The sequence below is a fragment of the Halosegnis rubeus genome, from assembly GCF_009184545.1.
GTDB classification, from domain to species: Archaea; Halobacteriota; Halobacteria; order Halobacteriales; family Haloarculaceae; genus Halosegnis; species Halosegnis rubeus.
In genome coordinates this window covers 296,109-384,399 of record NZ_QJOW01000003.1, presented here as the reverse complement: position 1 = coordinate 384,399, position 88,291 = coordinate 296,109, and the positions used below count along the sequence as shown (strand labels likewise).

The 88,291-nt window shown below is 66.6% G+C and carries 83 protein-coding genes, 2 tRNA genes and 2 pseudogenes (1 of these 87 running past the window's edge); 36 read left to right on the top strand and 51 right to left on the bottom strand.

What is annotated here, in order from left to right; genetic code table 11:
* Window positions 1-112: pseudogene (locus DMP03_RS14930) on the top strand (RNA-guided endonuclease InsQ/TnpB family protein); the annotation flags it as partial.
* Window positions 113-240: 128 nt separating this feature from the next.
* Window positions 241-1,647, top strand: coding sequence for an ATP-binding protein (locus DMP03_RS09585; protein WP_152120454.1), 1,407 nt, complete (start codon window positions 241-243; stop codon window positions 1,645-1,647).
* Window positions 1,648-1,995: 348 nt separating this feature from the next.
* Here DMP03_RS09585 and fer read toward each other — a convergent pair whose 3' ends face one another.
* Together fer and DMP03_RS09575 are read right to left on the bottom strand one after the other, a co-directional pair.
* Entirely contained in the window at window positions 1,996-2,385 is a 390-nt protein-coding gene (fer, locus tag DMP03_RS09580) for a ferredoxin Fer (RefSeq protein WP_152120453.1), read from the bottom strand.
* Between the two features lie 52 nt (window positions 2,386-2,437).
* A complete protein-coding gene (locus DMP03_RS09575; RefSeq protein ID WP_152120452.1) occupies window positions 2,438-3,568 on the bottom strand; it encodes an inorganic phosphate transporter in 1,131 nt (376 codons plus the stop codon).
* A gap of 85 nt (window positions 3,569-3,653) precedes the next feature.
* Here DMP03_RS09575 and hisA point away from each other — a divergent pair, with 85 nt between their 5' ends.
* Complete coding sequence (gene hisA, locus DMP03_RS09570; protein ID WP_152120451.1) at window positions 3,654-4,370, top strand: 1-(5-phosphoribosyl)-5-[(5-phosphoribosylamino)methylideneamino]imidazole-4-carboxamide isomerase; 717 nt, start codon at window positions 3,654-3,656, stop codon at window positions 4,368-4,370.
* 224 nt (window positions 4,371-4,594) lie between these two features.
* Window positions 4,595-5,182 (top strand): imidazoleglycerol-phosphate dehydratase HisB, encoded by a 588-nt coding sequence (gene hisB, locus DMP03_RS09565; protein ID WP_152120450.1) that lies wholly within the window; start codon window positions 4,595-4,597, stop codon window positions 5,180-5,182.
* Here the strand turns inward: hisB and DMP03_RS09560 are convergent.
* A complete protein-coding gene (locus tag DMP03_RS09560; protein WP_152120449.1) occupies window positions 5,179-5,742 on the bottom strand; it encodes a hypothetical protein in 564 nt (187 codons plus the stop codon). The two genes, hisB and DMP03_RS09560, sit on opposite strands and share 4 nt — an antisense overlap.
* Before the next feature lie 766 nt (window positions 5,743-6,508).
* Here DMP03_RS09560 and DMP03_RS09555 point away from each other — a divergent pair.
* Window positions 6,509-7,012, top strand: coding sequence for an amino acid-binding protein (locus DMP03_RS09555; protein ID WP_152120448.1), 504 nt, complete (start codon window positions 6,509-6,511; stop codon window positions 7,010-7,012).
* A complete protein-coding gene (locus tag DMP03_RS09550) occupies window positions 7,009-7,626 on the top strand; it encodes an IMPACT family protein (protein ID WP_152120447.1) in 618 nt (205 codons plus the stop codon). Before DMP03_RS09555 ends, DMP03_RS09550 begins: the two co-directional genes overlap by 4 nt.
* A 187-nt stretch (window positions 7,627-7,813) precedes the next feature.
* Here DMP03_RS09550 and DMP03_RS09545 read toward each other — a convergent pair whose 3' ends face one another.
* Window positions 7,814-8,224 carry a ribbon-helix-helix protein, CopG family gene (locus tag DMP03_RS09545; RefSeq protein ID WP_152120446.1) on the bottom strand — a complete coding sequence of 137 codons (411 nt, stop codon included), beginning with the start codon at window positions 8,222-8,224 and terminating at the stop codon, window positions 7,814-7,816.
* A 93-nt stretch (window positions 8,225-8,317) separates the two neighbouring features.
* On the opposite strand from DMP03_RS09545, the gene hisI reads away from it, so the two are divergent.
* Window positions 8,318-8,692, top strand: coding sequence for a phosphoribosyl-AMP cyclohydrolase (gene hisI, locus DMP03_RS09540; RefSeq protein ID WP_152120445.1), 375 nt, complete (start codon window positions 8,318-8,320; stop codon window positions 8,690-8,692).
* Window positions 8,689-9,819 (top strand): DUF7118 family protein, encoded by a 1,131-nt coding sequence (locus DMP03_RS09535; protein WP_152120444.1) that lies wholly within the window; start codon window positions 8,689-8,691, stop codon window positions 9,817-9,819. Before hisI ends, DMP03_RS09535 begins: the two co-directional genes overlap by 4 nt.
* 48 nt (window positions 9,820-9,867) lie before the next feature.
* Here the strand turns inward: DMP03_RS09535 and glmM are convergent, their stop codons facing one another.
* Window positions 9,868-11,226: a phosphoglucosamine mutase gene (gene glmM, locus DMP03_RS09530; protein ID WP_152120443.1), complete on the bottom strand. Its 1,359-nt coding sequence runs from the start codon at window positions 11,224-11,226 to the stop codon at window positions 9,868-9,870.
* 81 nt (window positions 11,227-11,307) lie between these two features.
* Between glmM and DMP03_RS09525 the strand changes: the two genes are divergently transcribed.
* Window positions 11,308-12,084 (top strand): HVO_0234 family beta-propeller protein, encoded by a 777-nt coding sequence (locus DMP03_RS09525; protein ID WP_152120442.1) that lies wholly within the window; start codon window positions 11,308-11,310, stop codon window positions 12,082-12,084.
* A gap of 123 nt (window positions 12,085-12,207) precedes the next feature.
* Entirely contained in the window at window positions 12,208-13,053 is an 846-nt protein-coding gene (prs, locus tag DMP03_RS09520) for a ribose-phosphate diphosphokinase (protein WP_152120441.1), read from the top strand.
* Here prs and DMP03_RS14780 read toward each other — a convergent pair.
* The 3 genes from DMP03_RS14780 to DMP03_RS09505 form a co-directional block, all read right to left on the bottom strand.
* A complete protein-coding gene (locus tag DMP03_RS14780; protein WP_152120440.1) occupies window positions 13,044-14,459 on the bottom strand; it encodes a PGF-CTERM sorting domain-containing protein in 1,416 nt (471 codons plus the stop codon). The two genes, prs and DMP03_RS14780, sit on opposite strands and share 10 nt — an antisense overlap.
* 73 nt (window positions 14,460-14,532) lie before the next feature.
* Window positions 14,533-17,709: an isoleucine--tRNA ligase gene (ileS, locus tag DMP03_RS09510; RefSeq protein WP_152120439.1), complete on the bottom strand. Its 3,177-nt coding sequence runs from the start codon at window positions 17,707-17,709 to the stop codon at window positions 14,533-14,535.
* Between the two features lie 54 nt (window positions 17,710-17,763).
* Window positions 17,764-17,991 (bottom strand): hypothetical protein, encoded by a 228-nt coding sequence (locus tag DMP03_RS09505; RefSeq protein WP_152120438.1) that lies wholly within the window; start codon window positions 17,989-17,991, stop codon window positions 17,764-17,766.
* A 104-nt stretch (window positions 17,992-18,095) separates the two neighbouring features.
* Here DMP03_RS09505 and DMP03_RS09500 point away from each other — a divergent pair, with 104 nt between their 5' ends.
* The gene (locus tag DMP03_RS09500) at window positions 18,096-18,311 is read left to right on the top strand and encodes a hypothetical protein (RefSeq protein WP_152120437.1); all 216 of its coding nucleotides are present in this window, start codon (window positions 18,096-18,098) and stop codon (window positions 18,309-18,311) included.
* Between the two features lie 72 nt (window positions 18,312-18,383).
* Window positions 18,384-18,986 (top strand): uracil-DNA glycosylase, encoded by a 603-nt coding sequence (locus DMP03_RS09495; RefSeq protein ID WP_394349311.1) that lies wholly within the window; start codon window positions 18,384-18,386, stop codon window positions 18,984-18,986.
* Between the two features lie 49 nt (window positions 18,987-19,035).
* Here the strand turns inward: DMP03_RS09495 and DMP03_RS09490 are convergent, their stop codons facing one another.
* Together DMP03_RS09490 and DMP03_RS09485 are read right to left on the bottom strand one after the other, a co-directional pair.
* Complete coding sequence (locus tag DMP03_RS09490) at window positions 19,036-19,803, bottom strand: CPBP family intramembrane glutamic endopeptidase (RefSeq protein WP_152120436.1); 768 nt, start codon at window positions 19,801-19,803, stop codon at window positions 19,036-19,038.
* Window positions 19,804-19,848: 45 nt separating this feature from the next.
* Window positions 19,849-21,096 carry an MFS transporter gene (locus DMP03_RS09485; RefSeq protein WP_152120435.1) on the bottom strand — a complete coding sequence of 416 codons (1,248 nt, stop codon included), beginning with the start codon at window positions 21,094-21,096 and terminating at the stop codon, window positions 19,849-19,851.
* A gap of 83 nt (window positions 21,097-21,179) precedes the next feature.
* Here DMP03_RS09485 and DMP03_RS09480 point away from each other — a divergent pair, with 83 nt between their 5' ends.
* Both DMP03_RS09480 and DMP03_RS09475 read left to right on the top strand, forming a co-directional pair.
* On the top strand, window positions 21,180-21,605 hold the full coding sequence (locus DMP03_RS09480) for an HIT family protein (RefSeq protein ID WP_152120434.1): 426 nt from the start codon (window positions 21,180-21,182) through the stop codon (window positions 21,603-21,605).
* A 73-nt stretch (window positions 21,606-21,678) separates the two neighbouring features.
* A complete protein-coding gene (locus DMP03_RS09475; protein WP_152120433.1) occupies window positions 21,679-22,380 on the top strand; it encodes a ParA family protein in 702 nt (233 codons plus the stop codon).
* Here DMP03_RS09475 and DMP03_RS09470 read toward each other — a convergent pair whose 3' ends face one another.
* Window positions 22,381-22,875 carry a DUF7858 family protein gene (locus tag DMP03_RS09470; protein ID WP_152120432.1) on the bottom strand — a complete coding sequence of 165 codons (495 nt, stop codon included), beginning with the start codon at window positions 22,873-22,875 and terminating at the stop codon, window positions 22,381-22,383.
* Window positions 22,876-23,007: 132 nt separating this feature from the next.
* Here DMP03_RS09470 and DMP03_RS09465 point away from each other — a divergent pair, with 132 nt between their 5' ends.
* From DMP03_RS09465 to DMP03_RS09455, 3 genes are all read left to right on the top strand, one after another.
* On the top strand, window positions 23,008-23,457 hold the full coding sequence (locus tag DMP03_RS09465; protein WP_152120431.1) for a protein-tyrosine phosphatase family protein: 450 nt from the start codon (window positions 23,008-23,010) through the stop codon (window positions 23,455-23,457).
* 205 nt (window positions 23,458-23,662) lie between these two features.
* Window positions 23,663-25,045 carry a PAS domain-containing sensor histidine kinase gene (locus DMP03_RS09460; protein ID WP_152120430.1) on the top strand — a complete coding sequence of 461 codons (1,383 nt, stop codon included), beginning with the start codon at window positions 23,663-23,665 and terminating at the stop codon, window positions 25,043-25,045.
* A 162-nt stretch (window positions 25,046-25,207) separates the two neighbouring features.
* Window positions 25,208-26,074, top strand: coding sequence for a transcription initiation factor IIB (locus DMP03_RS09455; protein ID WP_152120429.1), 867 nt, complete (start codon window positions 25,208-25,210; stop codon window positions 26,072-26,074).
* A 19-nt stretch (window positions 26,075-26,093) separates the two neighbouring features.
* On the opposite strand, the gene DMP03_RS09450 is transcribed toward DMP03_RS09455, so the two are convergent.
* The 5 genes from DMP03_RS09450 to DMP03_RS09430 are packed head-to-tail and all read right to left on the bottom strand — an operon-like array spanning window position 26,094 to window position 29,256.
* Window positions 26,094-27,029, bottom strand: a complete 936-nt coding sequence (locus tag DMP03_RS09450; protein ID WP_152120428.1) for an alpha/beta hydrolase — start codon at window positions 27,027-27,029, stop codon at window positions 26,094-26,096.
* A gap of 23 nt (window positions 27,030-27,052) precedes the next feature.
* On the bottom strand, window positions 27,053-27,709 hold the full coding sequence (locus DMP03_RS09445; RefSeq protein WP_152120427.1) for a MinD/ParA family ATP-binding protein: 657 nt from the start codon (window positions 27,707-27,709) through the stop codon (window positions 27,053-27,055).
* On the bottom strand, window positions 27,706-28,077 hold the full coding sequence (locus DMP03_RS09440; protein WP_152120426.1) for a hypothetical protein: 372 nt from the start codon (window positions 28,075-28,077) through the stop codon (window positions 27,706-27,708). Before DMP03_RS09440 ends, DMP03_RS09445 begins: the two co-directional genes overlap by 4 nt.
* A gap of 22 nt (window positions 28,078-28,099) precedes the next feature.
* The gene (locus DMP03_RS09435; protein WP_152120425.1) at window positions 28,100-28,915 is read right to left on the bottom strand and encodes a DUF7856 family protein; all 816 of its coding nucleotides are present in this window, start codon (window positions 28,913-28,915) and stop codon (window positions 28,100-28,102) included.
* Window positions 28,912-29,256, bottom strand: a complete 345-nt coding sequence (locus DMP03_RS09430; protein ID WP_152120424.1) for a DUF7855 family protein — start codon at window positions 29,254-29,256, stop codon at window positions 28,912-28,914. The genes DMP03_RS09435 and DMP03_RS09430 overlap by 4 nt, the downstream gene beginning before the upstream one ends.
* A 152-nt stretch (window positions 29,257-29,408) precedes the next feature.
* Here DMP03_RS09430 and DMP03_RS09425 point away from each other — a divergent pair.
* From DMP03_RS09425 to DMP03_RS09415, 3 genes and pseudogenes are all read left to right on the top strand, one after another.
* Window positions 29,409-29,894, top strand: a pseudogene (locus DMP03_RS09425) (extracellular solute-binding protein); the annotation flags it as partial.
* Window positions 29,894-30,901 carry an ABC transporter ATP-binding protein gene (locus tag DMP03_RS09420; RefSeq protein WP_152120423.1) on the top strand — a complete coding sequence of 336 codons (1,008 nt, stop codon included), beginning with the start codon at window positions 29,894-29,896 and terminating at the stop codon, window positions 30,899-30,901. The pseudogene DMP03_RS09425 and the gene DMP03_RS09420, both read left to right, overlap by 1 nt.
* Entirely contained in the window at window positions 30,898-31,818 is a 921-nt protein-coding gene (locus tag DMP03_RS09415) for a metallophosphoesterase family protein (protein WP_152120422.1), read from the top strand. Before DMP03_RS09420 ends, DMP03_RS09415 begins: the two co-directional genes overlap by 4 nt.
* 1 nt (window position 31,819) lies before the next feature.
* Here DMP03_RS09415 and DMP03_RS09410 read toward each other — a convergent pair whose 3' ends face one another.
* A complete protein-coding gene (locus DMP03_RS09410) occupies window positions 31,820-32,089 on the bottom strand; it encodes a DUF7854 family protein (RefSeq protein ID WP_152120421.1) in 270 nt (89 codons plus the stop codon).
* Entirely contained in the window at window positions 32,089-35,751 is a 3,663-nt protein-coding gene (locus DMP03_RS09405; protein ID WP_152120420.1) for an LAGLIDADG family homing endonuclease, read from the bottom strand. Before DMP03_RS09405 ends, DMP03_RS09410 begins: the two co-directional genes overlap by 1 nt.
* Before the next feature lie 202 nt (window positions 35,752-35,953).
* Here DMP03_RS09405 and DMP03_RS09400 point away from each other — a divergent pair, with 202 nt between their 5' ends.
* Window positions 35,954-36,715 carry a hypothetical protein gene (locus DMP03_RS09400; RefSeq protein WP_152120419.1) on the top strand — a complete coding sequence of 254 codons (762 nt, stop codon included), beginning with the start codon at window positions 35,954-35,956 and terminating at the stop codon, window positions 36,713-36,715.
* Window positions 36,716-36,964: 249 nt separating this feature from the next.
* On the opposite strand, the gene DMP03_RS09395 is transcribed toward DMP03_RS09400, so the two are convergent.
* Window positions 36,965-37,037 (bottom strand) — tRNA-Pro (locus DMP03_RS09395).
* Between the two features lie 49 nt (window positions 37,038-37,086).
* On the bottom strand, window positions 37,087-38,913 hold the full coding sequence (locus DMP03_RS09390) for an SLC13 family permease (protein WP_152120471.1): 1,827 nt from the start codon (window positions 38,911-38,913) through the stop codon (window positions 37,087-37,089).
* A 116-nt stretch (window positions 38,914-39,029) separates the two neighbouring features.
* Between DMP03_RS09390 and DMP03_RS09385 the strand changes: the two genes are divergently transcribed.
* Window positions 39,030-39,977: an AAA family ATPase gene (locus tag DMP03_RS09385; RefSeq protein ID WP_152120418.1), complete on the top strand. Its 948-nt coding sequence runs from the start codon at window positions 39,030-39,032 to the stop codon at window positions 39,975-39,977.
* Here the strand turns inward: DMP03_RS09385 and DMP03_RS09380 are convergent, their stop codons facing one another.
* The 6 genes from DMP03_RS09380 to DMP03_RS09355 form a co-directional block, all read right to left on the bottom strand.
* Window positions 39,978-41,639, bottom strand: a complete 1,662-nt coding sequence (locus DMP03_RS09380) for a hypothetical protein (RefSeq protein WP_152120417.1) — start codon at window positions 41,637-41,639, stop codon at window positions 39,978-39,980.
* A complete protein-coding gene (locus tag DMP03_RS09375) occupies window positions 41,636-42,904 on the bottom strand; it encodes a DUF58 domain-containing protein (protein WP_152120416.1) in 1,269 nt (422 codons plus the stop codon). Before DMP03_RS09375 ends, DMP03_RS09380 begins: the two co-directional genes overlap by 4 nt.
* Entirely contained in the window at window positions 42,901-43,497 is a 597-nt protein-coding gene (locus DMP03_RS09370) for a DUF7269 family protein (protein WP_152120415.1), read from the bottom strand. The genes DMP03_RS09375 and DMP03_RS09370 overlap by 4 nt, the downstream gene beginning before the upstream one ends.
* Window positions 43,497-46,319, bottom strand: a complete 2,823-nt coding sequence (locus tag DMP03_RS09365; RefSeq protein ID WP_152120414.1) for a transglutaminase domain-containing protein — start codon at window positions 46,317-46,319, stop codon at window positions 43,497-43,499. Before DMP03_RS09365 ends, DMP03_RS09370 begins: the two co-directional genes overlap by 1 nt.
* A gap of 87 nt (window positions 46,320-46,406) precedes the next feature.
* Entirely contained in the window at window positions 46,407-48,446 is a 2,040-nt protein-coding gene (locus tag DMP03_RS09360) for a DEAD/DEAH box helicase (protein WP_152120413.1), read from the bottom strand.
* 39 nt (window positions 48,447-48,485) lie between these two features.
* Window positions 48,486-48,887 carry a cupin domain-containing protein gene (locus tag DMP03_RS09355; RefSeq protein WP_152120412.1) on the bottom strand — a complete coding sequence of 134 codons (402 nt, stop codon included), beginning with the start codon at window positions 48,885-48,887 and terminating at the stop codon, window positions 48,486-48,488.
* An 81-nt stretch (window positions 48,888-48,968) separates the two neighbouring features.
* Here DMP03_RS09355 and DMP03_RS09350 point away from each other — a divergent pair, with 81 nt between their 5' ends.
* The gene (locus DMP03_RS09350; RefSeq protein WP_152120411.1) at window positions 48,969-50,165 is read left to right on the top strand and encodes a CBS domain-containing protein; all 1,197 of its coding nucleotides are present in this window, start codon (window positions 48,969-48,971) and stop codon (window positions 50,163-50,165) included.
* Here DMP03_RS09350 and DMP03_RS09345 read toward each other — a convergent pair.
* From DMP03_RS09345 to DMP03_RS09335, 3 genes are all read right to left on the bottom strand, one after another.
* Window positions 50,162-50,779 (bottom strand): HNH endonuclease, encoded by a 618-nt coding sequence (locus DMP03_RS09345; RefSeq protein ID WP_225870793.1) that lies wholly within the window; start codon window positions 50,777-50,779, stop codon window positions 50,162-50,164. The genes DMP03_RS09350 and DMP03_RS09345 overlap by 4 nt on opposite strands.
* Before the next feature lie 289 nt (window positions 50,780-51,068).
* Window positions 51,069-51,139: transfer RNA gene (locus DMP03_RS09340), tRNA-His, on the bottom strand.
* Window positions 51,140-51,189: 50 nt separating this feature from the next.
* Window positions 51,190-54,288 carry an FAD-binding and (Fe-S)-binding domain-containing protein gene (locus DMP03_RS09335; protein WP_152120409.1) on the bottom strand — a complete coding sequence of 1,033 codons (3,099 nt, stop codon included), beginning with the start codon at window positions 54,286-54,288 and terminating at the stop codon, window positions 51,190-51,192.
* Window positions 54,289-54,387: 99 nt separating this feature from the next.
* Here DMP03_RS09335 and DMP03_RS09330 point away from each other — a divergent pair, with 99 nt between their 5' ends.
* Both DMP03_RS09330 and DMP03_RS09325 read left to right on the top strand, forming a co-directional pair.
* Window positions 54,388-54,843 (top strand): DUF5814 domain-containing protein, encoded by a 456-nt coding sequence (locus DMP03_RS09330; protein ID WP_152120408.1) that lies wholly within the window; start codon window positions 54,388-54,390, stop codon window positions 54,841-54,843.
* Window positions 54,844-56,175, top strand: coding sequence for an aryl-sulfate sulfotransferase (locus tag DMP03_RS09325; protein ID WP_152120407.1), 1,332 nt, complete (start codon window positions 54,844-54,846; stop codon window positions 56,173-56,175). It begins immediately after the preceding gene.
* Here DMP03_RS09325 and DMP03_RS09320 read toward each other — a convergent pair.
* The gene (locus DMP03_RS09320) at window positions 56,167-57,138 is read right to left on the bottom strand and encodes a transcriptional regulator (RefSeq protein ID WP_152120406.1); all 972 of its coding nucleotides are present in this window, start codon (window positions 57,136-57,138) and stop codon (window positions 56,167-56,169) included. The two genes, DMP03_RS09325 and DMP03_RS09320, sit on opposite strands and share 9 nt — an antisense overlap.
* Window positions 57,139-57,225: 87 nt before the next feature.
* On the opposite strand from DMP03_RS09320, the gene DMP03_RS09315 reads away from it, so the two are divergent.
* On the top strand, window positions 57,226-58,491 hold the full coding sequence (locus DMP03_RS09315; RefSeq protein ID WP_152120405.1) for a tRNA(Ile)(2)-agmatinylcytidine synthase: 1,266 nt from the start codon (window positions 57,226-57,228) through the stop codon (window positions 58,489-58,491).
* A gap of 152 nt (window positions 58,492-58,643) precedes the next feature.
* On the opposite strand, the gene DMP03_RS09310 is transcribed toward DMP03_RS09315, so the two are convergent.
* From DMP03_RS09310 to DMP03_RS09290, 5 genes are all read right to left on the bottom strand, one after another.
* Entirely contained in the window at window positions 58,644-59,708 is a 1,065-nt protein-coding gene (locus tag DMP03_RS09310) for a pyridoxal-phosphate dependent enzyme (protein ID WP_152120404.1), read from the bottom strand.
* 54 nt (window positions 59,709-59,762) lie between these two features.
* Complete coding sequence (locus tag DMP03_RS09305) at window positions 59,763-60,719, bottom strand: succinylglutamate desuccinylase/aspartoacylase family protein (RefSeq protein ID WP_152120403.1); 957 nt, start codon at window positions 60,717-60,719, stop codon at window positions 59,763-59,765.
* An 88-nt stretch (window positions 60,720-60,807) separates the two neighbouring features.
* Window positions 60,808-62,268, bottom strand: a complete 1,461-nt coding sequence (locus tag DMP03_RS09300; protein ID WP_152120402.1) for an NCS2 family permease — start codon at window positions 62,266-62,268, stop codon at window positions 60,808-60,810.
* A gap of 150 nt (window positions 62,269-62,418) precedes the next feature.
* Window positions 62,419-63,129, bottom strand: a complete 711-nt coding sequence (locus DMP03_RS09295; protein WP_152120401.1) for a phosphoribosyltransferase family protein — start codon at window positions 63,127-63,129, stop codon at window positions 62,419-62,421.
* Between the two features lie 72 nt (window positions 63,130-63,201).
* Window positions 63,202-63,453, bottom strand: coding sequence for a hypothetical protein (locus DMP03_RS09290; protein WP_152120400.1), 252 nt, complete (start codon window positions 63,451-63,453; stop codon window positions 63,202-63,204).
* Window positions 63,454-63,529: 76 nt separating this feature from the next.
* Here DMP03_RS09290 and DMP03_RS09285 point away from each other — a divergent pair, with 76 nt between their 5' ends.
* The 4 genes from DMP03_RS09285 to DMP03_RS14325 all read left to right on the top strand — a co-directional run bounded on the left by DMP03_RS09285 (window position 63,530) and on the right by DMP03_RS14325 (window position 67,079).
* A complete protein-coding gene (locus DMP03_RS09285) occupies window positions 63,530-65,260 on the top strand; it encodes an excinuclease ABC subunit C (protein WP_152120399.1) in 1,731 nt (576 codons plus the stop codon).
* A gap of 607 nt (window positions 65,261-65,867) precedes the next feature.
* Window positions 65,868-66,596, top strand: coding sequence for a tetratricopeptide repeat protein (locus DMP03_RS09280; RefSeq protein ID WP_152120398.1), 729 nt, complete (start codon window positions 65,868-65,870; stop codon window positions 66,594-66,596).
* 2 nt (window positions 66,597-66,598) lie between these two features.
* A complete protein-coding gene (locus DMP03_RS09275; protein WP_152120470.1) occupies window positions 66,599-66,889 on the top strand; it encodes a DUF424 domain-containing protein in 291 nt (96 codons plus the stop codon).
* A 22-nt stretch (window positions 66,890-66,911) separates the two neighbouring features.
* On the top strand, window positions 66,912-67,079 hold the full coding sequence (locus DMP03_RS14325; protein WP_172967117.1) for a hypothetical protein: 168 nt from the start codon (window positions 66,912-66,914) through the stop codon (window positions 67,077-67,079).
* Here the strand turns inward: DMP03_RS14325 and DMP03_RS09270 are convergent.
* Window positions 67,063-68,433 (bottom strand): MFS transporter, encoded by a 1,371-nt coding sequence (locus DMP03_RS09270; RefSeq protein WP_152120397.1) that lies wholly within the window; start codon window positions 68,431-68,433, stop codon window positions 67,063-67,065. The genes DMP03_RS14325 and DMP03_RS09270 overlap by 17 nt on opposite strands.
* 70 nt (window positions 68,434-68,503) lie before the next feature.
* Between DMP03_RS09270 and DMP03_RS09265 the strand changes: the two genes are divergently transcribed.
* Entirely contained in the window at window positions 68,504-68,965 is a 462-nt protein-coding gene (locus DMP03_RS09265; RefSeq protein ID WP_152120396.1) for a phosphate-starvation-inducible PsiE family protein, read from the top strand.
* Window positions 68,966-68,991: 26 nt separating this feature from the next.
* Here the strand turns inward: DMP03_RS09265 and mutL are convergent, their stop codons facing one another.
* A complete protein-coding gene (gene mutL, locus DMP03_RS09260; protein ID WP_152120395.1) occupies window positions 68,992-70,932 on the bottom strand; it encodes a DNA mismatch repair endonuclease MutL in 1,941 nt (646 codons plus the stop codon).
* 101 nt (window positions 70,933-71,033) lie between these two features.
* Between mutL and DMP03_RS09255 the strand changes: the two genes are divergently transcribed.
* Window positions 71,034-72,050, top strand: a complete 1,017-nt coding sequence (locus tag DMP03_RS09255; RefSeq protein WP_172967116.1) for a hypothetical protein — start codon at window positions 71,034-71,036, stop codon at window positions 72,048-72,050.
* On the opposite strand, the gene DMP03_RS09250 is transcribed toward DMP03_RS09255, so the two are convergent.
* From DMP03_RS09250 to DMP03_RS09230, 5 genes are read right to left on the bottom strand one after another with little or no spacing between them, the layout of a single operon-like run.
* Entirely contained in the window at window positions 72,040-72,324 is a 285-nt protein-coding gene (locus tag DMP03_RS09250) for a hypothetical protein (protein ID WP_152120393.1), read from the bottom strand. The two genes, DMP03_RS09255 and DMP03_RS09250, sit on opposite strands and share 11 nt — an antisense overlap.
* A complete protein-coding gene (gene pstB / locus DMP03_RS09245; protein WP_152120392.1) occupies window positions 72,321-73,190 on the bottom strand; it encodes a phosphate ABC transporter ATP-binding protein PstB in 870 nt (289 codons plus the stop codon). The genes DMP03_RS09250 and pstB overlap by 4 nt, the downstream gene beginning before the upstream one ends.
* A gap of 19 nt (window positions 73,191-73,209) precedes the next feature.
* Window positions 73,210-74,847, bottom strand: coding sequence for a phosphate ABC transporter permease PstA (gene pstA / locus DMP03_RS09240; protein WP_152120391.1), 1,638 nt, complete (start codon window positions 74,845-74,847; stop codon window positions 73,210-73,212).
* A gap of 1 nt (window position 74,848) precedes the next feature.
* On the bottom strand, window positions 74,849-75,808 hold the full coding sequence (gene pstC / locus DMP03_RS09235; RefSeq protein WP_152120390.1) for a phosphate ABC transporter permease subunit PstC: 960 nt from the start codon (window positions 75,806-75,808) through the stop codon (window positions 74,849-74,851).
* Window positions 75,809-75,859: 51 nt separating this feature from the next.
* Window positions 75,860-76,912: a PstS family phosphate ABC transporter substrate-binding protein gene (locus DMP03_RS09230; protein ID WP_152120389.1), complete on the bottom strand. Its 1,053-nt coding sequence runs from the start codon at window positions 76,910-76,912 to the stop codon at window positions 75,860-75,862.
* Between the two features lie 311 nt (window positions 76,913-77,223).
* Between DMP03_RS09230 and DMP03_RS09225 the strand changes: the two genes are divergently transcribed.
* The gene (locus DMP03_RS09225; protein ID WP_152120388.1) at window positions 77,224-77,667 is read left to right on the top strand and encodes a peroxiredoxin; all 444 of its coding nucleotides are present in this window, start codon (window positions 77,224-77,226) and stop codon (window positions 77,665-77,667) included.
* A gap of 1 nt (window position 77,668) precedes the next feature.
* Here DMP03_RS09225 and DMP03_RS09220 read toward each other — a convergent pair whose 3' ends face one another.
* From DMP03_RS09220 to DMP03_RS09205, 4 genes are read right to left on the bottom strand one after another with little or no spacing between them, the layout of a single operon-like run.
* A complete protein-coding gene (locus DMP03_RS09220; RefSeq protein WP_152120387.1) occupies window positions 77,669-78,421 on the bottom strand; it encodes an SDR family NAD(P)-dependent oxidoreductase in 753 nt (250 codons plus the stop codon).
* A 56-nt stretch (window positions 78,422-78,477) separates the two neighbouring features.
* Window positions 78,478-81,117, bottom strand: coding sequence for a DNA mismatch repair protein MutS (gene mutS, locus DMP03_RS09215; RefSeq protein ID WP_152120386.1), 2,640 nt, complete (start codon window positions 81,115-81,117; stop codon window positions 78,478-78,480).
* A gap of 48 nt (window positions 81,118-81,165) precedes the next feature.
* Window positions 81,166-81,930 carry an SDR family NAD(P)-dependent oxidoreductase gene (locus tag DMP03_RS09210; protein WP_152120385.1) on the bottom strand — a complete coding sequence of 255 codons (765 nt, stop codon included), beginning with the start codon at window positions 81,928-81,930 and terminating at the stop codon, window positions 81,166-81,168.
* Window positions 81,931-81,978: 48 nt separating this feature from the next.
* Window positions 81,979-82,392, bottom strand: a complete 414-nt coding sequence (locus DMP03_RS09205) for a hypothetical protein (protein WP_152120384.1) — start codon at window positions 82,390-82,392, stop codon at window positions 81,979-81,981.
* A gap of 78 nt (window positions 82,393-82,470) precedes the next feature.
* Here DMP03_RS09205 and DMP03_RS09200 point away from each other — a divergent pair, with 78 nt between their 5' ends.
* On the top strand, window positions 82,471-82,923 hold the full coding sequence (locus tag DMP03_RS09200; protein ID WP_152120383.1) for a peroxiredoxin: 453 nt from the start codon (window positions 82,471-82,473) through the stop codon (window positions 82,921-82,923).
* Between the two features lie 37 nt (window positions 82,924-82,960).
* Window positions 82,961-83,719, top strand: coding sequence for an SDR family oxidoreductase (locus DMP03_RS09195; RefSeq protein ID WP_152120382.1), 759 nt, complete (start codon window positions 82,961-82,963; stop codon window positions 83,717-83,719).
* Here the strand turns inward: DMP03_RS09195 and DMP03_RS09190 are convergent.
* Together DMP03_RS09190 and DMP03_RS09185 are read right to left on the bottom strand one after the other, a co-directional pair.
* Window positions 83,716-84,117, bottom strand: a complete 402-nt coding sequence (locus DMP03_RS09190) for a hypothetical protein (protein ID WP_152120381.1) — start codon at window positions 84,115-84,117, stop codon at window positions 83,716-83,718. The genes DMP03_RS09195 and DMP03_RS09190 overlap by 4 nt on opposite strands.
* Before the next feature lie 286 nt (window positions 84,118-84,403).
* A complete protein-coding gene (locus DMP03_RS09185; RefSeq protein ID WP_152120380.1) occupies window positions 84,404-85,795 on the bottom strand; it encodes a signal recognition particle protein Srp54 in 1,392 nt (463 codons plus the stop codon).
* Between the two features lie 123 nt (window positions 85,796-85,918).
* On the opposite strand from DMP03_RS09185, the gene DMP03_RS09180 reads away from it, so the two are divergent.
* Entirely contained in the window at window positions 85,919-86,374 is a 456-nt protein-coding gene (locus DMP03_RS09180) for a ferritin-like domain-containing protein (protein WP_394351036.1), read from the top strand.
* Window positions 86,375-86,414: 40 nt separating this feature from the next.
* Here the strand turns inward: DMP03_RS09180 and DMP03_RS09175 are convergent, their stop codons facing one another.
* The 3 genes from DMP03_RS09175 to pfdA all read right to left on the bottom strand — a co-directional run.
* A complete protein-coding gene (locus DMP03_RS09175; protein WP_152120378.1) occupies window positions 86,415-86,831 on the bottom strand; it encodes a hypothetical protein in 417 nt (138 codons plus the stop codon).
* A 105-nt stretch (window positions 86,832-86,936) separates the two neighbouring features.
* On the bottom strand, window positions 86,937-88,010 hold the full coding sequence (gene ftsY, locus DMP03_RS09170; RefSeq protein ID WP_152120377.1) for a signal recognition particle-docking protein FtsY: 1,074 nt from the start codon (window positions 88,008-88,010) through the stop codon (window positions 86,937-86,939).
* 3 nt (window positions 88,011-88,013) lie between these two features.
* Window positions 88,014-88,291, bottom strand: the 3' portion of a protein-coding gene (gene pfdA, locus DMP03_RS09165) for a prefoldin subunit alpha (protein WP_152120376.1). The gene runs 202 nt beyond the window's last position; only the last 278 of its 480 coding nucleotides appear in the window; its start codon lies off the right edge, out of view; it ends in the stop codon at window positions 88,014-88,016.

Below are 88,291 nucleotides of genomic sequence, written 5' to 3'. Positions count from 1 at the left end.
ATCCACGCCTGTGGAGACTGCGCTCCCTACGGACACCACTTCGGTGTCTGCAAAGCGCGTCATCGAAACAGGAAGCCCCACCCTCAACGAAGCCACAACAGTGGCTGAGTAGGGTGGGGTAGTTCACTACCGTACTTGCGTATTCGAGATGCTGTTGCCTCAACTACCGTAGTTTGAACTACGATAGTTCAGACTACGCTAACTGTACGTTTTATGTGCTGGCGAGTCGAAGGTGGAGGCATGCCCACATTCGTAAACCGGGAACAGGAACTCGACAGACTCCACGAGTTATACGAGAGTGGGTCCGCGGCGTTGGGCGTCGTCTACGGACGTCGCCGGATGGGGAAGACGGCCCTCGTCGTCAAATCCATCGAAGACCGTGACGACGCGGTGTACCATCAGGCTGCACACGGGACGACGGAGCAACAGCTCGATTCCTTCATCGGTGATGCCGCAACGGTGTTCCCGGGGGTAAACCGGATTCGAAAAGACTGGGAGAACGTTCTCACGTTCCTCGCTGAACAGAATGCGACCGTAATCATCGACGAGTTCCCGTATCTCGTAGACGAAAACGAAGCGCTCCCCTCCCTCATTCAGCGAATCTGGGATCACGAAGTCGCTGATACGTCCGCGACCTTCGTGTTGACCGGCTCGGCAATCGGGATGATACACAAAATCGCACTCGACGGGAGTTCACCGCTGTACGGTCGGATATCGAAACGCCCGAACGGGAAACTCGAAATCGGCCCGCTACCGTTTGCTGCCGCCATGGAGTTCTTCCCGAACTACGCGCCAGCCGAACAGGTTATCGCATACGGCGTGTTCGGGGGGACACCGGAGTACCTCCGGGCTGTGGACGACACGCAGTCACTCCAAGGAAACATCACGGGGACCCTGCTGCTCCGTGATGGCAGCCTCCACGAGGAGCCCGAGGACGTCCTGTACCGAGAGCTGGACGAAGTGGACCGCTATTTTGCCGTTCTGAAAGCGATGGCAGAGGGGAACCACAAGCGAAACGAGATCATCCAGGCAGCGAGCATCAACGCCAACAGCGCGAGTTACTACCTCTCTCGCCTACGGGAACTCCAGATAATCGAGCAGGAGCACCCAGTAACGGTTGACCCGTCCCGGAGTCGAAACAGTCGGTATCGAATCCGAGACCAACTGTTCGCGTTCTGGTTCCGGTTCGTCCACGGCCGTTCGTCTCGGTACGAAGTGTTCGGAGAGGACGCGTACGACGAACTGGTCGAACCGCATCTTCCGGACTTCGTGAGTTCGTCGTTCGAACGACTCTGCCAGCGAGCAGTTCTCTACGAGTACGGGGGCGTGTACACGTTCACGGAATCCCCGAGTCGGTGGTGGGACACCGACGGACGCGAGATAGATATCGTGGCCCCGACCAACGGCGACACGCTACTGGTCGGGGAAGCGAAGTTCCAGCAACAACCGATAGGGTACGACGTTCTCGCCCAGCTCGAACGGGAGGCACCCGAAATCGAGTGGTCGCCGACCGACGGCGACGTGAACTACGAGTACGCACTGTTCAGCCGAAGCGGGTTCGCATCCTCAGTGGAGGAAGCGGCTGGGGAGCGTGACGATCTCAGACTGTTCACAGTTGACGACGTCGTTGAGACCCTGTCCGGTTAGCTGGTCCCGAGAGTCGCTTCCGTTCGTGTGCAGCGACAGTGGGGGCGAACGAGAACACGAACGCAGCGTCGTCTGAGGGAGGTGGCTGAACGAAAATCATCGGAACGGGTCCGAGAGAAGGCGGGAGGTCAGCACACCGACTGACAGTATGAGGTACGTGTTATCAACACGACTATTCTGTCCCGCAAGCGATCAGAACGAAAGCGGAAAGCGCGGATTCTGAACGCAGTCGGTGCTACAAGCAAAAACGGTTCGGAGAGAGCGATTTCAGGCCGGAAACGGCTGGTCTGAACTGTCGCTACCCCTCGAAGGGGCCGCGGCTGTTTAACGAGCGTTATACGCCGTTATCTAGATGACGCGGTTCTGGAGGTAATCGAGGTGCTTCGCGTTGTAGACGATTTTGACCTCGTCGGTCGCGGGCGAGCCGATGCAGGTGAGTCGGACGTTCTTCTCTTCGACCTCCTCGTCCGAGAGGATCTGCTGCATGTCCATATCGATGTCGCCCTCGACGGCGATCGACGCGCAGTTCGCACACGCACCGGCGCGACACGAGAAGGGCCAGTCGTAGCCCTGTGCCTCGGCCGCCTCGAGGATATACTCGCCCTCGTTCACCTCAAGCTCGCCGTAGTCTTCCCCGTCGAGACCGGCGTCAGCCGCTTCCTCGAAGAGGTTGTCGTCGTTCATCGACCAGCCGTGGTCGTCGAGCACTTCGTAGTTGAGGTATTCTACAGTTGGCATCAACAGTTATATTGTACCCGGCTATTGTTAAAGCTCGCCTTTTCGCTGACCCTCAGCCCAACACGACCGGGAAGACGACCGCGAACACGACGAAGGACGCGACCGCGGCGAGCGTCGGTGTCGCCAGCCAGAGGGTGATGACCCGCCCCGTCGCCGCCGGGTCGAACAGGTCGTTCGCCGACAGCTCTTCGGTTTCCTCTTCTCCGATTGGTCGGATTTCCTCGTCGTCGGTGTTGAGCGAGTCGACGCCGGGCTGGACCGTCTCGGTGGTGTTACCGCCCATGGCCGTCGTCGCCACGTCGACGAGCCGGCTCGTCCGGGTGGCACGCCCCCACCCAAGCCCGATGATACACATCGTCGCAGAGACGGCAAGCGACGCTGGAATCCCCAGCTCGGAGAGGAAGGTGATGAGCGTCGCCGACACCGTCTCGACGATGAGTGCGGCGAGCAGCGGCAGGTCGGTCAACCCCGTCCCGACCGTATCGAGGGTTCGCCGGGCGATGGTGAACGCGCCGACCGCGATTGCACCCCCGGCGAGAAAGACACCCTGACTCGCCGTCAGTTGGCCGGTGCCGCCGGCGACGAGTGGAGCGACCGCGTTCGCGACGTTCGAGGCCCCCGCGGAGTAAGCCATGTAACAGCCGATAGCGACGACGAGAAACCGGGTGATCATCCGCTTCAGCCCGGTCGCTTCCTCCAGTGCGAACCACGAGTCCAGATACGGGTAGAAGTAGCGGCCAATCATCGTACACACCCAGAAGCCGATCAGCGGAGCGACGAGCCACCACACCATGATCTGGCCCATCACGGCCCACTGGAGCGCCCGCTCTGCCAGTCCCATCCCGGCGATTGCGCCGACGGCGGTCATCGAGGTCGAGGCGGGGACGCCGAACAGATTCGAGATGAGCAGCGCCAAGCCGACAAACAGCAGGATAGCGACACTCGCGATCAGCGTGAAGTAGCTCGCCGGGACGATTTCACCGCCCATCGTCTGGATGACGTTGCGACCGGAAAACCAGCCGCCGGCGAAGGCGAAGACCGTCATGAGCGCGGCCGCACCGCCCTTTCCGATGATGTCGCTGCCGACCGCTGGTCCGAACGCGACGCCCGTCGACGATCCACCGATGTTGAAACCGACGAACGCCGCGACGACCAAGCCGAGAATAAGCAGTGGCGATAGCATACATATCGTATCGCGAACTCGGGGTTTAATCTCCGGGGTTCGAGCGAACCGGCGGATTTACCCCCCGAGCGAGCGACCGCCGGATATGTACGATTCCTTCTCCGTCGTCCCCGCCGTTGACATGCAGGACGGCGAGGTGGTCCAGCTGGTCGGTGGCGAACGCGACACCGGCACCCGGTACGGCGACCCGGTCGAGGCGGCCGAGCGCTGGGTCGGCGCCGGCGCGGAGAGTCTCCACCTGGTCGATCTCGACGGAGCATTCGAGGGTGAGCGCGTCAACGCCGACGCGGTCGAGGCCATCGTCAAGGCAGTCGACGTACCGGTGCAGGTCGGCGGCGGGATTCGCACCGCCTTGGACGCCGGCGACTTGCTCTCACTGGGCGTCGACCGCGTCATTCTCGGCACCGCTGCCGTCGAGGACCCCGACATCGTCACGCGCATCTCCGAGATGTACGCGGACAGCGTCATCGTGAGCCTCGACGCGAAGGACGGCGAGGTCGTCGTCGACGGCTGGACCGAGGAGACGGGACTCGACCCCGCGGAGGCGGCCGGTCGCTACGAAGGGTTAGGCGCGGCGGGGATACTCTTCACCGACGTAGACGTGGAGGGGCAACTGACTGGCGTGCGCCGCGAGCCAATCGAGGCAGTCACCGAGGCGGTCGACATCCCGGTCATCGCATCCGGCGGCGTGGCGACGCTCGACGACATCCGGACGCTCCGCGAGGTGGGCGCGGCGGCGGTCGTCGTCGGGACGGCGCTTTACGAGGGAAAGTTCACGCTCGAAGACGCGATGTCGGTCTGACGCCCGCGAAGCAGGCCGTAGACGAGCCCGCTGGCCGCAGCAGCCGTCACGGGGACGACGCCAGTAGTCGGGGAGTCGTGCGCGCCGCCAGCCGCGTCACCCGAGGAACGACTGCCTGTAACATACCACCACACCGTGTCTCAATCCACTTAGCCAGCAGGGCGGTGAGAGTCGCCGACGCTGTCCACCACAACCGTCATACCGACGCCCGCGGAACGTCGCGTATGAGCGAGCGAACGGCGGCGGTCACCCGCACCACCGGCGAGACGGATATCGAGGTGACGGTCGCTATCGACGGCGACGGCGACGCCACCATCGACACCGGCATCGGCTTCTTCGACCACATGCTCCGAGCCCTCGCCACCCACGGCCTGTTCGACCTGACCGTCCGGTGTGACGGCGATTTGGATATCGACGACCACCACACCGTCGAGGACGTGGCAATCACGCTCGGCGAGGCGTTCGGCGACGCCGTCGGTGACAAGCGCGGCATCGTCCGCTACGCCGACCGCCGCGTTCCCCTCGATGAGGCCGTCGGCTCCGTTGTGCTCGACATCTCTGGTCGCCCCTACTTCGAGTGGGACGGCGAGTTCTCACAGGAACAGATCGGTGCGTTCACGAGCGACATGGCCCGCCACTTCTGGGAGTCGTTCGCCATGCACGCGAACGTCACCCTCCACGCCGGCATCGAGGGGCGAAACGCCCACCACGAGACCGAGGCGCTGTTCAAGTCCGTCGCACGCGCGCTGGACGACGCCACCCGCTACGACGAGCGCCGGACGGACACGCCGTCGACGAAGGGGACCCTCTAGGGTCGCCGGAGTTCGTCGTCTGCGACCCGGAGTCGCCCGCGTGCGTCTGCTTCCTCCAGAATCTCCTCGACCTGTGACTCGGCGAGGTCGTAGGCTCCGGCGGCCATCTCGACGGCGTCGGCGCGCGGAATCGGGAGTTCCCGCCCGTCTAAGAACCGGACCACCTTCCGGTAGCCCGACGGCACGGCCGTTCGTGTCGATTCGGCGGTCGCGTCCGACGCTCCCGACTCAGATTCTTCCCAGCTGGTCTCGGCGTCGACTGCCTCCGTTTCTGTCTCCTCGCCTTCCTCGGCGTCCGGGACCGTCGGCTCCGGGTCGCCGTCGAGTGCGGTGTCGGACGGTTCGGCGGTGCGTGTCGTCACGTCCTCGCGGCCGGGTTCCACGTCGGCGGCGGTCTTCGCGTCGAGCAGCGGGTCGAGGATGGAGGCGAGGGCGTCCCGACAGTGAGAACACAGGACCATGCGTTTCCCGTCACCGTCGGGGTCGTACTTTGCCGGGAGTACGTCGAACGTCCCGGTGGGCGGTTCACCACAGAAGTCACAGCCGGCTACCTCGCGCATGGTCGTCGTGGGTTTGGCCCTCGTATTAATTCGTTGCTGCGTGGGGTGTCGGACTGTTGTCGATATTCTGGATGTTGTAGCTACGCTTGCTTCTACAGCACCACTGGCAGATTCAGCTTCAGCACCGCGACCACGCTCGTTGCTTGGCATCGGGGAAACCGCACCGCGGCCGCACCGCGCGCTCGCGTGTCGCTGCGCTCCCGCTCGCTGGCCCGCAGCCTCCGGCCGCTCTCCCAACCCTTCCCCGGACCGCACACGCGCCACGGGCGCGGTGCGGTAGGCCATCGCCTCCGTTGCCTGTGCGGTGGCGTGAGCCGGCGCGCCTCGTGCGCGCCCGTCGTCGCGAGGTCGTCGCGAGGGCACCGAGCGACGGTTTGTCAGAGCTTGCTCTGACAGTGGACGAGTGAGTGAAACGAACGAGTCGGCTGGGGAGGCGTGTGGGCGGTGTTGTCGGGTGGGGCTGGAAGGGGCGGGCGTGTCGCGTTCACCCGGTCGGTTCCGTGACCACTATCGGGAACGAGCGAAGCGAGTGACCGATATGTCACGGAGACAGCGGGAGAGCGACGCTCTCCCAGGCAGCCGGCGGTACAACCGCCGGCAAGACCGCGACACGCCCGGGGCTTTCGAATTGGTCCCGACAGACCAATCACCAGACGACACGCCCGGAGCTTTCCGAGGGTAAACACCAGAGCGTCCAGAGAAGTCAAAAAGCCACCCACAGCCAGACGAGCGGAACAGCCAAACCCCGAGGCCACAACGCCCAGGTATGTTCGACGAAATCATGGCGAAGTTCGCCGACTCGCCCGGCCAGCGGGCGGTCGTGCGACTGCTGCTCGAACGCGGCTTCTCCGTCAACGCCGACGGGCGCGTGGTCTCGGGGGGCATCGAAATCCCCAACACCGGGCTGGCGCGAGAGGTGGGCGTCGACCGCCGGGTGGTCGACGCGACGACCGACGCCATCCTCGACGACCCGGAACTCGAACGCGTCTTCCGCAACATCTCCGCGATTCCGTCGCTGATGGACCTCGCGCCGGTGCTCGGGTTGACGGTGTTGACCATCCACCCGAACACCGCCGAGGTGCCGGGCATCGTCGCGGCCGTCACCACCGCCATCGCCGACCACGACATCTCCATCCGACAGACCATCTCCGAGGACCCCGAGTTCACCGACGAACCGAAGCTCTACGTCGTCACCGACGAACCGCTCCCCGGCGAACTGGTGACCGACCTCCAGACGCTGGAGTTCGTCCGGAAGCTCGAACTCGAATGAGCGGGGACGGCGAGCGGGACAGCTACCGCACCGTCGCGGGCGCGGCACGGACCTCCTTCGAGGTCCGCGGCTCGGAGTTCATCGGTCACGTCCGGCCGGTCGACTCGGCCGAAAGCGCGGAGGCGTTCATCGCGGAGGTCCGGAGTGAGTACGACGACGCGACCCACAACGTCCCCGCCTATCGGGTCCGAGACGACCCGTTTCGCGAGTACAGCAGCGACGACGGCGAACCCTCCGGCAGCGCGGGCAAGCCGGCGCTGAACGTCTTACAGGGACAGGAGCTAGAGAACGTCGCCGTCGTCGTGACGCGCTACTACGGCGGGACGAACCTCGGGGTCGGCGGCCTGGTGAGCGCCTACGGACAGGCAGTCAAAGACGCAGTCGAGGCGGCGGGCACCACGGAGCGCGAGCCGCACGAACAGTTCGCCGCGACGGTCGCGTACGACGACTCCGGGACCGTCCAAGGCATCCTCGACTCGGCGGGCGTCGAGTACGAGGCCGACTACGGCGAGGACGTGCAGTTCGTGGTGTCGGTGCCGGTGGCCGACAACCTCGCCCTCCGTGACCGACTCCGAAGCGCGACGAGTGGCCGCGTCACTATCGAGGAGCGCTGACGACAAATCGCCAGACAGCGACGTGTCTGACGCACGGCAGACGAATCTTCCGGTGGAGGTCGGATGCGATCGCAGTCGGCGACATCTGCATTCGAAGGAGGGGGGTTCGCGCCGCTGGCGGGCGTGGACGACGCCGGACCTATCGGTACTTGGGTGGAGCATATCAACCCATCGAAGGTCGGAGAATTCAGCCGAGCCGGAACGACGGTTCGTCTTCCTGTTCGCCGTCTAGATCCTCCAGCTGGATGACCTCCTCGTCGGAGTCATCTTCCAGCTGCTGGGAGAGCTTCGTCACGTACCGCTTGTACTCGTCAAGCTGTTCGCGCAAGTGTTCGGCTTCGAGTTCCAGCCGCTCGTGTTCGCGGATGAAGCTCTTCGGCACCTCGACCTTCGGCGGGAACGACTCCTCGTCGGCGTCGGCGTCGCCGATTTCGTGTTCGGGAACGACCTCTACCTGTCCGTCGTGGGCAACGAGCGTCTCGACGTAGTCGCGAAACACCGCCGACAGCGAGATGTCGCGCTGTTCGGCGATCTCACGCAGGGTCTCGAACGCGTCCTCGTTGACCCGGAAGGAGATGGTCTTGTTCTTGTTGCCCATCGTTGTCGGTACTCCCTGTTCCACGCGTATAAACGTTCGTCAGACGTTGCCACGGGTGAAAAGACCTATTCGGCGCGCTGACCCACTCGCGGTATGAGCGAATCCGTGACGGTCGATTTCGGCGAGGATGGGCTCGTCCCCGCCGTCGCCCAATCCGCCGAGGACGGCACCGTCCTCATGCTCGCGTACGTGAACGAGGAAGCGCTTCAACGCACCCGCGAGACGGGCGACGCCCACTACTACTCCCGCTCGCGAGAGGAACTCTGGCACAAGGGCGGGAGTTCGGGCCACACCCAATCGATAGAAGAGATTCGCGTCGACTGTGACGCCGACACCCTGTTGTACGTGGTCGAACAGGAGGGTGGAGCCTGTCACACCGGCTTCGAGTCCTGTTTCCACCGTACACTCGACGGAGCGGAGGTCGGCGAGCGTGTCTTCGACCCCGACGAGGTGTACGACGACGGATGAGCGACGCCCCCGACCCCGAACGCGCGCGCGCCGCGCTCCGCCGGGCCGCAGACGAGTACGAGCGCGTGCGCGAGGCAGTCGAGGAAGCGGGCGGAGAGTCGGCCGTCCGGCAGACGACCGGCGCGTACCGGCGCTTTCGTCGGTTGCTCGCGGACAACGAGGAGTCAGCGACCGGCTCCGGCTTCCAGGAGTACATCCAGTTTCAGGAGGCCGTCGCCTCGGCGACCGAGGAGCTAGACGAGTCGATGCCGGCCTACGAGGCGTTCGAGGCGGCCGACGACGCCGTCCACGTGAACCGCCTCTCGGCGAGCGACTTCGAGAACGCCCGCGAGGCGCTCGACCCCGCCCGCGAGTACGCCGACCTGCTCGTGGAGTGGGAGGCGGCCGGGGAACTGCTGCGCGAGACGCGCCGCGAGGCCGGCGACCGGCTCGACGCGCTCGACGACGAAATCGAGACGGCCGAGCGACTGCTCGAACTCGGCGAGGCAGACCTCGGTGCGCCCGTCGAGCAGTTGCGCGACCCCATCGAACGATACAACGAGGGCGTCCTCGCCGACTTCGAACGACTCAAGCGCGAGGCGTCGGCTCGTGACCTGTTCGGCGTCATCGAGAGCGCCGACAGCTACCCGCTCGTGGAGTTTCGCGACCCGCCGACCCGGATGCGCGAGTACGTCGAATCCGACCCGGTTGGCGAGGAGCCGGTGAAGACTCTCTTGGAGTACGCCGACTACTCCGCCGAGAAGTTGGGCCACTACGTCGACAATCCGGGCGATTTGAACCGGTTCGTGGCGACGAACCAGACGTATCTCGCGAATCTGGACGCCTCGCCGCTGACCGTGGCGTACCCGCCGCCAGAGGCCGGCGAACTGGAGTACGAGTGCAAGGAGTACATCGCCGTCTGCAACCGGTTTGCCGACGAGGAGACGCTGGCCGCGTTGCGCGAGGTACGGTCGCTTCCGAGCGAGACCGAGTACGAACGGCTCCGCGAGGCGGCTGAATCCCTCGAAACGCTGACCGACGAGGAACGCGACCGCCTGCAAGCCGGCGAGGTCGAACCGCAGTTGGAGGCGTGTCGGACAGAGCGCGCGGCGCTCGAAGAGACACTCGACGCGACACCCGAGCCGTGAATCCGTCGGCGCGTCACGAACCTTCCTCGCCGGGAGCCGCCGTGTCGACTACTCGAGCGCGGCGCGCAGACGCTCGTGGACGCCACCGACCAGCGACTCTGCGCGGTCGCGGTCGCGCGCCTCGGCGTAGATTCTGACGACCGGCTCCGTTCCGGAAGGGCGCGCGAGCACCCACGCGTCGCCGTAGTCGAGCCGGTAGCCGTCGGTCGTGGTCGGCTCCGCGTCGGCCGCCTCGGCGTAGCTCTCGACGGCCGCGAGCAGGGCCTCTCGTTCGGCGTCGGAGTCGTACTCGACGTTGCGCCGGACGTTGACGTAGCCGCCGTAGTCCGCGACCGCCTCGCTGGCCGACTGGTCGGCGAGCAGTTCGAGGAAGCTGGCGGCGGTGTAGGCTCCGTCGCGCGCGAGCCGGTAGTTCGGGAATAAAATCCCGCCGTTCCCCTCGCCCGCGACGGGGACGTGTTCGCCCTCGTTCTGGAGCTCGCGGATGCGGGTGATGATGTACGTCGAGCCGATAGGCGTGAGTTCGAGGTCGGCGTCCACGCGACTGGTCACGTCGACGAGCCGCTGTGAGACGTTGACCGCGGAGACGGCGGTGTCGCCGGCGTCGAGTCGCGCCTCGGCGAGCGCGGCGAGCGTGGCATCCCCTTCGATGTAGTCGCCGTGTTCATCATAGAAGATGGCGCGGTCGGCGTCACCATCGTGGGCGATTCCGACATCGGCGTCGGTCGCCCGGACGAGCGCACCCAGGTCATCCAGGTTCTCAGCGACCGGTTCGGGGTCGCGCCCGGGGAAGTGGCCGTCCGGTTGGGCGTTGACCGTGACGACCCGGCAGCCGAGTTCGCGGAAGAAGTCGGGAGAGGTGAGCGCGCCGGCACCGTGACCGGGGTCGAGCGCGACCGTCAGGTCGGCGTCGGCTATCTGCTCGCGGTCGGCGACGGCGAGCAGTTGGTCGACGTACGCGCGGCGAGTGCTCTCGACGCGCTCGCTCTCGCCCGTCTCGTTCCACGGCTTCGTCTCGTAGCGGTCCGAGAGCAGGCGATCCTCGATGCGCTCGAGCGCGTCGCGCGACAGTTCGATGCCGTCGCCGCCGATGAGCTTGACGCCGTTGTACGCGGGTGGATTGTGACTCGCGGTAATCATCACGACGGGAACCCCCTCCCGTTCGGCGTACGCCTGCGCAGCGGGCGTGGGGGCGACGCCGAGTCGGTGTACGTCGCTGCCGACGGCGGCCAGTCCGCCGGCGGCGGCGTCGGCGAGCATCCCCCCGGTGCGGCGGGTGTCGCGTGCAACGGCGACCGTCTCGGCACCGAGCGTGGAGCCGGCGGCCTTGGCGACGCGACCGACGAACGCCGGCGTGATGGTTTCCCCGACGACGCCGCGAACCCCACTCGACCCGAAGACATTCATGGGGACTGCTTTCGCGGGCGCGACAAAGTCGGTATCGGTCCGAAGAGACACGGCTTTGTCGGCAGCGGTGACAGGTCGAGTATGAGCGCAGACGAGGACATCTCGCTGGAGGAGAAACGCGTCTACGCCGGCGGCTCCGCCCGACCCGCCTTCGTCGCCACCGATGCCGGTCTTGCCCGCGTCTCGGTCTCGGGCGACCTCGTGGGGGAGTTCGGACTGGCTGTGCGCGAGTCGGCGACGGACGTCGCGACCGCCGACGGCCGCGTCGTCGCTGCGACCGACGAGGTCCGACAGCTCACCGACGACGGGAGCCAAGCGCTCGGCTTCGCGGGGGCGAACGTGGTCGGCTTCGCCGATGGTATCGTGGCCGCCGGCGACGGCCGACTCGCGCGCTACGACGACGAGGCGTGGACCACCCTCGCAGAAATCGAGGGGGCGACCGCCATCGGCGACGGTATCGTCGCGACCGAGTCGGGCGTCGTCGGCTTCGGCGGCGAGTCTCGTGGACTGGATTCGGTGCGCGACGTGACCGGCGAGTACGCCGCGACAGCCGACGGCCTGTATCGGGGCCCCGACTGGGAGCAGATTCGCGAGGGGAGTTTCCGCGCGGTCGCGACGTACGAGAGCCGACTGCTCGCCGTCACCGATTCGGGGAGTTTGCTCGACCACGACGACGGCGAGTGGCGCGACCTCGACGCCCCAGGTGCGGTGGCCGACGCCGCACTCACCGCCGACGGTATCTACGCCATCACGACCGACGGGACCTTCCTCGCGGACGCCGGCGACGGGTGGCGCTCGCGCGTCCTCGGGCTTCCCGGCGCGCACCGGCTTGCCGTCCCGACCGCACGAACCGAGTAACGGCGGCTCAGGCAGCTTCCGAGATATTGTCACTCGCTGGACCGGTCGCAGCAAACGAACGAAACAGCGAGACACGGGAGTCGAAGAACAACACTTGTTAGCGAGCGGGCGGCACGGTCGGATATGATACTGCCGGGGTCGGCCTCACAGTCGCTCGCCGCCGCGCTCGCCGACCAACTGGACGAACCGCTCGCCGTCGTCGAGACCGAACATTTCGCCGACGGGGAGTTCAAGCTCCGGGTGCCAGCGGCGGGCGGCGACCTCGCTATCATCGTCGCCGCAACGACTTCCGCCGAGGCACACCTCGAACTGCTCCAACTGCAGGACCTCGCGCGGGAGGCTTTCGACGAGGTTGTGACCGTTCTTCCGTACATGGGGTACGCGCGACAGGACAAGTCGTTCCGGGACGGCGAGCCGGTGTCGGCGCGCGCGGTCGCGCGCGCCCTCTCGGCGAGCACGGACCGCGTCGTCGCGGTGAATCCACACGAGCCGGCTATCGGCGACTTCTTCGACGTACCCTTCGACGTTGTCGACGCCGCACCCCGACTCGCTGAGCCGCTACCCGACCTCGACGACCCGCTGTTTCTCGCCCCGGACGAGGGCGCAATCGGGCTGGCCGAAACCGTGTGTGACGCCTACGGCGACGGGAGCACTGACTACTTCGAGAAGACGCGTTCGTACGACACCGGTGACGTGACCGTCGAGCCGTCGGGGACGGAGCCGGCGGGTCGGACGGTCGTGCTCGTCGACGATATCGTCGCGACCGGCTCCACGATGTCGGCGGCCGTCGGCCAGCTCCACGAGCGCAACGTGGGCGAGGTGTACGTCACCTGTCTCCACCCGATGTTTGCCGCGAACGCGCGCTCGAAGTTGGCCGACGCCGGCGTCGCCGGCGTCTGGGGCACCGACACCATCGAGCGGCCCGCGAGTGCCGTTTCCGTCGCGCCCACGCTGGCCGACTACTTCTGACGGCGGGCGAGGAGACCAGCGCCGACGACCGCGCCGACAGCGACTGCACCACCGAATCCGGGCTGGCCCGGCGAACGCGTCGTCCCTGGCTCGGTGGCGGTCTCAGTACTCGTCGGCGTCCGTGTCCGAGTCGCTGTCTCGGTCGGCGTCTGGGTCGGCGTCGCTGTCACAGTAGCCGGCGGCGTCGGGGTCGCTGTAGCCGTCGCAGTCGGAGTCTCGACGCCCTGCTGGAACGCCGCTCGATGTTGGGATTCGGACCACGCTCGCGGCGTCGACGCCGTCTCGATGAGCCGTTCGGCGTTCGCCCGGACGGTCGCGTCGCCGGCCGATTCGATTGCGCCGTAGAATGCCGACAGCGACACCTGCCTGTCGATGCTGTTCAGCGCCGTCGCGAGCGTGGCGGAGCCGTCGGAGGCGACCCGAATCTGTCGGTCGAGTTCGCCCGCGACGAGCCGCCCTTTCACGTACGGAACAAACAGGTCTGACCACGTGTTCGGCTCCGCAAGGACTGCCCCGTCGTATCTCGCCGCGCGGCCGAGGAACTGCTGAAACTCGGCAAAGTCGATGCGGTCCTGTCGGAGCGTCTCCAGTGCGGCGTAGTAGTCTGCGCCCCCCTCGATTGACCAGCGCATCCCCGCGGTGGTGTCCGTCGGCTGGCGGGTGTGGACGTACTCGTGGAGCCAGACGTTGTTCGCCGCGTTGACGGGGAGGTCCGCGCGCACCCAGAAGTCGGCGGAACCGCGAGCGAGCCCCGACGGTCCCCACTGCACGCTCGTCGGCGCAGCGATGGCGACGTGTGAGCCGGCAGCGTCTCCGAGTTCGAGATTATCGGCTCCAGCCCCCAGCGTGTCGAGTATCGTCTCGGGGTTCGCGAGCGTCTCGCTGGCGGCGGGCACGACGAGGCGGAATCGCGTCTCGCCGGTCGTGCGCTCGTACGTCGTGTGCTCGCCGAGATACAGCATCGTCTCGCCGACGACACCGGGACCGTCGATTGCGTAGTTGGTCTCGATGGTCGGCGCGCTCCCGCGATACTGGTAGGAGAATCCCGCGCCGGGAGTCGGCGCGATGGCCCACACGCCGGTGTCGGCGTACTCGTGCCCGCGCGTGCCCGTCCGGTTGACGGGAAGCGCGTAACGTATCGACGGTGAGTCGGTCGTGGAGCGGTAGCCGTCCGTCGTCTGCTCGAAGCCGGTCGTCCCGCGCACGGTCGTCCCGTCAGGGAGTCGGGTCGTCACCTGCGACACGTCCGGCGGGAGGTCGAACGCCATCCGTATCTCGACCTGGCCCGGCGTCTCGGGCGTCAGCGAGGCGGTGAACGTCCGCGTTATCGTGTCGTCTCGTGTTCGGTCGCCCGCGGGCGATGCACCGACTGCTGCACCGACTGCGGGGGCGACGGCGAGCAGCAACGCGAAGACGACGACGAGCCGCGAGCCTCGTGATATACGTCACGAACGCGCGCCGAACGCTTGGATGTGGGGGTCAGTTCGCTCGCGTGACGCCGAGGGTCACCTCGACGCCCTCGATGTCGTACGCCTCGTGGAAGCCTTCGTCCACGTCGGCGAGGGTGGCGCGCGTCTCCTCGGCCACGAGGTCGTGGTACTCGACCACGAGGTCGGCGATGCGGTCGTCCGCTACCGCGATGTCGAGATGGATCTCCGCGTCGATATCGAGATCCAGGTCCTTGCGGGCCTCCTGGACACGGCGGATGATCTCGCGGGCGTACCCCTCGGCCTCGATGTCGTCGGTGAGTTCGGTGTCGACGTAGACGACGCCGCCCGACTCGCCGGCGACGCGGAACTCCGTCCCCTCGATGCCTTCCGGCGTCTCGGTGACGAACTCGACCATCTCCGGTGTCAACTCGACCTCGCGCCCGAGTTCCTCGGCGACCGCGGCCTCGAGCGCGTCAAGATCTTTCCGGGCGACGGTGACGCTGTTGAGCGCGTCCATCACCTCGCCGGCGTCGCCGCCGAAGGCCGGCCCGAGCACCGACATGTCGGCGCGGGCACCGTAGGCGAGCTCGTCCCAGTCTTCGGTCGCTTCGACGAGTTCGATTTCGCGGGCGTTGAGCCGCTCGCGCAGGAGCGCGCGCTGGCGGTCCACGCTGTCGGCGACGCCGTCGGCGTCGGCCGCGACGACGACTCGCGTGGCGGGCCAGCGGAGCTTGCGGCCGGCCTGTTGGCGGGCGTTCGCGCCGGCCTCCTCCACGGCGCGCACGGTCTCGATGTCCGCCTCCAACTGCGGTTCGTACCACGCCTCGTCGAACTCGGGCCAATCTTCCATGTGGACGGTCGGGTGACCCGACTCGCCGGTGAGCGTCCCGTAGATCTGCTCGGCGACGAGCGGCGCAAACGGCGCGAACAGCGTCACCGTCTTCGTGAGCACGTGGTGGAACGTAGCGTACGCCGCGGTCTTCGAGTCGGAGTCGGCTTCCGCCCACATCCGCTCGCGGACGACCTGGATATAAAACCGGGACACGTCTTCCACGAGGAACTCCAACAGTACGTCGAGCGCCTCGTCCTGTCGGTAGCTGTCCCACGCGGCGGTCATCTCCTCGACCGTCGTCTGGAGCCGCGAGAGCAGCCACTCGTCGACTGCTTCCAGTTCGCAGTCGGCGAGTTCGACCGCCTCGGGGTCGAACTCGTCCATCCGCATGTACGGGAGCGGGAACCGGAACACGTTCCAGAGGATGTTCAGGTCCCGCTGCATGTTCTCGGTCTCGTCCCACGAGAAGCGCATATCCTCGCCCTGCGGGTTCCGCGAGAGGAGGAACAGCCGCATCGGGTCCGCGCCGTACTCCTCGATGACCTCGCCCGGCTCGACGGTGATGTTCTTCGACTTCGACATGCCGCGACCGTCGGGCATGTTCGCGTAGCCGTGCATCAACACGTCCGAGTACGGTACCTCACCGAGAGCGGCAGTACCCATTCCCAGCTGCGACCAGAACCACCCGCGCGTCTGGTCGTGGGCCTCCATGATGAGGTCGGCGGGCCACAGCCGGTCGAACGCCTCGCTGTTGCCCGGATAATCGAGCGTCCCCCACGAGGCGACCGACGAGTCGATCCACACGTCGAACACGTCTGGAACGCGCTCGTAGGTCGTCCCGTCTTCGGTGATGGTGATGTCGTCGACGGTTGGCCGGTGGAGGTCGATGTCGGCGGGGTCGACCGCCTGGTCGGCTCGCTCTGCCAGCTCCTCGCGCGTGCCGACGATGACGGCCTCGTCCATGTCGCCGTCCCAGTCTTCGGGCAGCCAGATTGGGATGGGCGTCCCCCAGTAGCGCTGACGGGAGACGTTCCAGTCGGGCGATTCCTCGACGAAGTTCTTGAACCGGTCTTCTCGCGCCTCGTGCGGGTACCAGTGACTGTCGTCGATGTTGTCGAGCAGCTCGTCTTTCACGTCGGTGACGGTGATGAACCACTGGTCGGTCGCGAGGAAGATGATGTCCGTGTCACACCGCCAACACTGTCCGTAGTCGTGGGTGTACGTCTCGCTCGCGAGCAGGTAGCCGTTCGCGTCGAGGTCGGCGATGATATCGTCGTTGGCGTCGCGGACGAACTGGCCGGCGTAGTCGCCGGCGCGCGAATCATAGACGCCGTCGGAGCCGACCGGACAGTACACGTCTAATCCGAGTTCGTCGCCGCGCTCGAAGTCTTCCTGACCGTGACCGGGCGCGGAGTGGACGAGTCCCGTGCGGTCGACCTCGACGTAGTCGGCGTGGTACACCTCGCCGCTCCCCTCGAAGTCGGGGTACTCCGCCACCTCGTCGGCGAGCGGGTGGTCGTACGTCCAGCCGAGCAGTTCCGCGCCCGGCAGCGTCTCCAGCACGTCGTACTCCTGATACCGACCCTTCTTCAGAACGTCTTCGACGACGCCCTCGGCGACGTACAGCACCTCCGTCTCGCCGTCCTTCGTCGCCTCGACGGCCGCGTAGGTCACGTCCTCGTCGACGGCGATGAAGGTGTTCGCCGGCACGGTCCACGGGGTCGTGGTCCACGCGACGAGCGACCCCTCGCGCTCCGCGAGGGGGAAGTTCACGTAGATCGAGGGGTCCTCGACCTGATGGTACTCGACCTCGTTTTTCGCGATCGCCGTCTCACACCGGGGACACTGCGTGATGGAGCGTTTGCCGCGCTCGACCAGCCCGCGCTCGTGGGCCTGCTGGAACCCCCACCACACCGCCTCCATGTACTCCGTCGAGGCGGTCTTGTACGGCGAGTCCCAGTCCATCCAGACGCCGAAGGACTTGAAGTCCTCCTGGAGTCCCTCGAGCTGCTCGTCGGCGAACTCCTGGCAGGCGTCGATGAACGCCTCCATCCCGTACTCCTCGATGTCTTTCTTGTTCTCGAAGCCGAGCTTGCTCTCGACTTTCGTCTCGATGGGAAGCCCGTGCATGTCGTAGCCGGGGCGGTCGGTGACGTTGTACCCCTGCATTCGTTTGTAGCGGATGTAGGCGTCTTTCAGCGTCTTGTTCCACGTCGTTCCCATGTGGGCAGCACCGGAGGTGTACGGCGGCCCGTCCACGAAGAAGAAGTCCTCACCGTCGCGGCGATGTTTCCGGGTTCGCTCGTAGGCGTCCGTCTCCGCCCAGTACTCGAAGGTCGACTCCTCAACCTCGTCCGGGTCGTACTGCTCGGAGACCGGGGCGAATCGTTCCATACCACCTCTGGCGGGTGCGACCACAAAGACGAATCGGTCTCGCAGGTGCCCCCGTCAGAGCGCGCGCACTCGCGGCAACAGCCGGTCGCGGCCGACGAGAACCAACCCGCCGTACAGCGTGACCCCACCCATCACCGCGAACCAGAGTGCAAGCGCCGTACTCTCTCCGAGGCTGTTGAGTCCCGACAACTCCGCCGACAGTCCGACGACGGTGAGCACGAGCGTGAGCACCGCGTCGAACGCGAGCGGGGCCGTCTCTGCGAGCGTCTCTTCCAGTGTCATACGCTCGCTGGTCGGTACGCGGTTATAGTCTTTTTGAGAGCGACAGAATACCACGTCCGCTGAGTCGGTAGCTACTTCTCGCTCTCCACACCCAAATTCCGTGTATGCCCTCCCAAGCCGAACTGCTCGCGTCGATTCGCCGCTGGCTCGTCGCCGGCGTGCTCGCGCTCGGTGTCATCGCCTTCCAACTATCCTCGATTCAACAGGGCGTCGCCCTGCATCAGGGCGGGCTCCCAGACCTGATGCGACTCGTCGGCTTCCTCATCGCCGTCGCCGCGCTGGTCGCGCTGGTGAACGACGACTGGGAGCGGTATCGGTGAGCCGGGGTCGGACACGAAACGCTGGGTCGCCGAACCGGGAACGGTTTGCGCCCTCCACACGAAACGCAGGGCGTGAAGCCGAGCGAGATGTCGTACCCCGACGGCCCGGCGAATCGACTGGCCGACGACTGCCGTCGGTGTCCGGCGCTGTGTGACTCTCGCGAGCGCATCGTCTGGGGCGTCGGCCCGACCGACGCCGAGGTCGTAGTCGTGGGTGAAGCGCCGGCGGCAGGCGACCCCGAGGCCGACCGCTGGCAGGGCGGGAATCTGACGGGAAAAGCGTACACCTCACGCGCGTCCGGGCGGGCGGTGCGAGCGCTCATTGCAGACGCGGGGGCCGACCCGGCCTACTACACGAACGCGGTCAAGTGTCACCCCGAGGGGAACCGCGACCCGACGGCCGACGAGCGCGAGCACTGTCGGTCGTGGCTGGCGCGTGAACTCCGCTCGGTCGGCCCCGACGTGATTTTGCCGACAGGCAAACACGCGACGCTGTCGGTGTTCGCGCTCGCCGACGAATCGCTCGACGGCTTCCTCGATTCGGTGTTGGAACCGCGGGAGACGGCGTACGGAACCGTGATTCCGTTGCTCCATCCGAGCTATCAGGCGGTGTGGCTGTCGCGACTCGACCATACGCGGGAGTCGTACGTCGGTATGCTTCGGGAACTGCTCTGACATCCTCCCACGACTGAAGTCGTGGGCTTTCTCCTCGAATCTCTGTAACCTACACCAGCACGAACGCCGGTTCGACCCCGTAGATGGTAGCGACGTACAAGAGTCCGAACAGTGTGGCGTTGTAGACGGAGTGAATCGCGACCGGGACGGCGAGGTTGTCGGTGTACTCGTAGAGCCCGCCGAGCACCGTCGAGACGACGATGAGCCGGCCGACCGTGGCGGCGATGCTGACGGGCGGAGAGCCGACGAAGTTCGTGGCGTGGATGAGACCGAAGATGACGGTCGCGAGCGCAATCGCAGCCTTCGGACCGAACACCTCACGGAGCCGCCCCTGCACGACGCCGCGGAAGAAGAAATCCTCACCCGGACCGATGATGAGGAAGGAGGCGACGAACAGGACGATGATGACCGTCGGATTGCCGAGCGCGATGTCTGTGACGCTGCTGTTTGGCATCGGGATGTTCGCCAGTTGCGTGGCGATACCGGTGACGATGTTCGCCGCGAGCATCCCGACCCAGCCCACGAGGACGAGTCCCCACTGATTCAGCGACGGGAACGCAATCGGGACGGTCGGCGCGCCACGCCAGTAGAGATACGCCAGCCCGCCGCCGATGAAGCCGACACCTTGGAGAGCGACCAGCGAGAGCAGCGTCGTCCGGAGCGACGTGAGCTCAATATTGGCGGCCGCCGCCGCCACGTCACCGAGTACAAATGCGAGTTCCCCGAACACGATTGCGCCGACGGTCAACGACAGGACGGCGACGGTCGCGACGACGCGCTCGTTCATACGGACCGCAGCGAGCCGAGAGGCAGACATACCGGATAATGAGTTCGCGACCGGTAAAGCGTTCGTGGCGGGCCGTCAGGCGACCCGAGGGTCGCGGCTGACTCGGTAGTGGAGGGCGACGGCGACGAGCATCGCGAGCAGCGCCGCGCCCGCGCCGACAAGGAACGCGACCCGGTAGCCGGCGACGGTGTAGGTGGGCGCGCCCCCGACCGTCTCGCCCGTCCAGTAGGCGTCCAAGATTGCGCCCATCACGGCCGGGAAGACGGCCGCGCCGAAGTAGCCGAGACTGTTGATGACGCCCGTCGCGGTCCCGCTGACGCCGGGCGCGTGTCGCTCCTTCGCGACGGTGAACGCGAGCGTCACGGAGCCGTTGGCGAACAGCGCGAGAAAGAGCGCGACCCCGACGACCGGGAGCGGCGGCACCGTCGCGAGGGTGAGATACACCACGACGCCGGCCGCGCCCCCGAGAATCATCAGCGGCGTGCGCGCACCGAGTCGGTCGGAGAGCACTCCGAAGACGGGCGAGCCGAGTATCGTCCCGACGTTCCCCACGAGGACGAACAGCGAGGCGGTCTGGACGGACACCTCGTACACGTCGGCGACGAACGGGACGCCCCACAGCCCGAGGACGGTGAAGTTCATTCCGATGGCGAGGAACAACAGCGCGCCCATCAGCCACGTCTCCACCTCGCCGAGCACCGTCCGGGTGTTCGCGAGCACCGCACTCGCCGTCGGGGGGTCGCGGTCGACCGCCTCGGAGGGTGGGCTGTCGCGTACGACCGCCCACACCGCACCCGCGAGCAGACCGCCGACGACACCCGCGGCGAGAATCGACGACCGCCAGCCCACCGCGTCGATGGTGTACGCAAGCGGCGTCGTCGCGAGCACGCCACCGATTCCAGAGGCAGCAATCGTCAGGCCGGTCATCGTCGCGTACGCGTCGGGCCGGAACCACGAGGCGAGGAAGGCGAGCGTCGCGATGTAGATGGTGCTCCCGCCGAGCCCGATGAGTCCGCGGGCCAGAAACGCCGCCGGAAAGGAGCCGGCGGTCGCGAACCAGCCGACGCCGACGGTCATCACGACGAGACTCACCGTCGCCGCCCGCCGGGAGCCGTACCGGTCCACGAGCAGGCCCGCCGGCAGCTGGAGCGCGGCGTAGATGTAGAAGAACGACGAGTGGAGGACGCCGAGTTCGGTGCCGCTGGTGTCGAACGCGACGGCGAGACTCGACGCCAACACGCCCGTCGCCGTCCGGTGGAAGTTGACGAGCAAAAACGCCGCTGCCAGCAGTGACCACATCAGGAGTCGGCGACGACGAGGCATGGGTGGGCCACACACAGGACCCGAAAGAAGCTATCGCTTGCAGTCGGCGGCAGGCTTAGTAGCGAGCCGCGACATCCGCCGGTATGAGCGACGACTGCATCTTCTGTCAGATCATCGACGGCGACATCCCCGCACGCACCGTCTACGAGACCGACGAGACGCTCGCGTTCCTCGACGCGAACCCGTTGGCCGAGGGCCACACGCTCGTCATCCCGAAGACGCACGCGAGACAGCTACAGGACCTCGACGACGAGACCGCGACTGCGGTGTACGAGACGCTCCACCGGCTCGTCCCGGTCGTCGAGGGGACCGTCGGCGCGGACGGCTCGAACGTCGCGTTCAACAACGGTCCCGCCGCCGGCCAGGAGATTCCCCACGTCCACGGCCACATCATCCCGCGATTCGAGGGCGACGGCGGACGACCGGTGCACGCTGTCGCCGGCAGCCCGCCGGAACTGAGCGAGGAGGACCTCGACACCATCGCGGGCGAGATCAAGTCGAACGCGTAACGCGGTTCCCCCGTGGCGACGGCCGCGCAGTGAGTCGTAAATATATTCAGTTTTCGAGGAGAGAAAAGAACACATGGGAGACGTGGCTGCGTTCGTCGGAACGGCAGGCGGGGCGGGAGTCACCCGACTCTGCCTCGAAAGCGCGGCGCTGCTCTCGACGGAGGGTGCAGGTGTCGTCGTGCTCGACGCCGCGTTCGCGACACAGGGACTGGCGACGCATCTGTCGGGGCGGCTTCCGACGGACGTGACGACGCTGGTGACCGAAGAGCGACCGCTCGGCGAGGCGGCGTACGAGCTGGAGACGGCCGGCGACGGCACCGTCGTCTGCGTGCCGGCACGCGCGCCGTTTGAGCGACTGGCACGGGCGAAGACGCCGGACGCGGCACGGGCGTTCGAACGGCTGGTGGACGAGGCGCGCGAGCGCGCCGAGTACGTCATCGTGGACGTGCCGCCGGTCGCGTCGAACGAGGCGATAGCCGCCGTCACCGCGGCCGACGCCGTGACGCTCGTCGCACCGGGCGACCGGACCGAGACGGTGTCGCGCATGCGCGACCGCGTGACCGACATCGGGGCGAGCGCGGACGCCGTCGTCGCGACCCGAACGGACGAATCGACCGTCGCCGACGTGACCGTGCCGACCGACGCGACGCCCGCCGGTGAGACGCCGGTCGCCGACGCTGCGGGCGGGCCGTTCACCGCTGGGGTGGCCGCGGTCGTCGAGCACAGCTTCGGTATCGCCGTCGACCAGCCGACCAACGAGGGACTGCTCTGGTAGCTACCCGAGGTCGGTCAGCCCCGAGCGCGCGTCCGAGAGCGGGTCGGCGTGCTCGACGGCGAGTAGACCGTCGAGGGCGCTTTCGGCGACCGGCAGCGTGTCGTGGGTCTCAGCGTACACCGCGAGCGCGAACGCGTCGTCGTCGGCCCGGGTGAGGGCCTTGGCGTCGGTACGCGAGAGCTTCGCGTCGAGCCAATCGCGGACGATGTCTCGCCCGGTCGGGCCGAGCGGCGAGGTGTCCTCGCCGAACAGATGGAGAGTCTTTGCCGCCGTGACGGAGGCGACGTTGGCGGCGCGTGCGGCGTCACCGACGCTCGCACCGTCGGCGTACGCCTCCACGAGCGTCGCAGCGGCTGCGGGCGTACACGGCAGATCGTCGGCGACCGACTCCAATCGCTCGACCAGCGGCGTCTCCGTCCGGTCAGTGACGGCGACCCCGCGCTCGGACTGGGTGGTCGTCACCGCCACGCCGGCGGCGATGTCTTCGAGACTCATACCCACACAATCGAGCGTTGATACTAAATTATTTCTCATTATTACCGGAAAAAAGCTATCGCACAGCGGTGGGTACGTACAGACGGCTACGGTTGCCGCCGAGCATTTGGGCATGAGACCCCTCGTCTCGATATGGACGAACGGGCGGGACTGGCGCTCACGGAAATCGAGCCGGAGCTGTTCTTGGGCAACGTCCACGCCGCGAAGGGAGGTCACGGCCGCGAGTTCAACCACGTGCTAACGGTCAGTGAGAGCACGCAGCCGTTGACGACCGACCATCAGCCGCTGCAGGATAACCAGACCATCTCGTACGAGCAGTCCGAGGCGGCCGTCGAACTCGCGCGCGAGCGCTACCGAGAGGAGGGGTCGCTGCTCATCCACTGTTCGGCTGGTCTCTCCCGGGGCGTGACCGTCATGGCGACGATGCTCACCGCAGAGGGCGTGTATCCCTCCTTCGAGTACGCAGTCGCGAAGATACAACAGTCACAGCCGGAGGCGTATCCGAACCCCGCGCTGTTGGAACAGGCTGAGCGGTATCTGGGCCGAAACATCGAGCAGTCGGTCGTTCACCACGGGCGTTGAATCGACGGGAGACGGGAGGCAGAGTCGGCCCTGGGGCGGGAAATCAGGGTCAGGTCGTCCGTACCCGCGGTCGGGACAACACGTCGGGCGTGTGCGTTGGTGGTGACACCAACCGTGATGGAGACGCGACCCAGCACGTGAAAACGGTGGGTAATCGGCTGTTTCTGGTGAACCGATAAGTGCGGAGCGTGAGAATACTCCCGGAATGAACGAGGCGGAACTACCGGGCGACGACGAGGAGACGCGTCAGTTGCTTGAACTGGTGCTCGAGACGGGACGGATGAACGGTGCCTACGTCGACACCGACCTCCGACACACATGGGTGCACAACTCGGCTCCAGAGCCGCCTGAGTCGGAGATTCTCGGGAAGACCGACGCCGAACTGTTCTCGGAGGAGATGGCCAAACCGACGATGCAGATCAAGCAGGACGCCATCGGCACGGAGTCCCGCGTCGAACGGGAGTTCACCTTCATCAAGCCGTGGGGACAAAATCGCTATCGGGCCGCGGCTGAACCACGCTACGACGACGGCGAAGTCACTGGGGCGATGTTCACCGCCATCGACATCTCAGACCGGTACCGGTTCCTCGAACGAACCACCGACGCAGTGTACACCGTCGATACCGACTGGGAGGTGACGTTCTGGAACGACCAGATGACGGCCCGGACCGGATGGGAGTCAAAAGAGGTAGTCGGAGAGAACCTCTGGGAGGTCTTCGACCACGCGATTCCCGACGACCTCGAAGCTCGGTATCGGGAGGTGATGGACACCGGCAATCCGGCCGAGTTCGAACAGTATCTCCCCGGGCCGTTCGATTACTGGGTCGAGATACGCGCCTTCGCCGACGAACACGGCCTCTCCGTGTACTCACGGGACATCTCCGAGCGGAGAGCGTACGAGGAGCGGCTCAAGCGCCAGCGTGACACCCTCGACGTGTTGAACGGCGTCCTCAGCCACGACATTCGAAACGACCTCCAGTTGGTGACCGCATACACCGAGATGGTCGCAGAGCACGTGCCCGAGGAGCACGAATCACACGTCGAAATCATCCGCGAACGAGCACAACACGCGGTCGAACTCACCAAGAGCGCGTCGGACATCTCGAACGTGTTGTTCGCTGAGACCGAAGAGCCAAAGCGGGTGGGGCTGCGGCCGCTACTAACGGCGGAAATCGACAACGTCCGGGCGTCCTACCCCGACGCTGCCGTCCTCGTTGACGGGAAAATCGACGAGATGACCGTACTGGCCGACGAGATGCTGGCGTCGGTGTTCCGGAATCTGCTCAAAAATGCCATCCAACACAACGACAAGCCGGTGCCAGAAGTGTACGTCGCCGTCGACGAACAGCCCGAGGAAGTCGTCGTCAGCATTGCAGACAACGGTCCCGGGGTCGCCGACGCACACAAGGAGACAATCTTCGGCAAAGGCGAGAAAGGGTTGGGCAGCAGCGGGACCGGCATCGGGCTGTATCTGGTCAACATGCTGGTCGAACGGTACGGCGGAGAGATTCGGGTCACCGACAACGAACCCGAGGGGGCGGTGTTCCGGCTGACGCTCCCGAAGGTCGAGCGGGACGCACAGCCGTAGTCGGTTTGCTCGTGGGTTTTCAGTTCTCTCATCGCCTGCCCGGACGGAGACCGATATCCGGCGAACTACCCACCGGTCACCGGTGGGTAGTTCCGGCGTCGTCGCTGTATTTTCATCCGTCTCGGCTTCGTTTTTAACCCCCTTCCGGCCCCATGTTCGAGTATGAGCACGACGGCGACGACGTGTCCGGAGTGTACAGGGACGGTAACCACAGACGGCACCGAGCGAATCTGCGCGGAGTGTGGATTGGTCGTGAGCGAGGACAGTCTCGACCGCGGACCGGAGTGGCGCTCCTTTGCCGACGACGACACGAATCCGAAGCGAACCGGTGCACCGCTGACCCGCTCGCGCCACGACAAGGGGCTCTCGACCGAGATCGGCCACTCGACGCGACTCAAAGGGCGCAAGCGCCGCCGCGTTGCGCGGATGCGCCGCCAGCACAAGCGCGCACAGATCGCGACGAAACGCGAGCGCAATCAGGTGTACGGGTTCACGGAGATTCGCCAGCTGGTGAGCGGGCTGTCGCTGGGCGAGGCGATGCGCGAGCAAGCGTGTACGCTGTTCGAGTCGGCCCAGTCCGAAGACCTGTTTCAGGGGCGCTCGCTCGAGGGGTTCGCCGCCGCCGCGGTGTACGCGACCTGCCGCGTGAACGGGCTTTCGCGCACGCTCGATGAGGTTGCCGAGACGGCGAAGGCTGACGCGGACGAGCTACGGGTCGCCTACGACGCCCTGAACCGCGACCTCGGTCTCCCGGTCGGGCCAGTCCACCCCCGCGAGTATCTCGCGCGCTTCGGCTCCGAACTCGGCATCGAGTCGTGCGTCGAGCGCCGCGCCCGCGAGTTGGCCGAACGCGCCCACGACGAGCAGATTTCGGTGGGGCGCAATCCGGCGGGCGTCGCCGCCGGCTGTCTCTACACCGCGACACAGGAGCAGAATGTTCACCGCACACAGACCGAAATCGCCGAAGTCGCCGGCGTGACGCCGGTGACGCTCCGTCGGACCTACACCGATTTGTGCGAGTTAGAGTGAGCTGAAACGAGCGTGTGTTTCAGCCGTCGTAGAGCGCGTTCCCGAGGTCACCGGCCACGTCGCGAATCCCGTCGCGGGCCGTGTCGACCTCCCGCATCGTCAGGAAGCCGTGGACCATGTCGTCGTAGTTCACGTGTCGCGTGTCGACGCCGTCGGCGGCCAGCTGGTCGGCGCAGCGCTTCCCGCCGTCGCGGAGCGGGTCGAAGCCGGCCGTGACGACCGTCGCCGGGGGGACGCCGGACACGTCGGCCGCGTTCGTTGGGTCGGCGTACGGATTGCGCCGGTGGATGTCGTTGCCGTAGTAGCAGTCGCCGAACCACTCGATGTCCGCGCGAGAGAGCACGATACCTTCGTTTTCCGCCACCGACCGCTGGTCCGGGTCGACGCCAACGCCCGGATACAGGAGCGTCTGATACGCGATGTCGGGACCGTCCTGTTTGGCCGTCATTAGGGAGACGACGGCGGCGAGGTTCCCGCCCGCGCTGTCGCCCGCGACGGCGACGCAGCCGGTCCCGGAGAGCGCGTCGGTGTGCTCGCTCGCCCACTCGACGGCCGCGTAAGCGTCCTCGACGGCCGCCGGGAACGGGTGTTCCGGCGCGAGTCGATACTCCACGGAGAGGACGCCACAGCCGCTGTCGTTCGCGAGGTGCCGACAGAGCCACTCGTGGGTCTCGACGGTTCCGAAGACGAACCCGCCCCCGTGGAAGAAGACGACCGTCGGGAACGGCCCGTCGCCCTCGGGGAGAGACAGTCGGGCGTCGAGGTCGCCGTCCGGACCCGGTATCGTCGCGTCGGCCGTCGCGCCGACATCGGGGAGGTTCCGATTCCGCAGTCGACTCACTCCCTGCATCAGGCCGCGAAACAGCTTCAGCGCGTAGCGGTTGTGGGGAATCGGAATCCGCGACTGGCGTTCGACCGCGGCGGCGGCCTGCGGGTCCATCTCGTCGGCTCGCATGTGCGACTGTTCGCCAACCGCGACTAAACTGTGTGGGTTCGACGCACGACCGACGCGAGGTCAGCGAGCGCGCGTGCCGGCGGGGAATCGGTGGCGTGTGTCGTCACCGGGAGTCCGTGGCGGGTCGCCTGCTCGACTACCGCGCTCTCGGGGATCGCCACCGCCGGCGCGCCGAACTGTTCGCGCACGTCGCTCGTCTCTGTCGCCCGAGTGACGGCGACGGCGACCAACCCGGCGTCGAGTCCACGCGCCAGCGTCCGAACCTGGTCGGCGTGTGCGAGCGCCCCGCCAGTTCCGCGCGCCACGAGCACTACCGAGTCGGCGGCGGCGAGCAGCTCCCCGACCACCCGACCGAGTCCAGCGGGACAGTCCACGACCACGGAGCCGTACTCCCGCTCGACCGCACGCAGGGCGTCGGCGAGTCGGTCGTGGTCACACGCCGCTGCGCCGGCGAGCGTTCGGCCGCAGGCGAGGAGCGCGACCGGCCCGGTCTCGTCGACGGCCTCGAATGGGTCGGCGCGGCCGGCCAACACGTCGTGGAGGTCCGGTCCCCGCGACTCGGGCAAATCAGCCATCGCGAGGTCGCCGTCGACACAGACCGCACCGAGGTCGTCGGCGAGCGCGAGCGCGACGGTCGAAGTGCCGACGCCACCCGCGCCACCGGCGACGGCCAGAATCACGACAGCCACTCGGGCGCGACCGAATCTGGCGGCGACTCCGGCCCGACGAGTGCTCGACGCGGTGGCCGTGACCCCCCGAGCGAGTCGAGCAGTCGCGCCGGGTCGGGCGAGTCAGGGACCGGCTCGTCGCCATTGAGCGTCGCCAACGGCTCGGCGTCCGGCGGCGCGGCGGTCGTGAAGCCGGTCCCGACCGTCGCGCGCGCTGGGACGCGCACCCGAAGCGTCCCTTCGGGGTGTTCAGAGGGCGTTACTGCGGCGTGTGGACTCGACAGCGTAGCGAGTCGCGGAGCGTCGCCGGTGTTCGTGAGCCGGCAGGTGACGACGGTCCGGTCGTGCTCGCGGGTCGCGGTCGTCGTGAGGGACAACACGGTGCGGGTGGTTCGCCATCAGTCATAAATCTCGACAGCGGACGATGCTCGCGTCCGTTACTCGGGCGAGGACGCTCGCGTCGAGGGACCCGCCGGCCACCACGGCAGGGGCCGACAGGCGGGCGGCGCGAAGGGCGGCCAGTTGCAGCGCGCGGTCGCTCTCGGGGTCGACCGGCGTCGTTTCGGCCAGCGCGTCGCGGGCACGGGCGACCCGCGGCGCGGCCCGGTCGGCGAGCGCACGTCGCACGTCGCGTTCGCGATTCGCCACCGCGTCTTCGAGTTCGAGCCGACGCTGGTGGGCGTCGTACCGCTCCGAGAGGCGCTCGCGCTCGCGGGCGAGTCGCTCGCTCGCCGCGGTCGCGGTCGTTCCGACCTCCGAGAGTCGCGCCGCCGTTTCGCGGTACTCGGTGAGCGTCTCCTCGATAGGCCCGTCGCCGCCGCGGGTGGCGTCCACGACACCCCGAAGCCGTGCGACCTCTTCGCGGAGCGCGGCGCGGTCCGCGTCGTTCGCGCTCGCCACCTCCTCGCGTTCGGGAGCGAGATTCGTCGGCTCGGTCGCGTGGCTCGCGAGTCGGTCACGAGCCGCGGCGAGAGCTTCCTGTTCGGGGACGCGAACGCCGCGCGACCGTGCGACCGCGGCCAGCGTCTGTCGGCGCGAGGGAGACGAGGCGAATCCGACAGCGCCGAGCGTCCCGTGGAGGCGAGTCGCGCGCCGACACCTGACCCCGTCGTCGGTCGGGTCACGCACCGCTGTGAGGACGCGGCTCGGGTCGATATCGGCCTCGCGACAGTCGATAGCGCGCCCGGCGCGGTCCGGGTCGGTGAGTCGAAACCTCACAGCCCAGCGTCGAGGGTGCGGTCGCGCAGGGTGTCGGGGTCGGGGTGGTCGGTTCCGCTCGCGAACCGCGCGTAGGGAGTGTACTTCGAGGCCTCGTTCTCGTAGGCGACGGCCGCCTCGTGAATTTCGGGGACGGCGAACTCGTTGAACGGTCGAGTGCGCTCGACGCGGACGGCGTCCGGGTAGCGCTCGCGCAGCCGACACGCGAGCAGTGCGCCGTGGCCGGTCGGTTCGAGCAGCGCGGCGCGGCCGAACTCCCTGACGACGGTCTCTTCGTGTTCACGCCGGAGGTTTCTGAGTGTGCGTCTGGCCGCTCGCGAGTACGCGACGACGAACAACATACCTCTGATTCGAGAGATAATATTTAGGTATTTCGTTGCGGATTTTACTACTAGTGTGCGTAATGTTGACACACAGTAGATATTGAGATGAACAGACCAGTTCAGTAACCTATTATATAACCTTTTGTGCATCTCCTCGGCCTGCTCACGTGGTGTCACGACAGACACGGCGACGGTTGCTGCAGGGGACGGGCGCGGCGCTTGCGGCCGGGCTGGCCGGCTGCTCGGAAAACACGGACGGGGGAGACGATGACGCCGGGGGAGACACTGCCACCGGCGGCATCGGTGGCGGTAGCAGTACCGAACAGGCGTACACCGTCGGCCACGACGACTACGAGACGGAAGTGACGGCGAATGCGTTCCCGGATATGCTCTACTTCTACTGCGTCCAGTCGGGGTGGATGAACTGGCCCAGTATCATGGAGAGCTTCGAGAGCAACTACGGAGTGGCGGTCAACGACAACGACCGCTCGTCGGGCGAAGCGCTCCAGCATATGCGCGCGAACGCGGCCAACATGAACCACTCGGGCTACAACGGTGGCTACACCTACGGCGTCCGGGCCCGCAACGAGGGATTCACGCAAGCGTACAAGCCGGCCGGCTGGGAGCAGGTTCCGGACTCGCTCAAGACAGACGAATGACACACGTCACACTCAATTCCGTTCGAAAACAGTACGACCAGACCACCGCCGTCGACGGGCTCTCGCTCGACATCGCGGAGGGTGAAACGCCCGGCGTCGTCGGCCCCTCCGGCTGTGGGAAGACGACCACCCTGCGAACGGTCGCTGGATTCGAGACTCCGACGGAGGGAACCCTCGCCTTCGGCGGTCGGGACGTGACCCACGTCCCGCCCGAGCAGCGCAACGTCGGGCTCGTCTTCCAGTCGTACGCCCTCTTCGACAATATGACCGTCCGTCAGAACGTGGCCTTCGGGCCCAGAATGGCCGGCGTCGGGAAGGCAAAGCGGCGAGAGCGCGCCGACGACCCGCTCGACATGCTCGGTATCGGCGAGCTTGGCGACCGCGACCCGACGACCCTCTCCGGGGGCCAACAACAGCGGGTCGGACTCGCCCGCGCGCTCGCAATCGAGCCAGAGATACTCCTGCTCGACGAGCCGATGACCGGACTGGACGCGAAGCTGAAACGCCGGCTCAGACGCGAGATATCGGCCCTGCTGGACGACCTCGACGTGACGGCGCTGTACGTCACCCACGACCAGGCCGAGGCGATGGAGATGTGCGACCGCATCGCCGTGCTCTCGGACGGGAAGCTGGAGCAGGTCGCGACGCCGACGGAGCTGTACGAAGCGCCCGCAAACGAGTTCGTCGCCGACTTCATCGGAACCTCCACGCTGCTGTCGGGACCGGTCCGGGGCGACTACATCGACGCCGGAGCCATACGGGTGCCGGCACCGACCGTGACGGACGCGACCGCGACCGCTGCGGTTCGACCGGCGGCGTTCACCTACGGCGACGACTTCGAGGCGACCGTCACTGAACGCACGTATCTCGGTGATTCGGTCCGCGGGCGGGCGACACTGGCCGACGGACAGTCAATCGAGCTTCGGCTGGACGAGCTTCCGGAACCCGGCACCACGGTGTCGCTCTCGCTCGATGAATCACGGGTCCACGTGCTCGACTCATGACTGACCGAGGCCCCGTCCTCGCCGACCTCGACCGACCGCGACTCGATGCGCCGGTTACGCTCGCCCTCATCGCCGACCCGCACCTCGCGGTCGAGGGAGACGGTACCTGGAAGCTGCGCCACCGGAGCGAGCCACGGCTCCGGACGGCAATCGAGACGGCGAACGAGGCCGACGCCGTCGCGTTCGTCGGCGACCTGACGAACGACGGCCGACCCGCGGAGTTCGACCGCGTGGACGACCTGTTTGCCGACCTGTCGGTCCCGTGGACCGCGGTACCGGGAAATCACGACGTGGCGAAGTCCTTCGATAGCCACGAAACGCCGCCCATCGCCGACTTCGCCCGACGCTATCGCGGCGATGCCACGAGACCGGACGCCGCCGCCTATCCCGTACTGCTCCGAGTCGGTGGGCTTCGCGTCGTCTGTCTCAACACCGCAGCACCGGAGAACGTGTCGACCCGCGACACGTGGAGTGGCGCTGTCGGCCCAACACAGCGGAGCCGGCTCGCAGCACTGCTCGCAGAGGAACCCGAAACGCCGACGCTCGTCGTCGCCCACCACAACCTCGGGCCGCTCCCCGAGCATCCGGGCGGCGAGCCGTGGTCGAACTTCGCCGCGAACGACGCGGCACGCGTCCGCGAGTTGCTTTCCGAAACTGGGATCCCACTGGCGATTACCGGCCACCAGCACGTCCCTGCAATCGAGCAACGTGGCGGACTGACCGAACTGCTCGCGCCGGCGACCTGCTCGTTCCCCCAAGCGATGGTGTGGCTGCGCGTCGCGTCCGACGGAACGACCGCCCGGTTGGTCCCGCTGGCCGACAGAGAAGCGACGGCGGAGGCTTACTGGCACGCGAAAACCGGGAAGCCACTCGCACAGGGCATCCTCGACACGACGATCCGCCGGCTCGACGGGTAGTTCAGACCTCGTTCACCTCGAAGTCGGGGTCCCCGGAGAGCAGGTCGGCGAGTCGCTCGCGGGCCGCACCCTCGGAGGGCGCAAGCACCACCCGTCCGTCGGCCGGCTCGTCGCCCGTCGCGCGGTAGGCTCGCTGGTCGCCCTCCAACTCGGTCGCGTAGGTGCGCAAGGCTCCACGGACCCGGCGTTCGAGGTCGGAGAGGTCACACTCGCCGTCCTCGAACTCGGCGAGGGCGTCCTCGATGTTACGCAGCGTGGAGATGCGGTCCATCAGACCGTCCGCAGGTGGTCGGTCGTCGGCTCGTAGATGTCACCCTGTCGCCGGAGCTTCTCGATCTCGTGTTCGGCCTTGTCGCGTTCCATCCCGACGGCGTCGGCCCGCTCGTACACCTCCTCGATGGGTGCGCCGTCCTCGTACTCCTCTTCGAGTTCGTTGATGATGCCCTTGATGTTCTTGATGCGGTCGCGCTGGCTCTTCGAGGAGCCGGCCTCGACCATGTCCACGTCGAACTCGCCCGTCTCGGGGTCGACGCCGATTGCCTCCAGCGAGTCGCGCACGATGCCGACCACCTTCTCGGCGTCCCGCTTCTCGACGGTGTCGGACAGCCGGACGCGGGCCGACGCCTCCGCCAGCCGAACGAGCGCCTCCAGCTTTCGGGCCGTCACCGGCACGGGCGCGTCCTCGTTTGCCCCCTTCGAGCGCAGGTCGACGTAGAAGTCCCGAATCTCGGCTTTCGCCTCCTCCGTCATCGTCGGGAAACAGGTCCGTTTCGCGTAGGCGATGTACTTCCGCAGTAGCTCGGCATCGATCTCCGGCTCCACGTCCTCGGTGATGCTCTCGACTTCCTCCTCGGAGATGTTCGAGGTCGGCACGCTCTCGCGGTGGGTGAACAGCTCGCCCGCGTAGTTCGTGTTGATGATGTGGTCCGCGAGGTCGCGGTCCTTCTCCGGGTTCGGCTTGTCCGTCACCGTGAAGATGAGGTCGAATCGCGAGACGAGAGCGGGTTCGAGGTCTATCTGTTCGGGAATCGGCTCGTACTCGTCGAACCGGCCGTACTTCGGGTTCGCCGCGCCGAGCAGCGAGCATCGCGACTTGAGCGTCGCGTTGATGCCGGCCTTCGAGATGGAGATGGAGTTGTGGAGCACGACACCCTGGCTCACGAACGTGTTCGTCGGCTCGACGGTCACGTCGTACACCCAGTCGGTCGCGTACTCGCCCTCGTTGGGGACGGTTTCGACCTCGGTGACGCGGTAGTAGCGGATATCGGTCCGGTCTTCGAGCACGTCAGCACGTCGTTCGGCCTCGTCCATCGTCGCCAGCACGGCGGTTCGGGCGCGTTCGGTCAGTTGCTCGCGGGTTTCGTCGTCGTAGCCGCCGTCCTCGGCGTAGTGAATCCGACTCGTCGTCTCGTCGATTCGGTCTCCAAGCTGGCGTCCAGACCAGCCAACGGCAGCACGGACGGCAGCGAGGTCGTCCGCATCACTGACAGCCGCGCGGACGGTTTCGATGCAGTCGCGCACCGCCGACAGCTGCTCGTCGACGGTCTCGATTTGAACACCGAATCCCTCGTCGAGATGCGAGCGAAACTGGCCGGTCTTCCCGAGTCCCACGAGCGTTCGAAGCTCGCGAATCTCGCGGGCGGCACTCGTCGGGAGCACGTCGTGGTGGCGGCTCGTCGCCTCGCTTCGGTCGGCGAACGCGCGGGCGTCGTCGTACCGGTCGTCCGCCGGCTCCACCACCGCGTCAACGAATCGCTCCGTCGAGTCACCTATCACGTACACTTTCCGTGCATTCTCGGCGATGTCGTGGTGGATTCTGGAAGCAACGCCGACCTTCGCCAGGGCGTCGGCGTAATCCTCGGCCAGTCCGTCGGAGGCCGTCGAGAACGACATCGCTTCGCTCTCGACGCCACCGTCACCGGCGAACGCTCCGACGAGGAACCGACGGATATGCTCCTCAGAGGCACCCAGCACGCGGGGCGGAATCCGTTTCTCGCGGGCGGTGTGCATGAACTCGGGGAAGTTCTGCTCGAACCACCGGTACAGCTTCGTGGATACCCACCGCTTCGTCACCGTTCCCGCGTCGTTCGTCGTGTCGGTGCTCGGGAAGCCGAACTCGCGGGTCATCAGGTCGTCTATGCGGGCCAACAGCCGCTCGTCCTGATTCGAGAATCCGATTTCGTGAGCTGAGCCGGCGTAGGAGTGTCCCTCTGCGGTGAGGAAGCCGAGAATCTCCGCGAGGTCGCAGTTTAGTTCGTCGGGAAGTGACACGTCGCGTTCCGTGCCGCGGTGTGGTTCCTCGTCAAGTCCGACGCTAGCAGTCGAGTTAGGGAGTTTGCGCGGGGCTGGAACGAAGGCCCCTTCCTCAATGTTGCGCGCCTCGACGGTACCAACCTCGCCGTCAACGTCAGCGAACATCGGATGCTCCGGCGTCACGAGCACGTCGCGCCCGTTCGAGAACGTCACGCGCACGAACTCGTCTGGAGCTTCGTGGCGGCTCACGCGGTCGAGCGGCTCCTTTCGGACGTCGTTCGTCTCGAAATCGACCGAGTGGACGCGCGTGTCGTCGACGGGCAGAATCTCACAGTCCACGCCGTCGATCACCTCATCCGAGCGAGCCGCCATCTCCGAATCGACGAACTCGCCGATTTCGACACGGCGACCGTCGGCGAGCAGCACTTCGGTACTCGGGTGGTACGACTGCTGTTCCAGTGCTTCGTGCATAGCTGAACGGTCTTCGGGCCGCATTTTGTCCAATTCGTCAACCGCCGCAATCCCTTGATCGGCGAGCACGAGCGCGCCGGCCTCGAGCGTCCACTGCTGGCCCTCACCGAAGTCGTCGCGCACGGCCGCCGCCGTCAACCCGGCAGAGCTGGAACCTTTCCCAGAAGTGTAGACACTTCTGGGCGCGAGTTTCTTTACGTATTGTAAAAGTTGCGATTTTCCAGTTCCAGGATCCCCTATTAGAAGCATGTGTAAATCTCCACGAATCCGGGAGCCGTCGGGGAGCGACTTCTTCACGCCCGAAAACAGTTGAAGGATGATGGCGAGCTTCTCGTCGGGGTAGCCGAAGATGGAGGGAGCCATCGAGCCGACCATCTGCTCGTAGATGTCGGGGTCGTTGGAGAGTTCGATAATCTCTTTTTTATCATCCTCGGAGATGTCCATCTCCTCGAACTGCTCGTCCTCGATGGCGACGGACATCCCCTCCATGTAGAAGTCGAAGATAGCGGATTTCTCTTGTTGGTTCCCCTGCTGTTCGAGCCGGAGAATCCCCGAGATGGTGACGTGGTCGCCAGCGGTGACGCGCCCGGTGATGTCGTCTTCGATGTTCACGTCGATGGCCTGTGGCGTCTCGCCGCCGCGCAGCCCCTCGGGAGACTCCTGGACGCGAATCTTCTGGGAGTCGATGAACTCCGACTGGTCGAAGTTAATCTGGAACGGTCCCTGTCGCTCACAGCCCTGACACTCGTGGGGTTCCTGGAAGTCGCCGTCCGACTGGGGGATGCGGGTCATCGTCCCGCATCGCTGACACTCGAAGGCGGCCTGTTGCATCTTCGGGCGCACGTCGGTCGCCTTCCGAACGATACCCTGCACGGAGACGAGGTTGCCGACGTGGTCGGCGCGAATCTCGCGGATGCCCGTCTTGTCGGAGAGGTTCTGGACCCGGACGTGTGCGGAGCCGAGTTTCACGTCGACCGGGAGGTCATACAGCCGCAGCGCCTCCTCGGCGTACTCGCGCATCTGCTGTGGCTGTGCGATGAAGTCGTCGGCGATGTCCGGGTCGAAGCGGTAGAGGTCGTTCCAGTCGACGTACAGCGACTTCTGCTCGCTGGGGTATTTTTGTGCCAGTTCGCCGATCTCGTTCCGGTAGTAGCTCCGGTAGAACTCGTCGAACCGGTCGATTATCTCAGCGTTCTCTGCGCGGGCCATCAGTTGCTGACCCTTGTTCGCCTTCGCGTATGAACGTTCCTCCCGGGGCGTGTCGGAGTGGCTCGGCGACCAACGCGCGCCCGGAGTCGCGAGGAAACGCCACGCTCGACCGGCTGTTCGTGCTCGTCCGACGGACGGCGGTAGAGCGTGTGCGCATTTCCGCCACGGTAGCTTTTTGTTCTCTTCTTCCTCGAGTCGATACGTGCTCGAACAGGTGTTGGCGGAACTGCGCGCCTGCGGCCACACGGTCGAGCGGCCGGCCGACGCCGGCGAACCGACTGCACTCGCAACCGGCGGGAGCGGTCCGCTCGACTTCGCCGCGGAGCCGGTGGCCGTCGAGCCGGTCGGCTCGGACCCGACCACGCTCGTGGAACGCGCGGCCGACGCCGCCCGCAGCGACCGCGCCACCCTGTACGTTACTTCGGCCGACGAGGCGACGGCCGTCGGCGATATCCTCTCGACGCCCCGGTTCGTCGCCGACGAGCGCGGCGGCTTCCGGCAGTTCTACCCCGTCCCCGACCGCATCCAACTGGCCGACGGCAGCTACGCCGCGGTCCGTGCCACCCAGCCGACCGCCCGCTACGGCGAGTCCGCCCGCGCTCGCGCCGACCGCGTGCTCACGTGGCGTGAGGCACCCGGCGACGACGACCCCTCACTCGTGCTCGACGTGAACCGACAGTCCACGGTCACCCTCGATTCCGTCGCGTCGCTCACGAACCCCGGTCCCGCGTCCGTGTTCCCGTACCGCTACACCCGCCGTGACGGCTCCTTTCGCGTGCTCCAGGGCGACGACGAGGTCGGCCGCTTTGCGAGCATCGCCGCGATGCGCGAACGCGGCTACCAGCCCGTTCCCGTCCCCCTCGTTCCCGAACACCACCTCCGGTGGGGGACGCCGACACTCGGTCTCGCTGTCGTCGACGGCGAACAGGTCCACTACGAACGAATCATGAAGTCGGAGCAGTAGCGTCCGAGACGGTCGCCGCGAGAAGTACAGTGAGATCGCCCGGATTCCGAACCACGGTCGTTGCGCGTTGCTTCACTCCCTGATTCAAATCCGTCTCACCGCGACACAGCGGGCGCTCGAACGCGAGCGCCCGCAGAAAGTGGGATCGCCCGGATTTGAACCGGAGTCACTTCGCTCCGCTCGTGACAGGGTTACAAATCCGGTCGAACGAACGATTTGCTCGTCACGTCCGTTCCTCGCAAAATCGAATGGGATCGCCCGGATTTGAACCGGGGTCTACAGCACCCAAGGCTGTGAGTATACCAAGCTAACCCACGATCCCTGTACCCGTCTCTTCGCGAGTACCGGTGAAAGGGTTTCGTTTCACCGGCTCAGGTCACGCCGTACAGCCCGGCGATGCCGAGGGTCGTCACGACGGCGAACAGCAGCTGGAGGGGCGTTCCGACGCGCAGATAGTCGGTGAACCGGTAGCCACCCGGGCCGTAGACGAGCAGGTTCGTCTGGTAGCCGACGGGCGTCATGAACGCCGTCGAGGCCGCGAACGTGACCGCGAGGATGAACGCGAACACGTCGCCCCCGACCTCCGTCGCGACCGTCGCGGCCACGGGAATCATCAACACGACCGCGGCGTTGTTGGAGATGATGTTCGTCAGGACCGCGGTGACGAGATACAACAGACCGAGCACCGCAAGCGGCGGCAGGCCAGCGGACGCCAGCACGACGCCCTCGGCGATGAAGTCGGCCCCGCCCGTGTTCTGCATCGCAACACCGAGCGGAATCACGCCAGCGAGCAGAATAATCACGTCCCACTGGATGGCGTCGTACACCTCTCCGGGGTCGAGACAGCCGGTGAGTACCATCCCGAGCGCGCCAGCGAGCGCGGCGACGACGATGGGGATTGGCGTGAGCGCCGCGACCGCGACGACCCCGAGAACGAGCGCGACGGCGACGGGAATCTTCGACTCGCGAAAATCCGGTCGCTCCACCTCGCCCGCGACGATGAAGTCGGGGTTGTTCGCGAGCCGGTCAACCGATTCCCCGGTCGCCTGCACGAGCAGCGTGTCGCCGACGCGGAACCCGACGTTGTCGAGTCGCCTGCGGACGAGGTCACCGCCCCGTCTCACGGCGAGGACGGTCGCGTTGTACCGCGTCCGGAAGTTCGCCGAGGTGAGCGACTCGCCGACGAGAAAGGAGCCGGGCGCGACGACCACCTCGATGAGGTTCTGTGTCGACTCAGCGAGTTCGAGCTCGGCCTCGTCGACGGTCACGTCCGCGAGGTCCAACCCCTCGGCGTCGAGCAGTTCAACGAGCGTATCCCGGTCCGTCCGGAGCGCGAACACGTCGCCGGCCTGAATCGTCTTCGCGCCGAACGGCTCTAAGAACACCTCGTCGCTGCGAATCAGCTGGATGACGTCGACGTCGAACTCCGTCTCTCGCAGCGTCTCGCCGATCTGTTCGCCGACGAGCGGGGAGTCCTCCCGGACGATGGCCTCGGTCAGATAGTCTCGAAGCTCGAACTCCTCGGTCAGGTCGTTCTCGGCGGGAATACGCGCCGGCGTGAGCCACCGGCCGACCGTCAGCAGATAGACGGTGCCGGCGATGGCGACGACGACACCCAGTGCGGTGAACTCGAACATCGAGAACGGCTCGCCGAGATACGGAACCGCGAGTTCGGAGGCGAGCACGTTCGTCGAGGTGCCGATGAGCGTGAGGGTTCCGCCGAACATCGAGGCGTACGACAGCGGGAGCAGCAGCTTCGACGGCGAGTTGCCACCCTCGTGGGCGAGGTCGGTCACCATCGGGAGGAGGATAGCGACGGCCGCGGTGTTGTTGATAAGCCCCGACAGCGGCGTCACGGTGCCGATAATCGCGCCCAGCTGCTTGGATTCGGAGCCATCTGTCAGGTCGGCCAGCTTCACCCCGAGCAGCTGGACGACGCCGGTCTTCTGGACGCCCGCAGAGAGGATGAACATCGCGAGCACGGTAATCGTCGCGGAGGAGGCGAAGCCGGACAGCCCCTCCGTGGTGTCGATGACGCGCAACTGCGCGTCGAGCAGGCCGGCGTCGACGAGCCCGAGCGACACCGGCTCCGCGAGCAGGAGCGCGACGAACACCGACAGCGCCGTGATGTCGATGGGGACCGGCTCGGTCGCGAACGCGACCAGCGCAAAGAGGATGAGCGCGAAGACGAATCCCATCTCCGGCGTTATCGGTGGAAGTGCCACGACCGGTGTCTCACGACGGGGGCCGAAAAGTCGCCCGTCTACGGCGAACTCGTCGGTACAGTTTTCTCGCTCCCGACTGGTGTACGCTCATGGAAATCGCCGCCGCCACACAGCGCAGCCGTGACGTGTTGACGGAGGTCGGCTCCGCCGTCATCGCCGACGAGGAGTTCCTCGAAACCATCATGGCCGGCGTCGTCGCCGGCGGTCACGTCCTGCTGGAGGACGTTCCCGGCACTGGAAAGACCCTCACCGCCCGGAGCTTCGCGGAGGCGCTCGGACTTTCCTTCCGACGCATCCAGTTCACCCCCGACCTGCTCCCATCTGATATCACCGGCTCGACCGTGTACGACGAGTCGACCGCGGGGTTCACGTTCCAGCAGGGACCGATCTTCGCGAACGTCGTCCTCGCCGACGAGATCAATCGCGCGCCCCCGAAGACACAGGCCGCCCTGCTGGAGGCGATGGGCGAGGGACAGGTGACGGTCGACCGCGAGACGTACGACCTGCCAGACCCCTTCTTCGTCATCGCGACGCAGAACCCCGTCGAACAGGAAGGGACTTTCCGGCTGCCCGAGGCACAGCGCGACCGCTTCATGTTCAAGACCTCGGTCGGCTACCCCGACGCCGACGGCGAGCGGACCATTCTCGACATGCGGGCAGAGCGCACCGCCTCGACTCCGAGCGCCTCGACCGTCCTCGACGAGCAGGCGGTCGCCGGCCTGAAGACGGCCGTCGAGTCAATCGAGATGGAGGGTGCGCTTCGCGATTACATCGTCTCGCTGGCGCGGGCGACCCGCGAGGAGAAGCACGTCCGGGTGGGCGTCTCGCCACGCGGCATCCAGCGCGCCTTCGAGGCGGCCCGCGCGATGGCGCTGCTCGACGGCCGCGAGTACGTCGTCCCGGACGACATCAAGCGCATCGCACAGCCGACGTTCGCCCACCGGCTCGTGTTGACGACCGAGGCGAGCGTCGAGGGCGTCGAGGCGAGCGACATCGTAGCGCGCGTCCTCGACCGCGTCGAGGTCCCCCCGACCTGATTACCGCCAGAGGACGAGCACTAACGCGACACAGCAGCCGACGGCTCCCACCAGGGGGAGCGCTGCCGGCAGATTCGTCACGAAGCCGTCGAGCGCGAACCGCCGGACGGCAAGCGCCGCGGCGAGCGCGCCGACGCCCGTCACCGTCAGGAAGCCCGCCCGGACCGTCTGGACCCCCGTCGTGTCGGCGTACCGCCCGAGTTCGGTCCCCAGCGTGCGACCGTCGCGCCCGAGGTCGCTCGCGAGCAGGGCGGCGGCCACTACGACGGCGACGACGCCGAGCGAGGCGGACCGACCGGCCGCCAGCCCGGCGGCGACGAACAACCCCGCGCCCGCGAGTGCTGCACCCGGCTGTGCCCGAGTGAGGAGTCCGAGCCGGAGCAGCAGCGACAGCCCGGCGAGCAGAGTGAGGGTGACGAGTAGCGTCGCGACAAACAGCGTCGCGAGCAGCGTCCCGGGCCCGTAGAAGCTGACGATGCCTCCGGCGAGCTGTTCGAACTGCCCGCTGAACTGGCCGAGCCGACCGGCGATGCGAGCGATGAGCGACGGCACGAGCCCGGGAGCGGCAACGACGGTCGCCGCGAGCGCCCCGATACCGGCGAGCCACGGGAGCAGCGGAACGACCGTCTCGGCCGTCGACTGCCGAATGAGCCAGCGAAGCTGGGCGAGCAGGAGCGCGGTCGCGACCGCCCCGACCATCGCGCCGACGGCGAGCCACCGGAGCAGGCTGGTCGAGGCGACGTCGAAGAGGAATCGGGCGGGCGTCGGCCCGAGCGTGGAGACGACCACGGCCGGCGAGACGACGAAGTCGGCGATGGCGACCAGAGCGACCGGGATGAGCGCGAGCAGACCGACCGTCGAGAGCGTCGAGACGACGGTCGCGACGAGCTCGCTCGCACGGTCGTCGTCCACTCCGTCGGCGGTCGCGAGGAGCTCCGCGACGGGAAGCCGGGCGAGGAGACTCCGGACGCCGAACAGCCCACCGAGCGCGAGCACGGCGAACGTGGCGACGGCCACCTCGGCCGCAAGCCCCTCCACGCCGGTCGCGACGACGGCCGGGCTGGGCGGCGAAAGCAGTATCGTCGCGAGCGCGTCGACGCCGGTTCCGAGCAGCCGGACGAGATCGACCGTCGGCGGCACAGCCGGGGAGGAGAGCACGGCCACCCCGCCGACGACGAGCACGTACGCGGTCGCCGGAATCGCGAGCTTGGCGACGGTCCAGAAGCCGTGGGAGACGTTCTCGGGTTCGAGCGTTCGGCCGGTCGCGAAGCTACCGAACAGCGCGACGGTACAGGCCGCGACGACCAACAGCGCGAGCACGAGCCGAACCACGGCGAGCGTGAGCTGTTCGAGCGTCCGCGTCGCCAGCAGGCTGCCCGTCTCCGCGAGGGCGGTCTGGAGGACGGTCGCGCCGACCGCCGCGCCGACGGGGACGAACAGGAGCGTTCCGAGCGCGACGGCAGCCGGCCGGTAGCGGTCGCGCGCGAGCAGCCACAGCCCGGCGGCCCCGCAGGCGGCTCCGACGACGGCGGTCGGCACGACCTGCCGGACGCCGAGCCGTCCGAGCAGGAAGACGACGGCCGCGAGCGTGACGACGCCGACGAGCGCGCGGGCGAGCCGCGGCGGCTCCCACACCCGGTCGGGAAGGTCGTCGGCGCTCATCGGCCGACCACCTGCTGGAGCGACTGGTCGAGACTCGCCCGGAGCGGCTGGTCGCGGCTCCAGTTCACCGTCTCGATACCCGCACGCCGGAGCGTCTGGAGCCGCGTCTCGCGTTCGAGCGCGGCGACGGTCCCGCCCGTCGTCGCCCGGCTCGCGTGTTCGGGCGTGATGACGGTCGTCTGGTGGCCGTGAGCGTTGAGCCGGCTCGCGAACTCGACGGGCCACTCGTCGGCGAGCGGCGAGCAGACGATGACGTGCGTGTTCGGCTCGATGCGCGCGAGCAGTCGCTTCTGGTGGGTCTCGGTCAGCCGGCGCGCGCTCCCCGCGTGGTCGCTCGCCTGCTCTGCCTGTTCGAAGACGGCGGTCGGGTCGCGGGGCGTCGTCTCGTCTGCCCACGAGATTCCGTCCCGCGAGTCGGCCGTGAGCACCGATTCGGGGAGTCCGAGCGCGGCCGCCCCGACCGTGTGGCCGGCATCAGTCAGCGCGTCGTACAGCAGTCGGCCGGCGTACGCGACCGTCTCGGTTCCGGTCGGGTAGCCCGGTTCCGGCACCTGTCGTGTCGGCGGGCGACAGTCGAGCAGCAGGAGGACGCGCAGCGACCGCTCCTCGCGGTACTCGACGGTCGCCAGCTCGCCGGTCTTGGCGTACTGTCGCCAGTCGATGCGGTTGACGGGGTCGCCGTGCTGGTACTCGCGGACGGAGCGAAACTCCAGTCCGTTGCCGGAGTCGTCGGTGCCGAGGGTCCCGACACGGAGCTGTGTCACGTCCGACTCCGGGGGAGCCGTCACGCCCCGACAGACGAGTTCGGTCGCGCCGGCAGCCGTCACCTGCAGCGTCTCCTCGTCGTCGCCGAGCGAACTCCGCACTCGGATGTCGACGGGGTCGTACTCGTAGCGGCCGCGCTTGGCGATGAACTCGTAGCTGATTGTGGCCGTCGAATCCGGCCGGAGCGTGACCGCACCGCGGGGAGAGCCGTCGACGACCGTCAGCGGCTCCGGCACCGGGTCGACAAAGCGGAGGTCCGCGACCGGGGAGTCCCCTTCGTTCGTGACGGAGACGGTGACCGTGGCGCGCTCACCGGGGGCGGGATTGCTCGGCTCCACGGCCCGAGTCACCCGGAGGTCGGTCCGCGGAACGGCGCTGAGTTCGGCCGCGAGGAGATACGCGAGCGGGACGACGGCGGCGAGTAGAGCGGTCGGCGCGGCGAGTAGGAGTCCGACCGCGAGCAGAAAGAGGGTCCCCCCGAGCGCGAGCGCGCGGGTCACGGTTCACCCTCCCGGAGCGCGTCGATGGCGGCGACGGTCGCTTCGACCCGCCGACGGTACTCGGTCTCGGGGTCGAGCCACCGGCGGAGTCGCTCGAACAGCGTCGGGGACACGTCGCTCCCGAGAAAGACGGCTGCGGGACGGTTGTCTGTCCACGTACCCGTCGCGACCGCCTGTTCGGGGTCGCCGTCGCTCGCCGCCCGGACGTGGTCGACCGCGACGGGGCGGAGCCGTTCACGCAGCCTGGCCGGCTCGTCGTCGAGTCTGTCGAGCGTCGTATCGAACCCCGCTCCAACGCGGTCGTGTCGCTCGACGGTCGCGATTTCTGGCGGGGCCTCGCGGTACCGGTCGAAGGTCGGGTCCTCGTCGGTCGGCGGGGACGTGAACAACAGTATCGCGGCGAGCACGAGACCGAGACCGACGCTCACGCCGACGCCCAACAGCTTCGGGTCGACGTTGGCCGCCGCGTCGATTGCCCGTCTCGCCGGGGGGAACTGAAGCGCCGCCTCCGGTGCGAGCGTCGCCGCGCCGACGGCGACGGTAAGCAGCACGAACAGCCCGCCGAACAGCTGTTGGAGCCGTGAGAGCGCCACTACGCGCCACCTCCGTCCTCAGCCGAGTCATCGGCGGCGAGGTGCGTCTCGACGGCGTCGAGCGCCTCGGTTACAGCCGCGCGCTCGGCGTCGGGGTCGAGCCGGCCGTACTCGACACCTCTGAAGGCATCACGGAGGGTTCGGACGGCGTCGGGCGGGAGACCGTCGGTGTGAATCGCGTGTTCGGCAATCTCACCCGGCGTCCGAGTGCTCGGCGTCCGGACCGAGGTGCGTGCAACGAACCGGTCCCAGTTCTCTCGGAGCGTCCGACGGGAGTCGGTGACGGTCGCCTGCGCTCCCCCGCCTGCACCGACGGGAGTCTCGCGTGTCGCGACCCGCTGGAGTCGCGTCTCCTGTTGACTCACCCACGCCCGGAGGCGGGCGAGGAGTCGTCGGAACACGACCTGCGGCGGGTCCTGGCGGTCGATGAGCGCCCGGAGTTCGGTGATGACCGTCCGGACCGACGCGTACACGCGAGTCACGGCTGCGACGGCGACAGCGACGACGCCGTGGACGAAGCGGCTCGCGAGCCGGTAGCCGCGGGCGAGCACGTCACGCGCGGAGGCGTCGATGCGCCGGCGGGCGACGACGAGTGCCCCGGCGAGCAGGGCGAGGGGAACGAGCGCGACGGCGAGATTCCGGTAGAGTCCCGCGACGGTCGTCGAGACCGACTGCCCGAACTGCCGGGCCGTGACCGTCACGCTCGCGGCGAGGGGGAGCCGCGCGGTCGCGAAGCCGTCCGGCCCGGTCGTGACCGTCCGGTCGCCGACGGTGACCGGGACGCCACCGACGCCCGACCCGGCGAGCGTCACGTTGGCCGTCGCCGTCGAGAACGGGAGCGCAAGCGGGAGCGACGGCGACACGTCGACGCGCAGCGGCGCGAGATCGAGGGTCGCGTTACTCGAGAACTCACCGCGAGAGACGGTGTAGGTGACGTTTCCGGGAGTCGTCGGGAGTCGGAGACTCGTCCGGCCGCGGTCGTCGGTCGTCGCGACCTGCTCCCCGTCGCGCACGACGGTCGCGTCCCGAACGGGGACGGAGCCGATTGTCGCCACGAGCGTCACCGTCGCGTTCGTGCGCACTCGTCCAGAGAGCGTGATGTTCAGTTCGCCCTCCGTCGGAACGGTTGTCGTCTCGCCGTCCGGCTGTGTCACGGGCGACGCGACGGCGTACTGGCGGTCGCCTGGCGGCGGTACTCGGTCGGCCGCGAGTCTGGCGGGCGGCTGGATGGTGATGGTCAACTCCCGCGTGTACGGGATGGTGGCGACGACCGTCCCGTCGGCGTCGGTCGTGCCGACCGTCTCGCCGTTGAAGAGGACGGTCGTGTCCGGAACGGGAACGCTCGACGTGTCGTATATCCACTGCTGGTCGTCCGGCGCGAGTCGCTCGACCGTGACCTCGACCGTCGCACCTGGGACGGCACTGCGATTCAGGCTCACGTTGTACTCAGGGCCGTCCGTGGGTGTCGGCGTGGGTGTCGGCGTCGAAGTAGCCGGCGTCGTCGGCGTGGAGGTCGGCGTCGTCGGAGTTTCCGTGGCCGTCTCGGTCGGCGTTCTCGCCGCGGTCCCGTCTGGCGACTCGGTCACCGTCGTCGTGACGGGAATCGGCGTCTCGGTTCCCGTCGGCTCGTCGGCGTTGCGCGTGATTTCCTCGCCCGGACTGCCCGACTCCTCGACGGTGTACTCGCCCGACAGTTCGCCGGCTTCAGCGGCGAGTCGCTCGTCGCCCGGCGTCGGGTCGAACTTCACCCAGCCGACTCCCTCGAAGTACACCTCGACCCACGCGTGGGCGTTCATCCCGCGGACGGTGTAGCTCGTCTCGCCGGTCTTCTCGCCGCTGGTGTAGCCGACGACGTAGCGGGCCGGGATGTCATCAGCACGCAGCGCGGCCGTCATCGCGGTCGCGAAGTACTCACAGTACCCCTGTTCCATCTCGAGGATGAACTGCGAGGCGATATCGTCGGACGGCGCGGTCGTGTTCAGCGAGTACTCCTTGTTGGTTTCGAGCCACTGCTCGATAGCGACGGCCGTCTCGTAGGGGTTCTCCGTGTCCGGGGTCAGGCCGTTGACGAAGGGTTCGAGTTCGCTCTGTGTCGAATCGGGCAGTTGGGTGTAGCGGTCGACAACGTCGTCGGGGTACGCACGGTCGGTGGCCAAGAGCACGGACGGGTCGCGCTCGGGGACGATAGACCGGCCCGCGTAGACGGTTCCCGGCTGGAGCGACCGGCTCGCTCGGAGCGCGAGCGACTGGGACTGTAGCTGTGGGTCTCGTGCCGAGAACTCGACCGACTGGGGCTGCCAGCCCGTCGGCACTGCCTGTGCCGACTGGCGGAGCCGGACCCGGTACTGAATCTCCTCGCCCGGCAGCGCCGGCGGCTGTATCGGCGGGTCGTACGCCGTCGGCGGGGTAGTCTGGCTCCACGAGTCGCCGGTGTACTCGTCGTACGCTCCGGTTCGCCAGTAGGTGCTCGCGTCGCTCTCGACGGTGAAGTGCGTCTCCGTTCCCAACTCTTGGTACGGGTTCGAGCTGTTCTCGCCGGCGAGCGAGCCACCGATGCCGGTCGTCTCGGTCGGATTCAGCGCGCCGAGTCCTCCCGCACCGCCGGCGGCCGACTGCGCCCCACTGCTACCAGCCCCGCTCGTCGGTGCGCCGCCGGGTGTCGGTATCGGCAGTGCACGCCCGAACACCGAGCCAGAGAGTCCACTCCCGAGCAGGAGCGGCGCGAGGCCGGCAGCGAGGACGACGGCAACGACACAGGCGACGGTGAGTATCGACCGCCCGAGTTCGCGGCCACCACCATCGGTCGTCGTCCGCCCGCTCATCGTGACTGGCGACGACAGGTCAGTCGAAGCGGCTGCGCGTTCATACGCTACGGGAGACTGAAGCCGCAAAGAGTGTTGTGCCGCTCGTCACTCCTCGTCGTCGAGTTCGAGGTCGGCGACGATGTCGTACGGATGGCTCCCCTTTCGGATGCCGTCGAGCATCGCGAACGCCTCGCCGGGCGCGAGGAAGTGGCGACACACCGCGTAGCCGAGTCGGCTCGGCTCTAACCCCTCGATGAAGCCGAACTCCAACAGCTTCCCGAGGGCGTGTTTCGTCGGTATCTCGCCGACCATCCGGTCGTTGAGTCGTTTGGCCTCCGTTCCCGCGACGACGAGATTCGCCAGCGTCTCCTCGACCGCCGAGGACTCGTCGTACGTCGTCCGGACCGACTCCATTTCCCCTTTCAGGAGTTTGAACGCCACCTCGTCTTCGGTCATCTCCTGTGAGCCGTGATAGGAGCCGTCCGGCTCCACGAGCAGGTAGACGGTCCCCTCGTCGTGGTAGTCCGGTCGGCCGGCCCGGCCGAGCATCTGCTCGAACTCCTGGACCGAGAGCCACTCGATACCCATCGCCAGCGAGTCGAAGATGACCTGCGAGGCCGGGAAGTCGACGCCCGCCGCGAGGGCCGCCGTCGTCACGACCGCCGCGAGGTCCTGGTCGCCGAACTTCCGTTCGACCGTCTTCCGGCGGCCGTAGTCGAGGCCCGCGTGGTACGGCGCGGCGTCGTACTCGAGCTTTCGGGCGATCTCGTGACACCGCCGCCGCGAGTTCGTGAAGATAATCGTCTGGCCGCGGTACCCCTTCGAGGACTTCTGGTCGAAGGCGCGACGGACGAGCTTGTTCTCGATTCGGGGCTTCTCCTGGCCGTCTGCGAAGGTGACGTGGCGCTCGATGGGAATCGGTCGCTCCTCGAACTCGACGAGATTCGCCTCCAGCTGTCCGGCGAGCTCCTCGGGGTTACCGACCGTCGCCGACAGATACACCCACTGGGTCCCCTGATTGCGCGACTCGGTGTAGTGTTTCAGCCGGGAGATGAGCCCGTCGAGGCGGTGGCCGCGGCCCTCCTCTCCGAGCGTGTGTACCTCGTCGATGACGACCGTTCCGATGTCGCCGAGGTCCTTCCCGGTGCGGAGCGCGTGGTCGATACCCTCGTAGGTGCCGACGATGATGTCGGCGTTCGGGTCGAATTGGTTGCCGTCGTCGGCGATGCGCGAGGAGCCGACCCGGATGGAGATGTTCGCGATGTCGCCGTACTCGTCTTTGAAGTCCTCGTGTTTCTGGTTCGCGAGCGCGACGAGGGGGACGAGAAACAGCATCTTCCCCTGCCCGTTGAGCACGCGGTCGAGACCGGCCATCTCACCGATGAGCGTCTTCCCCGTCGCCGTCGCCGAGACGATGAGCTGGTCTTGCCCGTCGGTCGCGCCGTGGTCGACGGCGAGACTCTGGACCGGAAGCAGGGTATCGAACCGCGATTCGAGCTTCGACTGGATACCCGGGTGAAGCGACAGCGAGTCGGTCGAGACGAGTTCGACCTCGTCGGTCGTCGCGGAGACGGTATCGAACCGCGTCACGTCGGGGTCGAGGGTCCCCGAGAGCAGGTCCGTAATCTGTTCTAAATCCTGTACGTCGAGCAGCAGGGCTTCGAGGCGGTCGCGCGCGCCTGACCGAAGGCCACGGAAGTTCGCCTCCCGGTCGAGTTCCCGCATCGCGCAGTCGAGACAGATGTGTTCGTCGTCGGCGCGGATGGCGCTGTCTTCGGTCAGCGGCGAGTAGCGACCGTCGTTCGCACAGTAGCGGCAGGTCCGGACGGCTTTCACCTTCTCGTCGAGCTGGTAGCCGCCGAACATCTCGCGCAGGCGGTCACGGCCCTCGCGAGTCGTCTGTTGGGAGATGCGGATGCGTTTCGCGCGGCGCGCGATTTCGACGAACTGGTCTGGCGGGCGCGGCTCCTCGTCGCTACCGGCCTTGACGCGCAGGCGGGCGGGTCGCGGACCGGCGCTCGTCTCCTTCAGTTCGAGTCGGCCGTGGAGCATCCGCTCGCCGTCACGCTCGACGGCGACGGTGAAGTCGCCGTCGCGGCGTTCGTGACAAAAGAGCGTATCGACGCCGGCGACCTGCTGAGACACACCGGAATTGGGTCACCGGGCGGCAAAACGTCTCCGACTCTACCGCAGTTCGATGGTGTCGTCGCCGTTCGGCACCGCGCAGATGAACGCGCCCGGCTCGTCACCCTCGTTGCGGTACCAGTGGACCGCCCCCGCCGGGACGTGGACCGAATCGCCCGCGGAGACGGTGTACTCCTCGCCCTCGACGGTTTCACCGTCTCCCGGCGGCGTCTCCGAGGCCGGTTTGATTCCGACGACGTACTCCCCGGCCAGCACGTACTGCTCGTGTTCGATCTCGTTGGTGTGTTCCGGCACCGTCGCGCCGGGGGCGAGTTCGAACCGCCGCAGCGAGAGGGTCGGCGTCACGTCCGGGCCGAGCAGGACACCCTTCGATAACCCCTCGGCGGCGTCGACCGATTCGTACTCGATATCCGCGCCGCGAACGACGTGTCCGTCTGTCATACCGGACGGTCGCGGGCGAGCGAGGAAACGGTGTCGGCGGGCCGCGGCGGTAATTAAGTGACCCGAGCTACTACGTCGCGTATGCGAAGTTTCCGAATCGGGCGGCTGTTCGGTATCCCCATCGAGCTCGATTTGACGTTTCTTCTCATCCTCCCGCTGTTTGCGTATCTCATCGGGACCACGCTCGGCGAGTACGCCTCGCTCATCAACGACGTGCTCGCGCCGACGAACCTCGTCGAGGTGTCGGCGCTCACCGGCGACTCGACCGTCGCGCTCGTCGTCGGGCTGCTTGCCGCGGTCGGCCTGTTCGTCGGCGTCATCATCCACGAACTCGGCCACTCGCTCGTGGCGATGCGCTACGGCTTCCCCATCTCCTCCATCAAGCTGTGGCTGTTCGGCGGCGTCGCCCAGCTGAGTGAGATGCCCGAAGACTGGAAACAGGAGTTCAACATCGCCGTCGCCGGTCCCATCGTCAGCGTTCTGCTCGGCGTCGTCTCCTACGTCGCCTTCACCGCCGTACAGCCGGGCGGTACAGTCATCGCGGCGCTGCGCTTCCTGCTCGCGTATCTCGCCGTCGTCAACGTCGCGCTCGCTATCTTCAACATGCTCCCCGGCTTCCCGATGGACGGCGGCCGCGTCCTCCGTGCGCTGCTCGCGCGCAGTCGCCCGTACGCGCAGGCGACTCAAATCGCCGCAGAGGTCGGCAAACTGTTCGCCATCGGGCTCGGCCTATTCGGGCTGTTCAGCGGCGGCGGGCTGTTCCTCGTCGCCATCGCCTTCTTCATCTACATCGGTGCCTCCTCGGAGGCACAACGCACCATCATGGCCGCGGCCTTCGACGGCGTCACCGTCCGGGACATCATGACACCCGGCGAGGATCTCAAGACCGTGACGCCGGACACCTCCGTCGCCGACCTGCTCGGTCGGATGTTCACCGAACGCCACACCGGCTACCCAGTCGTCGAGAACGGTCGGCCCGTCGGCGTCGTCACCCTCGGCGACGCCCAGTCAGTCAAGGAGGTCGAACGCGACGCCTACCAGGTCGAGGAGGTGATGAGCCGCGACATCGAGTCGGCCAGTCCCGACACGAGCGCGATGGACGCGCTCGAACAGATGCAGGAGGCCGGCGTCGGTCGCTTGCTCGTCATGGAGGACGGCGAACTGGTCGGGTTGCTCTCGCGCACCGACCTGATGACCGCCCTCGACGTCATCAAGGAGGGCGGCGCTGTCTCGCGGTCAACCGACAGTCCGCGCCCGGCGCTCGGCCGCACGAACTAAATTACCGCCCTGAGGGCTCCGGAATCGACGCCCCCGTGTTCGACCAGTCGGTGGCAGTCGACACACAGCGAGCAGACGTTGTCGAGCGTGTGTGCATCCGCGACTGTGAGCCGTGGCTCGTCGAGAAACGCCCGTACCGGGATGATATGGTGTACGTCGGGGTTCTGTCCCAGTTCCTCGGCGTCGGTTCCACACAGCACGCAGGCGTAGCCGTCCCGTTCAAGCGCGAGCCTGCGAACCTCGCGCCACCCCGGACCGTACGGACCTGTGGGACCACCCCGCCAGTTCGGATGCCCCTCGCCCGTGAACGCCGCCGAGAGCCAGTCGGCTCGACACGACTCACCACAGAGATTCGCCGTCTCGTTCACCTGCGCTGGATACCGTTCGAACGGCTCGCCACACTCGTCGCAGGTGATGGTCGCCGGTCCGCCGGTGTAGTTTGGATTCGACTCGCCGGTGAGCGTCGGCGGCTCCTGCCACTCGTTCGTTGCGACACAGTCACCGCAGAATCGGCCCTTCTTCGCTGACGGGTAGTACTCGAAGATCGCGTCGCATCGCTCGCAGGTCGTCTGCGCTTTGGCGTCGGAGTAGTTCGGGTTGTTCTCGCCGGCCATCGACGTGGCTGATTCTCGACAGGTATCAGAGCAGTATCGCTGTTCGTGTTCGTTGTAGAAATCATCACCACACGAATCACACTCACGATTCGGCAGTTTCTCACCATGGAGGTGTGCGTGATGGACGCGCATTCCGCGACTCGAATCGAACGCCCTACCGCATTCTGGACAGAATTCCGGCATATTGGTACAAATATTCTAGATTGTAATTAAGGCTCGCCAACCGGAGTGAAAGTGAATGTGAGCACAGAACTACTCGCCGTCGAAGATATGTAAGAAATTTGACATAGTCCAGGCGCGGGAATTGAACCCACGTCATCACCACCACAAGGTGATAGGATACCACTACCCCAGCCCGGACACGCAGTTACAGATTCGTGGCGGCGTTTGAATACCTTACGAAACGCCCCTCACTCGGGGAGGGCGTCGTCGAGCGCGACGGCCGGGTGGACCGGCTCCTCGTCGAACGATTCCAGCTGCGAGCGACAGGAGGCACCCGGCGCAACGACGCGGTTACACTGCTGGGCGGCGACCTGTTCGGCCAACTGCTCGCCGATTTCCCGACTCATCGAGTAGTGTTCCGTCTCGTAGCCGAAGGAGCCGGCCATCCCACAGCAGGTCGAATCGACGGGCGAGACGCCGTAGCCCGCCCGCCGGAGCACGCCGACAGCGTGGTGGTCCTTCTTCTTCGCCTTCTGGTGGCAGTGGCCGTGGTAGGCAAACCCCCCGTTCCCGGCCCAGTCGGCGTTCTCGTCGAGCCGGAAGGCGTCGAGATACTCACACAGCCCGTAGCTGTTGTCGGCGAGGGACTCGACGTGGTCGCGCGCCTCGTGGTCCGACGGGACGAGGTCGAGCGCGTCCGACTGGAACATCACGGCGTCCGAGGGCTCGATGAGGACGACATCCTTGTGTTCGGCGTCGGGGGCGATGGTGCGGGCGTTCTCGACCATCTCCTCGCGGGCGGTATCGATGAACCCCTTCGAGTAGGCCGGGCGGCCGGAGTCGCGCACGTCGGCGAGTTCGACGCGGACGTTGGCGGCCTCGAGCACGCGCACAGCTGCCTTCCCGACTTCAGGGTGGTTGTAGTTCGTGTACGTGTCCGGAAAGATGACGGCCGTGCGGTCGGCTTCGCGTTCAGAGACCCGCGAGCCGCGGTTCGCGAGCCACGTCGCGAAGGACTCTCGCTCGAAGGTGGGAAGCTCGCGGTCGCTCTCGATGCCGAGTTGCGACTCCATCAGCGTGCGTACGCCGGGGAGTTTCGTCCCGAGATTCGACAGTGGCGCGAACATGCTCCCGAGCCGGGACAGCGAGTCGATGTTCGCGAAGATGCGGTCGCGCAGGCTCGCGCCGTCGCGCTCGTGGCTCGCGTGCTCCACCTCGGCTTTCATCTTCGCCATGTCGACGCCAGAGGGACAGTCCACCTCACACCCCTTACAGCCGACACAGAGGTCCATCACCTCGGCGCCGAACTCCGAGCCGAGGAGTTCGTCCTCGTCGAGCGAGCCGTTCATCGCCGAGCGGAGTAGATTCGCCCGACCGCGCGTCGACTGAATCTCCTCTTCGGCGGCCCGGTAAGTCGGACACATCACGCCACCGGTCGTAGACTGCGGCCCGCGACAGCCGCCACAGCCGTGACACAGCTCCACCATCCCCTGAAACCCGTTCTCGTTTGCCCACTCCAGGGCGGGGTCGAAGCCGGTCTCGAACTCGTAGCTCGGCGAGAATCGGAGGTCCTCGGTCATGTCGTGGGAAGCGACTGCGGTGCCGGACGGCTCCTCGTCGGGCAACACGCCACAGATGTTCCCCGGGTTCAGGAGCCACTTCGGGTCGAAGGCGGTCTTTAGATCCCGGAAGACGCCCCACAGTCGCTCGCCGTACAGCTTCCGGTTCCACTGGGTGCGGGCGCGACCGTCCCCGTGCTCGCCGGAGACGCTCCCGCCGTACTCGACCACGAGGTCGGTCACGTCGGCGGCAATCCCTTCCAGTTGGTCGACGCCCTCGGCGGTCTTGGTGTCGACGAGCGGGCGGACGTGGAGCACGCCCGGCCCCGCGTGAGCGTAGAAGGAGGCGTTGGTGCCGTGGTCGTCGAGCACGTCCTGGAACGCTTCGACGTACGCTGGGAGGTTCTCGACCGGAATCGCGCAGTCTTCGATGAATGAGATGTGTTTCGCGTCGCTGGTGCGCGAAAGCAGGATTGGCATCCCGGCTTTCCGCATCTTCCAGAAGGTGGCGCGCGCCTCGGCGTCGTGAGCCTCCATCGCGTGGCTGGCGTACCGGCGCTTGTTCGTCGTCACGCGGTTGGTGTTTGCCGTGACCTCGGTCTCGACGTTCCCGACGCGGTCGGCTACGAGGTCGGCCACCTGCTGGCGGCCGTGGTCGGCGTCGTCAGCGTAAAACTCCACGAGCAGGACCGAATGGGTGTCTTCGGGAAGTAGCCCGACGACCTCTTCGAACTCCGGCGCATCGCGCGCCAGCTTGAGCAGCACGTCGTCCATCACTTCGACGGCACACGGACCGTGGTCGAGGATGGGCGCGACATCCTCCATCGCGTCGAGAAGAGAGTCGTAGGTGAGCAGGGCGACGGCCTTCGTCTCGGGTTCGGGTTCGAGCGCGACGGTCGCCTCGGTGACGACCGCGAGCGTCCCCTCGCTCCCGGCGAGCAGGCGGGCGAGATTCACCGTGCCGGCCTCGCTGTCGGGGTCGGTGCCGGTGCCGTCAGCGAGCGGGCGGGTCCCCCGTGCGTCCTCGACGAGGGCATCGAGGTTGTAGCCGGAGACGTTCCGCTTCAGTCGCGGGTACCGGCGGTCGATTTCGGCGCGCTCCTCCTCCAGTATCTCCAGCACGGACGCGTAGATCCGCTCGCGGATATCGTCGCTCGTCGGGTCACCCGCCTCGCGAAGCGTCTCGATTTCCACCTCGCCGAACGTCGTGACGGTGCCGTCCGCGAGCACGGTCTCGACTTCTTCGATGTAGTAGTCGGTCTTCCCGTAGACGAGCGAGTGGGCACCGGTGGAATTGTTGCCGATAGCGCCACCGAGCGCGCTCTTGTCACCCCACGCCGGGTCCGGGCCGAAGGTGAGTCCGTGCTCCGCGGCGGCCTCGTTGAGTTTCCCGAGCGTGATGCCTGCCTCGGCGGTCGCGGTCTCCGTCTCGGGGTCGATACTCGCCTCGTCCATGTACCGCGAGAAGTCGAGGACGACTGCCTCGTTCACTGTTTGGCCGGCGAGCGAGGTACCGCCGCCCCGCGGGAGCACCGGAATTTCGTGTTCGAAGCAGTACTCCACGACGGCAGACACGTCGTCGGTCGAGCGCGGGAGCACGACGCCGATTGGGAGCCGTTCGTACGCGCTGGCGTCGGTGGCGTACAGCTGTCGCGAGTAGTCGTCGAATCGCACGTCGCCGTCGACGAGGGGGGTGAGGTCGTCGACGAGGTCGGGGCGGTCCACCTCGCCGCCGGTGTAGTCGTACGCGTCTGTTCCGTCGGCCGGAACAGTGTCGTGGATTGCCATTACGTGGCCGTTAGTCGTCACCAGCATAAACGCCGGCCTCGCGGTGATGTCTCGGAGAGCGGAACGCTTTCGCCGCTGGCTCACCGAGTTCGGGCAACTGTGGCCATCACGGACAAAATCTATCTGAAAAACCACCGCCAGATCGCCTCCCAGCTGGAAACGTCCATCCCGAAGAGCGCGTTCTCCGGAGCCACGCTCGACCTGCTGTTTCAGGGTGAGAACCTCGCACAGCTCAACGAGACGACACAGGAGCGCGTCCTCGATTTCGCGACCGACTTCCTCGATTGCGACTGCCAATCGAACCCCCACTGTGGCCACCCCGAAGAGAAGTTCATCCGGTATCTGCTCGAACTCCGCGAACAGGGGCTCGGTCCCGACGCCATCGTCGACGTGATGGGTGACGATTACATGCTGTACGCCTACTCCGGGGACATCCTCTCGTTTCTCGACGACTCGGTCCGGACGCTGGAGGCGGTCGAGTCGCTCGCCGACGTGGACGGGGACCCCGAGGCCGCGAAACAGGCGCGGACGAAACGACACCAACTCTCGCGGTAGATGAACGGACGAGCTGCCCGCCTCGTCGTCGCCGCGCTCGTCGTCGCGCTGCTCGCGCCCGGTGTCGGCGCGTTCGCTACCCACGACCCGACGAACGCGAAGCCCGGAACCATCACCGGCGACCGGGGCCAGACCGTCGTCGGGATTCAGGGGTTTCACTTCCGTGGCGGCAGCGAGAAGACGCAGGCGCGGCTCGTCTCCATCGACGACGACACGGTCGACTGGCAGTACAGCGAGCAGACGTTCGGCGAGACGTGGTTTTACGACGTGGACCCGCTCGCGAACGGGAACTTCCTCGCGACCACGGCCCGCAACGGCCAGACGATTATCTTCGAGTTGGACCCCGACACGCGTGAACGCGTCTGGACCGAGCGGTTCGACATCGAGGACACCCACGACGCCGACCTGCTCCCGAACGGCGACCTCGTCGTCGCGAACATGCGCGCGACGACCGACGGCGTCCCCGACGACAAGGTGTTCATCTACAACCGGACGACCGACGAGCGCACGTGGGAGTGGCGGTTTCGCGACCACTACCCCGAATCCACCGACGGGGGCTACGACGAGGACTGGACCCACGTCAACGACGTGGATTACATCGGCGACGACCAGTTCCTGCTCTCGCCGCGTAACTTCGACCAGGCGATCGTCGTGAACCGGTCGACGGGCGATATCGACATGCGTCTCGGTAGCGACGGCGACTACGACACGCTCCACGAGCAGCACAACCCCGACTACCTGACGAACGCGGAGGGGACACCTACGCTGCTCGTGGCCGACTCCGAGAACGACCGCATCGTCGAGTACGAGCGCGAGGGCGACGGCTGGAACCGGACGTGGACCGTCGGCACCGAGGGGAGCCTGAACTGGCCACGCGACGCCGACCGGCTCCCGAACGGAAACACGCTCGTCACCGACTCGCTGAACCACCGCGTCATCGAGATCACGCCCACCGGCGAAATCGTCTGGGAGTACTACGTCACGTGGGGACCGTACGACGCCGAGCGAGTAGGTGCGACGGACGACGGCAACTGGACCGGCGGCTCGGCGCGCTCACCGACCATCGCTGACCTGAACGCGACCGGAAGCTACGCCGTCTCCGGGAGCGCGAACGACCCGCCGATTCCGGGCGAGAACGGACCGAGCGCGTTCCTCGATTCGGTCGGTCTCGACGGGCCGGCCTCGACGTGGGACCACGTCGTCCCGTGGGTGAAGCCGGTGTGGGCGAGCGGGTGGACGTTCCTCGCCGGCGTCGTCGGGCTACTGCTTGGGCTCGTGTGGGGGATAATCGAACTGTGGCAAAATCGCGACCGACTGCGACGGTTAGGCTGATTCGGCCTCGCGGTCGACCCGACCCTGTATCAGATCGCGGAGGTCGTCGGTGTCTTCCACGTCTTCGAGTTCCGAACGCTCGATGAGCGCGGTGTCGTCGACCGATTCGCGGCCGCCCGCGCGGTCGTCGACGACGTAGACGGACTGTATCCGGATGATAGTCCCGAGCGAGGACATGATCTCGGCGCGCTTCTTGGCCGTCCGGGTGAACGAGGAGTGGCCGGTCAACAGCGACTCCGCCGGGTCCTCGTCCTCGGAGACGGTCTTGAACGGGGCGCGCTCGGTGGGGTGCACGTCGTAACCGACCCGGGTGAGCACGGTGACGATAGCATCGTCGTCGGGGTCGTGTTCGGGCGGCTCGCTCGTGTCCTCCTCGGCGAGTTCGTCCGCGCCGTCGAGTACGTCGACGGGCGAGGAGAGCGGTTCGTCGAACACCTCCTCCAGCTGGGCGGCGACCTCGACGCTGGCGTTCATACCGTCCTCGTACTTCGAGACGGTGCGCCGTGAGACGCCGAGTTCGGAGGCGAGCCGTCCGAGCGACCAGTCGCGCTCCTCGCGGGCGTCGTGGAGCACGTCGCCGTCGATATCGACGTACAGCCCGCCGGGAGCGGCGTAGATGAGCGGCGGTACTCCCTCGACGAACATGTCGACTGCAGTGTCGGGAGAGATGGCGGGGACGCCGTGACGGAAGTAGACGACGCCCGGCTTGAGGTCCTCGTCGCGGGTGCGGAGCGCGAGGACGAGCGGCGTGGCGTTGAGATAGTGGCCGAGTCGGCGCATCTCCATCCCCGTCGCGGCATCGAAGGCGTCGACGTTGGCGAGCACCTTCATCAAAAGCACGTCCTCGCCACGTCGTGCCGCGAGGTCGAAGCTCTTGGGTCGGACGGCGATGCGGTCGCTGACGGCGAACCCGGCGTCCGACAGCATCGCAGAGATGTTTCCGACCAGTGCTTGCCGTGACATACAGAGGGTATAGTCCGTTCCCCACATAAGAGGGTTGTGGCGTTCTGACAGCGAAACCGCCTTACTCGCCGGCGAAAGAGGGCTGGTATGACCGTCGTGGGTATCGACGACACCGACTCCCGCGAGCGTGGGATGTGCACGACCTACGCGGCCGCCCGCCTCCGTGAACGGGTGGGCGGGCGGTGTCTCCTCGTGCGGCTGAACCCCGCCGTCCCGTACAAGACCCGCGGGAACGCCGCCCTCGCCGTCGTCACCGACAGCGACCCCGAGACGGCCTTCGATGCTGCCCGTGAACTCGTCGAGTCAGACGCCGAGCTCGCGGACGACCGGACGAATCCCGGCGTCGTCGTCGCGTCTGGCTCACCTGCGGACGTTCCGCCCGAGGTCGCAGGCTGGACCGACCGCGCGATGCGCGAGATACTCTCGCCAGAGGCGGCTCGCGACATCTGTGAACGCTACGGCTACCAGACCGCCGGCTGGGAGACCGAACAGGGTCTCGTCGGCGCGCTGGCGGCCGTCGGTGCCGAACGCGCCTGGGAACGCGCGGGAGTCGACACCAGCTACGAGATCATCAGCTACCGCGAGCGCGACCGCTGGGGGACCGACCGCCGTGTCGACGCCGACTCGCTGTTCGCGGCGGCCGACGCCCACTACCCGACGGTGTGGGACACCGTGGACCGAACGACCGGAGACCTCGTCGCCGTTCCCCACACTCCGGGACCGGTACTCCACGCGATTCGGGGTGACGACCCCGACGCCACCCGCGAGTGTGCCCGTGCGGTCGACTCCGAGGCTATCGAGCGTCGGTGTACCTTCGAGACGAATCAGGGGACCGACGCGCACCTCGCGTCTGGGACCCTTGAGACGGCTCGTGACGGCCGAAGCTACCGACTCGACGCCACCGTTTCGACTGCACCTGACACCCGGGAAGGTGGCCACGTCTTCCTCGAACTCGCCGACGGCGAGGCGCGGCTCAATGCCGCCGCGTTCGCCCCGACCGGGCGATTTCGCGACTGGGTGCGCGCGCTTCGAGTCGGCGACGACGTGACCGCCTGCGGCGAGGTGACCGACGGAACCGTGAAACTGGAGAAGGTCGCCGTGCGCTCGCTTCGGGAGACGGAGCGCGTGACGCCGGAGTGTCCCGAGTGTGGTCGCCGGATGGAGTCTGCCGGTCGCGGGCAGGGATACCGGTGTCGCGGCGACTGCGGGACGACGGCTTCCGGGAAGGTGGACCAAGAGATTGCGCGCGATATCGAGGTCGGCTGGTACGAGGTTCCACCCCACGCGAGACGCCACGTCGCTCGACCGCTGATTCGGGGTGGATTCGATGCGCCCGTGCATCCGGAGTCGTAGTGTGGAGCCGATTTTGCGTAGGCTGGCTACTCTGTTACTACCGGCCTGAAAGCCACGGCCGTGTCACGGTGCGGTTTCTCCTGAGCCAAGCAACGAGCGTGGTCGTATTGCCGGGGACGGACGGAGCACCAGAGAATAATCGAGAATCAGTCTCAGCCCTTCAGCCCACTCCCCGTGAGGGGAACGACCACGTCGTCGTCGGGCGAAACGACGCCGCGCGCACGGTACTCTTCAAGCGCCGTCGGCGCGACGGCACACGTCGGCTCGGTGTAGAAGCCGGCGGCGTGAAGCGAATCCAGCGTCTCGCTCACGCGCGATTTCGAGAGGGCGATAGCGTCGCCGTCGGTCGCCTCGATTGCTTCGTGAATCTGGGTCTCGCGGGCGGGGTCGCGAATCTGGATGCCGTCGGCAAGGCCGTTTTCCTCGTCGCTCGGGCCGTGAAGCTCGTCGGCGATGGGGGCGTAGCCGGCGGCCTGTGCGCCGAGCAGTCTGGGCATCGAGTCGGTCCAGCCGGCGCGTTGCAAGGCGCGGAAGCCGCGGTACGCGCCGAGGAAGAGCGTCCCGTGGCCCAGCGGCGTAACGATGACATCGGGAACCTCCCAGCCACGCTGGGCGGCGACCTCGTACGCGAACGTGGCCGTGCCGGCGAAGAAGGCTGGGTTCCACGCGTGGCTCGCGTACCAGCCCGCGCCAGACTCGACGGCCTCGACACAGGCGTCGGTCACGTCGCCGCGGGACCCCTCGACCCGGACGACCTCTGCACCGGCGCGCTCGATGGCCCGGAGCTTCGAGGCCTTCACCGACGCCGGGACGTAGATGCTCGCGTCGATACCCGCGCGGGCGGCGTAGGTAGCGATGGCCGCGCCCGCATTGCCGGAGGAGTCCTCGACGACGCGGTCGACGCCCCGTTCGGCCGCGAGCGAGAGCGTCGTCGTCGCGCCCCGGTCCTTGAACGACCCCGTCGGAAACACGTACTCCAGTTTGAACGCACAGTTCCACTCCGTGCTCTCGGTCAGGGGCGTGAACCCTTCCCCGAGCGAGACCGCGGGACCGGTCGGGAGGAACGACCCGAAGGTCCACAGCCCGCGCGTGGCGTCGATATCGGGTCCGGAATCGGGAAGCGGCTGGTCGGCGAAATCGAGCGGCCCACCGCAGTCACACCGCCACGCCGCGCCGTAGCGGTCGTAGCGGTCGCCACAGACGGAACAGACGAGCATACGAGAGACAGGGCTGTCGGCGGTTTGGTGGTGTCGGTACGCTGTGCGTTAGGGTCAGTACGAGTCGACGCCGGTCCCGACCGAGCAGACGTACTCGCCTTGTGCGACCTGCGGGAGGCGGCGTGCACGCCAGAAGATGCCGCTGCTGTCTGCCGTAACCGACTCTTTGACGGAGCCGAACACGTCGGTAATCTCGAACAGCGTGTCGCCGCGGGCCACCTCGTCGCCGAGTTCGGGATGGAGGTCCACGAGCCCGCCCGCGGGCGAGCCGTACTGGTCGAAGCCGCTGGCGCGGGTCTGTTTCGACTCCGCGACCGTTCCGTCGAGGAAGCCGTAGTCGGTGAGGACGTTCATCATCCCGCGCACGCCGTAGCGAATCGACTCCTCGTCCCAGCCGACCGCGCCTCCGAGTTCGGGATCGATGGTCGGGACGCCCTCGTCGGGGAGCGCGCGGGCGAGCTGGCCGCTCGGGCCGCGCTGGTCGAGGATGTGTCCGCAGTCGAACGTCTTCGCGAGGTCGAGACACTCGCGGTGGAGCCGGTGGCGGCGACCACACCGCACCCGCACCTCGTTGATCATCTGGCTGGTCGACCCCTGATGGAGGTCGACGGCGAGATCGGCACCGACGCCCGCCGAGAAGGTGGCGTGAGCGATGCGCTCGGACGTCGTCCCCGTCTCGTTGCCGGGGTACGCCCGATTCGTCTTCGTGTCGTCGATTGGGTTGCGGTGTTCGGCGACCTGGAAGCCGTACCAGTTCACGATGCCGACGATGAGAATCTCGCCGGCGATGTCGGCGGGGTCGAGCCGGGGGACGAGCCGCTGGACGACCCCGAGCCCGTTGAGCTCGTCGCCGTCAGAAACCGCCTGCACGTAGAGCGTCTTGCCGTCGCGCTCGCCGTTGATGACACAGACCGGGAGCGCGACCTCGGAGCCGTCGCGAGCCTCGCCGACGGTGAGCCGACCGGTGGCCTGCTCACCGGGGGCGGCCGTCGCGGTTCCGAGCGTCGTCATGCTCAAAAATCGGGACCCACGCCAGCATTAACTTACTGATAGCCGACGAGTTACCCGGTGACGACGGTCGCCAGGCACGGTCGTTCGTTCAGCCGCCGATAGCCGAGAGGACGCCGCCCGTACGGACGATGAAGTAGATGACGAACAGCGCGGCGAGTAGGACCTGCAGCGGCCGGATGTCCTCGAACTCGCCGGCTGCGGCCTTCACGATGGGGTAGGTGATGATGCCCGCCGCGATGCCGTAGCCGATGTTGTACGTGAACGGCATGATGAGGACGGTCATCCCTGCCGGGGCGGCGTGGGTCACGTCGTCCCACTGGATGTCGGTGAGGTTGCCGAGCATGATGACCGCGACGACGACCAGCGCGATGTGGCTGGCGTACAGCGGGATGAAGGCCGCGAGCGGGACGAGGACGAGCGACCCGAGGAACAGCAGCGCGACGACGAGCGCCGTCATCCCGGTGCGGCCGCCCTCCTCGACGCCGGTCGCGGACTCGATGTACGTCGTCACCGTCGAGGTGCCGAGCATCGCGCCGACGGTGGTGCCGATACCGTCCGACAGTAGAGGTTTCTCTATCTCGGGGAGGTCGCCGTTCTCATCGAGGAAGCCTGCGGCCTGCCCGACGCCCGTGAGCGTCCCCGCGGTGTCGAAGAAGTCCACGAAGAAGAACGTGAACACGACGAGCGAGAACGCGAACGCGTCGAGGTTCGCGGCCGGGTCGCCGACGAGGCCCGAGACGAACGCGCCGGCGAGCGGCCGGATGTCGTAGTCGGGACTCGTCAGCGCGCTCGCATCGAAGCCACCCTGCTGTATCGCGGGCGAGGCGACGACGCCGGGCTGGACGAGACCGGCGAAGGTGACGACGACGCCCGCCAGGGTGGTCGCGAGGATGCCGATGATGATTGAGCCGCGGACGCCGCGGGCGTACAGCGCGAAGGTGAAGAACAGCCCGACGACGGAGAGGATGGCGACGGGATCACTCGCCACCCCGCCGAGCGTGATGTACGTCGCCGGGTCGTTGACGACGATGCCCATCGCCTCCAACCCGATGATGGCGAGGAACGCGCCGATACCGGCTCCGACGGCGAACTTCACCGGCTCCGGGAACGCCTCGATGACGTACTTGCGGACGCCGGCGACCGTCAGGAGGACGAAGATGATGCCCTCCACGAAGACGGCCGCGAGCGCCGTCTGCCATGGGACGCCGAGCGACCCGACGACGGTGAACGCGAAGAAGGCGTTTAGCCCGAGGCCGGGGGCCTGTGCGAATGGCCGGTTCGCGTACAGCGCCATGACGAGCGTCGCCGTGAACGCCGAGAGGATGGTGATGACGGCGAGTTTCTGCTCGATCTGTCCCGCCGAGAGCCCCTGGATGGCGATGCCGTCGAGGAACTCCGTCTCCGGCTGGTCGGTCATGATAGAGGGGTTCACCACGACGATGTACGACATCGTCAGGAACGTCGTTATCCCCGCCCGTATCTCCCTGTCGAGGTTCGTTCCGTGCTCGGCGAACCCGAAGTACTCACCGAGGGTCTCGCGGATGCCCATGTGGGCAGCACTGCGGGCAGGGTCGTGTTAAGATTTCTCTTCTTATTCGCGTTATTATACACAAGTATGGATAGTCGTGCGGTAGCGCATGACGAGGTTCTCAGACAGCGCGACGACGCTTAACCGCCGAGAATACCGGCCGTCACCGGCTCACAGCGTCGTGAGCGCCCCAACCGGCGCATCGACGCGCGTCTTGGCGCGGTCGATACCTTCCTCGCCGGCCGCGATGAGCGCGAACACGCCCGACACGTCTGCGCCGGCGCGCTCGGTGATGTCGAGGAGGAGTTCCTGCGTCTCGCCCGACCGGATGAGGTCGTCGACGACGAGGACGCTGTCGCCCGCATCGATAGCGCGGGCTGGGAGATAGTAGGTGAGTTCGATACCCGAATCGAGCCGCTGGCGCGATTCGATGAACTCCTCGACTGCGGTTTCCTTCGATTTCTTCGCGTACGCGACGGTCGCGCCGAAGTGCGCCGCCATCGCGGCCGCGAGCGTAATCCCGTCCGTCGCGGCCGTCAAGACCACGTCCGGCGTCTCGAAGTCGAAGCTCTCGCCGGCCACGGGCGCGACGAGTTCGAGCAGCGACTGGTCGAAGACGACGCGGGAGTTGTCGATGTAGCCGTCGTCGTCGTGGCGGATGCGCGCTTCGAGCTCGGCTTCGAGCGTGTCGCGGCCGACGCCCCCCACGACGGCTTCGGCGCGCTCGACGCCCGGCAGGACGTGCCCGTTGACGTAGCGATTCAGGTCACCCGCGGGAAGTCCCGTCTCGGCGGCGAGTTCGTCGTACGTCCGGGTCTCTTTCAGCGTCCGCAACACGTCGACCGCCTGCAGCTGCAGGGCGGCCTTCTCTGCACGGTTCATGCAGCTATGCGTCGTTGTGCAACTATGGGGGTTACGGTCTCTTTCAACCGTGAGCTATTCACTCTCGTGGTGTCAGAGCTCGTCGTCGGGGTCGTGGTCGCTCCGGACGCGCTCGACCTCCTGTCGGTAGCGCTCGGGGTCGTCCGCGGCCGAGAGGTCGGTCTCGTCCACGTCCGTGGCGGCGGTCACCGTCACGGCACCGTTGCGAATCGCGGTGATCGGCACCTCCTTGCGGTTGATCTGCTCGCCGTCCGGGGTCGCGTAGACGAGCGTGATGAGATTCCGCGAGCCGTAGTCCCGTTCGACGAGCCAACACTGGACCATACTCTTGGTCGCGCCCCCCGACAGTTCACCCTACCGGTCGCGACACGCTGAAAGCCGCCAGCCCCCTACGGCGGCTGTGAACACCGACGCCGTGCGCGAGCGGGCGAGCGACCTCCCCGACAAGCCCGGCGTCTACCAGTTCGAGCGCGGAGACGCGGTCTTGTACGTCGGGAAGGCCGTCGACTTGCGTGACCGCGTTCGCTCCTACGCCGACCCCCGGGGCGAGCGAATCCGCCGGATGGTCGCGCGCGCAGAGCGCATCGACTTCTCCGTCACGGAGACGGAGACGCAGGCGCTCTTGCTCGAGGCGAATCTCATCAAGCGGTTCCAGCCGAAGTACAACGTCCGGCTGAAAGACGACAAATCCTACCCACTGGTCCAACTGACGGACCACGAGTACCCCCGCATCGAGGTGACGCGCGACCCCGACGACGCCGCGACCGTCTTCGGTCCGTACACGGACAAGGGCCGGGTCGAGACCGTCGTGAAGGCGCTGCGCGAGACGTTCGGCGTCCGCGGCTGCTCGGATTACAAGTTCGACGGCCGCGACCGCCCGTGTCTCGACTACGAGGTCGGTATCTGTACCGCCCCCTGCGTGGATGAAATCGACGCCGACTCGTATCTCACCGACGTGGATTCGGTCCGTCGATTCCTGGACGGGGAGACGGGCGTGCTCGCGGAGCCGATGGAGCAGGCGATGCAGACGGCCGCGAGCGAACAGGAGTTCGAGCGCGCGGCGAATCTCCGCGACCGACTCTCCGTCGTGGAGTCGTTCCACGAGGGCGGCGCGGCGGCGATACAGAGCGACGCGCCCGAAGAGCGGGTCGCCGTGCTCGGAGTGAGTATCGAAGGGAGCGACGCCACCGTCGCGCGCCTCGTCAGCGAGCGCGGCAAGCTGGTGGACCGCGAGCGCCACCGCGTCGCCGCCAGCGAGGTGCGCGAGGTCGCCCCCTTGCTGTCGGCGTTCCTCCCGCAGTTCTTCGCCGAGCGAGACCTCCCCGACGCAGTTCTCCTGCCCGAGCGCCCCGACGACGAGGACGTGCTCGCGTGGCTGGACCGCGAGGGCACGGACGTTCGCGTGCCGGGCGCGGGCCGTGAGGCCACGCTCGTCGACCTCGCGCTCAAGAACGCGCGCCGACAGACCGGCCGCCGCGACGAGTGTGCCCGACTCGCCGAGGCGCTCGGTCTCGACGCCGCCGACCGAATCGAAGGGTTCGACGTGAGCCACGCACAGGGGAAGGCGGTCGTCGGCTCGGACGTGTGTTTCCTCGACGGCGACGCCGAGAAGTCGGATTACCGGCGCAAGAAGCTCACCGACGAGAACGACGACTACGCGAACATGCGCCGACTGCTCCGGTGGCGCGCGGAACGCGCCGTCGAGGGTCGCGACGACCGCCCCGACCCGGACCTCCTGCTCATCGACGGCGGCGAGGGACAACTGGACGCCGCGCGCGAGGCCCTCGACGCCGTGGGGTGGGAGGTGCCCGCTATCGGGCTCGCGAAGGACGAAGAACTCGTCGTCACGCCCGACCGCACCTACGACTGGGCGTCGGACGCCGACCACCTGCGGCTCCTCCAGCGCGTGCGCGATGAGGCCCACCGCTTTGCCGTCGCCTACCACCAGCAGGTCCGCGACGAGGTCTCGACCACGCTCGATGATCTGCCGGGAGTCGGCCCTGAACTCCGGAAGCGGCTGCTCCGTCGGTTCGGAAGCGTCGAGGGAGTTCGCGCCGCGAGTGAGTCGGAACTCGGAGACGTGAAGGGGGTCGGCCCGTCCACCGCGGCGACGATTTCGGCCCGATTGTGACGGTGGGTCGGATTAGTATACCGACCAGCACCGCGCTGTTTGGCCTGAATTCGACAGCACCACCCTGATAGCTTGGCATCGGGGAAACCGCACCGCGACCGCAGCGGTCGCGTCGCGCCACGAGGGCGCGATGGACCGCACCAACCTTTCCCCACACCGCACACGCGCCAGAGGCGCGGTGCGGTAGGCCACCGCCTCGGTTGCTCAATCGAGCGACGCGGTGCGGTGGCATGGCCCGAGCGCGCTTGTCGCGCGAGCCAGCGTGAGGTCGTCGCGAGACCACCGAGCGACGGCGTGTCGGCGCTCGCGCTGACAGCGGATGGGCGACCGTAGGGAGCGAATCGGTTGGGGAGGCGTGTGGGCGGTTCGGGTGGACTGAACGGAGTCCTGAAGGCTGCCACGGCAGACTTCAGGGTCAGCACGACGCTGCGCGTCGTGCCCAGACGGGTGTGTCGCGTTTACTCGGTCGGGACTTTCCGGCTGTTCACAACAGAGCAGTCAGAGCAGTCGAAATCAGAGCCGTCCGAACAACACAGATAGTCCCCATATCTCGGAACGTCGTACAGTGGACGTAGCCCTTTTGCCGTTCAACACCCCAACGAAGACAATGACCGACGAGCACGACGACCATCAGTTCTCGGAAGGTGAGGGATTCGACGACCCCTACGAGGGGTTCGACCTCGACCCGCCCGAACTCAGCGTCGACCCCGGGCAGGTGGACCCGGTCGACTCACGCGTCATCGCGGACACGCTCGACCGTCGCCAGACGGTCGCCGAAGACGTCGACGCGGACGAACTCATCGACGTTGGACTCTCGTACATGGGAATCCAGCGGTACGAGCAGGCGGTCGACACCTTCGACCGCGTGGCCCAGTTCACCGACGACGACTCCGTTCGACAGGAAGCGTGGGTGAACAAGGGAGCCGCCCACGCTGAACTCGAGGAGTGGGAGGCGGCCATCGACTCCTACCGCGAGGCGCTGTACATCGACGCCGAGGGGGAGCACGCGGCGGCCGCAGAGACGAATCTCGCGTACGCGCTCTGGGAGGACGGCCGCACGGAACAAGCGCTCGAACACGCCGAAAACGCCGTCCAGCTCGACTCGCGGAACCCGCAGGCGTGGTACAACCGCGGCTTCTTTCTGCTCGAACGTGGGCTGGCCGAAGAGGCGGTCAACGCCTTCGAGAACGCCCAGCGGCTCGGCTTCCGGTCGCCGGAACTGCTCGAAGAGCTCGCGCGCGCCTACGAGAAGACCGGGCAAGAAGAGCGTGCCGAGGAGCTGGTCGACGAAGCAGAGGAAGTGCGCCAGCAGCGTGAGGAGGAGATGGTGCGGTGAGCATGCTGCTCGTCGAGCGGGAGACGCCAGAAGGCGTGCTCGTGTCCGTCTGTGACGCAGACGACCTCGGCGAAACGTTCGAGGCGGGGGAGGTGTCGATTACCGTCGACCCCGACTTCTACGACGGCGAACCGGCCGACGAGAGCGAGGTGACGGCGGCGCTCGCCCGGTGTACGGTGGCTAATCTCGTCGGCACACGGACGGTCGAGGTGGCAATCGAGGCGGGTTACGTGGCCGAGGAGAACGTCTTGGAGTTCGACGGGAGCCGCCACGCCCAGTATCTCCAGCTGTAGTCGGCGATTATTTGTTATCTCGATGAACACTCCGCCAAGGGCCGCAGTCACCCCCCAGACGTATCTCGTCGCCTCCATCGCTGCGGCCCACGGCTGGGACGTCAAGGTGCGCGAGCGCGATGACGGTGGGACGCGCATCGAGGTGACGGGCGTCGAGATGCCACAGACGCGGCTCATGCAGACGAGCTGAACCGCTCGCCGTAGCGCGCGAAGACGAGGACGCCGACCAGTCCGACGGCCGTCGCGGTCGCGAACGCGACGGTCGGCGAGCGCGCGTACAGGATGCCGCCGACGAGCGCCGACGGTATCGTGAGCGTGTTCCGGATGAGATAGTAGCTCCCCGTCGTTCGACCGGCGGCGTCGCGCTCGGTCGGTCCCGCGATGAGTGCCTTGTGTGCCGGCAGGCCGGCGAATCGAAGCCCGGAGAAGGCGAACAGGAGGACGAACAGCGCCGCCGGCGGAACCCGCGTCCCGGCGATGACGAGTCCGTCCGTCGGCGCGAACACGAGCAGCGCCGGAAACGACGCGTACACGAGGAAGCCGAGACCGACCGCCGATTTCAGCCCGGCGCGGTCTGCCAGCCGCGAGACGGGGAGCATGCTCACGACCGCGACTGCCATCTCGACGGCGAGCAAGACACCGAAGAAGGCCGCCGGTGACAGCGACCCGACCAGCGGTATCGCGACCGGGCCGGCGAGTGCCGCTTCGACGTAGACGACGAAGAAGACGTACACCATCCCGTTGGCGAATCGGACGAGCGTGTCGGCCGCGAGCAAGGGCGGGAGTTCCGAGGGGAGCGAGCGAAAGTCGGCGAGGACGGTCCCGACGCCGGCAAACGAGTCACCCAGCGAGTCGGCCGACGCGTCGTACAGGAGATGCTGGACGAGCGTGCCGACGAGCGCGAACGCGGCCGCGCCGGCGAGCACGACCCGGAAGCCGCGCTCGAACTCGAAGACGGACAACGCGGCGGCGACGAGTAACGGGCCGACGAGGAAGGCGAGCCGACGCAGAGTCTCGGGGGCCGCAAAGCCCGCCGCAAGCTCGCCGGGCCCGCTCGCCTGCCGGACGACGGCGAAGGTCGCACCTAGGCCGAACGACTTCCAACACTGGACCAGAAACAGCCCGACGAACAGCAGGACGGGAATCGTCAGCGAGGGGACGCCGACGGGACCGACCGCGAGCGCGGGGGTCACGAGCGGGGGGATCGCGCCGGCGACCGCCCACAGCCCGAACCCGACCGCAGAGAGCAGGCCAAAGAGCGTGAGCGCGCGCCGCGAGCCGATACGGTCGCTGACGACACCGCCCGGATACGGGTAGACCGCCGAGATGAGATTGCCGAGTGAGCCGAACAGCCCGACGACGACTGGGCCGGCACCGAGCGCATAGAGGTACGCCGCCATGTACTGGTTCGTTCCCTGATAGCCGAGCGAGAAGGCAAACATCGCGAGCGAGAGCACGAGCACGTCACGTTCGAGCGCGAGAAACTGCCGCGCGGCCGCGAACACGCCCGTCTCGACCGTGACCCGGTCGTCGATATCGCCCATACGAATCCCTCGGACGGGTAATTACTGGGTTTTTCCCCGGAACTATCAGTGTGGCAGTCTGAAACCACGTATGGATTACGACCGGCTCATCGAACCGTCACAGAAGGGGATACATCTGGCCGAAATCGCCACCGCGTATATCCTCATGGGGCTGTTCATCATCGGGGTCGGCGACCTGCTCATCCGTATCGCGGAGGCCACCTACGACTCGGTGCAGCCGGGAGCGCCGGCCGGAATCGCCGACCCGCAAGTCGTCGTCGACTTCATCGACACTGCCCTACTGTTGTTCATCATCGTTGAAATCTACCAGACGGTCGTCGCCTACACCCGCGAGGGGGACGTGGTCCGTATCGTCATCATCGCGGCGCTCATCGCCGTCTCCCGGAAGATAATCAGCTTCCGGCCCGGCGACGTCATCGGCACCGACGACCTGATGTTCGCCGGCACGTTCGCCATCCTGCTTTTGGTGTTGACGCTCGCGCTTTACGTCCTCCGGACGACCGATGACGAGAGCGACGAGGAACGCGCGTGAGTCGGTAGCTGGCTCGTACAGGCCGTCTAGCTGTGGCCCGGATAGTCCCGCTCGAACCGATTTTCGATCTCCTCACGGCCCACCTCGATGACGACCGGTCGCCCGTGCGGGCAGGCGTAGGGGTTCTCACAGTCGTCGAGCGCGGCGAGCAGGTCCGTCACCGTCCCCTCCGTGAGCGATGTGTTCCCCTTGATCGAGGGGTAACAGGCGAGGTCCCCGAGCAGGTCATCGACGGCCCGCTCGACGGTGCGCTCGGGGTCGCCGTCGGCGAAGTCGTCGATCAGCGAACGGACGAGTTCCGGACCCGAAACGTCGGCCAGCGGCGCGGGCACCGTCGAGACGCGGAGGGTTCGCTCGCCCGTGAGCGTCGTCGTGAACCCCAGCTGTGCGAGCACCTCGCTGGCCGGGTCAGCGAGGGCAGCCTCCTTCGCCGTCAGGGAGAGGTCGACCGGCTCCGCGAGCGTCTGTGTCACCACCTCGCCGGCGAATCGCTCGCGCAGGCGCTCGAAGTTCACCCGCTCGTCGGCGGCGTGTTGGTCCACGAGCACGAGTCCGTCGTCGGTCTCCGCGACGACGTAGGTGTCGTGGAGCTGGCCGAGCACGTGCATCGACGGGAGCCGGTCGAACTCCGGGGCGGGGTCGCTCCCGTCGACCGTCGTCTGCGTCGCCGGCTCGCGGAACCGACGGCGCGCCGGCTCGCGTGACTCTGTGCTGTCGTCCGTCGGTTCGGCGTGCCAGGCCGGCGTTTCGGCGTCGTCGGTCGCGCTCGATGAAGCGGGCTCGCTCGCTACCGAATCGCTCGGGCTCGACTCGCGACCCTCCGACTCGGAACCCGTCGTGTCAGCGTCGACAGAGCGCGTCGCCGTGGTGTCACTCTCCGGGGTGTCGCGACCGTCGCGTTCACCGGGTGAAATCTCGGTCTGTGCGGCCTTCGACCGACCGCGGGGCGCACTCGTTCGGAGCAGGCCCGCGTCGAGCAGGGCCGATTCGACGGCCCCGCGCACCTGCCGTGTCATTCCGTCCTCGTCGGCGAAGCGAACCTCCAGCTTCCGGGGGTGGACGTTCACGTCGACGGTCGCCGGGTCGACGTCGAGGTCGATGACGGCGAAGGGGTAGCGGTCGCCGGCGAGCTGGCGGTCGTACGCCTCGACGACGGCGTCCCGGACGGCGGTGGCCGTCACCCACCGACCGTTGACGAAGACGTTGACGTACTCGCGGGTGGCGCGGTTCGTCTCCGGGTGCGACACCATCCCGCCCACGTCGGCGAGCGGGCCAGGCTCGTCGGTCCCGTCGACGGGAACCATGTTCGCGGCCACGTCGCGGCCGTAGACGGCCATAATCGCGGAGCGTCGGTCGCCCCGGCCCTCGGTCGCGAACGTCTCGCGGTCGCCGTGGGTGAGCGAGACGGCGATGTCGGCGTTCGCGAGCGCGTAGCCGGAGACGACGCTGTTGACGTGGCTGAACTCCGTCGCCTCGCTCTTGAGGTATTTCCGGCGTGCGGGCACGTTGTAAAAGAGGTCCTCGACCACGACGGTCGTCCCCTCCGGGCAGCCGACGGTCTCCTGCCGGACGACATTCCCCCCCTCGACGCGGAGCTGTGCACCCTTGCTCGCGCCCGGTTCGCGCGACCGGACGGTGAGCTTCGAAACGGCACCGATGGCGTGGAGCGCTTCGCCGCGGAAACCGAGGCTCGCGACCCCGCCTTCGAGGTCGTCGATGTCGCGAATCTTCGAGGTTGCGTGTTCCGTGACGGCGAGTTCGAGATCGTCGGGCGACATCCCGGAGCCGTCGTCGCGCACCTCGATGCGCTCGGTGCCGCCGGCCGCGACGGTCACGTCGATGCGACCAGCGCCGGCGTCGACGCTGTTTTCGACCAGCTCCTTGACGACGGAGGCGGGCCGTTCGACCACCTCGCCGGCGGCGATACGGTCCACCGTCGCGTCGTCGAGCCGGCGGATGTTGGTCATACGGGATGGGTGTGGCCCGCAGGTATCAATCCCGCGCCCGAGTTTGGTATGCGACAGCAAGGCTCACGGTAACGTATATATCGTTCGGTGGAACTGCGGATATGGCTCGACTGGCCGACCACTACGAGCAGCTACGGAGCGAGGACGGGTGTAGGCGAGTGACGTTCGGGGCCGGTGACCGACCGGCGTCGTGGCTCGCACGGAAATTCGTCGCCGCAGACGGTGTCACGGGCGGGCTGGCAGACGAGGGGACGCTGGTGACGACTGGTGTCGGGATGACCGGTCCACCACATCTGGGCACGCTCGGACAGTTGCTCACCGTCGCACAGCTACAGCAGGTCGGCGTCGATACTCAGTTCGTACTCGCCGACCTCGAACCGTACCACGGCGGCCACTCGCTGGACGAGGTCAGACGACTCGCCGAGCGGTTCCGTGCGTTCGCACACGACTGCGGTATCGACTCCGAGAGTGGGCGGCTTCGCACGCAGGAGGAGGCCCGGGACGTGATGCACACTGCACAGCTGCTCGCACCGGACTACGACGGGAGCCACTGGAAAGAGTTAGAGCCGACAGCATGGGAGCGTCGGGTGAAGCAGGCGTACGAACACTCCGCGAAAGAGCCATCGAACGCGACCTCCGACGCGGCGGTAACACACAGTGCAGTGTTACACTTGGCGGACTTCGTGCATCCACTGCGCGACGGGTACGACCGGGTCGTGTTGGCGCTCGGTGCGGATGAGCGTGGACTGCTCCCGGCGGCGCGATCGCTGCTGGCAGACGCGCCGGTGACGGGAACGATTGCTGGACTTCACGCTCGGATGATTACCGGACTGGGCGATACACCGAGGATGGGCCGCAGCCTCCCGAGGTCGGCGATTCACCTCGGAATGGACGAGTCGCGGATTCGCACGCGGCTCACGGAGCCGGAGACGGATGTCGACGAGCCGAGCGAGTCGCTGGTGTTTCAATCGATGTGTCTCGCCTCGACGCACGACGGCGACCAGCTCGCCGAACTGGAACAGGCGTGTCGCGAGAACACGAAGCTGTGGGAACGAGCACGAGCGCGCTACGCGGACTTCGTCTGTGACCGCGCTCGGGCGTGGCAGGCTACTGCGTAGCCGCTATGTGCGCCACCGCCTCTTCGCGGGTCATCCCGCGAACGCCACAGACACAGGAGAACAGCTCAGGTTCGGGCGGGTCGACGCGTTCACGCTCGGTTTCGACGAGGTCGCCGTCCTCGTAGCGGAAGCCGATTCGGACACTCGCCTGGACGACCGACTCGATGCGGTGGTCGTCGTTCAGGTCGGGATTGTGAATCTCCGCCTCGTGGTCGGCCTGCATCGACGCCTTCCACTCGTCGAGCGTCGCTTCGGGGTCGCGGTCGTCGGTCATCCGAACTTGCCGGTGATGTAATCCTCGACGCGGTCGGAGCTCGGATTCTTGAACACCTCGTCCGTGTCGCCGAACTCCACGAGTTCGCCGCCGGTGAGGAACACCGCCGTCTTGTCGGAGATGCGGGCCGCCTGCTGCATGTTGTGGGTGACGATGATGACCGTGTACTCCTCCGCGAGGTCGGCGATGAGGTCCTCGATCTTCGAAGTTGCGACGGGGTCCAGTGCGGAGGCCGGCTCGTCCATCAGAATGACTTCCGGGTCGGGCGCGATGGCGCGAGCGATACAGAGTCGCTGCTGTTGGCCACCCGAGAGGTCGAGCCCCGACTCGTGGAGCTGGTCTTTCACCTCGTCCCACAGCGCCGCGCGGCGCAGCGACTCTTCGACGATTTCGTCGTAGTCTCCGTCGACGCCCTGGATTTCGAGTCCGTAGGCGACGTTCTCGTAGATGGACTTCGGGAACGGGTTCGGCGTCTGGAACACCATGCCGACGCGCCGGCGGAGCGCGACCGGGTCCACGTCGTCGTCGTAGACGTTCTTGTTCCGCAAGAAGAGGTTTCCTTCGACGCGTGCGGCGGCGATGAGGTCGTTCATCCGGTTGATACACCGGAGGAAGGTTGATTTCCCACAGCCCGAGGGACCGATCATCGCGGTAACGCGGTTTTCCGGAATCTCCAGGGAGATGTCATTCAGCGCCTGCGCGTCGTTATAAAACACGTTGACGTTCTCTGCCCTGACGACAGTTTCGGTGCTTGCGACCCGCTGGTCGCGCGACTGGACGCTCGCGCTCACATCGGTCTGGATGGCGAGGTCGTCGTCCGTCGGGTCGACAGTGCCACCGTCGGTTCGTCCGTCATCGCCGCTCATTGGTGTGTACTCATACTGATTACTCAAACTTGTTACGCAGCACGATTGCGACGGAGTTCATCGAGAGCAGGACGCTCACGAGCACGACCACACCTGCCGGGACCGCACGCTGGTAGAACTCTGGGGTGGCGTACAGGCTCGACCACGCGAACACCTGCAGTGGCATCGCCGAGACTTTCGACGAGAGGTCCGCCGGGAGCGAGAACAACACGTCGGGTGCGCCGATCATGATAAGTGGCGCGGTTTCGCCGATAGCACGGCCGAGTGCGAGAATCGTCCCCGTGAGGACCCCCGAGAACGAGCGGGGAAGGATGACGTTCTTCACCGTCTGCCACCGGGTCGCGCCCATTCCGTACGACGCCTGCCGGAGCTCGTTCGGGACCGACCGAATTGCCTCCCGAGAAGAGATGATGACGATGGGGAGAATCAACAGGGCGAGCGTCGCGCCACCGACCAGTACCGTCCCGCTCGGCTGTCCAAAGTAGCGCACGAACACGCCCAGTCCGAGCAGCCCGTACACGACGGACGGGACGCCCGCGAGATTGGAGATGTTCACGTCGATGAGCCGGGTTAGCTTGTTGTCCGGAGCGTACTCCTCGAGGTAAATCGCCGCGCCGACACCGAGCGGGAACGAGAGCACGGCGACAGTAAGCATCAGCAGGATGGAGCCACCGATCGCGGGATACAGTCCGGCGTCGATTGCATTTCGGCTGTGCGCACTGGTGAGGAACTGCCAGTCAACCCAGGCCTGTGGTCCGGCGTATCCGAGTGTACGAACGGCGACCGCACCCAGGAGCGACCCACCGAAGACCGCCCCCGGGAGCGCGAGTCCGACTCTGTCGTGAGGTCGCGACAACGCCGTCGTCGTGACGTACGTCATTGTCGGCAACAGTACGACCGATGCGAGTACGGTCGCCGGAACGGGGGTGATGCCAGCAGTCGGCGCAGCGGTCGCCGCGATAGCGACAGCGACCAGCCCCACCGCCACGATTGCGGTTGCGGTCCGGTCGTCGACGAGCTGGCGGGCGTAGTAGCGGACGACGACAGCGACGGGAAGTGTAAACGTCGCAAACAGCAGCATCCAGTCGACCGGGAGAACCGGTATCGACGCGACGGCGCTGCCGACACCGGGGAGTAGCTGACCGGTGCCGACCACGCTACGTAGTGGGCCGGGCACGCCGAACAGCGAGACGTAGTACAGGATGACGGCGACCGCAAGCAGTTCGAGCGGCGACCGGTTCGAGACGCGAGCGATGGCGACGACAGCTGCCGTCGGAACAGCGAGCGTGAGCACGGCGGCGGCCCACGTGATGGAGTCGACGATATCGACGAAGATGAGAGACAGGCCACCGGCGAACATCGTGGTAACGACGGCGAGACCGATAGTGCCGACGCCGACGGCAGCCGCCGACTGATTCCGGCTCGCGAGGTACCCGCCGACGGCGAGCGTCGGAACGACGAGCGTTGCGAAGAACGTCAGGTGCCAGCCTGGGTCGGCAGTCAACGGCTGGATGGCGTCGTTGGCGACGAACAACAACAGGATGACCAAAGCGACGATGCCGATGAGCGTCGCGGCCAACAGGAGATAGCGGAAAACCGTTCCGACTGTCCGGCTGACCTGCCCGAATCCGTCGATGGTGCGGTCTTCGGTTGCCATCTCAGTACTCCTCTCGATACCGTTGTGTGATAACGTCGCTGATGATATTCATCGTGAGTGTGAGGACAAACAGCGTGAGTCCGATGGCGAACAGACTCCGATACGCCAGCCCACCGCCGGTAATGTCGCTGAGCAATAACTGAATCATCGCAGCCGTCATCGGAAGTGCACCCTCAAGATACGACGTCGGGTCCCACGGCGGGAGGAAGTTCGCTTGTGACCCCGCTGCGACGGTCACTGCCATCGTCTCCCCGATTGCCCGCGAGAGCGCGAGAATAAACGACGAGAAGATGCCCGATAAGGCGGCAGGGACGACGATGCCAGTGGACACGTCGAACTTCGTCGCGCCCATCCCGTAGCCGGCCTGCTTGAGTTCGTCCGGAACGGCCGACATCGCGTCCTCGCTGATGGAGGCTACCATCGGGATAATCATGATACCGACGACGGTACTCGCCGCGGCGAGATTAAACGTCCCCGTGTCGGGCAACAGCGTCTGGATAGCGGGAGTGATGTAGATGAGTGCAAAGAAGCCATACACGACCGTCGGGATGCCCGCGAGTACCTCGAGTGCCGGCTTCAGGATGCTTCTCGCCCGCGTCGAGGCGTACTCGCTGAGGTAAATCGCCGTCGCGACGCCGAGCGGAATCGAGATAACACCTGCACCGACTGTGATGAGGATAGTCGCCGAGACGAGAGCGAGGACACCGTACTCACCACTGCCGACCTGCCAGGTCGTCCCGGTCAGGAAATCGACCATCGAGACCGTCTCGCCGGCGAATCCGACGAGGGGTGCAGTCACCGAAAAGAACTTGGCCGCCTCACTCACGAGTAAGACGACGATGCTGGCGGTCGTAACGACGGACAGGGCCGCACAGATGAAAAAGAACACCCGTGTTAGTAGCTCCGGTGGGGCGTTCTTCGTGTTGCGGGTCAACTCCGCCGAGATGTCATCGGTGCCCATTTCTATATAGGTTGGCTTGCTCGTACGTGGAAAAACACTTCGTTCGTCGGCTCAGTCGTTCGCGCGCTCGATAGCGTCCTCGAGCGTCGACATCTGCTCGGCCTGCTGGTCGTCGGTCAGCGGGACGTAGCCGACATCTCCCGCGACGAGGTCCTGGTTGGTCGTGTTCTCGACGAAGAAGCGAGCGTACTCTGCGATGTGGTCTTCTGACAGCGCCGACACCTTCGGGTAGGTGAACAGCGGTCGCGACAGCGGCGTGTACTCGCCTGTGCGTGCGGTCTCCAGCGACGGTTCGACCGGTCCGTCGCCGTCGTCGATTGCCACCGCCTGGACGCGATCGGAGTTCTCGGTGTAGTACGCGAAGCCGAGATAGCCGATCGCGTACTCCGACCCTTCGACGCCCTGCACGATGGTGCGGTCCTGTTCGGTGCCGGAGTAATCCTGGCGGTGCCCTGGACCCTCCTCACCGAGGACGGACTCAATGAAGTAGTCGTACGTGCCCGACGCGTCAGACGGCCCGAACAGCTCGATATCCTGGTCGGGCCAGTCGCTGTTCACGTCGCTCCACTGCTGGGGTTGCGTCTCTGCAGACCAGAGGTCCGCGAGCTGGTCCACGGTCAGCTCCGTCGCCCAGTCGTTGTCGTTGTTGACGATGACGGTCAGCGCGTCTGTCGCGACGGTCAGCTCGACCGGCTCCACGCCGTTGGATGAACACTGCTCTTCTTCCTCGGGCTTAATCGGACGAGATGCGTTGTTGAAGTCCGTATCGCCGACACAGAAGAAGTTCGCGAAGCCACCACCCGAGCCGGTCGACTGAACGTTGATGTTCACTTCGGGGTTGTCTTCTTGGAAGATTTCACCGAGGGCGGTCGACAGTGGGAACACCGTCGAAGAGCCGGCGATGTTGATGGTCCCAGACAACGGCTGCCCGGTCGCCGTCGAGTCGGAGTCGTCAGAGTCGTCGGACCCTCCAGAGCCGCCGGAGCCTCCGGAACTCCCGCCGTCGTTGTTCTGCGTACATCCCGCCAGGCCGGCCGCGCCGACTGCACTCGATGTAAGCAGGAACTTGCGCCGCGACACACCGCTGGACAGGTCACGTGTCATCACCAAATGCTACCTCAGTACTGAGTAAAGCAGTTTATATTATCCCTCCCACCAGCTATGTTTACCTCATTTAGCTGCCGTGTAACACACCATGATATATATTCCTATATAATTTAGCAGTTCGTAACTCCGACGCCGTATATGAATTTTTTGAATTTCGGGCCGTTGTAAGGATGAGTTGTGTGCCGCTGGTGCTCGACACGGGGGAAACGAACATGAATGAGGGGAAATCATACAGGCGTCGGCGGCAAGACGATGCAGTGAGATTCGGACACCCGAACCAATATATAGGTTCCACCCTGGAATGTGGTATGCTCACAGTCGGCGACGCGGCACCGGAGATTCGTGCGAAGAACCAACACGGCGAGGACGTGGCGCCCGCCTTCGAGGAGCCGACGGTCGTCTACTTCTATCCGAAAGACTTCACCGGCGGGTGTACCATCGAAGCCAACGAGTTCCAAGACGCCCTGCCGGAGTATCGCGACTCGGGAATCACCGTCTACGGCGTCTCAATGGACGATACGGAGTCGCATGCCGACTTCGCTGAGGAACACGGCTTGGAGTTCGAACTGCTCGCCGACCCGGATGGAACGGTGGCAGAAGCGTTCGGTCTCGATACGAGCGAGGGATACACCGAACGGCTGACCTTCGTGCTCAACGGTGAGGAGGTCGTCGCGACGTACGACCCGGAGATGGCAGACCCCGCAGGCCACGCGCGTGAAGTGCTGGACGAGACGCGCGCGCTCGCCGAGTAAGCTACTCCTGTTGGGTCGGGCGAATCAGCATCTCGTTGATGCTGACGTGTTGTGGCTGGGAGACCGCGAACCGAATCGAGCGCGCGATGTCGACGCTCTGGAGCGGTTCGATTGAGTCGGCCCACGCCCGCGCGCCCTGCTTGATTTCTTCGTCCGGGATGTGGTCTGCGAGTTCCGTCTCCACCAGCCCCGGCTCGATGATAGTGGTACGGATCCCGTCGTCGGTGAGGTCCTGGCGTAACCCCTCGGTGAAGCCGTTGACGCCGAACTTCGTGGCGTTGTAGCCGCCCGCGGTCGCGGACGCGCTCCGGCCCGCGACCGACGAGATGTTGACGATGTGGCCCGACTGCTGGTCTTCCATCACGGAGAGGGCGGCGTGGGTGGCGGTCATCAGCCCGAGCAGATTCACCTCGACCATCTGGTGCCAGTCGTCGAGGTCGGCGGTCTGGGCCGCTTCGAGCAGCATGACGCCGGCGTTGTTGACGAGGATGTCGAGTCGACCGAACGTCTCGACCGTCTCGTCGACCATCGCCTGGACCTGCTCTCGGTCGGTCACGTCCGTCGGGACGACGAGCACGTCGCCGCCGTCGGCCTCGATGCGCTCGGCGAGGGCTTCGAGTTCAGCCTCACGCCGGGCGGCGACGGCGACGCTCGCCCCCGCCTCAGCGAGGAGTTCCGCCGTCGCCTCGCCGATTCCGGAGGACGCGCCAGTCACGAGGGCGACCGCTCCATCGAGTGTAGCTGTGTCAGACACACCCGACAGCACGGTGACACGCACAAAGCGACTGTCGCAACCGGAGAGGAACCCCGCTACTCCTCTAATCGCGACTGCCACTCCTGGACCTGCCCGAGCAGTTCCACCGGCGAGGTCTCGGTTACGTCCACCTCCCGCAGGGCATCGAGGACAGCCTCGGCGTCGGGGTCGAGAGCCTGCGCCGGGGCCTCGCCGTCCTCGTCTCCGGCCTCGAACTGTCCGGAGGAGAGGTCGAAAGTGACCTGCGTGGTCTCGCTCGTCCCGTCTGCGGCCCGTCCGCGTACGTCGATGGCCTTGTCCTCGCGGAGGCGGTCGAGTACCTCGCGGGCGCGGTCCACGACCGGTCCGGGAACGCCGGCGAGGCTGGCGACGTGGATGCCGTACGAGCGGTCGGTCGCGCCCGGTTCGACCGTCCGGAGGAAGGTCACGTCGTCGCCCTCCCCGTCGGCCGCAACGTGAACGTTCTCCACGCCGGCGATGTGGTCTGCCAGGCGCGTGAGTTCGTGGTAGTGGGTCGCAAAGAGCACCTTCGGAGACGGCGAGTTCGGCTGTGCCGAGGAGAGATACTCCATCGCGGCCCACGCGATGGAGATACCGTCGTAGGTAGCCGTCCCCCGCCCCACTTCGTCGAGGATGACCAGCGAGTCGTCGCTCGCGGAGTGGAGGATGTTCGAGAGCTCCTGCATCTCCACCATGAACGTAGAGCGACCCTGCGCGAGTTCATCGAGCGCGCCGACGCGCGTGAACACTCCGTCGACGAGTCCGACGGTCGCGGCGTCGGCCGGGACGAACGAGCCGATCTGGGCGAGCAGGGTGACGAGCGCGGCCTGTCGCATGTACGTCGATTTCCCGCTCATGTTCGGGCCGGTGACGAGCAGGAACCGGCGGTCGCGGTCGAAGTGGAGGTCGTTTGGGACGAACTCGACTGACTGCTCGACGACGGGATGGCGGCCCGCCTCGACCGCGAGCACGTCCTCGTCGGTGAGTTCGGGACGGGCCCAGTCGTTGCCGGCGGCGTGGGTCGCGAGGGCGGCGTACACGTCGAGTTCGGCCAACGTCTCGCCGACCCCCTGACACAGCGGCGCGGCGGCGGCCACCTGCTCGCGAAGCTCCCGGAACAGTTCGTACTCCAGTTCGCCCCGCTGTTCTTCCAACTGCACTACGTCGCGTTCAGTCTCGCGGAGCTCCGGCGTGGTGAACCGCTGTGAGTTCTTCAGCGTCTTCACCGGTTCGTAGTGGTCGGGCACGTCGTCGGCGCTCGATTTCCCGACCTGAATGTAGTAGCCGTCGGTCTTGTTGCGGCCGACGCTGACGTGTGCAAGCCCGTGTTCTTTGCGCTCGCGCGCGGCCAGCGAGTCCAGCCAGTCGAGGGCTGTCTCGTGGCGCTCGACGAGCGCGGCCAGCTCCTCGTCGTATTCGGGACGAATCAACCCACCCTCGGTGAGCGTGGACGGCGGGTCGTCGGTAATCGCCTCCGCGAGGTCGTCGTGGAGCGAGCGGGCCGCCGCGCGGTCGAGGGAGTCGAGCACGTCGGCGACGGCCGAACCGGCCAGTCGCGGACTCGACTCGACCGCGTCCACGAGGTCGGGGAGGAGCGCGAGGGTGTCGCGAACCCGAAGCATGGCGGGGGCGTCGAGACTTCCGGACACGGCACGGGACGCCAGCCGTTCGAGGTCGTACGCGCCCGCCAGCGACTCGCGCAGGCGGTCTCGACCCATCGCGTCGGCGGCGAGCGCGCCGATAGCCTGCTGGCGGGCCTCGAGTTCTCCCCGGCGGCGAATCGGCCGCCCGAGCCACTCTTTCAGCAGGCGACCGCCGGCGCTCGTCTCGGTGTGGTCGAGGGTGTCGAACAGCGAGACGCCCCGCTCGGTCATCGGCTCCGTGAGTTCGAGGTTGCGCTGTGTCGTCGCGTCGAGGGTGACGTGGTCGTCGGGCGTGTAGGTCCGGAGTCGCGTGACCGACGCGAGCACGCCGGTCCCTGTCTCGTCGACGTACGCGAGCGCCGCGCCGGCCGCCTGCGTGGCCGCCTCGCCGTCGAGTCCGATGGCGTCGGCGGCGTCGCCGAACTGGTCGCGCAGTCGATGGTTCGCTCGGCCGGGCGCGAAATCGTCGGTCGCGTGCACCGTGAGCGTCGCGTCCAGCCGCTCGCGGATGCGGTCGAGAACGTCGTCGTCGCCCCGGAGGTCTGGCCCGGGGAGAATCTCCGTCGGCGCGAACCGGTACAGCTCGGTCAGGGCGCGCGACTCGCTGTCCTCGCCCTCGGTGGCAGTGACGTGGAAGCGCCCGGTCGTGATGTCGAGGAAAGCGAGTCCGAGGCCGTCGTCGCCGCGCACGACCGTCGCGAGGTACTGTGCGTCGTCGCCCGTCGGGTCGACGAGCGTGCCGGGCGTGACGACGCGGTCGATGCGGCGCTCGTGGCCGCCCTCGATTTCGTGTTGATCGGCGACGGCGACCCGGTAGCCCCGCTCGACGAGCGCCGTCAGATACGGCGTCAGGTCGTCAACCGGGACGCCGGCCATCGCGTACGACTCCCCGCCCGAGGAGCGTTCAGACACCTTCAGGTCGAGTTCCTCGCCGACGAACTCGGCGTCCTCGCCGAAGAACTCGTAGAAGTCGCCCATCTGCATCGCCAACACGTCGGCGTCGGCCTCGCGGCGCAAGTCGAGATACTCGCCGACGATTCCCTCCGCAGTCATACCTGTGCTGACGGGGTGGAAGGTATGAAACTGTGGATATGTGACTGGTTACGATGTGGAGAAGCCGCCGTCAACGCGCAGCCCCTCGCCGGTGATGTAGGAGGCCTCGTCGCTGGCGAGGAAAGAGATGGCGTCGGCAATCTCTTCGGGTTCGCCGAGTCGCCCGAGCGGGTACCGCTGGAGCATCAGCTTCTTGGCCTTCTCGGGGTCGTCGCGGGTCTCGAAGAAGTGGTTACCTAGTTCCGTGTTAGTGAAGGCGGGACAGACGGCGTTACACCGGACGCCCGACCGACCGGCCTCGGCGGCGACGGCGCGCGTGAAGTTCAACACCGCGCCCTTCGTGAGCGAGTAGACGCTCTGTTTCGGCAGCCCGTAGTAGGAGGCGAGCGAGCCGATGTTGACGATGTTGCCAGAGCCCTGTTCTTTCAGGTGAGGGAGCGCGGCGTGACAGCCGTTCCAGACGCCGCGGACGTTCACGTCGAAGACGAAATCGAAGGTCGACTGGTCGGTGTCCTCGACGTTCGAGGGGGGGTGGCCGACGCCCGCGTTGTTGACGACCACGTCGAGACCGTACTCCTCTGCGGTCGTGTCGATGGCGGCCTCGAACCCCTCGCGGTTCGTCACGTCGAGGCTCGTGAAGGTCGCCTCGCCGGGCGTCTCGTCGTTGATGTCGGCGGCGGTCGCCTCGCCGGTCTCGTCGTTCACGTCCGTGACGACGACGAAGGCCCCCTCGTTCGCGAATCGCTTTGCCGCCGCTTCGCCGATACCCTGTCCCGCACCCGTGATGAACACTGTTTGTTCGTCGTGTCGCATACGCATACAACCGAAGCCGGGCGCAAAGGTGTTGCTACCGCTGGAAACTCAAAGCGCCGTCTCGAGGAAGGTCTGTTCGCCGCCGCTGTTGGTCGGCGCGACCCAGACGACTGTCACGCGCATTCCGGACTCGGCGTCCGGCGCGTGGATGCTAGTCGTGTTGCTTGCGGCGAAGGGGAACGTCGGGTCCGTCGTCGCGATACGGCGGCTGGCGACGACGGCGTCGGTGTCGCCGGTCGTGTTCGTGACGGTAATCCGGAGCGCGCCGGTGTTGGTCGCGTCGAGGGTGTCACCGCCCTCGTGGCCGACGGTCACCAGCTCCCCCGTGTCGGTGGCGTTCAGCTCGACGGACAGCTCCCGGCCGTCGAGGTAGTCGTCCGCGGTGTAGGTGACGAGCGCGGCGGTCCCTACCGCTGCGAGCAGGACTGCGAGCGCGACGCCGACCGCGGTGGACCGCTTCATACCTCTTCCGTGTCGGCTCGCCGGCAAAAGCGTATCCGAACCCAGAGTGTTCTTCGGGGCGACACCCGACACTCCAGTATGCTCGAACCCGGCGACGACGCACCAGCCTTTGCACTCGACAATCACGCGGGCGAGTCGGTCGCGCTCCCCACTGAGGGGACGGTGGTCGTCTACTTCTATCCGCGGGCAGACACGCCCGGCTGTACGACCGAGGCCTGCTCTTTCCGTGACGCGTGGAACGAGTACGAGTCGCGCGGTATCGACGTGTTCGGTGTCAGCGATAACCCGGTCGAGGACCTCGCGGCCTTCCGTGCGGAGCACTCGCTGACCGTCGAGTTGCTCTCGGACCCCGACGGCGCGGTGGCGAGCGCGTACGACTCCTACGGCGAGAAGAACGTCTTCGGCGACACCGTCAAGAGAACGTTCCGGAACACGTACGTCGTCCGCGACGGCACGGTCGTCCTCGCGTACGAGGGCGTCGACCCCGAGGACCACGCCGACGAACTCCTCGCCGACATCGATTCGCTGTAGCCGAAAGAGCGACGTAGCTCCGCCGTGAGCCACGGCCATGGAGATTGGCCAATCGATCGACGGGAAGACGGCAATCGTGACCGGCGCGAGCTCGGGAATCGGTGCCGAGACCGCACGCGAACTCGCTGACGGGGGTGCGAACGTCGTCCTCGCCGCGCGCCGCGAGGACCGACTCGACGCGCTCGCGACCGATATCGAGTCGGACCACGACGTGACTGCTGCCGTGGTCCCGACGGACGTGACCGACGAAGGGCAGGTGGAGACGCTCATCGAGACGGCGGTCGAGCGGTTCGGTTCACTCGACATCCTCGTCAACAACGCCGGGCTCGCGGCGGGCAGCGACGTGGAATCGCTTTCGAGCGAGGACTACCACACGATGATGCGCGTCAACTGCGACGGGATGTTCTTCGCGACCCGCGCCGCGCTTCCGCATCTCCGGGAGTCGGCGGGGACCCTCGTCTTCATCGGGAGCTTCGCCGGCCAGTATCCGCGGCCGTTCAATCCGGTGTACGCCGCGACGAAGTGGTGGACGCGCGGCTTCGCGAAATCCGTCTCCGCGCAGGTCGGCGGCGACATGGCGGTGACCGTTATCAACCCCGCCGCCGTTCGGACGGAGTTCGCCGTCGAAACTGACGACGACGCGTTCGACGCCGCGCCGTTCGAAGAGCAGTTCGAGCCGGGCGAGGCGGTCGAGCCGACGGAGGTCGCCGAGGCCGTCCGGTTCGTCGCCACCCAGTCCCCGTCAATGGTGAGCGAACTCGACTTGTACGACCGCGAGAAGCTGACCTTCTTCTAGGCGAGTTCGACGGCCACGGTCTCGGCCGGAGACTCGTTCACCCGCTCGTAGGTCCCGTCCGCGAGTCCGAACACCCGCACGCGGACGAGCAGTCGCTCGTCGAGCGTCGCCCGGAGCAGCAGTCCCTCGCTCGTCACGACGACGTACGGCGGAGCGGCGACGGGGTTGGCGGATAGCCGTTCGCCCGCGGCTTCGACACACTCGCGTAAGACCGCCGGCGCGTTGGCGAGTACGCCCGCCCGGTCGAGCGTCGTCCGATACGGCGACACGACGGTCTCACTGTCGGTCGTCGTCGCGCCGCCCCAGCCGCTCGCGACCGCGTCGGCGCAGTCGATGGCGGTCTGGACCCACTCGCGGCGCTCGCCGAGGAGATGTTCACGGACCGGAGCAGTGTTCATGATTCGTGTTCGCTCGCTGCTCGCTAATCGGTTTGGGTGGTGTAACTGTCGTTGCTCGGCTCCGGAGACAGCACTGCACGCTCGCGTGGTCGGCTCCGTGACCACTATCCGGAACGAGCGCAGCGAGCGACCGATACGTCACGGAGACAGTGGGAAAGCGACGCGCTCCCGGGCAGCCGGCGGTGTACCCGCCGGCGAGACCCCGCCACGTCCGGGGATTACAAGCTGCTCACAACAAGAGAACGGTCGAGGCGAGCGAACGGCAAACGAGTTAGAAAATCGGAGTTCAGTCGCCGAAGGGACCCATGCCGCCGAGACCGCCGCCGCCACCGCCGCCACCGCCCATCTGTTTCATCATGCGCTGCATGTCGCCGTCGCCCATGCCGGAAAACTGGTCCATCATCCGGTCCATCATCTTGTGCTGTTCGAGCAGTTCCCGAATCTGCTCTTCCTCTTTGCCGGAGCCGCGGGCGATACGCTCGATCTGTGACTTCGAGATGGAGCGGGGGTTCTGGAGTTCGTCGTCGGTCATCGAGTCCATGATGACCTCGAAATCGCGCATCCGCTCTTGGGTCACGTCCATGGCGTCGTCGGGAAGCTGGTCTTTCAGCCCGCCGCCGAGTCCCGGAATCATGTCCATCACCTGCGAGAGCGGTCCCATGTTGTTCATCGCCTCCATCTGCTTGCGCATGTCGTGGAGGGTGAACTCCCCGTCCATCATCGACTCGGGGTCCCAGTCGTCCTCGTCCTGGCCAGTCTCCTCCATCGCGCGCTCGACGCGCTCGGTGAGCTGTTTGAGATCGCCCATCCCGAGCAGCCGCGAAATGAACCCGTCCGGCTCGAACCGCTCGATGTCCTGCACCTCCTCGCCGGTCCCGAGGAACGCAATCGAGGAGTCCGTGCGGTCGACGGCCGCGAGAGCACCACCACCCTTCGCAGTCCCGTCGAGTTTGGTGATGGTCACGCCGTCGATGCCGACTGCGTCGTCGAAGCGGTCGGCCTGCTCTTTCGCGCCCTGTCCGATTGCGGCATCGAGCACGAGCAGATTCCGGTCCGGCTCGACGACCGACTCGATCTGTTCGAGTTCGTCGATGAGCGTCTCTTCGAGGGCATGGCGACCAGCGGTGTCGACGATGAGCACGTCCACGTCCGACAGCTCTTCCATCCCGTGTTCGGCGATTTCGACGGGATTGTCGTTGTCCGGCTCGCCGTAGAACTCTACCTCGGCTCGCTCGGCCATCTGTTTCGCCTGGTCGTACGCGCCGGGACGGAACGTGTCCGTCTGGATGACGCCCGGGCGAAGCCCCTTCTTCGAGAACCACCACGCCATCTTGGCGGCGGTGGTCGTCTTCCCCGACCCCTGGAGACCGGCGAGCATGATGGTCTGGTCTTCGAGCGGGAGGTCCGTCGACTCACCGACGAGGTCGACTAACTCCTCGTAGACAATACGGAGGACGTGGTCGCGCGCGGAGGTGCCGCCGGGCGGCTCCTCGTCGAGTGCGCGCTGGCGGATATCCTCCGAGAGGTCCATCACGAGGTCGACCGACACGTCGGCCTGGAGGAGCGACCGCTGTATCTCCTTCACGATGTCCTCGACGTCCTCCTCGTCGAGGCGGGATTTGCCGCGCAGCTGGTCTAAGCTGCCGCGGAGTGAACTCCCCAAGTCGTCAAGTACCATTTGCGTGACCTAGATTACCGACACGGTAAACCCTTTTCCGTCGGGGCGGGGCGGCGGTAGGGTTATCTGCCGGCCGCGCGATAAGTTTCACTGTCAGTCGGCACGCGCCGACGCTCGAAAATTATGTCAGACGAAGTAATCCAGCTACTCCAAAAGGCGTACAGCGACGAGATGGAGACGATCATGAACTATCTCACGAACAGCATCGTCCTCGACGGTGTCCGCGCACAGGAGGTGAAGGAGGGGCTGCGACAGGACGCGACCCAAGAGGAGATTCAACACGCTCAGATGATCGGCGAACGGCTCAAGCAGCTGGACGCGCGCCCGCCGGCGAGCGGTGAGTTCGTCGCCCGACAGGATAGCCTCCAGCCGCCGGAGGACCCGGCTGACGTGGTCTCCGTCATCGACGGCGTCATCAAGGCGGAAGACGACGCCATCCAGACGTATCGGTCGCTCATCAAGGCCGCAGAAGCCGCAGACGACCCCGTCAGCGAGGACCTCGCGGTCGAGATTCTCGCCGACGAGGAAGCACACCGCACGGAGTTCAAGAGCTACCGCCGCGAGTACGGCGACAACTGAGCCGCGCGACGCGTCTTTTGCCGCCGAGCGCCGAGGGCATCTACGCGTGACGCCGCCACCGTGAGGTGAACTCGACGCGCACATCGTCGACGAAGTGGGTCGCGTCCGTCTCCCAGACGACGCTCACGCCCGCAGAGACGAACAATTGGGCTACGTCTGCCGGAACGTTCCACTCGAAGCTGTACTCGCGCCACCCCTCGGCGAGGTGCAGCGGCTCCCGAAGGCCGTCGTACGGCCCATCAGGCAGGGCGGAAGTGTTCTGTCCCGCGTCCGGAAACGCCTGTTTCGTCTCCGGTGGCTCCGGGCCGAGTCGCGCAACGGCGTGGCGAAGCAGATTGAACGACTCCGACTCGCTCCACAACGAGAGGGACACGCGGACGCGGGCCGCGTCCTCGGGCGTCGGAACCTCGTGGGTCCCCCTCGGTGAACGCCGGGTCGTCGGTGTCGTCACTCGCACAGCCAGCGAGCGACAGCGTCGTGAGAACAGCGCCACTGGTAGCGAGTAGCGTTCGGCGGTGTATCTCCCGAACGGGCGTCACAGGCGGGTAAAAAGGTTCGGCAGCTACTCCGTCAGCCGCTCGACGATGACCTCGGGGTCGAACGTCTCCAAGTCGTCGTACCCCTGTCCGGTGCCGAGAAAGAGGATTGGTTTGCCAGTCACTTCGGCAATCGAGATTGCGGCACCACCCTGCGAGTCGGCGTCGGCCTTCGTGAGGACGACACCATCGATTTCTGCTGCGTCGTTGAACTGCTTTGCGCGGTGGGTGGCGTCCTGTCCGGCGACCGCCTCGTCGGCGAAGATGGTCATATCCGGCCCGACAACGCGGTCGATCTTCTCCAACTGCGCCATCAGGTCGTCGGCGGTGTGGAGTCGACCGGCCGTGTCGCCGAGCACCACGTCGACCTCGTTGGCCTCGGCGTACTCGACGGCGTCGTAGATGACGGCCGCCGGGTCACCACCCTGCTCGTGGCTGATGAGCTTTAAATCGAGGGTGTCGGCGTGCTCCTGGAGCTGTTCGTTCGCCCCGGCACGGTAGGTGTCGCCGTTTGCCAACACCACGTCGTAGCCGCGGTCGTCGAGGTACTTCCCGAGCTTTGCAATCGTCGTCGTCTTCCCGACGCCGTTGACGCCGGTGAAGATGATGGTGATCGGCATCTCGTGGGCGGCAATCTCCTCGTCGAAGTCCATCCCGCCCACGTCGATGACATCGAGCATGGCGTTGCCGATGGCTTCCTCAACGACGATTTCGCCCGTCTTCACCTGTGCGCGGGCCGTCCCGACCAGCTCCTCGCGCAGCTGCTCGACGATGTCGCGGGCGACGCTCATCTCCACGTCGCCTTCGAGCAGCGCGAACTCGAGCTGTTCGAGCGGCTCTTCGAGCTCCGCTTCGGTTATTTTCGCCTGTCCGGAGGCGAACAGCTTCGCCCGCTCGGTGAGCGAATCTCCCTTCGGGTTCACTTCCGGGTCGCCGGCGTCGTCCGGTTCCTCGGACGCGTCGGCTGCCGGCGCGTCGGCAGCATCGCCGTCGGACTCCACGGCGGCGTCTTCGGGTTCCGCGTCCGGCTCCGGCTCGTCGGCTTCCTCCTCGACGTCGTCTTTGAACTTGCCGAGCTTCTCCTTCAGGGAGTCGAACATCGCTTACTCCTCGTCGCCGCCTTCCTCGCCGCCAAGCCCGCCCATCTGCTGTTGCATCTGCTGCATCTGCTGTTGTTGCATCTGCTGGGCCTGCTGTTCGAGGTCCTGAATCTGGGCTTCGACCTCGGAGACTTCCTCCTGCAGCTCCTCGATGCGGTCGTCGATGGAGTCGCGCTTGCGTTCGAGCGTGTCGATGGCGTCGTCCTGCTCGTGTTCGGCCGCGTAGCCGCCGCCGAGCGAGACGATGATCTCGTCCATGTCCTCGATGCTGGCGCGGACGT

Bases quoted from the DNA above. Each gene is read 5' to 3' on its own strand.
- DMP03_RS09200 (WP_152120383.1), top strand. From the start codon at position 82,471: ATGCTCGAACCCGGCGACGACGCACCAGCCTTTGCACTCGACAATCAC.
- DMP03_RS09545 (WP_152120446.1), bottom strand. From the start codon at position 8,224: ATGGGCAACAAGAACAAGACCATCTCCTTCCGGGTCAACGAGGACGCG.
- DMP03_RS09310 (WP_152120404.1), bottom strand. From the start codon at position 59,708: ATGCTCGTCTGTTCCGTCTGTGGCGACCGCTACGACCGCTACGGCGCG.
- DMP03_RS09345 (WP_225870793.1), bottom strand. From the start codon at position 50,779: ATGGCCGGCGAGAACAACCCGAACTACTCCGACGCCAAAGCGCAGACG.
- DMP03_RS09205 (WP_152120384.1), bottom strand. From the start codon at position 82,392: ATGAAGCGGTCCACCGCGGTCGGCGTCGCGCTCGCAGTCCTGCTCGCA.
- DMP03_RS09325 (WP_152120407.1), top strand. From the start codon at position 54,844: ATGAACGGACGAGCTGCCCGCCTCGTCGTCGCCGCGCTCGTCGTCGCG.
- DMP03_RS09455 (WP_152120429.1), top strand. From the start codon at position 25,208: ATGAGCACGACGGCGACGACGTGTCCGGAGTGTACAGGGACGGTAACC.
- prs (WP_152120441.1), top strand. From the start codon at position 12,208: ATGATACTGCCGGGGTCGGCCTCACAGTCGCTCGCCGCCGCGCTCGCC.
- DMP03_RS09415 (WP_152120422.1), top strand. From the start codon at position 30,898: ATGACTGACCGAGGCCCCGTCCTCGCCGACCTCGACCGACCGCGACTC.
- DMP03_RS09475 (WP_152120433.1), top strand. From the start codon at position 21,679: ATGGGAGACGTGGCTGCGTTCGTCGGAACGGCAGGCGGGGCGGGAGTC.
- DMP03_RS09255 (WP_172967116.1), top strand. From the start codon at position 71,034: ATGGCTCGACTGGCCGACCACTACGAGCAGCTACGGAGCGAGGACGGG.
- DMP03_RS09505 (WP_152120438.1), bottom strand. From the start codon at position 17,991: ATGACACTGGAAGAGACGCTCGCAGAGACGGCCCCGCTCGCGTTCGAC.
- DMP03_RS09365 (WP_152120414.1), bottom strand. From the start codon at position 46,319: ATGAGCGGGCGGACGACGACCGATGGTGGTGGCCGCGAACTCGGGCGG.
- DMP03_RS09420 (WP_152120423.1), top strand. From the start codon at position 29,894: ATGACACACGTCACACTCAATTCCGTTCGAAAACAGTACGACCAGACC.
- DMP03_RS09275 (WP_152120470.1), top strand. From the start codon at position 66,599: ATGCTGCTCGTCGAGCGGGAGACGCCAGAAGGCGTGCTCGTGTCCGTC.
- DMP03_RS09335 (WP_152120409.1), bottom strand. From the start codon at position 54,288: ATGGCAATCCACGACACTGTTCCGGCCGACGGAACAGACGCGTACGAC.
- pstC (WP_152120390.1), bottom strand. From the start codon at position 75,808: ATGGGCACCGATGACATCTCGGCGGAGTTGACCCGCAACACGAAGAAC.
- DMP03_RS14325 (WP_172967117.1), top strand. From the start codon at position 66,912: ATGAACACTCCGCCAAGGGCCGCAGTCACCCCCCAGACGTATCTCGTC.
- DMP03_RS09485 (WP_152120435.1), bottom strand. From the start codon at position 21,096: ATGCCTCGTCGTCGCCGACTCCTGATGTGGTCACTGCTGGCAGCGGCG.
- DMP03_RS09290 (WP_152120400.1), bottom strand. From the start codon at position 63,453: ATGGTCCAGTGTTGGCTCGTCGAACGGGACTACGGCTCGCGGAATCTC.
- ileS (WP_152120439.1), bottom strand. From the start codon at position 17,709: ATGGAACGATTCGCCCCGGTCTCCGAGCAGTACGACCCGGACGAGGTT.
- DMP03_RS09480 (WP_152120434.1), top strand. From the start codon at position 21,180: ATGAGCGACGACTGCATCTTCTGTCAGATCATCGACGGCGACATCCCC.
- DMP03_RS09410 (WP_152120421.1), bottom strand. From the start codon at position 32,089: ATGGACCGCATCTCCACGCTGCGTAACATCGAGGACGCCCTCGCCGAG.
- DMP03_RS09405 (WP_152120420.1), bottom strand. From the start codon at position 35,751: ATGGCCCGCGCAGAGAACGCTGAGATAATCGACCGGTTCGACGAGTTC.
- DMP03_RS09490 (WP_152120436.1), bottom strand. From the start codon at position 19,803: ATGTCTGCCTCTCGGCTCGCTGCGGTCCGTATGAACGAGCGCGTCGTC.
- DMP03_RS09265 (WP_152120396.1), top strand. From the start codon at position 68,504: ATGGATTACGACCGGCTCATCGAACCGTCACAGAAGGGGATACATCTG.
- DMP03_RS09550 (WP_152120447.1), top strand. From the start codon at position 7,009: ATGAGCGGGGACGGCGAGCGGGACAGCTACCGCACCGTCGCGGGCGCG.
- DMP03_RS09190 (WP_152120381.1), bottom strand. From the start codon at position 84,117: ATGAACACTGCTCCGGTCCGTGAACATCTCCTCGGCGAGCGCCGCGAG.
- DMP03_RS09195 (WP_152120382.1), top strand. From the start codon at position 82,961: ATGGAGATTGGCCAATCGATCGACGGGAAGACGGCAATCGTGACCGGC.
- DMP03_RS09320 (WP_152120406.1), bottom strand. From the start codon at position 57,138: ATGTCACGGCAAGCACTGGTCGGAAACATCTCTGCGATGCTGTCGGAC.
- DMP03_RS09295 (WP_152120401.1), bottom strand. From the start codon at position 63,129: ATGAACCGTGCAGAGAAGGCCGCCCTGCAGCTGCAGGCGGTCGACGTG.
- DMP03_RS09305 (WP_152120403.1), bottom strand. From the start codon at position 60,719: ATGACGACGCTCGGAACCGCGACGGCCGCCCCCGGTGAGCAGGCCACC.
- DMP03_RS09270 (WP_152120397.1), bottom strand. From the start codon at position 68,433: ATGGGCGATATCGACGACCGGGTCACGGTCGAGACGGGCGTGTTCGCG.
- DMP03_RS09500 (WP_152120437.1), top strand. From the start codon at position 18,096: ATGCCCTCCCAAGCCGAACTGCTCGCGTCGATTCGCCGCTGGCTCGTC.
- ftsY (WP_152120377.1), bottom strand. From the start codon at position 88,010: ATGTTCGACTCCCTGAAGGAGAAGCTCGGCAAGTTCAAAGACGACGTC.
- DMP03_RS09465 (WP_152120431.1), top strand. From the start codon at position 23,008: ATGGACGAACGGGCGGGACTGGCGCTCACGGAAATCGAGCCGGAGCTG.
- DMP03_RS09525 (WP_152120442.1), top strand. From the start codon at position 11,308: ATGAGCGCAGACGAGGACATCTCGCTGGAGGAGAAACGCGTCTACGCC.
- DMP03_RS09555 (WP_152120448.1), top strand. From the start codon at position 6,509: ATGTTCGACGAAATCATGGCGAAGTTCGCCGACTCGCCCGGCCAGCGG.
- fer (WP_152120453.1), bottom strand. From the start codon at position 2,385: ATGCCAACTGTAGAATACCTCAACTACGAAGTGCTCGACGACCACGGC.
- DMP03_RS09560 (WP_152120449.1), bottom strand. From the start codon at position 5,742: ATGCGCGAGGTAGCCGGCTGTGACTTCTGTGGTGAACCGCCCACCGGG.
- DMP03_RS09385 (WP_152120418.1), top strand. From the start codon at position 39,030: ATGGAAATCGCCGCCGCCACACAGCGCAGCCGTGACGTGTTGACGGAG.
- DMP03_RS09225 (WP_152120388.1), top strand. From the start codon at position 77,224: ATGCTCACAGTCGGCGACGCGGCACCGGAGATTCGTGCGAAGAACCAA.
- DMP03_RS09535 (WP_152120444.1), top strand. From the start codon at position 8,689: ATGAGCGACGCCCCCGACCCCGAACGCGCGCGCGCCGCGCTCCGCCGG.
- DMP03_RS09390 (WP_152120471.1), bottom strand. From the start codon at position 38,913: ATGGGATTCGTCTTCGCGCTCATCCTCTTTGCGCTGGTCGCGTTCGCG.
- pstB (WP_152120392.1), bottom strand. From the start codon at position 73,190: ATGAGCGGCGATGACGGACGAACCGACGGTGGCACTGTCGACCCGACG.
- DMP03_RS09430 (WP_152120424.1), bottom strand. From the start codon at position 29,256: ATGTTGTTCGTCGTCGCGTACTCGCGAGCGGCCAGACGCACACTCAGA.
- DMP03_RS09585 (WP_152120454.1), top strand. From the start codon at position 241: ATGCCCACATTCGTAAACCGGGAACAGGAACTCGACAGACTCCACGAG.
- DMP03_RS09350 (WP_152120411.1), top strand. From the start codon at position 48,969: ATGCGAAGTTTCCGAATCGGGCGGCTGTTCGGTATCCCCATCGAGCTC.
- DMP03_RS09230 (WP_152120389.1), bottom strand. From the start codon at position 76,912: ATGACACGTGACCTGTCCAGCGGTGTGTCGCGGCGCAAGTTCCTGCTT.
- DMP03_RS09300 (WP_152120402.1), bottom strand. From the start codon at position 62,268: ATGGGCATCCGCGAGACCCTCGGTGAGTACTTCGGGTTCGCCGAGCAC.
- DMP03_RS09460 (WP_152120430.1), top strand. From the start codon at position 23,663: ATGAACGAGGCGGAACTACCGGGCGACGACGAGGAGACGCGTCAGTTG.
- pstA (WP_152120391.1), bottom strand. From the start codon at position 74,847: ATGGCAACCGAAGACCGCACCATCGACGGATTCGGGCAGGTCAGCCGG.
- DMP03_RS09180 (WP_394351036.1), top strand. From the start codon at position 85,919: ATGTCAGACGAAGTAATCCAGCTACTCCAAAAGGCGTACAGCGACGAG.
- DMP03_RS09210 (WP_152120385.1), bottom strand. From the start codon at position 81,930: ATGCGACACGACGAACAAACAGTGTTCATCACGGGTGCGGGACAGGGT.
- hisI (WP_152120445.1), top strand. From the start codon at position 8,318: ATGAGCGAATCCGTGACGGTCGATTTCGGCGAGGATGGGCTCGTCCCC.
- DMP03_RS09575 (WP_152120452.1), bottom strand. From the start codon at position 3,568: ATGCTATCGCCACTGCTTATTCTCGGCTTGGTCGTCGCGGCGTTCGTC.
- DMP03_RS09250 (WP_152120393.1), bottom strand. From the start codon at position 72,324: ATGACCGACGACCGCGACCCCGAAGCGACGCTCGACGAGTGGAAGGCG.
- DMP03_RS09280 (WP_152120398.1), top strand. From the start codon at position 65,868: ATGACCGACGAGCACGACGACCATCAGTTCTCGGAAGGTGAGGGATTC.
- hisA (WP_152120451.1), top strand. From the start codon at position 3,654: ATGTACGATTCCTTCTCCGTCGTCCCCGCCGTTGACATGCAGGACGGC.
- DMP03_RS09185 (WP_152120380.1), bottom strand. From the start codon at position 85,795: ATGGTACTTGACGACTTGGGGAGTTCACTCCGCGGCAGCTTAGACCAG.
- DMP03_RS09450 (WP_152120428.1), bottom strand. From the start codon at position 27,029: ATGCGAGCCGACGAGATGGACCCGCAGGCCGCCGCCGCGGTCGAACGC.
- hisB (WP_152120450.1), top strand. From the start codon at position 4,595: ATGAGCGAGCGAACGGCGGCGGTCACCCGCACCACCGGCGAGACGGAT.
- mutS (WP_152120386.1), bottom strand. From the start codon at position 81,117: ATGACTGCGGAGGGAATCGTCGGCGAGTATCTCGACTTGCGCCGCGAG.
- DMP03_RS09470 (WP_152120432.1), bottom strand. From the start codon at position 22,875: ATGAGTCTCGAAGACATCGCCGCCGGCGTGGCGGTGACGACCACCCAG.
- mutL (WP_152120395.1), bottom strand. From the start codon at position 70,932: ATGACCAACATCCGCCGGCTCGACGACGCGACGGTGGACCGTATCGCC.
- DMP03_RS09380 (WP_152120417.1), bottom strand. From the start codon at position 41,639: ATGAGCGCCGACGACCTTCCCGACCGGGTGTGGGAGCCGCCGCGGCTC.
- glmM (WP_152120443.1), bottom strand. From the start codon at position 11,226: ATGAATGTCTTCGGGTCGAGTGGGGTTCGCGGCGTCGTCGGGGAAACC.
- DMP03_RS09355 (WP_152120412.1), bottom strand. From the start codon at position 48,887: ATGACAGACGGACACGTCGTTCGCGGCGCGGATATCGAGTACGAATCG.
- DMP03_RS09315 (WP_152120405.1), top strand. From the start codon at position 57,226: ATGACCGTCGTGGGTATCGACGACACCGACTCCCGCGAGCGTGGGATG.